This window comes from Polymorphospora sp. NPDC050346 (assembly GCF_040655695.1).
Taxonomy (GTDB): Bacteria; Actinomycetota; Actinomycetes; order Mycobacteriales; family Micromonosporaceae; genus Polymorphospora; species Polymorphospora lycopeni.
In genome coordinates, this window is record NZ_JBFAKM010000025.1 from 1 (window position 1) to 114,088 (window position 114,088).

102 protein-coding genes and 2 riboswitches (1 of these 104 cut by a window edge) are annotated in these 114,088 nt (G+C 72.9%); of the genes, 58 read left to right on the forward strand and 44 right to left on the reverse strand.

What is annotated here, in order from left to right:
• Nucleotides 1–104: 104 nt before the first annotated feature.
• Together AB0I42_RS23870 and AB0I42_RS23875 are read right to left on the reverse strand one after the other, a co-directional pair.
• Complete coding sequence (locus AB0I42_RS23870) at nt 105–2,282, reverse strand: discoidin domain-containing protein (RefSeq protein WP_357540162.1); 2,178 nt, start codon at nt 2,280–2,282, stop codon at nt 105–107.
• A 196-nt stretch (nt 2,283–2,478) separates the two neighbouring features.
• Nucleotides 2,479–3,597 carry a hypothetical protein gene (locus AB0I42_RS23875; protein WP_357540164.1) on the reverse strand — a complete coding sequence of 373 codons (1,119 nt, stop codon included), beginning with the start codon at nt 3,595–3,597 and terminating at the stop codon, nt 2,479–2,481.
• Between the two features lie 117 nt (nt 3,598–3,714).
• A riboswitch (cobalamin riboswitch) is annotated at nt 3,715–3,948 on the forward strand.
• A gap of 127 nt (nt 3,949–4,075) precedes the next feature.
• On the opposite strand from AB0I42_RS23875, the gene AB0I42_RS23880 reads away from it, so the two are divergent.
• Nucleotides 4,076–6,490 (forward strand): ribonucleoside-diphosphate reductase subunit alpha, encoded by a 2,415-nt coding sequence (locus tag AB0I42_RS23880; RefSeq protein ID WP_357540166.1) that lies wholly within the window; start codon nt 4,076–4,078, stop codon nt 6,488–6,490.
• Nucleotides 6,491–6,510: 20 nt separating this feature from the next.
• Complete coding sequence (locus AB0I42_RS23885) at nt 6,511–7,506, forward strand: ribonucleotide-diphosphate reductase subunit beta (protein ID WP_357540362.1); 996 nt, start codon at nt 6,511–6,513, stop codon at nt 7,504–7,506.
• A 42-nt stretch (nt 7,507–7,548) separates the two neighbouring features.
• Here AB0I42_RS23885 and AB0I42_RS23890 read toward each other — a convergent pair whose 3' ends face one another.
• Nucleotides 7,549–8,133, reverse strand: coding sequence for a sigma-70 family RNA polymerase sigma factor (locus tag AB0I42_RS23890; RefSeq protein ID WP_357540168.1), 585 nt, complete (start codon nt 8,131–8,133; stop codon nt 7,549–7,551).
• 85 nt (nt 8,134–8,218) lie between these two features.
• Here AB0I42_RS23890 and AB0I42_RS23895 point away from each other — a divergent pair, with 85 nt between their 5' ends.
• Nucleotides 8,219–9,010, forward strand: a complete 792-nt coding sequence (locus AB0I42_RS23895; protein ID WP_357540364.1) for a zf-HC2 domain-containing protein — start codon at nt 8,219–8,221, stop codon at nt 9,008–9,010.
• A gap of 122 nt (nt 9,011–9,132) precedes the next feature.
• Entirely contained in the window at nt 9,133–9,606 is a 474-nt protein-coding gene (locus AB0I42_RS23900; RefSeq protein ID WP_357540170.1) for a hypothetical protein, read from the forward strand.
• Nucleotides 9,607–9,616: 10 nt separating this feature from the next.
• On the opposite strand, the gene AB0I42_RS23905 is transcribed toward AB0I42_RS23900, so the two are convergent.
• The 4 genes from AB0I42_RS23905 to AB0I42_RS23920 form a co-directional block, all read right to left on the reverse strand.
• Nucleotides 9,617–11,599 (reverse strand): cytochrome c oxidase assembly protein, encoded by a 1,983-nt coding sequence (locus AB0I42_RS23905; protein WP_357540366.1) that lies wholly within the window; start codon nt 11,597–11,599, stop codon nt 9,617–9,619.
• 68 nt (nt 11,600–11,667) lie between these two features.
• A complete protein-coding gene (locus tag AB0I42_RS23910; RefSeq protein ID WP_357540172.1) occupies nt 11,668–12,270 on the reverse strand; it encodes a copper resistance CopC family protein in 603 nt (200 codons plus the stop codon).
• A 19-nt stretch (nt 12,271–12,289) separates the two neighbouring features.
• The gene (locus tag AB0I42_RS23915) at nt 12,290–13,507 is read right to left on the reverse strand and encodes a Dyp-type peroxidase (RefSeq protein WP_357540174.1); all 1,218 of its coding nucleotides are present in this window, start codon (nt 13,505–13,507) and stop codon (nt 12,290–12,292) included.
• A complete protein-coding gene (locus AB0I42_RS23920) occupies nt 13,508–14,083 on the reverse strand; it encodes a copper chaperone PCu(A)C (RefSeq protein ID WP_357540176.1) in 576 nt (191 codons plus the stop codon). It abuts the gene before it with no gap.
• A 190-nt stretch (nt 14,084–14,273) separates the two neighbouring features.
• On the opposite strand from AB0I42_RS23920, the gene AB0I42_RS23925 reads away from it, so the two are divergent.
• The 5 genes from AB0I42_RS23925 (at nt 14,274) to AB0I42_RS23945 (ending at nt 18,365) form a co-directional block, all read left to right on the forward strand.
• Nucleotides 14,274–14,816, forward strand: coding sequence for a carboxymuconolactone decarboxylase family protein (locus AB0I42_RS23925; protein ID WP_357540178.1), 543 nt, complete (start codon nt 14,274–14,276; stop codon nt 14,814–14,816).
• A gap of 186 nt (nt 14,817–15,002) precedes the next feature.
• Nucleotides 15,003–15,161, forward strand: a complete 159-nt coding sequence (locus tag AB0I42_RS23930) for a hypothetical protein (RefSeq protein WP_357540180.1) — start codon at nt 15,003–15,005, stop codon at nt 15,159–15,161.
• A complete protein-coding gene (locus tag AB0I42_RS23935) occupies nt 15,161–16,687 on the forward strand; it encodes an N-acetylmuramoyl-L-alanine amidase (protein ID WP_357540182.1) in 1,527 nt (508 codons plus the stop codon). The genes AB0I42_RS23930 and AB0I42_RS23935 overlap by 1 nt, the downstream gene beginning before the upstream one ends.
• Before the next feature lie 267 nt (nt 16,688–16,954).
• On the forward strand, nt 16,955–17,980 hold the full coding sequence (locus AB0I42_RS23940) for a TerC/Alx family metal homeostasis membrane protein (protein ID WP_357540185.1): 1,026 nt from the start codon (nt 16,955–16,957) through the stop codon (nt 17,978–17,980).
• A gap of 73 nt (nt 17,981–18,053) precedes the next feature.
• Entirely contained in the window at nt 18,054–18,365 is a 312-nt protein-coding gene (locus tag AB0I42_RS23945; RefSeq protein ID WP_357540189.1) for a hypothetical protein, read from the forward strand.
• 42 nt (nt 18,366–18,407) lie between these two features.
• Here the strand turns inward: AB0I42_RS23945 and AB0I42_RS23950 are convergent, their stop codons facing one another.
• The gene (locus AB0I42_RS23950) at nt 18,408–20,000 is read right to left on the reverse strand and encodes a hypothetical protein (protein WP_357540191.1); all 1,593 of its coding nucleotides are present in this window, start codon (nt 19,998–20,000) and stop codon (nt 18,408–18,410) included.
• A 166-nt stretch (nt 20,001–20,166) separates the two neighbouring features.
• Between AB0I42_RS23950 and AB0I42_RS23955 the strand changes: the two genes are divergently transcribed.
• The 5 genes from AB0I42_RS23955 to AB0I42_RS23975 are packed head-to-tail and all read left to right on the forward strand — an operon-like array spanning nt 20,167 to nt 24,250.
• Entirely contained in the window at nt 20,167–20,865 is a 699-nt protein-coding gene (locus tag AB0I42_RS23955; RefSeq protein ID WP_357540193.1) for a GPP34 family phosphoprotein, read from the forward strand.
• A 22-nt stretch (nt 20,866–20,887) separates the two neighbouring features.
• Complete coding sequence (locus tag AB0I42_RS23960; RefSeq protein WP_357540195.1) at nt 20,888–22,396, forward strand: APC family permease; 1,509 nt, start codon at nt 20,888–20,890, stop codon at nt 22,394–22,396.
• Nucleotides 22,397–22,436: 40 nt separating this feature from the next.
• Nucleotides 22,437–23,048, forward strand: a complete 612-nt coding sequence (locus tag AB0I42_RS23965; protein ID WP_357540197.1) for a GNAT family N-acetyltransferase — start codon at nt 22,437–22,439, stop codon at nt 23,046–23,048.
• Nucleotides 23,045–23,626 (forward strand): helix-turn-helix transcriptional regulator, encoded by a 582-nt coding sequence (locus tag AB0I42_RS23970; RefSeq protein WP_357540199.1) that lies wholly within the window; start codon nt 23,045–23,047, stop codon nt 23,624–23,626. Before AB0I42_RS23965 ends, AB0I42_RS23970 begins: the two co-directional genes overlap by 4 nt.
• A 36-nt stretch (nt 23,627–23,662) precedes the next feature.
• Nucleotides 23,663–24,250 carry a GNAT family N-acetyltransferase gene (locus AB0I42_RS23975; RefSeq protein ID WP_357540201.1) on the forward strand — a complete coding sequence of 196 codons (588 nt, stop codon included), beginning with the start codon at nt 23,663–23,665 and terminating at the stop codon, nt 24,248–24,250.
• 164 nt (nt 24,251–24,414) lie between these two features.
• Here the strand turns inward: AB0I42_RS23975 and AB0I42_RS23980 are convergent, their stop codons facing one another.
• The 8 genes from AB0I42_RS23980 to AB0I42_RS24015 form a co-directional block, all read right to left on the reverse strand.
• Nucleotides 24,415–24,942 (reverse strand): NAD(P)H-dependent oxidoreductase, encoded by a 528-nt coding sequence (locus AB0I42_RS23980; RefSeq protein ID WP_357540203.1) that lies wholly within the window; start codon nt 24,940–24,942, stop codon nt 24,415–24,417.
• Between the two features lie 150 nt (nt 24,943–25,092).
• Nucleotides 25,093–26,256, reverse strand: coding sequence for a carbohydrate-binding protein (locus AB0I42_RS23985; protein ID WP_357540205.1), 1,164 nt, complete (start codon nt 26,254–26,256; stop codon nt 25,093–25,095).
• A 78-nt stretch (nt 26,257–26,334) separates the two neighbouring features.
• A complete protein-coding gene (locus AB0I42_RS23990) occupies nt 26,335–27,234 on the reverse strand; it encodes a carbohydrate ABC transporter permease (protein WP_357540207.1) in 900 nt (299 codons plus the stop codon).
• Nucleotides 27,231–28,154 (reverse strand): sugar ABC transporter permease, encoded by a 924-nt coding sequence (locus AB0I42_RS23995; protein WP_357540209.1) that lies wholly within the window; start codon nt 28,152–28,154, stop codon nt 27,231–27,233. Before AB0I42_RS23995 ends, AB0I42_RS23990 begins: the two co-directional genes overlap by 4 nt.
• A gap of 9 nt (nt 28,155–28,163) precedes the next feature.
• Entirely contained in the window at nt 28,164–29,585 is a 1,422-nt protein-coding gene (gene ngcE / locus AB0I42_RS24000; protein ID WP_357540211.1) for an N-acetylglucosamine/diacetylchitobiose ABC transporter substrate-binding protein, read from the reverse strand.
• 290 nt (nt 29,586–29,875) lie between these two features.
• Nucleotides 29,876–30,628: an SIS domain-containing protein gene (locus AB0I42_RS24005; RefSeq protein ID WP_357540213.1), complete on the reverse strand. Its 753-nt coding sequence runs from the start codon at nt 30,626–30,628 to the stop codon at nt 29,876–29,878.
• Nucleotides 30,628–31,539 (reverse strand): MurR/RpiR family transcriptional regulator, encoded by a 912-nt coding sequence (locus AB0I42_RS24010; protein ID WP_357540215.1) that lies wholly within the window; start codon nt 31,537–31,539, stop codon nt 30,628–30,630. Before AB0I42_RS24010 ends, AB0I42_RS24005 begins: the two co-directional genes overlap by 1 nt.
• A gap of 104 nt (nt 31,540–31,643) precedes the next feature.
• Nucleotides 31,644–32,234 (reverse strand): dihydrofolate reductase family protein, encoded by a 591-nt coding sequence (locus tag AB0I42_RS24015; RefSeq protein WP_357540217.1) that lies wholly within the window; start codon nt 32,232–32,234, stop codon nt 31,644–31,646.
• A 90-nt stretch (nt 32,235–32,324) separates the two neighbouring features.
• Between AB0I42_RS24015 and AB0I42_RS24020 the strand changes: the two genes are divergently transcribed.
• The gene (locus AB0I42_RS24020; RefSeq protein ID WP_357540219.1) at nt 32,325–32,822 is read left to right on the forward strand and encodes a helix-turn-helix domain-containing protein; all 498 of its coding nucleotides are present in this window, start codon (nt 32,325–32,327) and stop codon (nt 32,820–32,822) included.
• An 85-nt stretch (nt 32,823–32,907) separates the two neighbouring features.
• On the opposite strand, the gene AB0I42_RS24025 is transcribed toward AB0I42_RS24020, so the two are convergent.
• From AB0I42_RS24025 to AB0I42_RS24035, 3 genes are read right to left on the reverse strand one after another with little or no spacing between them, the layout of a single operon-like run.
• Complete coding sequence (locus tag AB0I42_RS24025; protein WP_357540221.1) at nt 32,908–34,224, reverse strand: MFS transporter; 1,317 nt, start codon at nt 34,222–34,224, stop codon at nt 32,908–32,910.
• A complete protein-coding gene (locus AB0I42_RS24030; protein ID WP_357540223.1) occupies nt 34,221–34,826 on the reverse strand; it encodes a helix-turn-helix domain-containing protein in 606 nt (201 codons plus the stop codon). The genes AB0I42_RS24025 and AB0I42_RS24030 overlap by 4 nt, the downstream gene beginning before the upstream one ends.
• A gap of 59 nt (nt 34,827–34,885) precedes the next feature.
• Complete coding sequence (locus AB0I42_RS24035; RefSeq protein ID WP_357540225.1) at nt 34,886–36,655, reverse strand: glycoside hydrolase family 3 N-terminal domain-containing protein; 1,770 nt, start codon at nt 36,653–36,655, stop codon at nt 34,886–34,888.
• A gap of 96 nt (nt 36,656–36,751) precedes the next feature.
• On the opposite strand from AB0I42_RS24035, the gene AB0I42_RS24040 reads away from it, so the two are divergent.
• The 6 genes from AB0I42_RS24040 to AB0I42_RS24065 all read left to right on the forward strand — a co-directional run bounded on the left by AB0I42_RS24040 (nt 36,752) and on the right by AB0I42_RS24065 (nt 44,121).
• Complete coding sequence (locus AB0I42_RS24040; RefSeq protein WP_357540227.1) at nt 36,752–38,014, forward strand: nucleotide disphospho-sugar-binding domain-containing protein; 1,263 nt, start codon at nt 36,752–36,754, stop codon at nt 38,012–38,014.
• Nucleotides 38,011–39,810 (forward strand): glycoside hydrolase family 15 protein, encoded by a 1,800-nt coding sequence (locus AB0I42_RS24045; protein WP_357540229.1) that lies wholly within the window; start codon nt 38,011–38,013, stop codon nt 39,808–39,810. The genes AB0I42_RS24040 and AB0I42_RS24045 overlap by 4 nt, the downstream gene beginning before the upstream one ends.
• A 126-nt stretch (nt 39,811–39,936) precedes the next feature.
• Nucleotides 39,937–41,253 carry a low temperature requirement protein A gene (locus AB0I42_RS24050; protein ID WP_357540231.1) on the forward strand — a complete coding sequence of 439 codons (1,317 nt, stop codon included), beginning with the start codon at nt 39,937–39,939 and terminating at the stop codon, nt 41,251–41,253.
• A gap of 62 nt (nt 41,254–41,315) precedes the next feature.
• Nucleotides 41,316–42,458 carry a DUF5925 domain-containing protein gene (locus AB0I42_RS24055; RefSeq protein WP_357540233.1) on the forward strand — a complete coding sequence of 381 codons (1,143 nt, stop codon included), beginning with the start codon at nt 41,316–41,318 and terminating at the stop codon, nt 42,456–42,458.
• An 86-nt stretch (nt 42,459–42,544) separates the two neighbouring features.
• Nucleotides 42,545–43,096 carry an RNA 2'-phosphotransferase gene (locus AB0I42_RS24060; RefSeq protein WP_357540235.1) on the forward strand — a complete coding sequence of 184 codons (552 nt, stop codon included), beginning with the start codon at nt 42,545–42,547 and terminating at the stop codon, nt 43,094–43,096.
• A gap of 320 nt (nt 43,097–43,416) precedes the next feature.
• The gene (locus AB0I42_RS24065; protein WP_357540237.1) at nt 43,417–44,121 is read left to right on the forward strand and encodes a carbonic anhydrase; all 705 of its coding nucleotides are present in this window, start codon (nt 43,417–43,419) and stop codon (nt 44,119–44,121) included.
• Between the two features lie 82 nt (nt 44,122–44,203).
• On the opposite strand, the gene AB0I42_RS24070 is transcribed toward AB0I42_RS24065, so the two are convergent.
• Complete coding sequence (locus AB0I42_RS24070) at nt 44,204–46,129, reverse strand: lectin (protein ID WP_357540239.1); 1,926 nt, start codon at nt 46,127–46,129, stop codon at nt 44,204–44,206.
• A 283-nt stretch (nt 46,130–46,412) separates the two neighbouring features.
• On the opposite strand from AB0I42_RS24070, the gene AB0I42_RS24075 reads away from it, so the two are divergent.
• From AB0I42_RS24075 to AB0I42_RS24105, 7 genes are all read left to right on the forward strand, one after another.
• A complete protein-coding gene (locus tag AB0I42_RS24075) occupies nt 46,413–47,480 on the forward strand; it encodes a LacI family DNA-binding transcriptional regulator (RefSeq protein ID WP_357540241.1) in 1,068 nt (355 codons plus the stop codon).
• A 129-nt stretch (nt 47,481–47,609) separates the two neighbouring features.
• A complete protein-coding gene (locus AB0I42_RS24080; RefSeq protein ID WP_357540243.1) occupies nt 47,610–49,286 on the forward strand; it encodes an ABC transporter substrate-binding protein in 1,677 nt (558 codons plus the stop codon).
• Between the two features lie 94 nt (nt 49,287–49,380).
• Complete coding sequence (locus AB0I42_RS24085; protein WP_357540245.1) at nt 49,381–50,532, forward strand: ABC transporter ATP-binding protein; 1,152 nt, start codon at nt 49,381–49,383, stop codon at nt 50,530–50,532.
• Nucleotides 50,529–51,509, forward strand: a complete 981-nt coding sequence (locus AB0I42_RS24090; RefSeq protein WP_357540247.1) for an ABC transporter permease — start codon at nt 50,529–50,531, stop codon at nt 51,507–51,509. Before AB0I42_RS24085 ends, AB0I42_RS24090 begins: the two co-directional genes overlap by 4 nt.
• Nucleotides 51,510–51,512: 3 nt before the next feature.
• Nucleotides 51,513–52,565 (forward strand): ABC transporter permease, encoded by a 1,053-nt coding sequence (locus AB0I42_RS24095; RefSeq protein ID WP_357540249.1) that lies wholly within the window; start codon nt 51,513–51,515, stop codon nt 52,563–52,565.
• A complete protein-coding gene (locus tag AB0I42_RS24100; protein WP_357540251.1) occupies nt 52,562–53,569 on the forward strand; it encodes an ABC transporter ATP-binding protein in 1,008 nt (335 codons plus the stop codon). Before AB0I42_RS24095 ends, AB0I42_RS24100 begins: the two co-directional genes overlap by 4 nt.
• A gap of 46 nt (nt 53,570–53,615) precedes the next feature.
• Complete coding sequence (locus AB0I42_RS24105; RefSeq protein WP_357540253.1) at nt 53,616–55,043, forward strand: GH1 family beta-glucosidase; 1,428 nt, start codon at nt 53,616–53,618, stop codon at nt 55,041–55,043.
• 128 nt (nt 55,044–55,171) lie between these two features.
• Here AB0I42_RS24105 and AB0I42_RS24110 read toward each other — a convergent pair whose 3' ends face one another.
• The 3 genes from AB0I42_RS24110 to AB0I42_RS24120 all read right to left on the reverse strand — a co-directional run bounded on the left by AB0I42_RS24110 (nt 55,172) and on the right by AB0I42_RS24120 (nt 58,700).
• Nucleotides 55,172–56,701, reverse strand: coding sequence for a hypothetical protein (locus AB0I42_RS24110; RefSeq protein WP_357540255.1), 1,530 nt, complete (start codon nt 56,699–56,701; stop codon nt 55,172–55,174).
• 352 nt (nt 56,702–57,053) lie between these two features.
• Nucleotides 57,054–57,560, reverse strand: a complete 507-nt coding sequence (locus AB0I42_RS24115) for an NUDIX hydrolase (protein ID WP_357540257.1) — start codon at nt 57,558–57,560, stop codon at nt 57,054–57,056.
• A 381-nt stretch (nt 57,561–57,941) separates the two neighbouring features.
• A complete protein-coding gene (locus tag AB0I42_RS24120; RefSeq protein WP_357540259.1) occupies nt 57,942–58,700 on the reverse strand; it encodes an IclR family transcriptional regulator in 759 nt (252 codons plus the stop codon).
• 197 nt (nt 58,701–58,897) lie between these two features.
• Here AB0I42_RS24120 and AB0I42_RS24125 point away from each other — a divergent pair, with 197 nt between their 5' ends.
• Complete coding sequence (locus AB0I42_RS24125; protein ID WP_357540261.1) at nt 58,898–60,004, forward strand: esterase-like activity of phytase family protein; 1,107 nt, start codon at nt 58,898–58,900, stop codon at nt 60,002–60,004.
• Between the two features lie 64 nt (nt 60,005–60,068).
• Here the strand turns inward: AB0I42_RS24125 and AB0I42_RS24130 are convergent, their stop codons facing one another.
• Entirely contained in the window at nt 60,069–61,220 is a 1,152-nt protein-coding gene (locus AB0I42_RS24130; protein WP_357540263.1) for a hypothetical protein, read from the reverse strand.
• A gap of 126 nt (nt 61,221–61,346) precedes the next feature.
• Between AB0I42_RS24130 and AB0I42_RS24135 the strand changes: the two genes are divergently transcribed.
• Nucleotides 61,347–61,622: a hypothetical protein gene (locus AB0I42_RS24135; RefSeq protein WP_357540265.1), complete on the forward strand. Its 276-nt coding sequence runs from the start codon at nt 61,347–61,349 to the stop codon at nt 61,620–61,622.
• A 28-nt stretch (nt 61,623–61,650) separates the two neighbouring features.
• On the opposite strand, the gene AB0I42_RS24140 is transcribed toward AB0I42_RS24135, so the two are convergent.
• Nucleotides 61,651–62,844, reverse strand: a complete 1,194-nt coding sequence (locus AB0I42_RS24140) for a hypothetical protein (protein ID WP_357540267.1) — start codon at nt 62,842–62,844, stop codon at nt 61,651–61,653.
• Between the two features lie 165 nt (nt 62,845–63,009).
• Here AB0I42_RS24140 and AB0I42_RS24145 point away from each other — a divergent pair, with 165 nt between their 5' ends.
• The 6 genes from AB0I42_RS24145 (at nt 63,010) to AB0I42_RS24170 (ending at nt 71,710) form a co-directional block, all read left to right on the forward strand.
• Nucleotides 63,010–63,585, forward strand: coding sequence for a TerD family protein (locus AB0I42_RS24145; protein ID WP_357540269.1), 576 nt, complete (start codon nt 63,010–63,012; stop codon nt 63,583–63,585).
• A 139-nt stretch (nt 63,586–63,724) separates the two neighbouring features.
• Entirely contained in the window at nt 63,725–65,014 is a 1,290-nt protein-coding gene (locus AB0I42_RS24150) for a hypothetical protein (RefSeq protein ID WP_357540271.1), read from the forward strand.
• A gap of 22 nt (nt 65,015–65,036) precedes the next feature.
• Nucleotides 65,037–66,128: an AAA family ATPase gene (locus AB0I42_RS24155; RefSeq protein WP_357540273.1), complete on the forward strand. Its 1,092-nt coding sequence runs from the start codon at nt 65,037–65,039 to the stop codon at nt 66,126–66,128.
• Nucleotides 66,128–68,479 (forward strand): DUF5682 family protein, encoded by a 2,352-nt coding sequence (locus tag AB0I42_RS24160; RefSeq protein WP_357540275.1) that lies wholly within the window; start codon nt 66,128–66,130, stop codon nt 68,477–68,479. Before AB0I42_RS24155 ends, AB0I42_RS24160 begins: the two co-directional genes overlap by 1 nt.
• Before the next feature lie 70 nt (nt 68,480–68,549).
• The gene (locus AB0I42_RS24165; protein WP_357540277.1) at nt 68,550–69,683 is read left to right on the forward strand and encodes a VWA domain-containing protein; all 1,134 of its coding nucleotides are present in this window, start codon (nt 68,550–68,552) and stop codon (nt 69,681–69,683) included.
• Nucleotides 69,680–71,710, forward strand: a complete 2,031-nt coding sequence (locus tag AB0I42_RS24170; RefSeq protein ID WP_357540279.1) for a hypothetical protein — start codon at nt 69,680–69,682, stop codon at nt 71,708–71,710. Before AB0I42_RS24165 ends, AB0I42_RS24170 begins: the two co-directional genes overlap by 4 nt.
• A 59-nt stretch (nt 71,711–71,769) precedes the next feature.
• Here AB0I42_RS24170 and AB0I42_RS24175 read toward each other — a convergent pair whose 3' ends face one another.
• Entirely contained in the window at nt 71,770–72,087 is a 318-nt protein-coding gene (locus AB0I42_RS24175; RefSeq protein ID WP_357540281.1) for an STAS domain-containing protein, read from the reverse strand.
• A 330-nt stretch (nt 72,088–72,417) separates the two neighbouring features.
• Between AB0I42_RS24175 and AB0I42_RS24180 the strand changes: the two genes are divergently transcribed.
• Together AB0I42_RS24180 and AB0I42_RS24185 are read left to right on the forward strand one after the other, a co-directional pair.
• Complete coding sequence (locus tag AB0I42_RS24180; protein ID WP_357540283.1) at nt 72,418–72,774, forward strand: Lsr2 family protein; 357 nt, start codon at nt 72,418–72,420, stop codon at nt 72,772–72,774.
• A gap of 257 nt (nt 72,775–73,031) precedes the next feature.
• Nucleotides 73,032–73,490, forward strand: a complete 459-nt coding sequence (locus tag AB0I42_RS24185; RefSeq protein WP_212818169.1) for an Lrp/AsnC family transcriptional regulator — start codon at nt 73,032–73,034, stop codon at nt 73,488–73,490.
• 40 nt (nt 73,491–73,530) lie between these two features.
• Here the strand turns inward: AB0I42_RS24185 and AB0I42_RS24190 are convergent, their stop codons facing one another.
• Both AB0I42_RS24190 and AB0I42_RS24195 read right to left on the reverse strand, forming a co-directional pair.
• Nucleotides 73,531–74,592, reverse strand: coding sequence for a MerR family transcriptional regulator (locus AB0I42_RS24190; RefSeq protein ID WP_357540285.1), 1,062 nt, complete (start codon nt 74,590–74,592; stop codon nt 73,531–73,533).
• An 82-nt stretch (nt 74,593–74,674) separates the two neighbouring features.
• Complete coding sequence (locus AB0I42_RS24195; RefSeq protein WP_357540287.1) at nt 74,675–75,238, reverse strand: histidine phosphatase family protein; 564 nt, start codon at nt 75,236–75,238, stop codon at nt 74,675–74,677.
• 157 nt (nt 75,239–75,395) lie between these two features.
• Between AB0I42_RS24195 and AB0I42_RS24200 the strand changes: the two genes are divergently transcribed.
• A complete protein-coding gene (locus AB0I42_RS24200) occupies nt 75,396–75,590 on the forward strand; it encodes a CsbD family protein (RefSeq protein ID WP_357540289.1) in 195 nt (64 codons plus the stop codon).
• Nucleotides 75,591–75,650: 60 nt separating this feature from the next.
• On the opposite strand, the gene AB0I42_RS24205 is transcribed toward AB0I42_RS24200, so the two are convergent.
• Nucleotides 75,651–77,063, reverse strand: coding sequence for a lysine 2,3-aminomutase (locus AB0I42_RS24205; RefSeq protein ID WP_357540291.1), 1,413 nt, complete (start codon nt 77,061–77,063; stop codon nt 75,651–75,653).
• 140 nt (nt 77,064–77,203) lie between these two features.
• On the opposite strand from AB0I42_RS24205, the gene AB0I42_RS24210 reads away from it, so the two are divergent.
• From AB0I42_RS24210 to bla, 12 genes are all read left to right on the forward strand, one after another.
• Nucleotides 77,204–78,235 (forward strand): zinc-binding alcohol dehydrogenase, encoded by a 1,032-nt coding sequence (locus AB0I42_RS24210; RefSeq protein ID WP_357540293.1) that lies wholly within the window; start codon nt 77,204–77,206, stop codon nt 78,233–78,235.
• A 95-nt stretch (nt 78,236–78,330) separates the two neighbouring features.
• Nucleotides 78,331–79,836, forward strand: coding sequence for an amidohydrolase family protein (locus AB0I42_RS24215; protein WP_357540368.1), 1,506 nt, complete (start codon nt 78,331–78,333; stop codon nt 79,834–79,836).
• Nucleotides 79,833–81,455, forward strand: a complete 1,623-nt coding sequence (locus AB0I42_RS24220) for a lysine 5,6-aminomutase subunit alpha (RefSeq protein ID WP_357540295.1) — start codon at nt 79,833–79,835, stop codon at nt 81,453–81,455. Before AB0I42_RS24215 ends, AB0I42_RS24220 begins: the two co-directional genes overlap by 4 nt.
• A 120-nt stretch (nt 81,456–81,575) precedes the next feature.
• Nucleotides 81,576–82,334, forward strand: a complete 759-nt coding sequence (locus AB0I42_RS24225) for an OAM dimerization domain-containing protein (protein WP_357540297.1) — start codon at nt 81,576–81,578, stop codon at nt 82,332–82,334.
• Nucleotides 82,331–82,726 carry a hotdog domain-containing protein gene (locus AB0I42_RS24230; protein ID WP_357540299.1) on the forward strand — a complete coding sequence of 132 codons (396 nt, stop codon included), beginning with the start codon at nt 82,331–82,333 and terminating at the stop codon, nt 82,724–82,726. The genes AB0I42_RS24225 and AB0I42_RS24230 overlap by 4 nt, the downstream gene beginning before the upstream one ends.
• Before the next feature lie 16 nt (nt 82,727–82,742).
• Nucleotides 82,743–84,074, forward strand: coding sequence for a glutamate mutase L (locus tag AB0I42_RS24235; RefSeq protein WP_357540301.1), 1,332 nt, complete (start codon nt 82,743–82,745; stop codon nt 84,072–84,074).
• 508 nt (nt 84,075–84,582) lie between these two features.
• Nucleotides 84,583–86,265 (forward strand): apolipoprotein N-acyltransferase, encoded by a 1,683-nt coding sequence (lnt, locus tag AB0I42_RS24240; protein ID WP_357540303.1) that lies wholly within the window; start codon nt 84,583–84,585, stop codon nt 86,263–86,265.
• Entirely contained in the window at nt 86,262–87,053 is a 792-nt protein-coding gene (locus tag AB0I42_RS24245) for a polyprenol monophosphomannose synthase (protein WP_357540305.1), read from the forward strand. The genes lnt and AB0I42_RS24245 overlap by 4 nt, the downstream gene beginning before the upstream one ends.
• Before the next feature lie 56 nt (nt 87,054–87,109).
• Nucleotides 87,110–87,664 carry an FxsA family protein gene (locus tag AB0I42_RS24250; RefSeq protein ID WP_357540307.1) on the forward strand — a complete coding sequence of 185 codons (555 nt, stop codon included), beginning with the start codon at nt 87,110–87,112 and terminating at the stop codon, nt 87,662–87,664.
• 58 nt (nt 87,665–87,722) lie between these two features.
• Nucleotides 87,723–88,943 (forward strand): hypothetical protein, encoded by a 1,221-nt coding sequence (locus tag AB0I42_RS24255; RefSeq protein ID WP_357540309.1) that lies wholly within the window; start codon nt 87,723–87,725, stop codon nt 88,941–88,943.
• Nucleotides 88,944–89,164: 221 nt separating this feature from the next.
• On the forward strand, nt 89,165–89,506 hold the full coding sequence (locus AB0I42_RS24260) for an RNA polymerase-binding protein RbpA (protein WP_357540311.1): 342 nt from the start codon (nt 89,165–89,167) through the stop codon (nt 89,504–89,506).
• Between the two features lie 92 nt (nt 89,507–89,598).
• Nucleotides 89,599–90,546 carry a class A beta-lactamase gene (gene bla, locus AB0I42_RS24265; RefSeq protein ID WP_357540313.1) on the forward strand — a complete coding sequence of 316 codons (948 nt, stop codon included), beginning with the start codon at nt 89,599–89,601 and terminating at the stop codon, nt 90,544–90,546.
• Between the two features lie 44 nt (nt 90,547–90,590).
• Here bla and AB0I42_RS24270 read toward each other — a convergent pair whose 3' ends face one another.
• Nucleotides 90,591–91,400, reverse strand: a complete 810-nt coding sequence (locus AB0I42_RS24270; protein WP_357540315.1) for an SWIM zinc finger family protein — start codon at nt 91,398–91,400, stop codon at nt 90,591–90,593.
• On the reverse strand, nt 91,397–94,198 hold the full coding sequence (locus AB0I42_RS24275) for an SNF2-related protein (protein ID WP_357540370.1): 2,802 nt from the start codon (nt 94,196–94,198) through the stop codon (nt 91,397–91,399). Before AB0I42_RS24275 ends, AB0I42_RS24270 begins: the two co-directional genes overlap by 4 nt.
• Before the next feature lie 129 nt (nt 94,199–94,327).
• Here AB0I42_RS24275 and AB0I42_RS24280 point away from each other — a divergent pair, with 129 nt between their 5' ends.
• Together AB0I42_RS24280 and AB0I42_RS24285 are read left to right on the forward strand one after the other, a co-directional pair.
• Nucleotides 94,328–95,416, forward strand: a complete 1,089-nt coding sequence (locus tag AB0I42_RS24280) for a MerR family transcriptional regulator (protein WP_357540318.1) — start codon at nt 94,328–94,330, stop codon at nt 95,414–95,416.
• Between the two features lie 17 nt (nt 95,417–95,433).
• On the forward strand, nt 95,434–95,925 hold the full coding sequence (locus AB0I42_RS24285; RefSeq protein WP_357540372.1) for a hypothetical protein: 492 nt from the start codon (nt 95,434–95,436) through the stop codon (nt 95,923–95,925).
• 72 nt (nt 95,926–95,997) lie between these two features.
• Here AB0I42_RS24285 and AB0I42_RS24290 read toward each other — a convergent pair whose 3' ends face one another.
• Nucleotides 95,998–96,729 carry an alpha/beta hydrolase gene (locus tag AB0I42_RS24290; protein WP_357540320.1) on the reverse strand — a complete coding sequence of 244 codons (732 nt, stop codon included), beginning with the start codon at nt 96,727–96,729 and terminating at the stop codon, nt 95,998–96,000.
• 155 nt (nt 96,730–96,884) lie between these two features.
• Complete coding sequence (locus tag AB0I42_RS24295; RefSeq protein ID WP_357540322.1) at nt 96,885–97,487, reverse strand: ABATE domain-containing protein; 603 nt, start codon at nt 97,485–97,487, stop codon at nt 96,885–96,887.
• A gap of 65 nt (nt 97,488–97,552) precedes the next feature.
• Between AB0I42_RS24295 and AB0I42_RS24300 the strand changes: the two genes are divergently transcribed.
• On the forward strand, nt 97,553–97,942 hold the full coding sequence (locus AB0I42_RS24300) for a RidA family protein (RefSeq protein ID WP_357540324.1): 390 nt from the start codon (nt 97,553–97,555) through the stop codon (nt 97,940–97,942).
• A gap of 35 nt (nt 97,943–97,977) precedes the next feature.
• Here AB0I42_RS24300 and AB0I42_RS24305 read toward each other — a convergent pair whose 3' ends face one another.
• The 4 genes from AB0I42_RS24305 to AB0I42_RS24320 form a co-directional block, all read right to left on the reverse strand.
• Nucleotides 97,978–99,003, reverse strand: coding sequence for a tyrosine-type recombinase/integrase (locus tag AB0I42_RS24305; RefSeq protein ID WP_357540326.1), 1,026 nt, complete (start codon nt 99,001–99,003; stop codon nt 97,978–97,980).
• Between the two features lie 579 nt (nt 99,004–99,582).
• The gene (locus AB0I42_RS24310) at nt 99,583–101,970 is read right to left on the reverse strand and encodes an excinuclease ABC subunit UvrA (protein WP_357540328.1); all 2,388 of its coding nucleotides are present in this window, start codon (nt 101,968–101,970) and stop codon (nt 99,583–99,585) included.
• A gap of 148 nt (nt 101,971–102,118) precedes the next feature.
• On the reverse strand, nt 102,119–102,529 hold the full coding sequence (locus tag AB0I42_RS24315; RefSeq protein ID WP_357540330.1) for a VOC family protein: 411 nt from the start codon (nt 102,527–102,529) through the stop codon (nt 102,119–102,121).
• 10 nt (nt 102,530–102,539) lie between these two features.
• Nucleotides 102,540–102,983, reverse strand: coding sequence for a helix-turn-helix transcriptional regulator (locus AB0I42_RS24320; protein ID WP_357540332.1), 444 nt, complete (start codon nt 102,981–102,983; stop codon nt 102,540–102,542).
• A gap of 413 nt (nt 102,984–103,396) precedes the next feature.
• A riboswitch (cyclic di-AMP (ydaO/yuaA leader) is annotated at nt 103,397–103,536 on the forward strand.
• A gap of 389 nt (nt 103,537–103,925) precedes the next feature.
• Between AB0I42_RS24320 and AB0I42_RS24325 the strand changes: the two genes are divergently transcribed.
• Entirely contained in the window at nt 103,926–104,639 is a 714-nt protein-coding gene (locus AB0I42_RS24325) for a C39 family peptidase (RefSeq protein WP_357540334.1), read from the forward strand.
• 55 nt (nt 104,640–104,694) lie between these two features.
• Here the strand turns inward: AB0I42_RS24325 and AB0I42_RS24330 are convergent, their stop codons facing one another.
• On the reverse strand, nt 104,695–105,432 hold the full coding sequence (locus tag AB0I42_RS24330; RefSeq protein WP_357540336.1) for an SDR family oxidoreductase: 738 nt from the start codon (nt 105,430–105,432) through the stop codon (nt 104,695–104,697).
• Nucleotides 105,433–105,536: 104 nt separating this feature from the next.
• On the opposite strand from AB0I42_RS24330, the gene AB0I42_RS24335 reads away from it, so the two are divergent.
• A complete protein-coding gene (locus tag AB0I42_RS24335) occupies nt 105,537–106,013 on the forward strand; it encodes a peroxiredoxin (RefSeq protein ID WP_357540338.1) in 477 nt (158 codons plus the stop codon).
• 85 nt (nt 106,014–106,098) lie between these two features.
• The gene (locus AB0I42_RS24340; RefSeq protein WP_357540340.1) at nt 106,099–106,791 is read left to right on the forward strand and encodes a hypothetical protein; all 693 of its coding nucleotides are present in this window, start codon (nt 106,099–106,101) and stop codon (nt 106,789–106,791) included.
• 51 nt (nt 106,792–106,842) lie between these two features.
• Here AB0I42_RS24340 and AB0I42_RS24345 read toward each other — a convergent pair whose 3' ends face one another.
• The 4 genes from AB0I42_RS24345 to AB0I42_RS24360 are packed head-to-tail and all read right to left on the reverse strand — an operon-like array spanning nt 106,843 to nt 110,837.
• Nucleotides 106,843–107,763 (reverse strand): SDR family oxidoreductase, encoded by a 921-nt coding sequence (locus AB0I42_RS24345; RefSeq protein WP_357540342.1) that lies wholly within the window; start codon nt 107,761–107,763, stop codon nt 106,843–106,845.
• Nucleotides 107,764–107,772: 9 nt separating this feature from the next.
• Nucleotides 107,773–108,363 carry a helix-turn-helix domain-containing protein gene (locus tag AB0I42_RS24350; RefSeq protein WP_357540344.1) on the reverse strand — a complete coding sequence of 197 codons (591 nt, stop codon included), beginning with the start codon at nt 108,361–108,363 and terminating at the stop codon, nt 107,773–107,775.
• Nucleotides 108,364–108,407: 44 nt separating this feature from the next.
• The gene (cydB, locus tag AB0I42_RS24355) at nt 108,408–109,406 is read right to left on the reverse strand and encodes a cytochrome d ubiquinol oxidase subunit II (protein WP_357540346.1); all 999 of its coding nucleotides are present in this window, start codon (nt 109,404–109,406) and stop codon (nt 108,408–108,410) included.
• Between the two features lie 15 nt (nt 109,407–109,421).
• Entirely contained in the window at nt 109,422–110,837 is a 1,416-nt protein-coding gene (locus AB0I42_RS24360; protein ID WP_357540348.1) for a cytochrome ubiquinol oxidase subunit I, read from the reverse strand.
• Between the two features lie 133 nt (nt 110,838–110,970).
• On the opposite strand from AB0I42_RS24360, the gene AB0I42_RS24365 reads away from it, so the two are divergent.
• Complete coding sequence (locus AB0I42_RS24365) at nt 110,971–111,747, forward strand: lysophospholipid acyltransferase family protein (RefSeq protein ID WP_357540350.1); 777 nt, start codon at nt 110,971–110,973, stop codon at nt 111,745–111,747.
• Nucleotides 111,748–111,766: 19 nt separating this feature from the next.
• Here the strand turns inward: AB0I42_RS24365 and AB0I42_RS24370 are convergent, their stop codons facing one another.
• Nucleotides 111,767–112,291: a LuxR family transcriptional regulator gene (locus AB0I42_RS24370; RefSeq protein WP_357540352.1), complete on the reverse strand. Its 525-nt coding sequence runs from the start codon at nt 112,289–112,291 to the stop codon at nt 111,767–111,769.
• On the reverse strand, nt 112,288–114,088 hold the 3' portion of the coding sequence (locus tag AB0I42_RS24375) for a LuxR C-terminal-related transcriptional regulator (RefSeq protein ID WP_357540354.1). 707 nt of this gene lie beyond the right edge of the window; only the last 1,801 of its 2,508 coding nucleotides appear in the window; the start codon falls outside the window, past its right edge; it ends in the stop codon at nt 112,288–112,290. Before AB0I42_RS24375 ends, AB0I42_RS24370 begins: the two co-directional genes overlap by 4 nt.

Here is a 114,088-nt window from a genome sequence, read left to right on the forward strand (position 1 = left end):
TGTATTTGCGGTGGTCCCGGCCGCTGGTTTCCCGCCGGGGTTTCGTGGCAATGGGGGGGGGCGGGGGGGGGGGGGCGGCGGGCCCCCCCCCCCCGCCACCGTTGTCACTGGTAGACGCGGACGTAGTCGACGTACATCCGGGACGGGAACGGCGTCGTGCCGTCGACCGGTCCGGGGAAGTCACCGCCCACGGCCAGGTTGAGGATGATGTAGAACGGGTGGTCGAAGACCCACGGGCCGCGGGTCGACTCGACGGTGTCCTTGCCGGCGTAGAAGACGGTCTGGCCGTCGACCTTGAAGGTGATGCCGCGGCTGTCCCACTCGGCCGACCACACGTGGTAGTCGTTGGCGAAGTCGACGCCGCCGGGTGCCGGATACTTCAGGCCGTAGCCGCCGCCACCGTTGTACTGCGGGGCGTGCAGGGTCGAGTAGCCCTCCAGGGTGTTGCGGCCGAGCACCTCCATGATGTCGATCTCGCCGTTGTACGGCCACGGCCGGCCGGTGAGGAAGTCGGCGCCCATCATCCAGAACGCCGGCCACAGGCCGTTGCCCTTGGGCACCTTGACCCGGGCCTCGATGCGGCCGTACTGGACGTGGAACTTGTTGCCGGTGTTCATCCGGTGTGAGGTGTACTCTCGCCCGCCGGCGCTCTGCCGCCGGGCCTCCAGCACCAGCGAGCCGGTGCCGTCCATCGAGACGTTGTCGTTGTTGGTGTAGTACTGCAGTTCGTTGTTCTGGCCGGTGCCCGGGTCGATCGTCCACTTCGTCGGGTCGGGCTTGCTGCCCGCCGGGCCGTTGAACTCGTCGCTCCACACCAGACGCGTCGCCGGGAAGACCGGGTCCGGCGGCATCGGCGGCGGGGCGACCGGGTTGCCACCGGTGCCGTACACCCGGAACTCGTAGAGCGAGTAGCCGTACGGGGTGGCCCGGGCGGTGCCGTACATCCGCACGTAGCGGCCGGTGCCGGTGGTGTTGACGGTCTCCTTGAAGCCCCGGCCGCTGGTCGTCGAGTAGATCGTGGTCCAGGTGGTCGCGTTCGGCGAGACCTGGATCTGGTACGACGTCGCGTAGGCCGGGTCCCACTGGAGCACGACCTGGGTGATGGTGGCGGTCGCGCCGAGGTCGACGTAGATCCAGCCGGGGTCGACCCAGCCGGTGGTGGAGCTGGTCGCCCAGCGGGTCGCCGGGTCGTTGTCGAAGGCCCGGGCCGGCACGCACTCGTAGCAGTTGACGTCGCTCTGGTCGGAGGAGGCGACCGCGGGCTTCTGGTACGACAGCAGCCGGCTGCCGCCCGGCGGGGGAGTGGTCGGCGGCGGCGTCGTGGGCGGCGGGGTGGTCGGCAACGGGGTGCCGGTGGTGCCGGTGCGGATCTGGAACTCCCACAGCGAGTAGCCGTACGGGGTGGCCCGGGTGGTGCCGTGCACCCGGACGAACCGCCCCGACCCGGTCACGGTGAGGTTCTGCACGCCGCCGGTGCCGTTCGTCGTGGTGTGGACGGTGGTCCAGCTGTTGCCGTCGGCGGAGGTCTGGATCGTGAAGGCGACGCCGTACGCCGCCTCCCAGTTCAGGGTCACGCCGCAGATCGCCTGGGTGCTGCCGAGGTCGACGCGCAGCCACTGCGGGTCGGTGGCGGCGCTGGACCAGCGGGTGCCGGTGTTGCCGTCGACGGCCGCGCTGGCCGGGTGGGCGCCGGACTCGACCGAGGAGGCGAGTGCCGGCCGGCCCTGGGCGGCGTTGGTGGTGCCGCAGCCGCCGGGTGCGCTGCCGCCGTACACCTGGAACTCGAACAGCGACACGCCCCAGACGGTGGCCCGCCTCGTGGTGTGCAGCCGTACGTAGCGGGCGGTGCCGGCCACGGTCAGGCTCTGGTTGCCGCCGGTGCCGCCGACGGTGGTGTGTGCCGTGGTCCACGAGGAGCCGTCGGTCGACAGTTGGATGGTGAAGTCGCTGGCGTACGCGGTCTCCCAGCGCAGCGCGACCCGGCTGACCGCGACCGGTGAGCCGAGGTCGACGCGTAGCCACTGCGGGTCGGCGGCGGCGCTGGACCAGCGGGTGCCGTTGTCGCCGTCGACGGCGGCGGAGGCCGGGAACGCGATCGACTCGGTCGACGACGCGGTGACCGGCCGGCCCTGCGAGAGCAGGATCTCCGCCGCGCTGGCGGTCACGGTGGTGGCCACGACGTATCCGCCGAGCAGGGCGACGAGGGTGGCGCCCAGGGCGCCGAGGCGTAGCCAGGTGGGGCGGGCGGGCCATCGGCCGGTCGGGGGCGGGGTGGGACGCATGGCAGCTCCTCTTCGACAGGGCGTGGTGTGTCGACCCGGTTACCAACCGATGACGACCGCATGAGAGAGCGCTCTCTTAATCGGACACTCTGAACCGTGTTTCGAGGTATGTCAATGCCTAGTCAACGCTCGGGGAGCGCTCCCCGGCAAGATCAACTATGCTGACGGCCGGTTCCCGGCGCCGGGCGGGGTGGTTTCAGGAGCCGTCGGGCAGCGCGGCCGCGTCGCGGGTGGCGTACGGGGAACGGTCGGCCGCCACCAGCAGCACCCCGATCGTCAGCCCGGTAGCCGACCCGACGGCCGCGTACAGCGAGTCGGTGTCGGCCGAGTTGACCGGGACACTGCCGGCGAGCGCGGTCAGCAGGGTCGCGATCGGCGTACCGAACATCAGCAGGAACAGCCAGAACATCGTCAGCACCGGATAGCCGATGGCCAGGAGGGCGATCGTCGCGCCCTGCGCGTCCCACGCGGGCCGGCCGGCGGGCCAGCGCGCGGACAGCAGCGAGAGCCCGGCCAGCAGCACCACCCCGAGCAGCAGCGACGGACCCAGCCGCTCGTACGGCTCGACCAGCCGGATCCAGGCCGCGCCGGCCGCGCCGAGCGCCAGCACGGCCCCGGCCGGCACCAGCCGGCGGAGCAGGTGGTTCGGGGCGGCCCGGTCGGCCGCCACGGTGCCGCCACCGGCCGGTGCCGCCAGGACACCGGCGGCGAGCGCCGAACCGACCGTCAGCACGAGCAGTGTCCCGCTGACCGTGAGCGCGGCCGGCGTGAGCGCCGGCTCGGTGTCGGTCGGGGATTCGATGAGCGCCGCCAGCGGCGTCAGGGCCACGCCGACCGCGGCGGCGACGACCAGCGCCCGGCGGTCGGGACGGCGGGACCGTCGCCCGGTCGCCGCGACCGTGCCCACGGCCAGGCAACCGAGCACCGCCAGCGCGGTGGCCGCCGGCCAGCCGGCCAGGTCGGACCGGTCCAGCGCCACGTCGGCGCCGATCCAGAGTAGGCCGGCGGTGACACCGGTCCGGGTGGCCCGCCGATCCCCGCGAGCGGCCAGGACCAGCCCGAGCACGACCGCGACGATGGCCATGAAGCGCAGGTCGCGCACCCAGTAGGTGTTGTTCTCCGCGTACGCGTCCGGGCCGCTCGGCTCGGTGAGCGGCTGCAACACCGCCAGCCCGACCGCCCAGCCGACCGCCGCCGCGGCGGCGGCCACGATGCCGGCCAGCGACACGGCGCCCGCCGGTGACACGGTGCCGGACCGGCGTGGAGTCTCGGTCGGGGGCGGGGGGTCGGACCCGCGTCGCCATCCTGCGCGCACGCGTGGACCGTACCGCACCGGGGTCGGTTCCGGGGCGCCCCCCGGCCCGGTCGTTTCGTGTCTCACGCGACACGCCGCGCCTAGATGTTGGGTGTGACTTTTGTAGGTCCCCTATATATGGTGTCCCCCGTAGCTGGTTCGGCCGCCCGTCCGGGGCGGTCGAGGCAAGAGGGAACCCGGTGCGAATCCGGGACTGCCCCGCAGCGGTGAGTGGGAACGACAGCCGTCAGAAGCACTGGGCGCCACCCGGCCACGAGCCGGGCCGCCTGGGAAGCGACGGCCGGTAGGCGAACGCGGAGACTCCGCGCCGGCCCACGAGTCCGAAGACCTGCCAGCACACCGCGCACGCCCGTGCGCGGTGGTCCGAGGCCGCGCGGGACGGCCGACGCCATCGTGATCCTCGCCGGCCCGGCGGGGCCGTCGGTGTCGTCCGCGCGCCGCCACCGGACCCCTGGACCGAAGTCGCGAGGAGAGTGTTGTGACGGTCACCGAGGTCGCCCCGGCACCGGCGGACGCCGGAGCGCCCGCTGCCAGGCGGACCCAGATGCAGGTTCGCAAACGTAACGGCTCGACCGAGCCGGTCGACGTCAACAAGATCGTCCGGGCCGTCGACCGGTGGGCCGACGACCTCGCCGACGTCGACCCGCTGCGGGTCGCGACCAGGACGATCAGCGGCCTGTACGACGGCGCCACCACCGCCGAACTCGACCGGCTGTCGATCCAGATCGCCGCCGAGATGATCGGCGAGGGACCGCAGTACTCGCGTCTCGCCGCCCGGCTGCTCGGCGCCTACATCGACAAGGAGGTACGCGGGCAGGGCATCGCCTCGTTCAGCCAGGCGATCCGACTCGGCCACGCCGAGGGGCTGATCGGCGACGAGACCGCCGAGTTCGTCCGGATCAACGCCCGCAAGCTCGACGACGCCATCGACCTCGACGGGCACCTGCGGTTCGAGTACTTCGGACTGCGTACCGTCTACGACCGCTACCTGCTGCGGCACCCGACCAGCCGGCTGGTCGTGGAGACCCCGCAGTACTGGCTGCTGCGGGTCGCCTGCGGACTGTCCACCAACCCGGCCGAGGCGATCGCCTTCTACCGGCTGATGTCGTCGCTGGCCTACCTGCCCAGCTCGCCGACGCTGTTCAACTCCGGCACCCGGCACACCCAGATGTCGTCGTGCTATCTCGTCGACTCGCCGCGCGACGAACTCGGCTCCATCTACGAGCGCTACGCCCAGGTCGCGCACCTGTCGAAGTTCGCCGGCGGGATCGGCATCTCGTGGTCCCGGGTCCGCTCGCGGGGAGCGCTGATCCGGGGCACCAACGGCAAGTCCAACGGCATCGTCCCGTTCCTGCGTACCCTGGACGCCTCGGTCGCCGCGGTCAACCAGGGCGGCCGGCGCAAGGGCGCCGCCTGCGTCTACCTCGAACCGTGGCACCCCGACATCGAGGAGTTCCTCGAGCTGCGCGACAACACCGGTGAGGACGCCCGCCGTACCCACAACCTGAACCTCGCCAACTGGATCCCCGACGAGTTCATGCGCCGGGTCGAGGCCGACGGCGTCTGGTCGCTCTTCGACCCCGACGAGGTACCGGAACTGCCCGACCTGTGGGGCGAGGAGTTCGACGCCGCCTACCGCGCCGCCGAGGCCGACGGCCGTTACGTGCGCCAGGTCAAGGCCCGCGACCTGTACGGCCGGATGATGCGCACCCTCGCCCAGACCGGCAACGGCTGGATGACCTTCAAGGACGCCGCCAACCGGCTGTGCAACCAGACCGCCGAACCCGGCAACGTGGTGCACCTGTCCAACCTGTGCACCGAGATCATCGAGGTCTCCAGCGACACCGAGACCGCCGTGTGCAACCTCGGCTCGGTCAACCTGGCCGCCCACGTCGCCGGCGACGACATCGACTGGCCGAAGCTGCGCGCCACCGTACGCACCGCGGTCACCTTCCTCGACCGGGTCATCGACATCAACTACTACCCGAGCCCGGAGGCGGCGGCGAGCAACCCCCGCTGGCGCCCGGTCGGCCTCGGCGTCATGGGCCTGCAGGACGTCTTCTTCGCACTCCGGCTGCCGTTCGACGCGCCCGCCGCCCGGGAACTGTCCACCCGGATCGCCGAGGAGATCTACCTGACCGCCCTGGAGACCTCCGCCGACCTCGCCGAGCGCGCCGGCCCGCACCCGGCGTACGGCCAGACCCGTGCCGCCCGCGGCGACCTCCAGCCCGACCTGTGGGGGGTCACCCCGACCCAGACCGACCGCTGGGCCGCGCTGCGCGAGCGCGTCTCCCGCTCCGGCCTGCGCAACTCGCTGCTCGTCGCGATCGCCCCGACGGCCACCATCGCCTCGATCGCCGGCTGCTACGAGTGCGTCGAGCCGCAGGTCTCCAACCTGTTCAAGCGCGAGACGCTGTCCGGCGAGTTCCTTCAGATCAACAACGCGCTCGTCGGTGAGCTGAAGGCCCGGGGGCTGTGGACCGAGCCGGTCCGGGCCGCGATCCGCCGCGCCGAGGGCTCCGTGCAGGGCATCGCCGAACTGCCCGGGGACGTCCGCGAACTCTTCCGCACCGCCTGGGAGTTGCCGCAGCGGGCGCTGATCGACCTCGCCGCCGAGCGGTCGCCGTACATCGACCAGAGTCAGTCGCTGAACCTGTTCATGAGCGCACCCAGCATCGGCAAGCTCAGCTCGATGTACCTCTACGCCTGGAAGTCCGGGCTGAAGACGACGTACTACCTGCGGTCGCGACCGGCGACCCGGATCCAGCAGGCGACCGTCGCGGTCACCCGCCCGGACGCCGCCACCCCGGCGCCGGCCGTGATCGTGCCGCCCGTCGACGAGGCGCTCGCCTGCTCCCTGGAGAACCCCGAGTCCTGCGAGGCCTGCCAGTGACCACCGAACCCCGTACCCCGATGCTGCTCGACCCGGGCATGGACCTGACCCTGCGACCGATGCGCTACCCGCACTTCTTCGACCGGTACCGCGACGCGATCAAGAACACCTGGACGGTCGAGGAGGTCGACCTGCACTCCGACCTCGCCGACCTGGCCAAGCTGTCGCCGGCCGAACGGCACCTGGTGAGCCGGCTCGTCGCGTTCTTCGCCACCGGCGACACGATCGTCGCCAACAACCTGGTGATCAACCTCTACCAGCACGTCAACTCCCCGGAGGGCCGGCTCTACCTGTCCCGGCAGCTCTTCGAGGAGGCGGTGCACGTCCAGTTCTACCTGAACCTGCTCGACACGTACGTGCCCGACGACGAGGAGCGGTTCGCCGCGTTCGCCGCCATCGAGAACATCCCGTCGATCCGGCGCAAGGCCGAGTTCTGCTTCCGCTGGATCGACTCGATCTTCGAGCTGCGTGAGCTGCGGACCCGGGAGGACCGGCGGGCGTTCCTGCTCAACCTGATCTGCTTCGCCGCCTGCATCGAGGGCCTGTTCTTCTACGGCGCCTTCGCGTACGTCTACTTCCTGCGCTCGCGCGGCCTGCTCAACGGCCTGGCCTCGGGCACCAACTGGGTGTTCCGCGACGAGTCGATGCACATGGCGTTCGCGTTCGACGTGGTCGAGACCGTACGCCGCGAGGAACCCGACCTGTTCGACGACGATCTCGCCGAACAGGTCCGGCAGATGCTCGCCGAGGCGGTCGAGTGCGAGGTGCAGTTCGCCGAGGATCTGCTCGACGGCGGGGTGTCCGGGCTGTCGCTGCCGGACATGCGCGAGTATCTCCAGCACGTCGCCGACCGGCGGCTGGCCCAACTCGACATCGCCCCGCTCTACGGCTCGTCGAACCCGTTCGCGTTCATGGAGTTGCAGGACGTGCAGGAGCTGTCGAACTTCTTCGAGCGGCGGGTGTCGGCGTATCAGGTCGGGGTGACCGGCGCCGTCACCTTCGACGACGACTTCTAGCCCGCCGTCGCCGGTCGCGCCCCCGGGTGCGGCCGGCGACGGCTAGCCGGAGGCGCGCAGGTGGCGGCCGTCGCGGCGGCGCTCCTGGACCAGGGTGACGAGGTCTTCCCGGGCCCGGGCGACCCGCGACCGGATCGTCCCGACCGGGCAGCCGCAGACCTCGGCCGCCTCGGCGTAGCTCAGCCCGGCGACCTGGGTGGCGACGAACGCCTCGCGCCGGTCGGCGGGCAGCGCGTCGAGCAGGTCACGCAGCACGATCTCGTCCTCGAACCGGTGCGGGGCGCCGCGGGCCAGGGTCGCCTCGGCGGCGTGCTCCCAGTTTTCCAGGGCGGCGACGCGTGGCCGTACGGTGACCGCCCGGACGTGGTCGACGGCGACCCGGCGGGCGATCGACAGCAGCCAGGTCTTCGCCGACGACCGGCCGGCGAATCGGGGCAGCGACCTCATGGCCCGCAGATAGGTCTCCTGCGCCAGGTCCTCGGCCTCGGAGGCGTCGGTGAGGTGGCCCAGGAAACGGATCACCTGTTGCTGGGTGGCCTGGATGAACGACGACGCGGCGGCCCGGTCACCGCGGCCGGCGGCCAGCGCCCATCGGGTGATCTCGTCGTCGCTGTCCGGCGTCTGCATGGGGAAAGGCTAGCCCCCTGATCCGCGCTCCGGACAGGTGTACCCCGGATGGAACTGGCGTGCGGTGCCGTCCGACTATGGGGTGATGGGGTGCGATGAGTGTCGCGAGGCGCTGTCAGCCGGCCTGGATGGCGAGGACGGTCCGGTCGAGCGGGGGGCAGCTGACGCACATTTGGACATTTGTCCGCAATGTCGGGAATGGTACGACAATGCGGCATTGGTGACACGGTTGACCCGTACCAGCACGGTGCCGGTCACGTTCCAGGTCGACGACGCGGTGCTGGCCGCCCTGCCGGCGCGCCGTACGGCGCGGGCCGCCCTCGGACACCTGCTGGCCCGGGCGGGCCGGCCGGCGGCGGTGCCGCTGCGGGTCGTGCTCGGCGTGCTCGGGCTGGCCCAGTTCCTGCTCGGGGCCGCCCAGATCGGCGGGCTCACCGCGACCGGCCACCTGCACGGCGTGACCGGCGTCGACGGGGCCAACCACCTGTGGCACGAGTCGGCGGCCTGGAACGTCGCCCTGGGCGCCGGGTTCGCGTGGATCGCCCTGCGCCGGGTGCGGCCCACCGGCATCCTGCCCACCCTGACCGCGTTCGTGGTCGTGCTGACCCTGCTGACCACCGACGACCTGATCGGTGGCCGGGTCGAGTTCACCCGGGTGCTCAGCCACAGCCTGATCGTGCTCGGCTTCCTCGTCGTGCTGGCCCTGTCGAGGGTGCTGCCGGACCCGGGCGCGCCACCGGTGCGCCGCCCCGACCGCGGCCGCTGGCGGGCGACCTTCGACGAGGTCGCCGAGCCGGCCGAACCGGCACCCGGCCTGCGGATCGTACGTTCGGTCTCGTCCGCCCAGGTCACCGCCGACACCCGCCGCGCCGCCTGACCGGACGCCCGCCACCCAAGGCGACGGGTATGCGACCTGTCGCACGAGCATGATCGGTTCTGTTGCTCCACAAAGGTCGAACGTGCGGTAATCGGGACGTCCAGAACATGAGGAGTCCTTGGGTGTCGGGTACGGAACCGGGAAACATCGCGCGTCCGCTGCCCGCGTTCTTCACCGCGTGGCGGGACGGCTGGGGACCGCAGGCGGCCGCGTGGGTGCCGGTCGACTTCCTCAACCAGGCGTCCTCGTTGCCCGCGACGATCGCGGCCGGTTGGTTGTTCAACCCGGGGACGGTCGAGTACCGCAGCGGGATCTTCCTGGCCGACCGCTTCGACGCCACGACGGTCGACAGTTGGTTCGAGCGGTACCCACAGGAGCCCGGTCGGATCGAAGCGGTCGTCAACCAGTGGGCGTTGGATGACATGTTCGCCAACTGCGACCTGACACCGTACGAGGATGCGCTGCCGACCCTCGCCCGGGACATCGCGGCCTGCTGGCGGGCGGTCCTGGCCCAGCGCTACCCCGGCCGTGCGATCCAGGTCGAGATCGCGGACGGCCCGGCCGTCACCTTCTGGACGGTGGCACCGCAGGCCTGACGGTCGTACGTCAGGCCGGGCGGTCGGGGTCGCGCCCGGACCGGCGGGCCAGTTCGGCCAGCATCCGGTTGTAGGCGGCGTGCGCGTCGTCGACCCCTTCGGCCTCGGCCCGGTCGGCGGCCCGGTCGACGCGGCGCTGTTCCCGTTCGTCGGCGCGGATCCACTGTCGCAGCAGGGCCAGGATGACCAGTAGCGCCGGCACCTCGCCGAACGACCACGCGATGCCGCCGGCGGTGTGCTGGTCGTCGAGCGGTGACGGCCCCCACGGCCGGGGCAGTGCGGTGAACCACTCCGGGGCCAGCAGCGTGGTCGACTGCATGATCGCGACGCCGAGGAAGGCGTGCAGCACCATGCTGATCAGCACCAGCAGCATCCGCAGGGGAGGGGTCGGGCGGGGCCGGGGAGTGGGGTCGACGCCGATCGCGATCCAGAAGAAGAGATAGCCGGCCGCGAGGAAGTGCCCGACCATGAACAGGTGCATGGCGTGCGAGCGCAGCGCCAGCTCGAACAGGCCGGTGAAGTACATGACGTACATGCTGAAGACGTAGATCGGCAGGGCGACCAGCGGATGTGACACGGTCACCGCCCACCGGGAGTGCATCACCGACACCAGCCACTCGCGGGGGCCGGGCCACGCCGGGTCGGCCGACGGGGGCAGGGCCCGCAGCGCGAGGGTGACCGGGCCGGCCAGCACCAGCAGGATCGGGGCGACCATGGTCAGCAGCAGGTGCTGGGTCATGTGCATGGAGAACAGCACCGGGGCGTAGCGGGCGAGCCCGCTGGAGGTGGCCGCGACGATCACCGCGCAGCCGGCGAGGAACGCGGCGGTGCGGGCCGCCGGCCAGGCGTCGCCGCGGCGGTGCAGCCGCCACACCCCGGCGACGTAGAGGCCGGCGGCGGCAGCGGCGAAGGTGATGAAGAGCGGGTCGGGCAGCCACTGGCCGACCAGCCGGCCGGCGGTCATCTCGGGCGGCATCGGGAAGCCGAGCAGGGCGGTGGCGAGGTCCTCCTCCGGCACGTCGCCGGTCGGGGCGGGGGTGCGGCCGAGCGCGACCGCGGCGCCCATCGCCGCGCCGAAGAGCAGCACCTCGACGAGTGCGACCCGGGCGAAGGTCCGCCGGTCGCCGCGCCGCAGCGCGGGCAGCGCCGCCCGGCGCTGCCACCAGCCGGCGGCGACGAGGCCGAGCAGCAGCAGCGTCTTGATCACGACGATCTGCCCGTACCGGGTGCCGAAGAGGTCGCCGGGTCCGGCGAGACGTACCAGGGTGGAGAGCAGGCCGGACAGTGCGACGGCGGTGACGCACCAGGCGGCCAGCGGCGAGAAGCGGCGTACGGCGACCGGCAGGTCCGCCGACCGGGACCGGCCGGACAGGGCGAGGGCGAGCAGCCCGCCGGCCCACAGGGTGACCGGCACCACGTGCAGCAGCAGTGCGGAGACCGCGAGCTGGTGGTCGCTGGCCGCGGCCGCGTGCCCGGTGAAGACCGGTGGCACCACGGCGAGTACGGCGACGGCCAGCGCGACGGCGGCGCCGGCCGGTCGCAGGCTGGTCCGGCCGAGCACGAAGACGGTGCCGGCCAGCGCGGCCGAGACGGCGAGCGCCTTGCCGAGGTCGACCGAGGTGGCGAAGTTGAACAGCGAGGTCGTCGACACCGCCCGGGACACGGGCTGCCCGAGCAGGTCGGACAGGGTGAAGCAGAGGCCGGCGACCGTGCACAGGCACCACGCCAGCGCGGTCCAGCCGGCCAGCCGCAGCCGCCGGTAGCCGATCGCGGACAGTCCGCCGTCGGAGCGGGGGGACAGCACGACGGCGGCGAGCAGCAGGCCGATCGTGGCGACGGCGGAGACCTGTGTGCCGAGTCGGGCGACCGGCAGCCCCCAGGCGGTCAGCGGGCCGGGGTACGGCAGCCCGGGCAGTGCCTCGTCGACGACCGCACCGCCGTACCGCAGCAGGATCAGCAGCGCGGCCAGGGCCGCCGCCCCGCCGGCCAGCACGGTCGGCCAGCGCCGCCCGCCGGCCGGTGGCGCGACCACCTCCGGTCGGGGCGGGGCGAGCTCGGTGGTCACGGACGGGCCCGCCGCGCCCGCCAGACGCCCACCGCCACCACGGTGACGACGAGGGCCAGCCCGGCGCCGGCCAGCGCGAGGAGGGTGCCGGAACCGCCGCCGCCGTCGTCGACGACCGACGCCGCGTCGACCGGGGCGTCCGTCGCCGGCGCCGAGACGGCGTCGGTCGCGTCGGCGGCCGGTTCCGGGCCGGCGACGGTGAACGGGTACGACCCCTGCACGGGATGCCCGTCGAGCGAGACGACCCGGTACGCGACCGTGTACGCGCCGCCGGCCAGCGGCGCGGCGAACGTGACCGCGCCTCGGTTGCCGGTGATCTCCGGCTGGCCGTCGGACACGGTCATACCGGCGGCGTCGGTCACCACGATCGCGGTGTACCGCGGGTTGAGCGGCTCGACGAACTCCAGCACGACCTGTTCCGGCGAGGTGTCGAGCGTGCTCTGCGGCGCCGGCTCGGCCGTCGTGAGCTCGTTGTGCGCCCACGCGGGCGCGGCCGGCAGCGCGGCGGTGGCGATCACGGCCAGGGCGGTCGCGGCCAGCGCGGCGAGGACGCGCGCCAGCACGGTGCGGCGCGGCCCGCGGTACGGGTGGGTGGTCATCGGAACTCCATTCACGGCTTCAGCCGAGCAGTTGCCGGCCGATCCAGCCGCCTTCGTCGCAGCCCGGCGGGATCGCGAAGACCGCCGACCCGATCGGGGTGGTCCACTCGTTGAGCAGGTCCGACTCGGCGAGCCGCTGCTGCACGGGAAGAAACTGCCGCGCGACATCCGCCTGGTATGCGGCAAATATCATACCGCTGTCAGCCTGGCCAGCGGCGTCGGGTTGCCCGTCGTAGTTGTACGGCCGGCGCAGCATCCGCGTCCCCTCGTCGGCCACGTGTGCCCGTGCGACATGCGAGAACTCCGGGATGACGGTGAAGCCGGTCGGGTCGGTGGCGGTGAAGTCGGGCGCGTCGTGCTCGGCCGTACCGGTCAGCGGGGCGCCGGTGTCGAGCCGGCGCCCGACCGCGAACTCCTTGTCGGCCCGCCCGAGCAGGTCCCAGGTCTCCAGCTCCAGCCGGATCCGGCGGATCACCACGGTGGTGCCGCCACGGAACCAGTCCGGCCCGTCGGTCGCCCAGACCGCCCGGTCGAACCCGGCGTCGCCGGGCGCCGGGTTGGTGGTGCCGTCGAGCTGGCCGAGCAGGTTGCGCTGGGTACGGCCGGCCGGCTCGACGCCGTGCCCGCGGCGGAAGCCGAGCTGGGTCCAGCGCGGCGTGCCGAAGGCGCGGGTGTCCTTGACCAGCATCCGCTGGGCGTGCGCGACCGTGACCGGGTCGTCGGCGCAGAGCTGGATCAGCAGGTCGCCGCCGGACCAGCGGTCCTCCAGCCGGTCGATCGGGTACGCCGGCAGCGGGGCGACCGACGGCGGCCGCAGCCCGTCGAGCCCGGCCGCCCGGAACAGCCCCGGCCCGAACCCGAAGGTGACGGTCAGCCGGGCCGGGAGGACGGCGAGTTCGGGCTCGGTGTCGGCCAGCGCCGGCCGGCCCTGGGTGAGCCGTACGGCGTCGTCGGTCAGCAGCCGCATGAGCCGGCCGAGCGCCGCCCGGTCGGTGCCCGGGTGCAGGTCGAACGCGAGGAAGCTGGCGTGTGCCTGCGGGCTGGTGGCGACCCCCGCCTGGTGCGGGCCGTGGAACGGCTCGACGGCCGTACCGGGGTCGGCGGGAAGCGGCGCGGCGGGTGCCGGTGCGCTGCGGGCGGCGGCGGTGACGGTGGCGCCGGCCACCGCGCCGCCGGCGGCGAGGGCGCCGCCGGCGAGCAGGTGCCGCCGGCTGACCGGGGCGGAGAAGGTGCCCATCTAGCCGGCGTGCCCGCTGGGGCTCGGGGTGCCGCCGTGGCCGGGGTCGTAGCTCTCCTGCGCCCCGGCGAACGGCTTGGCCAGGGCGGTGAACGCGACCGTCCGGCCGTCGGCCAGGGTGAGGGTGATGTCGACCTCGTCGCCGGCGCGGACCGGCTGGCCGAGCGCCATCAGCATCAGGTGGTCGCCGCCGGGTTCGAGGACGTGGCTGCCGCCGGCCGGCACGGTGAACCCGCCCGGCTTGGCCCGCATGACCATTTCGCCGTTCTGCATCGCCATCTCGTGCAGCTCGACCGGCGAGACCGGCGAGGTGCCGCCGGTCACGGTCACCGGCGCGGCCGACTCGTTGACCAGCGTGGCGAAGGCCGAGGTCATGCCGCTGTCGGCGACCTTGACCCAGGGGTCGCGTACGGCCAGCGCGGCGGCCGCCGTGGGCGTGGCCGACGGTTCGGGGTCGCCGGCCGCCGCGTCGTCGGTGCCGCAGGCGGCGACGGCCAGCAGGGCGAGTACGGCGATACCGGTGCCCAGCCGGCTCGCCGGTCTCGGTCGCCGGGTGGGTACGGGGATGCGCGCCATCGTTTCTCCAAACTGTGTGTGCACTGGTGGTCGGCCGGTGGCGGCGGCTGGTTCCGGCCGGCCGGAAAGTCAAGGCGTGACGCGCGAGACTCCATCGTGGATGATCGATGGTGGCTCCTCGCGGCCGTACCGGATCGGCCCGGGCGTGTCGGTCGCGCCCGTTCTCGGGGGCCGGACCGGGAGGGTGCGTGTGGCACACATCGACCTTGGCGTGGACGAGCGGAGCTACCCCGGGATCAGCGGACCGATGCGATACCGCCCGGAGACCGCGAAGCCCCTCAACGATCTCGTGAACGTGCTGTTGCGTGGCGAGCACCCGTTGACCCCGGGGGAGCGGGAGCTGATCGCGGCGTACGTCTCCGGGCTCAACGAGTGCGAGTTCTGCTGCTCCTCGCACTCGGCGTTCGCCGCGGTGCAGCTCGACGAGGGGATGGCCCTGGTCGACCAGGTCCGCGCCGACCTGGACTCGGCGCCGGTCAGCGAGAAGCTGCGGGCGCTGCTGCGCATCGCCGGCGCGGTGCAGGAGAGCGGCCGGAAGGTGACCGCCGACCTGGTGGCGGCGGCCCGCGCGGAGGGCGCGACCGACCTGGAGATCCACGACACGGTGCTGATCGCGGCGGCGTTCTGCATGTTCAACCGCTACGTCGACGGCCTGGGCACGGAGCCGGCCGCCGATCCGGCCGCCTACCTGCGGACCGCGGAGCGGATCGCCGAGTTCGGCTACAGTTCCTGACCTCGATCGAAGTACACCCATGCAGGTACTTGTCTAATTGACCAACATCATTGGAGGATATTTTCGCCCGGCCAACCCGCTCCGGGTGCCGCGACGGCGCGGCGGAGGTCGGTGACGTGCGGTGATCCCGCCGGTGTGCCGTGACTCGGTCGTGCGCGCGGCAGCGTGCCCGACCGAAGGAGCACCATGGACACTGCCCGCACCATCCGGCTGCCGCGCCGCATCCTGCTCGGCGCGTCGGCCCTGATCGCCGCGACCGCCGCCGCCGTCGGCCTGACCGGCCGGCCGGCGCAGGCCCGCCCCCGCGCCGTGGAGTGCGCCGCCGACCTGATCGAGACAGCCTGATGGCCACCGTCCCCTGGCTCGCCGACGTGCTGCGCGGCGCCGGCGTCCAGGTCGTCGAACACGGCAACTGGCGGGCCCGGATGCGCCCCGGCGCCTTCGACCCGATCGGGGTGCTGTGGCACCACACCGCCGCCACCTCCAGCCCCACCAACCCGCACCCGGCGCTCAACATCTGCATCAACGGCCGGCCCGACCTCGCCGGCCCGCTGTGCCACGCGCTGGTCGACCACCACGGCGTCTTCCACCTGATCTCCGCCGGCCGGGCCAACCACGCCGGCGCGAGCCGGGGCAGCGGCCCCATCCCGGCCGGCGACGGCAACACCCTCATGATCGGCTGGGAGATCGACTACAACGGGGTCAACCAGCAGATGACCCCCGCGCAGTACAACGCCTCGGTCGCGGCCACCGCCGCCGTACTGCGCCGGCTCGGGCGCGACGCCAGCCACGCCCGCGGCCACCGGGAGACCAGCACCACCGGGAAGATCGACCCGTCGTTCATCAACCTCGACACGATGCGCGCCGACGTCGCCGCGCGGATGGCCGGCGGTGGCGCCGCCCCGGTCGCCGGTCAGGCCTACCTCTACGGCGACCAGCAGCACTTCGTCGCGGTCGGCACCGGCGGGGCGCTGGTCAACCTCTCCTGGTCGCCGTCGACCGGCATCATCCGGCCGGAGTGGGGCGGCGCCGCGCTGACCGGCAGGCCGGTCGGCTACGTACACAACGGGCAGCAGCACGTCTTCGCCCGCGGCACAGACAACACGCTGCGGCACTGGTGGCAGAGCGGCGGCGGGGCGCCGGGGCGCGACAACTGGGGCGCCGTCGGGCGGGTGATGTCCAACCCCACCGGCTTCGCGTACGGCAACCAGCAGCACGTCTTCTACCGCAACCCCGACGGGCTGCTGGAGCACAAGTTCTTCGACCTGGTCAGCGGCCAGGTCGGCGGCGGGGTGTGGGCCGGGGGACCGTTCGTCGGCAACCCGTACGCGTTCGTGCACAAGGACCAGCAGCACATCTTCGCCCGTAACGCCGCCGGCGGCCTCGTCCACTGGTTCTGGTGGCCCGGCATCAACCCGAGCAGCGACAACTGGGGCATCACCGCGGGCATCGCCTCCGACGTCACCGGGTTCTCCACCCCGACCCAGCACCACATCTTCTACCGCAACACCGGCGGCGCGTTGCAGCACCGCTTCTTCGACGACCCGTCCGGCACCCTCAACGGCGGGGTGTGGGCCGGTGGCACCTTCGCCGGCAACCCGCACGCGTTCGTCCACCGCGACCAGCAGCACATCTTCGGCCGGCGGGCCAACGGCGACCTGGCGCACTGGTTCTGGTGGCCGGGCATCAACCCGAGCAGCGACGACTGGGGCGCCCGGGGCGTGGTCGCCGGCGACCCGGCCGGCCTGACCACCGGCGGCGGTCACCACGTGTTCTACCGGACCAACAACGGCACCCTCGAACACCGGGTCTTCCACGACGCCGCGGGCCACCTCGCCACCGACAACTGGGGCGGCTCGCTCGCCTCCTGAACCCCGTACTCCCGTCGGGTCCGGCGCCCGTCGAGGCGGGCGCCGGGCCGGATCGGCCGGCGCGACTCTTCTGGCGATGCGAGGGGTTTCAGGAGAGATAACCGGACTCGAGTCTGCTTGTCCGGATATGGTGCCCACCGTCGTGCCGCGACGAATTCCCAGCTTGAGCACGTACCGTTGGTTCGGTGATCAACTTTGCGAGTGATGTCGCCTTTCGGCATGGCGTCCACCCAACCGGGGTAGTGCGCGTCGCGGGAGGTAGGCCAGATGCTTGAGATCAGTACCGGGGTGTGGCTGCTCACGATCGGCGTGATCGTGGGGCTGCTCGCCCTCGACCTGGCGGTCGCCGCGGCGAAACCGCACGCGGTCGGGTTCCGCGAGGCGACCGCCTGGTCGGTGTTCTACATCGCCGTCGCGATCGTCTTCGGCCTGGTGTTCATGAGCCAGGCCGGCACCGACTTCGGCGTCGAGTACTTCGCCGGTTACCTGGTCGAGAAGAGCCTGTCGGTCGACAACCTCTTCGTCTTCGTCATCATCATGACCACGTTCGCCGTGCCGGCCGAGCACCAGCACAAGGTGCTGACCTTCGGCATCATCATGGCGCTGATCCTGCGGGCGATCTTCATCGTGGTCGGCGCCACCCTGCTGAACCTCTTCACGTTCATGTTCCTGCTCTTCGGGCTGCTGCTGATCTGGACCGCGATCCAGCTCTTCCGGCACCGGGACGAGGACCCCGACGTGCAGGAGAACGGCCTGGTCAAGCTGACCCGCCGGGTGCTGCCGGTGACCACCGACTACGTCGGCGGCCGGCTGACCGTGCGGCAGGGCGGCCGGCGGATAGTCACCCCGCTGTTCATCGTGCTGATCGCCATCGGCAGCTCCGACCTGCTCTTCGCCCTCGACTCCATCCCGGCGGTCTTCGGGGTGACCGAGCAGGCGTACATCGTCTTCACCGCCAACGCCTTCGCGCTGCTCGGCCTGCGGGCGCTGTTCTTCCTCGTCAAGGGCCTGCTCGACCGGCTGGTCTATCTCTCCACCGGGCTGTCGGTGGTGCTCGCCTTCATCGGCGTGAAGCTGGTGCTGCACTGGGGGCACACCGTCTGGGACTGGGTGCCGCAGATCGAGACCGTGTTCTCGCTCGGCGTCATCGTGGTGGTCCTCGCCGTCACGACCATCGCCAGCCTGGTCAAGACCCGGCGTGACCCGTCGGCCAAGGCCCATCCGGGCGCGCTGCGCGTGACGAAGACGCCGCCGCAGGAGGGGGCGGAGGAGGAACCGCAGCCGCCACGGTAGCCATCGAAGTTCGTGCTTGTCTCATGGTCATTTTCTTCCTAAGGTGAATATCCTTCTGAAGAAAGGTGCCACGATGAGAGCACGCACGGTACTGACCAGACTCGCCACCGTCGGACTGCTGTCGGCCGCCGCCGCGGTGCTACCCGCCGCGGCGGCCCAGGCGGCGCCCACCGGCTGCACCACCTACGCCAACCTGGGGACCGGCTACGCGTCCTGCACCGGCGGGACCGGCGAGGTCCGCGTGGTGATCCAGTGCGTCAGCGTCTGGGGCGACGAGACCGTACGCAGCGGACCCTTCGTCCCGGTGGGCCAGACCTCGTCCGTGTCCTGCCCGTCGTCGACCTGGTCCCTGCAACCCGACCCCTGGTACGTCACCCGGGGCTGACGCCTCCGGTCCGGGCCCCCGCCACCGGCGCGGGCCCGGACCTCAGTTCCGCGGGCAGGTCGCCGCCAGCCGGCAGGCGACCTCGTCGGCGACCCGCCGGTGCAGGTCGGCGAGCTCGGCGTCGGTCAGCCCGCCGAGATCACCCGACGGCACCCCGCCACCCGGGGCACCGGCGTCGCCGTACGCGCCACCGGGCCCGCGGCCGTCGCGGTCGGCGGCACCGCCGCAGCGGATCTCCGAACCGTCCGCCCGCTGCAGGCACGTCGCCCGCTCCCCGGAGAGGTCACCGGTGCCGGACGCCCGGTAGAGGATGTTCTGCCCGGTGCCCAGGGTGGCCGCCCAACCGTCGCCGCCGGTCGGCACCACCTCGTAGACGTTGATGTTCACCCAGTTCGGGATGTCCTGGTAGTCGGCCTTGATCCGGTCGACGATCGCGCCCGGCGACACCCACACCGGATCGAGCCGGTGCACCGTGACCGGTGCCAACCCCAGCCCGGAGTGCCGCGCCGGCACCACCGACACCACCGAGATCGCGGTCGCCGAACCCCGCCCGGTCATCGGGGTCACGTAGACCGGCCGCCGGTCGGCCACCGTCGCCAGGGTGAACTCGGAGTCGTTGCCGGCATTGGCCTGGTCGTCGGGGACCTGCCAACCGACCCGCCCGAAGAACCAGTCGGCGAACGAACCCATCGCCCCGGTCGACTCGCGCTGCCAACCGGCGATGCTCAGCGGATAGGACGGGCCGGGTAGCCCCGAGGTGTCCGTGGTGAACGTCAGCTCGCCGGTCCGGCCGTCGTACAACGCCACCCCCGCCGGCTTCTCGACCACCACCCAGACACCGACCTGCCGCTTGAGCGGCACCACCACGACCGGCCGGTCACCGTCGCAGTAGGCGTACACGTCGTCGCCGTCGAACCGCACCCACCGGCGCTCCGAGGAGATCTGCCGGCCGAGGTTGTGACCGAACCAGCCCGCGACCCGGCGCGCGGCCCGGTCCCGGTCGAACTGACACTTCTGGTCGGTCGCGCCCCGCCCCTGCAACGGGATCTGCTGGGTGAACGCCACCTCGTAGCCGGCGAGCCAGCCGCGCCGGTTCACCAGGGTCGCGAACCGGTCCTCGCCCGGCAGGTAGCTGGTGCCGGCGATCTCGCCGGTGGTGTCACCGAGGTTCGGCCGGGCCTGCGCCACCCCCACCTGGTACGGCGCCCGTGCCGTCACCGCCGGCAGCGCGCCGTCGACCACCTCGACGCCGGCCAGGTAGGTCCGGTCCTGCTCGTAGAACGTGTGCAGCATCCACCAGGCGCCGCCGGTCAGGCCGAGCAGTCCGGCCAGCAGCGCGACCCCGGTGCGGTAGCCGCCGTCCAGCGCCCCCGCCGTCGCCCGGACCGCCCAGTAGGCGGCGGCCGCCAGGGCGAGCGCGGCGAGCAACGGCAGGGCGTTGCGCAGCTCCCAGACGAGGATCGTCGCGTAGTACGGCGCCAGCACCAGCCAGAGCCCGCCGAGCACGAGCAGCGCCGCCGCCGCGACGCCGACCACCCGTGCGGCCGGCCGGCGGGGCAGCGACCGCTTCGGAGCGCTTCCCGGACGGCCGCCCTTCGACCCGGACCGGCGGGACTTGTTTCTCCGCGACGTCATGGCGTCGTTCCTACCAGACGATCACCGACCGCCCGGCGCCGTGCCGTGGCGCCCGGGCACCAACGAAACACCCCCTGGATCGCCTACTTCTTCGGTCTGCCGCCCACGCCCGCCAACGGACAGGGTGGACGCACCGTGCGCGACCGGCGACCTCGACGGGGGAACGATGGGAAGCTCCGACGCCCGGCCGCCCCGGGCTGCCCGGCACCCGGCCGGCCGGGAAACCGACGACGTACGCCACCCGCTCGCCGACGACCTCTTCCGGCTGGCCCACCACCACCTGCTCGGCCGGCCCCTGCTGCACCCCCGGGCCACCACCTACGGACTGGCCTCGGCCCTGCTGGCCGAACTGCTCTACACCGGCCGGATCACCGTCCACCACGGCGACGTGTACGTCGTCAGCACCGAACCACCCGCCGACGGCCTCACCCACACCGTCCTCGACCAGCTCGCCGCCGAACGCGGCGCCCACCCGGTCGGCAACTGGCTGGCGTACCTGTCGGTCGCCGTCGTGGACCGGGTCGCCGGCCGGCTGCACCGGGCCGGCCACCTGCGGCGGGAGACGTCCCGGTTCCGCATGTCCCGGACCGTCATGTGGGTGCCGGTCGAACCGACCACCGCCGGCTGGCCGTCCGCCCGGCTCGCGATGGCGCTGCGCGGCGCCCGCCCGCTCGCCCCCGCCGACCAGGGCCTGGCCGCGCTGGCCTGGGCCACCGGCCTCGACCGCCAGGTCCTCGACGGTGCCCCCGCCCGGGCCCGCGACAACCTGCGCGCACTGCTCGACCACGGCTGGCCGCCGATGGCCGAACTGGCCCGCCTCACCCACGCGGCGATCGGCCGCTCGGTGGCCGCGTACCGCATCTGACCCTTCCACCCCTGGAGCACACATGCCGACGAGGGCAGCCCCGCACAGCCCGGTCACCCAGGCCCTGGCCCGCGACCGGCTCGGCGTACCGGCCGTGACCGCGTTCGTACTGGCCGCCGCCGCGCCACTGACCGTGGTCGCCGGCTCGGCCGGCACCGGGTTCGCGGTCACCGGCTTCGTCGGGGTGCCGGTCGTCTACCTGACCGTCGGCGTGCTGCTCGCCGTCTTCTCGGCCGGCTACGTCGCCATGGCCCGGCACGTCCGGCAGGCCGGTGGCTTCTACGCCTACGTCACCCTCGGCCTCGGCCGGGTCCCCGGCGTCGGCGCCGCACTGGTCACCCAGCTCGGCTACAACTGCCTCCAGATCAGCCTGTACGGCGCGTTCGGCGCCGTCGCCGCCGATCTCGCCGCCACCCGGGGCTGGTACCTGCCCTGGTGGCTGTGCGCCGCCGCCGGCTGGGTCCTCGTCGCCGTACTCGGGCTGCGGTCCGTCCGGGTCAACGGCCGCGTCCTCGCCACGCTGCTGCTGCTCGAACTCGCCGTGGTGGTGGTCTTCGACATCGCCATGCTCACCCACCCGGCCGCCGGCGGCGTCACCCTCACCGCGCTGTCCCCGGCCCGGCTCGCCGACCCCGCCGCGGTCGCGATCCTGGTCGGCGGCCTCGCCGGATTCGTCGGATACGAGGCCACCGTCGTCTTCGCCGAAGAGGTCCGCGACCCGCGCCGCACCGTTGCCCGGGCCACCTACCTCGCGCTCGGCCTCATCGCCGGCCTGTACGCCCTGTCCACCTGGGCGATGACGGTCGCCGCCGGCCCGGCGCACGTCGTCACCGCGGCCCGCGCCCACGACGCCGACCTGTTCTTCGTCCTCGCCGCGCCGCACCTGCCGGCGGCCCTCGTCGACCTCGGCCGGCTGCTGCTGTTGACCAGCCTGTTCGCGGCCCTGCTCGCCTTCCACAACATGATCGCCCGGTACGCGTTCTCGCTCGCCCGCGAGGGGCTGCTGCCCGCCGTACTGGGCCGCACCGGGCGGCTCACCGGGGCGCCGGTCTACGGCTCGCTGCTGCAGAGCGGCCTGGCCCTGACCGCCCTCGGGACCTTCGCCGGCACCGGCCTCGACCCGATCCGCCACGTCTTCTTCACCGGCGGCGTCACCGGCGGGCTCGGCGTGCTCGTCCTGATGGCCGCCACCAGTTTCGCGGTGCTCGGCTACTTCGCCCGCGACCGGCACGGCGAGCCCGCCTGGCGCCGCGTCACCGCACCGGCCGTCGCCGCCGTGACACTCACCGCCGTCCTGATCGTCACCGTGGCCGGCTTCGGCGCGTTGCTCGATCTGCCGGGGGACTCGCCGCTGCGGTGGCTGCTCCCCGCCGGATACGCGGTGGCGGCCGTGGCCGGCGCCGGCTGGGCGCTGATCCTGCGGGCCACCCGACCACGGGTGTACGCCGCGATCGGGCTCGGCCCGGACAGCGTCACCGCCGTGCCGGCCACCCCGTCCGGCGTGTCCCGGTCCAGCCCTGTCCACGCCTGAACCGCCCCGAGCCCGACCGACCCAGCGAGGAGCCGTACCGATGCGACACCCACCCACGGCCGTGACCGTGCGGACCGCCACCACCGCGGACATCGGTCCGCTCGCCGTCACCCTCGTCGACGCCTTCCTCGACGGCCCGGACGGCGTCTGGCTGATCCCCGACCCCGTCGAGCGGCGGGCCGTCTACGAACGCTTCTGCGCCGGCCTGATCGGCGAGGTGCTGCGGCACGGCGCGGTGCTGACCACCGACGACCACAGCGCGATCGCGATCTGGCAGTCGTACGTCGGCGGACCACCCGACCTGAGCGGCTACGACCGCGTCGTCACCACCGCCTGCGGCCCGTACGCCGACCGGTTCCGGCGGCTCGACGCGGTGTTCGCCGACCACCACCCCACCACCCCGCACCACTACCTCGCCTATCTCGGCGTGGCGCCGACCCGGCAACGGGCCGGTCTCGGCGGCGCCCTGCTGGCCTGGCGCAACACGCTGCTCGACCGGGCCGGGGTCGCCGCCTACCTGGTCGCGACCAGCCCCGGTGCCCGTGACCTCTACCTGCGCCACGGCTACCGGCCCTGTGCCGCCCCGTTCCACCTGCCCGACGGCGGGCCGCCGATGTGGCCGATGTGGCGCAACCCCGGCGGGCTGCGATGACCGTGTCGACCGACGACGCGGTCGCCGACACCCGCCGGGCGCTGGGCCGGCGGCTCGCCGCCGCCCGCCGGTGGATCGGGATCACCCAGGTCGAGCTGGCCCGGCGGCTCGCCTACAGCCGCAGTTCGGTGGCGAACGCCGAGATCGGCCGGGCGTTGCCGGAGCGGACCTTCTGGGGGTACGCCGACCGGGTGCTCGGCACCGGCGACGAGTTCGTACGCGCCTACGACGCCCACCGGGAACTGGTGCTCGCCCAGCTCCGGCAGTCGTGCCCCGACCCGCCACCGGCGGCTTCCGCCCCGGCACCCCCGGCCGTTTCGCCGGCCCGCCCCCGGCCGGCCGTCCCGTCGGGGTCGCCGCCGGTGGCGGCCCCACCGGAGCCGGTCCGGTCGGACGGTGTGCACCGGTCCGCCGTCCGTGGTGGCGCCCCGGACGAGGCCGGATGGCGCGGTACGGGCGGGACCGGGCCGGTCGGGGCAGGGCCCGCCGAGCTGGTCTGGGGCGGCTACCTGATTCCCGTGCCCGTCGGTGACCACCGGTCGCCGCAGCGCCCGGCGGCCCGGGTGCCGGGCGGCTGACCTGCGAAGGGCGCCGGCCGGACGTAGCATCGGCTGATGCCGGACGAGAAGGTCGAGGTCCACCCGGCGACCGCCGATCGGTGGGACGACGTGGCGACCCTGCTCGGCGCGGGGCAGACGAAGCAGCACTGCTGGTGCACCTACTTCCGGATGTCCTCGGGCGCCTATTCTCGCGGCTCCGACGAGGAACGGGAGCGGTTGCTGCGCGACCTGACCGGCCGGCGGCCGGCGCCCGGGCTGATCGCGTACGCGGGCGACGAGCCGGTCGGCTGGATCGGGCTCGGCCCCCGCGCCGACCTGGAACGGCTCAACCGCTCCCGGACGATCCCGAAGATCGACGATCGTCCGGTGTGGTCGGTGGTGTGTTTCCTCGTCCGTCCCGGTCACCGCCGTCGGGGGATCGCCCACGCCCTGCTGGCGGCGGCCGTCGACCGGGCCCGTGCCGAGGGGGCCTGCGGGCTGGAGGGGTATCCGGCCGATCCGGACGGCGGCCGGCTGGACAACACGTTCGCCTACTTCGGCACCCTCGGCCTGTTCGAGGCGGCCGGCTTCCGGCGGGTCCGGCCGACCGCGTCCCGCACCAGCGGCCGTACCCGCTGGGTGGTCCGCCTGGACCTACCCTGACCCCGCCCGTAGTCGCACCGCCCCCGCAACCGCACCGCCCGCGTGCAGCCGCCCGCACCGCCCGCCCGCACCGCCTGCGCGATCAAGGGGATGTGCCACGCAATTCGGGCGCCCGAGGGGACGACTTCCCCTTGATCGCGCCCCAAGGCCCGGACCCGGGCGGGTCAGGCCAGGTACGGGGTGTGGGTGCGGGCTTCGCGTAGGGCGTTGGCCCACCAGGTGAGCCGGTTCAGGAGCACGTCGGCGGCATCGACCGAGGCCCGGTCGACCGGCTGCCCCTGCGGGTCGAAGCACTGCTGGATCCGGTGGAAGCTGACCGTGTCGCGCACCGTCATCGCGTGCAGTTCGGCGAAGACGCCGCGCAGGTGTTCGACGGCGCGCAGGCCCCCGGAGATCCCGCCGTACGACACGAACGCGACCGGCTTGGCGTGCCACTCCTTGTAGTGCGCGTCGATGGCCTCCTTCAGCGGCCCCGGGTAGCTGTGGTTGTACTCGGGGGTGACGACCACGAAGCCGTCGGCGGCGGCGAGGGTCGCGCTCACCGGTTGGGGATCGGCCAGGTCCACGATCTCGACGTGCAGGTCGGGACGTCGGGCGGCGTGACCGGTGAACCAGTTCGCCACGATCGGCCCGAAGCGGCCGTTGCGGGTGCTGCCGACGATCACCGAGATGCGTAGGGGAGGCATGGTCATTCCGGGGCCCTTCAGATTCGCCGTGAGCAGGTGCTTCGAGGCTAAAACTGAAACCAAGCTTGAGGTCAAGGTGCTCTTCGGCGACGGGCCCTCCGCGCCGGCGCGGAGGGCCCGTCGCCGGTGCGGAGGGCCCCGGTCGTGCGGTACGGGTCAGCAGCGGCCGATCTCACGCCACTGGGCGGTCAGTCCGGGCTCGGAACCCTGCGTCCACCAGTTCGCCTGCCACAGCCTGCCGTTGTGGCGTACCCGCTGGCCCTCGAGGTAGACAGTGCCCCAGTTCCAGGCCGGTACGCCGACGCAGCCGACCGGGGGGTTGGTCGGCGACACCGTCGGGGAGACGGTGGGCGACGGGGTGGGGGACGAGGTCGGGCACGGCCCGCCGGTGCCGACCGTGTCGACGTGGCTGGTGCCGGCCGTGCGGTAGGCGTTGACCCGGTTCTTCGCCTCGGCCGTGGTGACCGCCTGGTCGGCGATGAAGTAGAGGTAGTCGACCTGCTGGACGTAGGTGGCCAGGCCCGGGGTGCTGCGACCGTTCAGGTCGATGAACCACAGGTTGAAGTTGATCGACATCGGGGTCTCGGGGTAGTAGCGGTCGCCGTGGTCGGCGACCTGCCGGCCGTCGACGTAGTACTTGACCCGGCCGTCCTTGACCGTGAAGACCAGGTCGTGCCAGCCGGCGTGGCTGGTCCGCTGGGCGGTGTGCGTGTTGTCGGCCACCCACGGCTCGTTCTGGTACGTCTCCCACGTCGTCTGGTAGAGGATCGGGCCCTGCTCACCCCAGCCGCCGTTCGGCAGGTACTCGAAGTCGATCTCCCCGTAGTTCGGGTCCATCGGCCGGTCCAGCGGGGTGATGGTGAAGAACGTCTCGACCAGCCGGTCGCCGTCCGGGCCGGACACCGGGGCGTCGGTGAACTTCACCCGCGAGGCGTAGGTGCCCTCGTAGAACTTGCGCTGGTGGAAGAACTCGGCGTGGCTGGTGCCGGCGGCGGTGCCGTCGGTCTTCGCGGTCAGTTGCAGGACCTTCTGGCCGGCGTCGGTCGGGAACGAGATGTTCGACGCGGGCCAGGCGGCGCCGGGTACGCCGGGACCGCCGGCGTTGGTGCGGACGGTCCAGTTGCGGGCGGTGATCGCCGGGTCGGACGCCGACGAGTAGTTGAAGTCGTCGAACAGGATGCCGCAGGTGGCGGTGGTGCCGGGGGCGGCGGCCGGGGTGGTGCCGGCGGTCGCGGTGGCCGCGATCCCGGCGAGCGTGCCGGCGGTCAGCAGGGTGGCGGCCGCGGCGGCGACCGTGCGGACGGTGGGTCTCCGTGACATCGGAATCTCCTCACGGTGGGACAAAAGGGGTACGGGTGGCCGGACGGCTCCGGCCGGTCACCCGGGTGGCGCCGGGGATCAGCGGACCGCGCCGGCGGTCAGGCCGGTGCGGATCTGGCGCTGGAAGAGCACGTACGCGGCCAGGACCGGGACCATCGCGATGGTCAGCCCGGCGAACAGGCCGCTCCAGTCGCTGCGGTAGCCCTGGCTGACCGACAGCGCGGCCAGGCCCTGCGCGAGCACGTACCGGTCGGGGTCGGGGTTGAGCACCAGCGGCAGCAGGTACTGGTTCCACAGCCCCAGGAAGTTGAAGATCGCGATACTGACCAGCCCGGGGCGGGCCAGCGGCAGCATCACCCGGAAGAAGACGCCCCAGTGCGAGCAGCCGTCGAGGAAGGCGGCCTCGGCGATCGCGGACGGCAGCGTACGGAAGAACGAGTGCAGGAAGAAGACCGTGAACGGCAGGGCGTACGCGGTGTAGACCAGGATCAGCCCGTGGTAGGTGCCGAGCAGCCCGAGTTGCCTGACCACGAAGAACAGCGGCACCAGGGCCAGGAACACCGGGAAGAGCAGCCCGGCGACGAAGACCAGGTGGAGGATCCGGTTGCCCGGGAACGGGTAGCGGGCCAGGGCGTACGAGATGGTGGCGCCGAGCAGCATGGTCAGGACCAGCGCCCCGCCGACGACGATCGCGCTGTTGAACAGGTAGTCGCCGATCGACGCCTGGTTCCAGGCCCGTGACCAGTTGTCGAGCCGGGGCGTGGCCGGCAGGCTCCACGGGCTGGTCAGGATCTCCCGGTCGGTCTTCAGCGAGCTGACCACCGCCCACAGCAGCGGCAGGGTGACCACCGCCGCCCAGGCGAGCAGGAACAGGTGCGCCCCGCGCCCGCCACCGCCGGCCCCGCGTCCGGCCCGACGTTCCCGCGCCGTCCGTACCGGTGTCCGGGCCGGCCGCGCCTTGTCCACAGTGGTCGTCATGCCAGCTCCACGGGTTCTCGCCGGCCGGCCCGCATGGTGACCACGGCCAGTGCCAGGGTGAGGAGGAACAGCGCGACGCCCATCGCGGCGGCGTATCCGAACTTCCCGTACGTGAACGCGTTGCGGTAGAGGCCGAGCCCGATCACCTCGGTCGACCCGTCCGGCCCGCCCGGCCCGACCGTCATGATCTGTACGACGGCGAAGCCGTCGAGCGCGAGCACCCCGAGATAGACGAAGGCGACCTGTACGTTGTCGCGGACCAGCGGCAGGATCACCCGGCGCAGGGTGTCGAGCCGGCCGGCGCCGTCGAGCACGGCGGCCTCCAGCACGTCGCGGGGGATCGACTCCATGGCGGCCGAGAACAGCACCATGTAGAACCCGACCGACGACCAGACGAGCACCGCCATCACCGCCCACAGCGCCAGCCGGGGATCACCGAGCCAGGTACGCGCCAGCGCGTCCAGCCCGACCGCCCGCAGCACGCCGTTGAGCAGCCCCTCGTTGGGGTGGTAGACGAACTGCCAGAGCACCGCGATGATCGGCAACGACAGCAGTTGCGGGAAGAAGTACGCCGTCTTGTAGAACTCGCCGCCGCGCACCGCCGACAGCATCGTGCTGCCGCCCCGGCCGCCGAAGTTGACCAGGGTGGCCAGCAGCAGGCCGAGCGCGATCGTCGCCGCCGGCACCACCAGCAGCATCAGGGCGTTGTTGCGCAACGCGGCCAGGAAGAGCGGGTCGGACACCAGCTGCCGGAAGTTGGCGAGCCCGACGTAGTCGACCTGGCCGGAGACCCCGGACCAGTCGGTGAGGGCGAGGTAGAACGCCTGCGCGTACGGCGACAGCACGAAGACCGCGTACAGCGCCAGGCCGGGCAGGATGGCCGCGGCGAGGAACCGGTAGCGACCGTGCCGGATGGCCATCATCGCCGGCTACCGGGTGTATTTGGTGACGGTGGTGTCCCGGGCGAGCGTGTCGGCGGCCCGCTGGATCCGGTCCGACCACTGGGCCGGGGTGACCCGACCCGTCACGAGTTCGCCGGTGGCGTCGTCGACCGCCTTGGCCAGCGGCGCGTACCAGGTCCGGAACCGGAAGGTGAAGGTGTGCGGGCCGGCGGCGGCGACCGCCTCCCGTACCGACGCCAGGCCGCTGCTGACGGTCAGCCCGTCGGTGGCGCCGGCGACGGTCGGCAGGGTGCTGTTGAGTTCGGCGAACCGGCGCGCCGACCGTTGCGAGAACAGGATCCGCAGGTATTCCAGCCCGCCACGCGGGTTCTTCGCCCGGCTCGGCACCACGAACGACTCGCTGCTGGCCGCCTGGAGACCGGCGGCCGGCACCCGGTCACCGGTGCCGAGCGCGGGCACGGCGCCCATCACCATGTCGAGGCCGTCCGGGGTGACGCCCTTCTGTTCGGCCTCCAGCCACGACCCACAGGGGATGATCGCGGCCTTGGACTGCGACCAGGCGGCCTGCGCCTCGGTGTGGGACAGCGCCTCCGAACCGGACAGCAGGTAGCCCCTGGCGGCCAGTTCGTGCAGGGCGGTGGCGGCGTCGACCAGCTCCGGCCGCTTCCACGCGCCCGGTTCGAGGTTGTCGACCGCCTTCAGCAGGTCGGGGCCGCCGGCCTTGGCCGCCATCGACAGCAGCGGGTCGTTGATGTACTCCGGGTATTTGCCCTGGTAGGTCCAGGGGGCGAGGCCGGCGGCCTTGATCTGCCCGCACAGCGCCAGCATCGCGTCCCACGTCGCCGGCCAGGTCCAGCCGTGCCGCTCGAACAACGGCTTCGAGTACCACAGGCCCCAGACGGTGTAGGTGAAGTTGAGCGCGTAGACCTTGCCGTCGAAGGTGCCGTCTCCGGTCACGCCGGGCAGCAGCGTGTCCCGTACGGTGCGGGCCGGGTCGTCCAGCGTCGGGGTGTCGAGCAGTTCGGCGAGGTCGGTGAGCTTGCCGGCGGCGACCAGGGTGGCCAGGTCGAGGCGGCCGGCGCCGGTGTTGTCGACCACGTCCGGCGGGGTGTCGGCGACGAACCGGGGCTGCAGCGCCTCGCCGACCTTCTGGATTCCCTTGTGGTCGATGGTCGCGCCGGGGTGCCGTTCCTTGTAGACGGTGCCGGCGTCGATGGCGTACTGGTCGCCGTACCCGCCCTTGAAGATCACCACCTCCAGCGGGGTCGAGTCGGGTACGCCGAGCGGGTTGCCGGCGTCGCGGGCACCGGTCGGTGCCGGGGCGGCGGGTCCGCCGCCGCTGTTCGTGACGCAGCCGGCGACGGCGGGGGTGGCCAGGGCGGCGGCACCCGCGGTGCGGACCAGGGTCCGCCGGGTCAGCCGGGGGCCGGGGGACGGGGAGGCGGTCATGGGGGTGCCTCGACTTTCTTCGGTCGGGCGGCGCGGGGCGCCGGGGCGAGCCGGCGCGGGGACGCCGGTCCGGGTACGGGGCGCGGGCGCGCCGGGGTGCGGCACGCCGGCGCCGACTCCGGCCCGGCGCGGGACGCCGATCGGGTCGCGGCGCGCGGGCGCCGGTTCGGGTACGGCGCGGGCGCCGCCTTGTGTGCGGCGCGGGGGCGCCGTTTCTGGTGCGGCGCGCGAGGCGCCGTTTCTGGTACGGCGCGTGGGCGCCGGTGGAGGTGCGGCGCGGGCGGCGCCGGTCAGGCGGTACGCCGGATGCGTCCGGCGTACCGGGCTTCCAGTTCGTGGTTGTGCGTGTCCCCGCCGGGCACGTTCGCCGACAGGTAGACCGGTGGCGTCTCGCCGGCGGCGAGCAGCCGGGCGACCACCTCGCAGACGATCTGCTGGGCCAGCAGCGCCCCGGTGATCGACGAGATCGCGCCGACGGCGCCGCCACCGGGCAGCGGCAGGGCGGCGTCGCCGTACGGGGCGCCGTTGTCGAGCACCACGTCGGCGATGTCGGCCAGCCGGCGGCCGGACGGGTGCCGGGAGGCGACCCTGGCGCTGTGGTCCAGCGAGGTGATCCCGATGACCCGGTGGCCCTGCTCCTTGAGCAGCAGGGCGAACTCGACGATGACGCCGTTGACGCCGGAGTTGGAGGTGACGACGAAGACGTCGTCGGGCTTGACCGGGGACAGTTCGTAGAGCCGGCGGGCCACGGCCGGGTCGCGTTCGAGCAGCGGGTCGTCGAGTACGGCCCGGTCGGCGCCGCCGTACAGCACCAGGTCGCGAAGCGCGATCCGGTTCGTCGGCACCAGTCCGCCGGCCCGGCCGGCGATCTCCATCGACAGTGCCTCGGAATGCCCGCAGCCGAACGCCTGGAGCACCCCGCCGGCCCGTAGACCCGCGGTGACCAGGTCGGCCGCCCGCCGTACGCCCTCGGTCTGGCCGGCGGCGACCCGACCGATCGCCGCGGTGACCGCGTCGAGGTAACCGTGCGCGCTGATGCTCATCAGACCTCCGATCGGGGGCGCCGGCGGCCGGCGCGGCTGGCTTCGTCGGGCAGGCGGTGGGCGTCGACCGCGCGGGCGGTCACCTCGAACGCCTCGGTGGTGCGCTGGTAGGTCCGCTGGGCCACCGCGACGTAGATGAGGTCGAGGACCAGCAGTTGGGAGTGCAGGGCGGACAGCGCGGCGAACCGGAACGTGGTCTCCTGCACGGCGGTGGTCATCACCACGTCGGCGGTCTCGGCCAGCGGTGAGCGGGGGAACGAGGTGACCGCGACGGTGAGCGCGCCGTGGTCGGCGGCCTCGGCGAGCACTTCGATCACCTCGCGGGTACGGCCGCTGTGCGACAGGCCGATCGCCACGTCGCCGGGGCCGAGCAGGGCGGCGTTGGTCAGCGCGGTGTGCGGGTCGGGCCGGTGCCAGCACGGCACCCGGATCCGTTCCAGCCGGAACGCCATCTCCCGGGCGGCGTTGCCGGAGCTGCCGAGGCCGAAGAGTTCGACCCGGGCGGCGGTGGCGACCGCCGACGCGACCCGGTCGACGGCCGCGAGGTCGACCTGGCCGGCGGTTTCCTGGATGGCCCGGGCGTCGGCGCTGGCGACGACGCCGAGCAGGTGGTCGAGCGGGTCGTCGGGGCCGATCTCCCGGTCGATGTCGGTGTCCCAGCGGGCCTGTGCCGCCCGGCCGGTCTCGGTGGCCACCGCGACCCGCAGTTCGGCGTAGCCGCGGTGGCCGAAGAGCCGGCAGAACCGGGTGACCGTGGCGGTGGAGGTGCCGGCCCGTTCCGCCAGGTCGATGATCGTGGCGCGGGCCGTCTCCTCGGGGGCGATCAGGATCTGCTCGGCGACCCGTTGCAGGGCGACCGGCAGGGTCGGTAGCTCGGTGCGGATCCGGCCGAGCAGGCCACTGTCGGTCATCAGCATTCCTTTCACCAAACCTTGTTGGTGATGAAAAGTATGACCATCGACAGTGTTCTGTCAATACTGTTAACGATTGGCGGGGTTGGCCGGGGGTGCCGTGCTCAGTGGTGGACGCGGTACGTCAGGTGGGTGACCAGCGACGCCTGGCGGGCGGACACCTGCTCGAGCCGCAGCGGCGGCACCCCGTCGAAGATCCGGTCGCCGTGCCCGAGCGTGACGGGTACGACGTGCAGCCGCAACTCGTCGATCAGGCCGGCGGCCAGGTACTGGTTGACGGTCGCCGCGCCGCCGGCGATGGAGATCCGCCGGTCGCCGGCCACCGCCCTGGCCTGTTCGAACGCGGCGTGGATGCCGTCGGTGACGAACGTGAAGGTGGTGCCGCCCTTCATCGTCAGCGGCTCGCGCGGCTGGTGGCCGAGCACGAACACCGGCGCGTGGTACGGCGGGTCCTCGCCCCACCAGCCGGTCCACTCCAGGTCCCAGTCGCCGCGGTCGGGGCCGAACATGTTGCGGCCCATGATGTAGGCGCCGGCCCCGGTGACGGCGGCGATCTCGGTCGCGTTCTCGTCCGGGGTCTCGAACATCCAGGTGTGCAGGTCGACGCCGGCGCCGAACGGGTGCTCGCGGGACTGGTCGGGGCGGGACGAGAAACCGTCGAGGGAGATCGCGATGTCGCTCGTGACGAGGGTCATGGTGGGCCTTCCATGCTGGTTGCAGATTACAACCGGTTACGCTAGGTGGGCCGGTTGTAGGATGCAAGCGGTTTGCGGGAAGGAGGCGCCGTGGAGGAGCACCGGTCGGGCTGCCCGATCAACCTGTCGCTGGAGGTCTTCGGCGACCGGTGGTCGCTGATCGTCATCCGCGACATCATGTTCGGCAACCGCCGGCACTTCCGCGAGCTGCTGACGAACAACAACGAGGGCATCGCGTCGAACATCCTCGCCGACCGGCTGCACCGGCTCGTCGGTCTCGGGATGGTGTCGCGCGCACCCGACCCGGGCCACAAACAGAAGATCGTCTACCGGCTCACCGAGCCGTCGATCCAGCTCGTCCCGGTGCTCGCCCAGCTCGGCGCGTGGGGCGTCCGGCACCTGCCGGTCAGCCCCGAACTGGCCGTACGCGCCCGGCTGCTCGCCGACGGCGGACCGCCGCTGTGGGACGACTTCATGGCCGAGCTGCGCGAACTCCACCTGGGCATCCCGCGGCCGGCGGGGGTGGAGTCGGTGTTCGACCGGCTCACCGCCGCCTACCAGGCCGAGCTGGCCCGCGCCGGCAACTGACTCCAACTCGGTTGGCGGCCGGGGACGGTCGCTGTTCCGCCCCACAGCAGTACCCCGCCTGGCGACCGGCACGAGCGCCACCGGCTCACGAGACGTGTTCCGGCGCGGGAGTCGGTCGGGCCGGGGCCGGGCGGGACATCTCCCGCCACGGGCCGCCGAGCAGCGGCGTCAGTGAGAGCAGCAGGTAACAGCAGCCGGCGACGACCAGGGTGGCGGTCGTACCGAAGGCGTTGACGGCCAGGCCGGCGCCGACCGAGCCGACCGGCATCGCCGCCCAGCAGCCGGCGCCGATGACGCCGTACACCCGGGCGCGCATCCCGGCCGGCACCCGCTCGAGCTCGATCGTCCCGATCATCGGGTTGATCGCGCCGGCGGCGAAGCCGGCGACGACGGTGACCGTGACCAGCGCGGGCAGCGGGAGCCCGGCGGCCAGGGCCAGGAACGGCGGGGCGCCGGCGATCAGGAAGGCGACCACGTACGTGGGCCGGCGCGGCAGCCGGTGGCCGATCGCGCCGAAGACCAGCGAGCCGGCCAGCGCGCCACCGCCCATCGCGCCGACCAGCAGGCCGAACGCGGTCGCCCCGCCGAGTTCGCGGTCGGCGACGACGGGCAGCAGGACGGTGCTCTTCGCGGCGTCGAGAAGGTTGGTGAACAGCACCATCAGCACGATGAGGCGCAGCAGCGGCTCGTGGAGCAGGAACCGGACCCCGTCGGTGAACTCCCGCCAGTAACCCGCCGCGCGGGCGTCGGCACCCGGCCCGGCGTCGGCCGCCGGTTCGGTGGCCGGCCGCAGCCCGCGCGGTACGAGCACGGCGACCACGGCGGCGGAGACCGCGAACGTGACCGCGTCGATGGCGAGCACGGTCAGCGCGCCGAACGCCGCCACCAGCAGCCCGGCGACCGGGGCGCCGACGAGCCGGGCACCGCGGCTGGTCGCCTCGAGCATGGCGACGGCCCGCTCGACCGGCATCCCGGCCGCGGCGGCGGCCTCGGGCAGCAGCGCGATCCGGGCGGTGTGCCCGGGGGTGTCCAGCAGGCCGGTGGCGAAGACCAGCGCGAGCAGTGCCCAGAACGGCAGGCCGACCGTACGGTCGAGCAGCGGTACGGCGGCGATCGTCACGCCCGAGACGAGGTCGGCGGCGACGCTGGCCCGGCGGTAGCCGATCCGGTCGACCAGCACCCCGCCGAAGGCGCCGCCGATCACCATCGGCGCGGTGGCGAAGGCGCCGACGAGGCCGGTCGCCGCCGCCGAGCCGGTCTCGGCGAGCACGTAGAGCGGCAGGGCGATGATGGTGAGCATGTTGCCGGTCAGCGACACCGCGTGGCCGACGACGAGGCCGAGCAGCGGGCCGTACCGCCGGTCGGGGGCCCGCTGCGCCGGGACGCGTGCGGCGGTCTTCATTCCGGCCGCCGGAACGCGTGGAACATCAGGGTGACCGCTTCGGTGCCGGCCCGACCGGCGGCGCCGCGGGTCTCCCACCGGTCGACGAGCGCCTTCAGGTCGGCCTGCAGTTCCGTCAGCTCGTCGCTGGTCAGGTGCAGTTGGGTGTCGCCGCTGGTGGCGCCGGCGACCCAGGCCGGTGCGAGCGTCGCCTCGGATTCGAGGTAGCGCTCCAGGACCTCGACGTAGCGGCGCAGGACGGTGCGGCGCAACGAGTCCAGGGCGGCCCGGCGCTCCGGGTCGTCGAGGACCTCCACCGGCTTCCACGCGGTCCGCTCGTGGGTCGCCCGCCACCACCGTTCCCGCCGGTCGCGGGCGAGTTCCGGAACCTCCTCGACGAACCCGAACGACGCCAGCTTGCCGAGGTGGTAGCTGACCGAGCCGACCGCCTCGTCGACGATCTCGCTGAGCATGCCGACGGTCTGCGGGCCCCGGCCGCGCAGCTCGCCGAGGAGCCGCAGGCGGGTCGGGTGGGCCAGGGCACGCATGGCCCGCGGATCGGTCAGGTGCACGGTCCGGCCGTCGTCGGACGACCCGCCGGCCCCCTCGCCGCGTTCGGTCATGCGGTTCACCGTAGACCCACAAGAAATGATGTACAAGAAGTGTCGTACAAGAAGTCTTGTCAATCCCGGTAGGTCAGGCCGTGGCCGAAGCGGAAGAGCGGGTCGACGGTGTCGAACGCCACGTCGGGCCGGCCGGCCCGGACCGCCGCCGCCGAGCGGGGCAGGTCGAACGGCAGCCGCCCACCCGGCGCCGCCCGCCCGGCCAGCACGTCCGTAAGCGCCTCGTCGCACACCCCGAACGACACCGTCAGCGCCGCCACCCGCGCCGCCAGCCGGGACAGCACCGCCGGCCGGTCCAGGTAGACGTCGACGACCGTCGGTACGGTCTCGGCGATCGCCAGCACCCGCGCCATCTCCCCGGCGGCGAACTCCAGCGACCCGGCGTGGAAGAACGCCTCGAACTGCCCGGGCCGGTGGTCGTACGGCGCCTGCAGGCGAAGGAGCGCCACGTCGGCGTCGGCCAGCCGGTCCACCACCCGCCAGTCGCGGGCGACGACCTCGGGGGCCACCCCGTCGCACCAGACCCGCAGCCCGCGCCGCAGCGGCAGACGCGCCGCCCGGTCCGGGGCCGCGTTCGACAACAGCGTCACGCAGGCCCGCTGGGCGGCCAGCCCCGCCGCCCGGAACCGCGCGCACCCGACGACAGCAGCCGCCCGGTCCGGGTCCACGTACGGCCGGTCGAAAAGCCCGAGGGTGAACTTCTCCCGCAGCACCCGCCGCACCGACGCGTCCAGCCGGGCCACCCCGACCCGCCCCGCCCGCACCAGGTCGACGACCAGCCCCGGTACGGCCTCGCCGCCGATCTGGTCGGCGCCGGCGTCGAGGACCCGGTGCGCCCGCTGCCCGGGGGAGAGGTGCTCCAGCCCCCAGGCCCGCGCCGGCCGGACCTGCCCCCGGAACACCGCCCCGGTCAGCACCCCCCAGTCGGTGCAGACGATGCCGCCGAAACCCATCCGCCGCCGCAGCAGCCCGCCGACCACGTCCCGGTTGAAGCTGAACCCGACCTCGGCGTAGCCGGTTCCGCGCGGCATCCCGTAGCCGAGCATCACCTGCGAGCAGCCGGCGTCCAGCGCCGCCACGAACGGCCGCAGGTGGTCGGCGAACCGGCCGCCGGGATAGACCTGCTCGCGGCCGTACCGGAAGTGCGGATCCTCGCCGTCGTGGGCGGCACCGCCGCCGGGGAAGTGCTTCACCATCGCGGCGACCCCGTCCGGCCCGAGCATCGGCCCCTGCAACCCGCCGACGTACGCCCGCACCAGCTCGGCGGCGAGCCCCGCGTCCTCGCCGAAGGTGCCGAGCGTACGCGGCCAGCGCGGCTCGGTCGCCAGGTCCGCCTGCGGGTGCAGGGCGACCCGGATGCCGACCGCGCCGTACTCCTGCCGGACCACGTCCGCCCACCCGCGCACCAGCGCCGCGTCCCGGGTCGCGGCCATCCCCAGCGGCTCCGGCCACACCGAGAACGCACCGGCCAGCGCGGCGGTGTTCGGGTTCGTCGAGTAGGCGTGCCGGGGGTCGGACGACAGCGTGACCGGTATGCCGAACGGGGTCGCGGCGGCCAACTCCTGCAACCGGTTGTGCCAGTGGGCCAGGTCGGCGGGCGCGGCCGTACCGAGCAGGTTGAAGTGGTTCATCCGCCGGTCGCGCACCATCTCGGCGGCCGACAGCAGCCCGGCGTCCGGGTCGGCCGGGGCCAGCGAGCCACCCGGCCCGATCCCGACCATGGTGTGGAAGAGCAGCCCGGCCTTGTCCGGCAGCGTCATCCGGCGCAGCAGGTCCTCGACGCGTACCGCCACCGGCAGCCGCGCGTCCCGGTACGGCGGCCCGTCCACCACCGCCACCGTACCGGCGCACCCGGCCGTGGTCCCCCGTTTGGAGGACGCCCGACCGGGCATTCGCCGCCGACGCCGACTGGCCTAGGGGGCGCGATGGCGGGTAAGCGGATCATGGTCTTCACGATCCCGAACGACGGGCATCTCAACATCCTCAAGCGGATGATCCGCGCCTACCGGGCCGAGCACACCTTCCGGCTGGTGCTGGTCGACCGGCAGACCACCGCACCCGACCTCGGCGACCTGGCCGGGCTCACCGACACCCTCGACGGCTCCCGGCACTTCGTCAACACGCCGGCGTCCGGGGTCCTGCACCGGGTCTGCGAACTGCTCGACGAGAGCCTCGCGATCACCCGCGACTTCGGCCCCGACCTGGTCGTCCACGACTTCTGCGCGCTGGAGGGCCACTTCGCCGCCCGGCTCGCCGGGGTGCCGTACTGGACCTCCGTACCGGGGCTGATCGGCCCGATGACCGACCGCCGGCACCTCGCCGACTGCCTGTCGTCGCCGACCAACCGGGCCGCGACCGAAACCCTGCGCCGCCGGTACGGCCTCACCGTCGCCCCCGGCGACGTCGAACTCGTCTCCAACAGCCTGCACATCCCGGCACCGACGAACCTGCTGTGGTCGTACCCGGCGGTGACGCCCGCCGACTTCCGCCACCACCGCCGGCCGGCCCACTACCGGTTCGCCGGCTACCTCTCCGACGGCCACCGGCGCCCGGCCCGGCCCGCCGGGCGGCCGCTGGTCTACCTGTCGTTCGGCACCGAGGTGATGGACAACCTGTGGCACGCCGACCCGACGACCCGCGACGGCGTACGCCGCTGCGTCGCCGGCCTCGCCGCCCGCTGGACCCGCGACGTCGACGTCGTCTTCGTCACCCGCGGCCGGCCGGTGCTGCCCGCGTACCCGGCGAACTGGGCCGTGCACGACCGGGTCGACCAGCAGCGGATCCTCAGCCGGGCCGAGGTCTTCGTCACCCACGGCGGCAGCAACAGCTTCCACGAGGCGCTGCTCGCCCGGGTGCCGGTCGTCGTCGTACCGTTCTTCGGCGACCAGCCGCTGGTCGCCCGGCGGGCCGCCGAACTCGGCGTCGGCATCGCCCTCGACGGCGGCGCCACCGTCGAACGCGGCGCCGCCGCCCGGTTCCTGCACCCCGACCTGCCGGCGCTGATCGTCGCCGCCGTCGACCGGATCCGCGCCGACGGCACGTACCGCCGCAACCTGCGCGACCTGTGCACGTCGGTCACGCCCGCGCTGGCCGGCGTCGACCGGCTGCACCCCACCGGACCGGTCCGGGGCACGGTGCCGCCGGGCGCCGCGCCCCCGGTCCCGGCCGGACCCGGCGGTACGCGGTGACCGCCGGCCCGCCGGAGATCAGCGACTACGGCCTGCTGTCCGACTGCCACAGCGCCGCCCTGGTCAGCTCGCGCGGTTCCGTCGACTGGTGGGGCCCGCCCCGCTTCGACTCGCCCGCCGTCTTCGGCCGCCTGCTCGACCCGGACGCCGGGCACTGGTCCATCGCCCCGGTCGACGAGCACACCGTGACCCGGGACTACGTCGGCGACTCCCTGGTGCTGCGGACCGTGCTGCGGACCGCCACCGGCGCGGTCGCGGTCACCGACGCGCTCGCGCTGCACCCCGGCAGCCGGGGCCACGAGATCGGCTTCGACGCCCCGCACACCCTGCTGCGCACCGTCGAGGGCCTCGACGGCACCGTCAGCGTCGCCGTCGAAGTCGCCCCCCGCCTCGAATACGGCCTGACCGAGCCCCGGTGGTACCGCGACGGCCGGACCTGGATGGCGCGGGCCGGACCGGTCGGGCTGCGGCTGACCGACGACTCCGAACTGACGGCCACCGGCGGCACCCTCACCGGCCGCTACCCGGTCGCCGCCGGCCAGCGGGTCAGGTTCCGGCTGGCCTACGAGCCGACGTACGAGCCGGTCGACCGCGGCGGTCCGGAGCCGTCGGTGCACGACACCCTGGAGGCGTGGTACTCCTGGGCCGCCCTGCACCGCGGCTACCAGGGCCGCTACCTGCCCCAGGTACGCCGCAGCGCCCTGGTGCTGCAGGGCCTGACCTTCCAGCGCAGCGGCGCGGTCGTCGCCGCCGCCACCACGTCGCTGCCCGAGCAGATCGGCGCCGACCTCAACTGGGACTACCGCTTCGCCTGGCTGCGCGACGTCAGCCTGACCATGCAGGCGCTGTGGGTCGCCGCCTGCCCGGACGAGGCCGGCCGCTTCTTCGACTGGATCGCCGACGCGTTCGGCCCGCTCGGCGGCGCACCACTGCAGATCATGTTCGGCGTCACCGGCGAACGCGACCTGACCGAACACGAACTCGACCACCTCGCCGGCCACCGGGACAGCCGCCCGGTCCGGGTCGGCAACGACGCGTGGAAGCAACGCCAGCTCGACGTCCTCGGCGAGGTCCTGTTCGCCGCCGAACTGCTGCGCGAGCGGATCGGCACGCTGAGCGACGCCACCCGCGAACTGCTCGTCTCCCTCGCCGACCAGGCGGCGGACAGCTGGCGGCTGCCCGACTCGGGGATGTGGGAGTCCCGCGAGCACCCCCGGCACTACACCTCGTCGAAGGTGATGTGCTGGGTGGCCCTCGACCGGGCCGTACGGCTCGCCGACGCGCTCGGCGTACCCGACCGGGCCGCCGCCTGGGCCACCGCCCGCGACGAGATCCGCGCGACCGTGCTGCGCCGCGCCTGGTGCGAGCGGATCGGGGCGTACGCCGGCGCCTTCGACTCCGACCGCCTCGACGCCTCGGTGCTGCTGCTGCCGCTGGTCGGGTTCCTGCCCGCCGACGACCCGCGGATGCTCGCCACCATCGAGGCGGTCCGCGACCGGCTCGCCGACGGCCCGCTGGTGCGCCGCTGGTACGGCGACTCCGCCGCGTTCGTCGCCTGTGGCTTCTGGCTCGTCGAGTGCCTGGCCCTGGCCGGTCGGGTGGACGAGGCCGGCGCGCTCTTCGACGACCTGCTGGGCCACGGCAACGACCTCGGCCTGTTCGCCGAGGAGATCGACCCGGCCACCGGACGGCAGCTCGGCAACCACCCGCAGGCGTTCTCGCACGTCGGCCTGATCAACGCCGCCTGGCGCCTGACCGAGGCGTCGGCTGCCGGCGGCGCACCCCGGCCGGCCTGATCGTCCGCGGCTCGGACACCCGGCCCGGCTGCGCGAATGCCGGCGGCGCGGCCCGGCAACCGATCCGCGGCCACCCGGTTGCCCGGATGCCGCACCCGGCGGCATCCGGGCTGACACACTTTCCGGGTGGAGGTGTCCGAACCGAGGCGCATGATCCATCCGGGCGCCCCAGGGTCGCGGGTCACCCGACTGGAACTCCTCTACGACCTGATCTTCGTCTTCGCCTTCCTGAACGTGACGAACGTGGCCGGTGAGCAGCTGAGCCCGCTCGGGCTGACCCGCGCGCTGCTGGTGCTGGCCCTGCTGTGGTGGTGCTGGACCAGCTTCGCCGCGCTCGGCAACCTGGCCCGGGCCGACCAGGGGCTGCTCCCGCTGCTCAGCTTCGCCATCATGGCCGCCGTACTGGTGCTCGCGCTGACCCTGCCGGAGGCGTTCGTCGACGACCCCGGTGGCCTCTACGGCCCGGTCGTCTTCGCCGCCTGCTACGCCGTGGTGCGGGTCGGGCAGTTGGCCGTGCACTGGACGGTGCTACGCACCACCGGTGCCGGCTGGGTCGGCCCGCTGCGCAACTTCGGGGTCTTCGCCGTGCCGGTGTTGACCAGCACCACCCTCATCCTGATCGCGGCGCTGATTCCGCACGGCGCCGACAAGGCCGAGCCGAATCCGGTGCGCCTCGGGCTGTGGGGGGCGGCGATCGTGGCCGAGTACCTGGCCGGGACGGTCCGACTCTCCGGTCGCTTCTACATCGTCTCGGCCGGCCACTGGGCCGAACGGCACGCCCTGATCGTGCTGGTCGCGCTCGGCGAGTCGATCATCTCGATCGGGGTCGGGCCGAACCTCACCGGCGGTCTCCCGGTCACCTGGGCGGTGATCGTGGCCGCGGCACTCGGGTTCACCGTCACCGTGTGCCTGTGGTGGATGTACTTCGACGAGCACGCGATCGCGGCGGAGCAGTCGCTGCACGGCACCCGCGATCCCGAGGTCCGCCGTAGGCTGGTGCGCGACGCCTACACCTACCTGCACCTGCCGATGATCATCGGGATCATCGCGTTCGCGCTCGGACTCAAGCGCTACCTGGGCGACATCTCGGCGGACCCGGAGACCGGCTGGCAGCACCGGGTCGAGATCCTCGAACTCGATCTGCTGTACGGCGGGGTGCTGCTCTTCCTCCTCGCCCTCGCCGCCTTCGCCCGGCGCACGACCCACCACTACCGGCCGGCCCTGCCCCTGGTCGTGCTGGTGGTCGTACTCGTCGTGGTGATCGCGACCATCAGGCCGCCGGCGTTGATCGCGCTCGCCATGCTGGCCACCGGGTGCGTCGTGCTGGTCCTGATGCAGTTCTGGCAGCGGTCCCACGCCCGGTCCCGGGTTCGGCGGACCGCGCTGAACGAACAGCTGGCCAGCGAGGCCGACCAGAGCGAGTGGCGCCGCAAGCACCTGTGACCGGCCCGCTCCGGCGGGAAAAGCGGTATGCCGCAACACCTTCCGGCCGCGATCATGTCCGGGTGCGTATTCCACGGCAGATCCCGCTCGAAGTCGGCGCTCCCGGCCCCGCGCCGGAGTCGCTGCTGCCCGTCGTCCTCACCGTGGACGACTCCGATTCCCCGCGCGACGTCATCGACGCGCTCGGGCTGACCGCGTTCGTCGCCGGCCACCAGCCGTACGCGACGTCGAAGAGCCTGAACAACGTCCGCGACGACGCGACGCTGCTGCCGCCCGATGTACGGGTGCTGCGGGACAGCCGCAGCGAGACCGAGCGCGCCCGGCTCGCCGCCGGGGACGGCTGGACGCTGCGCGCGGTGCACTGGCCGCGTGGCAAGACCGCCCACGTCGCGGTCACCGCGACCACCGCCGAGCTGGGCGACGAGATCCTCGCCCGGGCGACCGACGGCATGACGGAGCCGCCGCCACCGGTCGAGGAGGCCGTGACGATGGGCTTCTGGTACGCGTCGTCGAACGGCCCGCAGCGCAACCCACGCTCGATCAGCGTGGGTTCGTGGGCGGACATCCGGGGCAACTACGCCGCGTCGGCCCGGGCCGAGTTCGACCGGCTCGTCAAGGTCGACCGCGATTCGGTACGCGGCCGGCTGGTGCTGCTGCACGGCCCGCCGGGCACCGGCAAGACCACGGTCCTGCGGGCGTTGGCCCGCGAGTGGCGGGACTGGTGCCAGTTCGACTGCGTGCTCGACCCGGAGGCGCTGTTCAACAGCCCGGCCTATCTGATGGAGGTCGCGCTCAACGGGGGCCGCGAGTGTTCGTGCCCCGACCGCAAGCACGACAAGTGGCGGCTGCTGCTGCTCGAGGACTGCGACGAGCTGATCCGTGGCGAGGCGAAGCAGACCACCGGGCAGGCGCTGTCCCGGCTGCTCAACCTCACCGACGGTCTGCTCGGCCAGGGCCGCAAGGTGCTGGTGGCGATCACCACCAACGAGGACCTGGCCCGGCTGCACCCGGCCGTCGTACGACCGGGGCGCTGCCTGGCCCGGATCGAGGTGCCGGCGCTGTCGTCCGCCGAGGCGCAGACCTGGCTGGGTACGTCGGCCGGCGTGCCGGCGGCCGGCGCGACGCTGGCCGAGCTGTACGCGTTGCGGGACGGCTACCAGGTGGCGGTGGAGTCGGAGCCGCTGCCCAGCGGCCAGTACCTGTGACCGGGTCCGGGGCGCCTGCCCCGGGCCCGGCATCCGGCCCGGAAAATCCCTGGAACCCGGCGACCCCGGCGCCCACACTCATCGGCGTGGATCACGAACGGATCGTCAGTCTGAGCAAGCGGATGTCGCGGCTGTTGCGGCACGCCCCGGAGCGGGTCGGGCTGACCCTCGACGCGGCCGGCTGGGTGCCGGTCGACGAGTTCCTGGCCGCGACCCGGATCGGGCGCGACGAACTCGACCTGGTGGTGGCCGGCAACGACAAGCGCCGGTTCGCGGTGGAGCGTGGCCCGGACGGGGTGGAGCGGATCCGGGCCAACCAGGGCCATTCGGTCCCGGTGCGACTGGGCCTCGCCCCGGTGGTGCCACCGGAGCGGCTCTTCCACGGCACCGGCGCCGCCGCGCTGGGGTCGATCCGGGCGACCGGCCTGGACCGGGGGGGCCGGCACCACGTGCACCTTTCCGCCGACCGGGCCACCGCCCACCGGGTCGGCGCCCGCCGGCGCGGCGCCGTCGTGGTCCTCACCGTCGATTCGGCGGCGATGCACCGGGCCGGTCACGAGTTCTTCCGCAGTGAGAACGGCGTCTGGCTGACCGACGCCGTACCACCGTCCTATCTGGACGTGCCTGACGCGGACTGACGTCGCGACCTCCTCGGGCGGTGTGGTGGTGCCACGCCGATGATCCGTATGAGCCGGTCTGCTGGATGTCAACTGTGAGCCTGCTGTAAAACTTCTGACAGAGTCGCCTTGGCCGAGGTCAGCCCGGTGATGGCCGGCCGTGTGGGGTGAAACGGGGTTCCGCCGTCGACCGGCGGTGGGCACGATCGATCCGACCGAAGGCGACGCCCCGCACACAGCCGGCGACCGTCGCCCGGAGCGGACCGGAAACCTGCCGGCTCCACCCACAGCCCCACCGAGCCGGACGCCGGCTCGCCATCGCTTTGCCGAGAGGACACGCCTTGTCACGAGAGACCCTCCGCCGCAGGACGTTGCTGACCGCCGGCGGCCTCACCGCCGGCGCGATCGCCGTCGCCGGTGTCGGTGCCCCGACCGCCGCGTCCGCCGGCGGCCCGGCACCGTCGACCCCGGCCGCCGCTGTCGCCCACCTGCTGGCCGGCAACCGGCGCTTCACCCGCGGCCACGCCCGGCACCCGCACCAGTCCGTCGCCTACCTGCGCCAGCTCGCGAACGGCCAGGACCCGTTCGCGATCACGCTCGGCTGCGCCGACTCGCGGGTCTCCCCGGAGATCCTTTTCGACCAAGGGCTCGGCGACCTGTTCGACAACCGGGTGGCCGGCAACATCGTCGACGACCTGCTGCTGGGCAGCATCGAGTTCGCGGTCGAGGAGTTCGCGCCGCCGCTGATCATGGTGCTCGGCCACGAGCGGTGCGGCGCCATCACCGCCACGATCGAGGCCATCGAGCACGGCGGTCACGCACCCGGCCAGATCGGCACGATCGTCGACGCGCTGCGGCCGATCGTCGAGCCGCTGGTCGGCGGCCCCGGCGACGTCGTCGACCGGGCGGTCAAGGCCAACGTGCGCGCCCAGGTCCGGGCGCTGCTCGACCGCAGCGAGATCATCCGGGAGAAGGTGCGGCACGGTCAGCTGGCCGTCGTCGGCGCCCGCTACGACCTCGACAACGGTCACGTCACTCTCGTCTGAACGGCCGGTGGGGGGGGCCGGGGGGGGGGGCTCCGGGTCGCCGGCCGCCCCCCCCCCCCCCCCCCACGACAGGGTCGGCGGGTCAGGCCGGGACGGTCCACTTCTGGTTGCCGGCGCCGGTGCAGCTCCAGATCTGCAGCGGGGTGCCGTCGGCGGAGTTGTTGCCGGTCACGTCCAGACACTTGCCGGCCTGCGGGTTGACCAGGTCACGACCGGCGGTGTAGGTCCACTGTTGCGCGGGCGTGCCGTTGCAGGTCCACAACTGCACCCGGGCACCGTCGGCGGTGGAGCCGCCGCTGACGTCGAGGCACTTGCCCAGCGCCCGTACGGTGCCGTCGCCGGGACGGGTCCAGCGCTGCGCGTCGGTGCCGTTGCAGCCGTACAACTGCACGGTGGTGCCGTCGGCGGTGCCGGCGGCGGCGACGTCGACGCACTTGCCGGCCAGGCCGGTGATCGGCCCGCCGGCCGGCGGGTTCGGGCCGCCCGGCGTGCCGGACCAGGTGAAGGTCGCCGAGGTCCGGGTGGGCAGGGTGTAGACGAAGGACTGGTTGCCCCAGTTGACCCGCATCGACTGGCTGCCGCCGGTGGTGTTGTGGACGATCAGCGCCTTGGAGCCGTCCGGGTTCTTCCAGGCGACGTTCTTGACCGAGCCGTTGGCGGTGGACGCGATGCGGACCGCGCCGGGTTTCACGAACTTGGTCAGGTGGCCCATCGTGTAGTACTCGACGGTCCTGTCGACCTGGCCGTGCCGGCCGCCGCCGCGCTGCACGGTGACCAGACCGGTGCAGACGTTACAGCCGGCGCCGACGTACGGCAGCATGTTCTGGTCCAGGGCCAGGCTCCACTTCACCCACGACCGGCTCCAGTTGCGGGTGTAGTCGATCAGGTTGTGCATGTCCTGGGCGTGCTGGTCGCCGACCCAGGTGCCGCCGGAGTGCTCGGTCATGTACTGGTTGACCGCCGGGTACTGGTTGCGGATGGTGCTCTGCAGGTTGACGTCGCCGCCGTACCCGTGCCAGGCGATGCCGCCGAAGAGCGGGTCGCCCCGCAGCGCGGCGTCGGCCAGCGGCACCGAGCCGAGGTCGTCGTAGTTGCCCCAGTTGTAGTCGAGGATCAGCACCTTGGTGGTGATGCCGGCGGCCCGGAAGGCGGGCAGGAGGTGGTTCTTGGTGAACTCCAGCAGCCCGGAGCCGTTCCAGTTCATCGAGGCGTAGCCGGTGGCGTCGGTGCCGCAGCAGGTCGGCTCGTTCTGCACCGACACGTAGTCGATCTTCAGCCCCTGGGCCTGGTTCTGCTGGATGTATTTCACGAAATACTGCGCATAGGTCGGATAATGCTCCCATTTGAGCCAGCCCCGGTTCGTGAACCGGTTGTTGTCCTTCATCCAGGCCGGGGCGCTCCAGGGTGCGCCCTTGACCTTCAGCGCCGGGTTCAGGGTCCGCGCCTGTTTCGTCAGCGGCACCACGTCGGCGAGGTCGTGGCCGATGCTGAAGTCGCCGAGGTCGCAGCAGGTGTCGTCGTACGAGTAGTTGAACCGGGCCAGGTCGGAGGCGCCCATCGGGTTGCGTACGAACGCCAGGCCGATGCCGTCGACCGGGTGGAACAGGTCGCGCATGACCCGGTCGCGGGTCGTCGCGCTGATGGTGTTGCTGCTGCCCAGTAGCCAGGCGGCGCTGTCGGTGAACGACGCGCCACCGCCCTCGAAGCTCTGGTAGGTGGTGTTCTCGTCGACGGTGACGGTGTGGGTGGCGCTGCCGGCGCCCGCCGAGAAGGCGGTCGGGGTCTGCGGTTGCAGGCCCCGGGTGACGACCCGGCCGCCGGCGTCGGAGGTGGTGGTCAGCCAGACGTCGACCCGCTCGTTGGCGGCGTGGGCGGGTGGGCCGGCCGCCAGGGCGAGGCTGGTGGCGGCCAGGCAGGTGGCGAGTGCGGTGGCCGCGGCGGCCCGGCGGCGGGTGGTGCGCCGGCCGGTACGGACGGTGACGGGCGGTGGGGTCCCGGTCGATGGCACGGGGATCTCCCCCTTCCTGGGAAGGGCTTTCGGTGGGTGGGCGTTGCCGCACCTGTGTTGGTCACGCACGGTGACCTTCGGGCCCCGGGGTGGTGGGCGAGACATCGACGCTGATATGAGGTAACACCAGGATCTAACTGTTAGCAAGGTTTGCTATACATTTAGTTTCGTTATCCGTGCGTTATTGACGTGGTGCGCGTCACTCCGGTTGACTCGGCCCGGAACCGGTTTCGAAACCGGTTCCGCATCCGCGGTTAACCGCCGTGACACACGAGGGGGTGTCGTGCGTATCACCATCGCCGATGTCGCCGCGCGAGCCGGGGTCAGCAAGACCACCGTCTCGCGGGTGCTCAACGGCCGTGGTGAACTCGACGACGACACCGCCGCCCGGGTACGCGCCGTGATCGAGGAGCTGGGTTACGTGCCCAGCGCCCGCGGCGTCGGCCTGGCCCGGGGCCGTACCCGCATCGTCGGCATGCTGGTCCCCTCGCTGATCTGGCCCTGGATCGGCGAGGTCGTCCAGGGCGCCGTCGACGTGGTCGAGAGCGGCGGCTACGGCCTGCTGCTCTTCACCTGCAACCGGGGCGCCCAGTCGATGCGCCAGTTCGCCGCCCAGGTGTCGGCGAAGTCGTTCGACGGGCTGCTGGTCATCGAGCCCGAGGGCACCCTCGACTACATCACCCAACTGCCCGGACGTGGACTGCCGGTCGTGCTCATCGACGACCGGGGCAGCCGGCGGGTCTTCCCGTCGGTCGCCACCACCAACCTGGCCGGGGGTGCCGCCGCAGCCGGGCACCTGCTCGGGATCGGCCGCACCCGGCCGCTCGTGGTGACCGGCAGCCGGCGGTTCGGCTGCACCCGCGACCGGCTGGCCGGCTTCGTCGAGACGTACGCGGCGAACGGCCACCCGCTACCCCCCGAACTCGTCGTCGAGGGTGACTTCACCCTCGAGTGCGGCAGCCGCGCGGTCCAGCGGCTGCTCGAGGGCGGCGTGCACTTCGACGCCGTCTTCGCCCACAACGACCTGTCCGCCGGCGGCGCCATCCGCGCCGTCCGCGAGGCGGGCCGGTCGGTGCCCGGCGACGTCGCCGTCGTCGGGTTCGACGACGTGCCGTACGCGCAGCACACCGACCCGCCGCTGACCACCGTGCACCAGCCGATGCGCGAGATGGGCGAGGCGGCCGCCCGGATGCTCATCGACCACTTCGCGGGCACGCCCCTGCCGGAGACCCCGCAGGTGCTGCCCACCACGCTGATCGTCCGCGGCTCGACCGTACCCACCACTCCCGTCCCGAACCCGCCCGGCCAGACCGGGCCCGCCGTTCCGGCGACCCCCGCAGTTCCCGTCTGACAAACCCCGGCACACCCTGCCGGGGTTTAGCTGTACCCGATCGTGAGAGCGCTCTACGAGCCATCTCCAGCACACATATCACCCACACCACACCACAACCGCACCACCCGACCCATCAGGAGGAACCAGATGCGCGCCAAGCGTTTGGCGGCGGCGGCCGTCGCGGGTCTCACCGCGATGAGCCTGCTGGCCGCCTGCAGCGGCGAGTCGCCCAACAGCAACAACAACCGGGCCGGCTCGACCACCGTGCTCAAGGTGGGCATGCCCAACGGCCCGCAGACCGAGAACCACAACCCGTTCCTCGGCTCGTCGTCGGGCGCCTCGCTCGGCTACCGCTGGCAGATCTACGAGCCGCTGGTGATGACCAACGCGATCCGCCCCGCCGACCCCGCCAAGCCGTGGCTGGCCACCAAGTGGGAGTGGACCGACGGCTACAAGGCCGTCGCGCTGACCATCCGCGACGGCGTCACCTGGTCCGACGGCAAGCCGTTCAGCGCCGAGGACGTCGCGTTCACCTTCGAGCTGATCAAGAAGCACGACGGGCTCAACGGCGCCGCCGTGCCGTACGGCGACATCACCGTCGCCGGCAACGTGGTCAACATGACGTTCGGCTCCCCGCAGTTCGTCAACCAGGCCAAGATCCTCAACGCCATCCCGATGGTGCCCAAGCACATCTGGTCGGGCATCGCCGACCCGACCACCGACATCAACAAGAACCCGGTCGGCACCGGTCCGTTCACCCTGAAGTCGTTCACCCCGCAGACCACCACGCTGGTGGCCCGGGACGGCTACTGGCAGGACCCGCCGGCGGTCAAGGAACTGCGCTACACGTCGTACACCGACAACAACGCGCAGACCACCGCGCTGGCCAACGGCGAGGCCGAGTGGAGCTTCGTCTTCATCCCCAACTACAAGGCCGTCTACGTCGACAAGAACCCCGAGCACAACAAGGTCTGGCCGGCCTCGGTACTCGGCATCCACGGCCTCTACATCAACACCACCAAGAAGCCGTTCGACAACCCGGCGCTGCGCCGGGCGATGAACATGGTCATCAACCGCAACGACATCTTCGTGCAGGCCGAGGCGGCGTACTTCCACCCCGAGGTGACCTCGGTGACCGGCATCCCGACCCCGGCCGGTGAGTCGTTCATCGCGCCGGAGTTCAAGGGCCAACTGCACAAGGTCGACGTCGAGGGCGCCAAGCGCGAGCTGACCGCCGCCGGCTTCACCTTCGACGGCAACACCCTGAAGGACCCGACCGGCAAGCCGGTCACGCTGACCCTGACCGACCCCGCCGGCTGGTCCGACTACATCACCAGCCTCGAGATCGTGAAGGACAACCTGTCCCAGATCGGCATCACCGCCACCGTCGACAAGGCCAACCAGGACGCCTGGTTCCAGGCCGTCGAGGAGGGCAACTTCGACGCCACCTTCCGGTGGACCAACGGCGGCACCACGCCGTACGACATCTACCAGACCATCATGGACGGTGCCCTGCTCAAGCCGATCGGGACCCCGGCGGCGGGCAACTTCGGCCGGTTCGACAGCCCGGAGGCGACCGCGGCGCTGGCCGCCTTCGCCAACGCCGCCGACGACGCGGCCCGTACCGCCGCGATGAACACCCTCCAGAAGATCTTCGTCGAGCAGATGCCGATGATCCCGGTCGGCGCCGACAACGCCGGTGGCGCGTACGTGACGACGAACTGGGTGGGCTGGCCGGACGACGCCAACCCGTACGCCCCGGCGCAGCCGACCCAGCCGAACGCGGTCGACGTCGTGCTCAACCTCAAGCCCGCCAACGCCTGATCCGACCTGTTGACCCCTCCCGGGCGGCACCACGGTGCCGTCCGGGAGGCCCCAGGCGGCGGCAGGCCCGACCCGGCACAGGAGCCTCGGCACGATGACCACAACCAGCGTCCCGACGCCCGCGGCGGCCCCGACCACCGAGGTGGTCCTGGAAGCCGAGGGCCTCACCAAGCACTTTCCGGTCCGGCGGGGGGTCCGTGACCTCTTCCGCCCGGCACTGCACGTGCACGCCGTCGACGACGTGCACATCACCCTGCGGCGCGGCCGGGTGACCGCCCTGGTCGGCGAGTCCGGCTCGGGCAAGTCGACCGTCGCCCGGCTGCTGGCCCAACTCTTCCGGCGTACGGCCGGCGACATCCGGCTGCGCGGCGAGTCGATCACCGTACGCGGCGGCCGCCGGTTCCGGGCCTACTGCCGCCAGGTACAGATGATCTTCCAGGATCCGTTCGCCTCGCTGAACCCGGTCCACACGGTCCGCTACCACCTCACCCGGGCGCTGCGCATCCACGGCCGGGCCGGGAAGACCGCCGCCGACCTCGAGGCCAACCTGCACGACCTGCTCAACCGCGTGCAGCTCACCCCGCCCGAGCGGTATCTCGACAAGTTCCCGCACGAACTCTCCGGCGGGCAGCGGCAACGGGTCGCGATCGCCCGCGCCCTCGGCGCCGACCCGCAGGTGCTGCTCGCCGACGAGCCGGTCTCCATGCTGGACGTCTCGATCCGGCTCGGCGTGCTCAACCTGCTGCGCGACCTGAAGGAACGGCTCGACCTCGGCATCCTCTACATCACCCACGACATCGCCTCGGCGCGCTACTTCGCCGACGAGACCCTGGTCATGTACGCCGGCCGGATGGTCGAGGGCGGCGACAGCGAGACGGTCACCCAGCGGCCGGCACACCCGTACACCCGGCTGTTGATCGAGTCGGCGCCCGATCCCGACCGGTTGCAGGGCGACGCGCACGAGCTGGCCGAGACCACCCCGGTCGACCGGGCCAGCGGCGAGCCGCCGAGCCTGATCCGGCCGCCGGCCGGCTGCCGCTTCAACCCCCGGTGCGTGCACGTGATGCCGAAGTGCCGCACCGACCTGCCGCCCCGCTTCGACCTGGCCGACGGCACCGGGCACTGGGCGGCCTGCTGGCTCTACGAGAACGGCGCACCGGCGACGGACGTCGCGCCCGGACCCGCGGACGACGGGGACGCCGCACCGGCGGCCGGCACCGACAACGGCCGGGTGGTGAAGCCGTGAGGTTCCTCCTGCAACGCGTCGCGTTCTACCTCTTCACCGCGTGGGCGGCGATCACCCTCAACTTCTTCATCCCCCGGATGATCCCCGGTGACCCGGTCCGCTCGCTGATAGCCCGCTACCAGGGCCAGCTCAGCACCGAGGCGATGGCCTCCCTCTACGTCCTGTTCGGCCTCGACGAGGACAAGAGCCTCTGGCAGCAGTACGTCGAGTACTGGGGCCAGCTCTTCCGCGGCGACCTCGGCATGTCGTTCACGTTCTTCCCGGCCCCGGTCTCCCAGGTGCTCTCCGACAGCCTGCCGTGGACCCTGGCCCTGGTCGGCATCACCACCATCATCAGCTTCTTCGTCGGCACCTCGCTCGGCGTGCTGGCCGGCTGGCGGCGCGGGTCGTGGGCCGACGGGCTGCTGCCGGTGACCACCTTCCTCTCGTCGATCCCGTACTTCTGGCTCGGCCTGATCGCGATCGCCCTGCTCGCCGGGCCGGGCAGCTTCTTCCCGTCGTCCGGCGGCTACGCACCCGGCCTGGTGCCGGCCTGGGACCAGTACTTCATCCCCAGCGCCATCCAGCACAGCCTCCTACCGGCACTGACCATCCTGATCTCGTCGGTCTCCGGCTGGATCCTCAGCATGCGCAACATGATGGTCACCGTCGCGGCGGAGGACTACATCACCGTCGCGCACGCCAAGGGCCTGTCCGAGCGGCGGGTCGCGGTCAGCTACGCCGCCCGCAACGCGCTGCTGCCCAACGTCTCCGGCTTCGCCCTGTCGCTGGGCTTCATCGTCGGCGGCACCCTCCTGGTCGAGATCGTCTTCTCCTACCCGGGCCTGGGGTTCCAGCTCTTCCAGGCGGTCGGCGCCAAGGACTACCCGCTGATGCAGGGCATCTTCCTGATCATCACGATCTCCGTGCTGGTCGCGAACCTGCTGGCCGACCTCGCCTACCTCGCACTCGACCCGCGTACCCGCAAGGAGGGCTGACCGGTGTCCATGCCCGCCACCACGATGACCGGTACGGTCACCGGCGACGGCGCGCCCGCCGCGCCCGCCCAGGCCGCCCCGAAACGGCGCCGGCTGCGGTTCGTCGCCAACCCCAAGGCGGCCACCGGCCTGGTCGTCCTCGGCTTCTTCCTGCTGCTGGCGGTCATCGGGCCGTGGATCGCCCCGTACGACCCGTCGGCGCGCGGTGCCGACCTGGTCGCGCCGCCGTCGGCGGAGCACTGGTTCGGCACCACCCACCTGGGACAGGACATCTTCAGCCAGGTGCTGGTCGGCACCCGGGGCGTCATCTTCGTCGGCTTCCTCGCCGGCCTGGTCGCCACCGTGCTGTCGGTGCTCGTCGGGGTCACCGCCGGGTTCCTCGGCGGCGCCGCCGACGAGAGCCTCTCGGCACTGTCCAACGTGTTCCTGGTGATCCCCGCCCTGCCCCTGATCATCATCGTGGCCTCCACCATCCCGGGGGCCGGCGACCTGATGGTCGCCCTGGTCATCGGCGCCACCTCGTGGGCCTGGGGAGCCCGGGTGCTGCGTGCGCAGACCCTGTCGCTGCGCCGGCGCGACTACGTCGAGGCGGCCCGGGCGACCGGCGAGAGCACCTGGCGGATCATCATCTTCGAGATCCTGCCGAACCTGACCGCGATCATCGCCTCCGGCTTCGTCGGCACGGTGATCTTCGCGGTGATGACCGAGATCACGCTGGCCTTCATCGGCATCTCCACGGTGTCGGAGTGGAACTGGGGCACGATCCTGTTCTGGGCCCAGTCCCAGCAGGCCCTGGCCCAGGGGGCCTGGTGGTGGTTCGTCCCGGCCGGCCTGGCCATCGCCCTGCTCGGCACCGCCCTGTCACTGGTCAACTTCGGCATCGACGAGTTCGTCAGCCCCCGGCTGCGCAGCAGCGGCAAGACCAGCGTCAAGACCGCGGACGGCCGCACCGTGCGGATGCGGGTCGGGTTCACCCCGGTCCTGCGCACCGCGCCCCCGCCACCGGCGCCCCGCGGCGCCGACGTGCTCTCCAGCGAAAGGGTCGGCCAGCGATGACCACGCCCGTACTCGAGATCAGGAACCTCGACGTCGACTACGGCCTCGGCGACCAGGCGGTACGCGCCGTACGCGACGTCAGCCTGACCCTGCACCGCGGCGAGGTGCTGGGGCTGGCGGGGGAGAGCGGCAGCGGCAAGTCGACGCTGGCGTACGGCCTGACCCGGCTGCTGCCGCCGCCCGGCGTCGTCAGCGGCGGATCGGTGATCTACCACCCGCCCGGCGGCGCCGAACCCTTCGACGTGATGGCCCTGACCCCGGCCGAACTGCGCCGGTTCCGCTGGGCGGAGACGTCGATCGTGTTCCAGGGGGCGATGAACTCCCTCAACCCGGTCCACAAGGTCGCCACCCAGCTCCTCGACGTGATCAAGGCGCACGAGCCGCGGCTGAGCCCGGCCGCCCGGCTCGACCGGGCCCGCGAACTGCTCCGGCTCGTCGGCATCTCCGCCGACCGGCTGGACAGCTATCCGCACCAGCTCTCCGGCGGCATGCGCCAGCGGGTCATGATCGGCATGGCGCTGGCCCTCGAACCGCAGATCGTCATCATGGACGAGCCGACCACCGCGCTCGACGTGGTGATGCAGCGGCAGATCCTCGGCCAGCTCGTCGAACTGCGCGAACGGCTCGGCTTCGCGGTGCTGTTCATCACCCACGACCTGTCGCTGCTGGTCGAGTTCTCCGACCGGATCGCCATCATGTACGGCGGGCGCATCGTCGAGGAGGCACCCGCCGCCACCCTCTACCGCGACTCGCTGCACCCCTACAGCGAGGGGCTGCTGCGCTCGTTCCCGGCGCTGCGCGGACCGCGCCGCGAACTGTCCGGCATCCCCGGCTCACCACCGGACCTGCGGGCGATGCCGACCGGCTGCGCCTTCCACCCGCGCTGCCCCAAGGCGTTCGACCCGTGCGTCGAGAAGATCCCGGTGCTCGGCCCGCCGCCGGACCGGGCCGGACCGGCCCGCACCGTCGCCTGCTGGCTGCACCCGGCCGCACCGACCGGCTGACGGCCGGCCACCCGCTTCCCGTACCCACCGACCGATCAGGAGCAGCATGGACACGACCGCCACGACACTCGATCCCAGCCACGTGGAAAGCGGTCAGACCGACCCGATCGACACCCTGCCGCCGAACTTCCGGTGGGGGGTGGCCACCTCGTCGTACCAGATCGAGGGCGCGGTGGCCGAGGACGGCCGTACGCCGTCGATCTGGGACACGTTCTGCCGGGTACCCGGTGCGATCGACGGCGCCGACAACGGTGACGTCGCCTGCGACCACTACCACCGGATGCCGCAGGACGTCGCGCTGATGCGCGAACTCGACGTCGACACGTACCGGTTCTCGGTGGCCTGGCCACGGGTGCAGCCGGGCGGGCGCGGCCCGGTCAACCCGGCCGGCCTGGCCTTCTACGACCGGCTCGTCGACGAACTGCTCGGTCAGGGCATCGACCCGTGGATCACCCTCTACCACTGGGACCTGCCGCAGGAACTCCAGGACGCCGGCGGCTGGCCGGCCCGGGACACCGCCTACCGGTTCGCCGACTACTCGATGCTGGTCTTCGACCACCTGAAGGACCGGGTACGGACCTGGACCACGCTGAACGAGCCGTGGTGCTCGGCGATGCTCGGCTACGCGTACGGCAACCACGCGCCCGGCATCAGGGACTTCCCGGCGAGCATGGCGGCGGTGCACCACCTGCTGCTCGGCCACGGCCTGGCGACCCAGCGGATGCGGGCGGCGGCCGCCGGCCCGGTCGACCTCGGCATCACGCTCAACATGGGCTCGTCCAGCCCGGCCACCGACACCGAACTCGACCGGGAGGCGGCCCGGCGCGCGGACGGCCTCGGGGTCCGGATCTACCTCGACCCGCTGCGGTACGGCCGCTACCCGGCCGACGTGGTCGAGGACCTGGCCGCCCAGGGGATCACCATCCCGGTCCGCGACGGCGACCTGGAGATCATCTCCACGCCGTTCGACGTGCTCGGCGTCAACCACTACTTCAGCTCGGCGTTCTCCGGCGTCGACGAGGACGGCAACACCACCGACGCCGACGGCAACCCGGTGGTGCGGGAGGTGTCGACCGGCCGGCCGCGTACCGCGATGGGCTGGGAGATCGTGCCCGAGGGCTTCACCGAGCTGCTGGTGCGGCTCGGCCGCGACTACCCCGACCTGCCGATGGTGGTGACCGAGAACGGCTCGGCGTTCGACGACGAGCCCGACGAGAACGGGTTCGTCCGCGACGACGAGCGCACCGCCTACTTCGTCTCGCACATCGGCGCGGTCGCGCGGGCCCGCCGGCAGGGCGCCGACGTACGCGGCTACTTCGCCTGGTCGCTGCTCGACAACTTCGAGTGGGCGTACGGCTACGCGAAGCGGTTCGGGATCGTCCGGGTCGACTACGACACCCAGGTGCGTACGCCCAAGCGCAGCGCCCTGTGGTACCGCGACACGATCCGGCGGGTCCGCGGCAACCGGGCCTGAGCCGCCGGGCCGCCCCGGACGCGCCGGCGTCCCGGGGTGGACCGGTACGCCGGTCGGGGCCGTCCGGGCGGCCACCGACCGGCGCCTGCCGCCGCCCGGCCGAAGGCACCCGGCCGGGCGGCCCGGCGTCAGATCCGGTACGGGTTCACCGACTGCGCGCCCATCAGGAACCAGGCGGTCGCGCCGACGTGCTGCCGCTGGAAGTACGCGAACCCGAACCCGGTGTCGAAGGCGCTGGTCGCCGAGACGATCCCGGACCGGGCGGGCAGCCGCCGGCCGGTCCAGGTGCCGCCGGCCGCCGGGTCGGACAGCCGGCCGCCGTTGGGGTCGTCGGTCAGCCCGACGGTCTGCCCGCCGCCGAGCCGCTCCTGCGCGACCACCGTCTGGCGCAGGTAGTGCACCGCCCGGGTCCGGTCGTCCGGGCCGCGCCGGGGCCGGTCGCCGCGCTCCAGCAGGGCGGCGGCGAGGTGGCCGTTACCCTCCAGCCACACCGCGTCGCGGTTGTTGGGCCGGTCGCCGCCCGGCACCGTGCCGGTGAGGACCTTCGACAGGTCGCTGAACGTGACCCCGGAGACGGGCCGGCCGGGCGGCATCTCCGAGTTCGGGCCGGCGGCGTCGGTGACGGCCAGCTCCCGCGCGGTCCAGTCCAGCCCGCGGGCGTGCGTCCGCTCGCGCAGCGCCAGATAACCCCACGTGTTCGGGTCCTCCGGCCGGACCGCCCGGTTGATCTCGTCCGGGTCGTCGGCGGGACCCGCGCCCTGCGTACCGGTCCAGAAGTGCCCGTCGACCGGGTTCCACATCGACCGGACGAAGTCACCGGCCACCTTGGCGTGCCGGTGCCAGGCCCGGTCGCCGGTGTAGCGGACCAGCAACGTGAACAGCGCGTACGCGTCGATGTTGTGCTCGGTGGAGCACCAGCGCTGGTGGGTGACGCCGTCGCCCTGCACGCCGCCGTGGTAGCCGCCGTACCGGTAGGGCGAGACGGTGTTGTCCACCACCCAGCGGGCGGCGGCGACCGCGCCGTCGAGGTACTCGCGCACCCGGGTGTGGGCGTAGACGTGGGTCAGTGCGAGCGCGGCCCACGACACGTCGCCGACCGAGGAGCCACTGAAGCCGTACGGCCACAGAAACGCCGCCTTGCCGTCGGCGCGGACGAGCCCGGGGAACTCCGGCGAGCCGCCGTAGAACAGCATCGGCCCGGCCGCGTACGCCTGCCGCAGCCGGCCGTCGGCGTACGCCTCGTCGTTGCCCTGGGCGAAGAGCAGCGCGTCGCCGATGATCCGGGCCCGGCGTACGTTGTCGCGGGTCGGGCGGGCCAGGTAGGCGATCGCGGCGAGCGCGTTGTCGTAGATGAACGCGGTCGTCATGAGCTGCGACTCGTTGTTGTAGCTCTGGAGCAGGCGCGGGGTGTCGCCACGCTGGTAGGCGTCCTGCACGAAGTCGAGGTAGTGGTAGGCGCGCTCGACCGGGGCCTCGAGATGGCGGTCGATGACCCGGCCGGGTCGTGGCCGGTCGTGGCCGCCGCCGGCCAGGGCGCTGCCGGGGGTCGCGACCTGGACGCCGGTGGCGGCGACGGTCGCGGCGGTCGCGGACAGGGCGAGGACGTGCCGGCGGCGCAGTGCGGGGCGGGGGAGCGGGGCGGGCTGGTCGGTTGGCATGGACACACTCCGCGTGGATGTCGGTGGTGGGGGAGCCAGCGGGTCTGAGAGCGCTCTCTCAGTCGGGTCGACCAATTGAAACGCACGGGTCATCCCGGCGCAATACAACGTGCCGCCGGACGAGAGGGGTAGGCGCCGCCGGGCCGGGCGCCGCTGTTGATCTGAGCGTCAGGCACCTTATCGGCGCGGCGTTAGGTGGCTGACGCTCAGATCAACTCACGTACGGCGCCGCACGTCCGGCCATGGGCCCGTGTCGCGGGTGGGGCGGTCTCTTCGTGTCGGCGTTGCCGCACGCCGCCGGGCGGTGTCGACCGTCCACTTCCGACTGTCCTTTCTCGGCCGGCCGGAACGCCTACCCGACGCGGTTGCCGTCCTCCAGATAGGCCGTGCCACCGCCGCCGACCGCGGCCAGCGCGGCCGTGGCCCGCCGGGCCAGCAGTGGCGAGAGTCGCTGTCGCGCCTCGGCCGGAGTGGACCAGGCCCAGCTGCGCAACTCGTCGGCCGGCAGGCGGATCTCCGCCTCGCTGGCGGGGGCGAGCACGCCACCGTCGTAGACGAACATGACGCCCTCCGTGCGGCCGGCCTGCGCCGGTACCCAGTCGACCACCAACAGCCCACCGGGCGTCAGCGACAGGCCGAGTTCTTCGTTCAGCTCCCGCATCGCGGCCGCGTACGGCGACTCGTCGGCTTCGACGCATCCGCCCGGCAACTCCCAGTCGTCCTTGTACCGGGGTTCCACCAACAGGATCCGGCCGCTGGTGTCGCGGAACAGCACGGCCGCGGCCATCCGCTTACGCGGCAGCGTCGCGGTGTAGTCGCCAGGCGCTGTCGCGGTGTCGTCGTCAGACGCTGTCGTCACGCTCGGAGGCTACCGTGGACGCGCCGCCACGGGCCGGCCCGGCGATCCTCGGGGAGGGCGGCCGTTCCCGCGCCCCAGGCGTCGATCATGGAGGAATCATGGCGTTCCGCGCCCGGCTTGCGAACATCATCCCCTTGATCGCGTGGCGTCGGTGGGCAGGCGCTGCCGGGGCGCCGGGTGGCGTCGATCATGGAGGAGTCATGGCGGTTAACGTCCGGCTTGCGAACATCATCCCCTTGATCGTGCGGGCGCTGCGGGCGCGGCAGGCATGGCAGGGCGGGCGTCGCCGGGCCGGGCCGCAGAGCGCGGGTGGTGCCGCCGTTGATCTGAGCGTCAGCCACCTTATCGGCGCCGCGTCAGGTGGCTGGCGCTCAGATCAACTCACGTGCGGCTGCCGAGTGCCACCGACGCGGCCAGCGCCACCTGCCGGTGGGCGGTGGCGACCTCCCGTGGCCGGAACGCCGCGTCGCCGACGATCTCGATGGCGGCGACGACCGCCCGGTCCCGACCCAGCACCGGCATCGCGGCCGTGACCAGGCCGAGCCGCTGTTCCTGGCTGGCCGTCGCGGCACCGGTACGCCGTACCGCCGTCAGTTCGTCGCCGAGCCGGGCCGGGTCGACGACGGTGAACGAGGTCAACCGCGGCAGCGGGCGTTGACGGGGGACCCGGCCCGCCGTGTACGCCAGCAGCACCTTGCCCGCCGCCGTGCTGTGCGCCGGACCGTGGTCGCCGGCACCGCGCACCGCCGCCGCGTGCCGGGCGCCGTACACGGTCTCCAGGTAGACGCACTCGTCGCCACGTAACACCCCGAGCCGTACGGCGTGGTCGGTGCGCTCGTAGAGGTCGACCAGGAACGGCATGAGGACGCGGCGCAGGTCGTCGTGCTGGCCGACGATCAGGTTCGCCAGCTCGCGCATCCGGCGGCCGACCTCGTAGCCGGTGGGCCCGTGCGCGACCAGGTCGTGCGCCACCAGCATGCGCAGGACGCGGTGCGCGGTGGTCTTCGGCAGCCCGGTGTCGGTGACCAGCCGGGTCAGGCTGCGCGGGCCGCCGCTGGCCAGCAGCTCCAGCAGGCGTACGGCGCGACCGACGGCGCCCGTCGGCGGCCCACCGTCAGGGCCGGGTGGCTCGGGCCGCATCCCGACCTCCTGGGGTGGGCCCGATGCCCACGGCTGACTCAACGTACACCGATCGAATGCGGTCAGCTACGGATCGTCACCAAACGGGGGACGGTCGGCCCGGTGGTTCCAGGCCGTGGAACGGCGTGGGCCGGCGCGGCCGGGCGGCGGCGCATGCTCGGCGGCGGCACCGCCCTCGCTGCCCGGAAGGAGCGACCATGCCATCCACCACCGCCCGCCTGTTCACCGTCGTCACCCTGCTGCTCGCCGGGGTCGCCGTACCCGTGGCGCCCGCCGGGGCCGCGCCCGCCGATGTCGTGCCGCCGGCCGGGGCGGCGCCGTCGCGCGGCGGTGCCGACTGCCCGCCGGCCGGATCCGCGCTCGCGTTCAGCGACGCCCTGGACAAGACGACGTTCGCCGGCGTACCGGTCACCGAACTGTCCGCGTTCGCGCCGGACGTGCGTACCCTCGGGTTCGTCACGGTCTCCGACGACGACCCCCGGCTGTTCTTCGTCCGCGACCCGCTGGACCCGCGGGTGACCGCCACGGTGCCGCTGCGCCACCCGGACGGCACCCGTTACGACGGCGACACCTTCGACGGTGAGGGCGTCGCCGTCCTGCCCGACGGGCGCCTCCTGGTCAGTTCCGAGGTCGAACCGTCGATCCGGGTCTTCGGGCGGGACGGGGTCGAGCGCGGCGCGCTGCCGGTGCCGGCCCGGTTCCGGGTCGCGCCGGCCGGTGAGGCCCGCGTCAACGGCACCCTGGAGAGCCTGTCGATCTCGCCGTCCGGCCGCCACGTCTACGCCGCGATGGAGGCGCCGCTGTCCGGCGACGCGCCCGCGTCCGGCGAGTCGCTGATCCGCCGGATGCTGGTCTACCGGAGAGTCGGCGCGGGCTTTGCGCTGGACCGCCAGATCGGATACGCCGCCGACCCCGGGCACCGGATCTCCGAGGTCGCCGCGTACGGCGACGGCCGCCTGCTGGTCCTGGAGATCCAGTTCACCCCCGGTGTCGGCAACGACGTCAGGCTGTACGCCGTCACCGGCGTGAACAGCGCGCCCGACGTCTCCGGCATCGCCAACCTGTCCACCGCGCCACCCGGCACGCTGGTCACCAAGCGGCTCGTCGCCGACCTGACCGCCTGCCCCACCCTGGGCGCGACCACTCCGGGCAGCCAGGTCAACCCGCTGATGGACAACTACGAGGGGATGGCGGCCCTCGCCCCGCTCGGCCGCGGCCCGGCCGTGGTGCACCTGATCAGCGACGACAACGGCTCACCGACCCAGGTCACCCGGGTGCTCACGCTCGCCGCGACGTTGCCCTGAACCGGGCCCCGGGCCGTCCGGCGCTCCCACCCCGTCCCGCCGGACGGCCCGGCGGTCCGCCCGTTCAGGGCGGCCCGGCCTGGTCACGGGCGTCGAGCGCCGCGCGGACGGTGGCGAGGTGACCGTCGTACCGCCCTTCGGCGAGGCCGGCGAGCAGCGACCGCAGCGCGCGGTCGGCGGGTCCGGCCGCCAGCGGGTCCGTGCCCTCCAGGCCGGGCGTGGCGTCGACGGCCGCGGCGACCGCGTCGACGATCTCCTGTACGCCCGGTTCGGCCTCGCGGTGGGCGCGGGTGGTGACGTAGACGCCGTGCGTCAGGTAGGTGTCCGCCCCGGTGACCACCGGCACCCAGGCGAACCGGTCGGCGTCGGGGCCGGCCGAGTAGTTCCCCGCCTTGAACGGCAGCGCGATGTCCGAGGGCAGCACGACGGTGCCCAGCCCGTCCCAGCCCATCTTGACCAGCACCCCGGTCACCTGTGACGGCTTGACCACCCGTAGCCGCAGCCCCCGGTCGGCCAGGCCGCTCTCCACGAAGCTGGTGTCGAGGATGTCGCGGGACCGGAAGCCCGGTGGCGGCAGCAGCAGTTCGTGTTCGGCGAGCCGGTGCAACTCGAGGTGGCCGTCGCCGACCCGCTCCATCGGCACCATCGCCTCCAGCCGCGCGGTGTAGAGCAGGTTGGTCTGCAGACCCTTGCGGCGCCGGTCGCTGGCCCGCCGCTCCGGCGGCGGCCCGAGCACCAGGTCGTAGACCCGCCGCCGGACGTTGTCGAGCACCCGTTCCTCGAAGCGCCCGCCGGCCCGGTCGAGTTCGTCGAGGGTGTGCGGTACGACGAGGTCGCGGTCGCGCAGCGCGACCATCACCTTGGTGACCAGTTGGGTGTGGTGGGGCAGGAACGCCAGCAGCCGCTGCTGGCCGGTCGCCGCGCCCCGCAGCCGTTCGGCGGCGTCGAGCAGGTTCAGGATCTGCCCGAAGATGTCCCGGGCCTGCTCGCCGGCGGGGGTGGGGACGTACGCGCCGCGGGCGCCGGCGACCTGGGTGACCAGGGTCCCGGGTCCGCCGCCGAACGCCTGTTCGAGGTCGTCTACGAGGTCGCGGATGTGCTGGTCGGTGGCGCCGAACTGTTCGGCGGTGCTGCGGTAGCGACCGCGCCGGACCAGCGCGTCGAAGACCCGCAGGTGCTTGATACGCAGGCGGTCGAACCGCCGGTCGGGGGACACCCGGGCAAGGGTAGCCCTCCGGCCCGCGCCGTATGCCAACGAATCGTTGGCCGAACTCGCGTTCCGAAGGCATCAGGGGGTGGTTTCGTTTGCTCGGCGGTGCCCCGGTCACTCAGGGTGGAGGACGTGTTCTGGACACCCCGCACCGCCCTCGGCCGCCTGCACGACGCCTGCCTCGACGTCGACGCGGCCACCGTGGCCGCCGACGAGGTCCGCGCCGCCCTGACGATCGACGATCCGCGCCGCCCGCAGACCCCGGTGGTGGTCCCGATGACCGAGGAGGAGGCGCAGGTCCTGGCCCGTACCTGGCAGGAGCTGGCCGACCTCGCCGCCGACCTGGCCGGACGGGCGGCCCGGGTCGCCGACGCGTGCGCCGCCACGGCCGCCCACCGGTCCCGCTGACCCGGCCCCGGCCGGTGCCGGGCGCCGCTCAGCCGCCCTGCCGGATCCGGTCGACCAGCTCGCCGACCTCGGTCCGGATGCGGGCCAGCTGCGTCAGGTAGGTCCAGTAGTCCGGGTGTGGCACGTCCAGCTTGCCGACCATCGTCTGGAGCAGCACCGACCGGCTGTCGAGTTGTCGCGCGCTGTCGCCGGGCGGCCCGCCCGGCAGCCCGAGCACGAACCGCTGCGCGTCGCGGATCACCCGCCGGGTCCGTTCCGACTCGGCCCGCGGGTCGTCGCGTACGGCCCGCAGCGCGGCCAGCCGCTCACCCGGCGCGTCGACGGTCTCGGTGACCCGCTCCAGGTGGCCCCGGGCCCGGGTGACCGCGTCCCAGGCCGCCTCCCACTCGCCGGCGGCCACCCGCCGCTCCGCGTCGCCGACCGCGGCGACCGCCGCGTCGAGTTCGGTGTGCGCCGCCTTGGCGCCCCCGGTCAGGTCGGTCCAGCAGGCCGCCACGAACTCCCGGCGCAGGTCCGACATCCGCTCGTCGAGCTGCCCGATCCGGTAGCGCAGCCCGTCGACCCGGGTGCGCAGGCTGCCCAGTGCCTTCGGCGTGCGCTCGGGCAGCGTACGCGCCTCGTCGGCCAGCCGGCGGGCCTGCTCCGCCTGGCGGCGGGCCTCGGCGACCGCGGCGCGTATGCCGACCGTGGCGCGCCCGACGGCGGCCTCGGAGATCTGGTGGTACGCCTCCCGGGCGCGGGCGAGCTGCTGCTGCGCGCCGGTGGTGTCGCGGCCGGCGGCCCGGGTCGCCTCGATCGCGGCGGTCGCCGCGGCCAGCGCGTCCCGGGCGTCGCCGGCCTGCTCCTCGGCGGCGGTGATCGCGGCGGCGGCGTGCGCCATCCGGGTCCGGCACCACTGCGCGAACTGCGTCAGCGCCGCGCGGGCGGCGTCGAGGTCGGCCCGGGACCGCTCCAGGGCGGCGGTCGCCGGCGGGGGCGCGTCGGGCGCGTTCAGCGCCAGGTAGGCGGCGATGGCCCGCTGGCACTGCCCGGCGGCGGCGTCGTACGACCGCCGGGCGGCCGGGACGTCGGCCGGCGCGAGCACGCCGAGCAGCAGGTCGAAGTCGGCGGCGACGGAGGTCTGCTCGGAGTCGAGGGTGAGGAACGCGTCGGCGGCCCGGGCGGCGGCCTGCTCCGCCTGCCGGGCCTCTTCGGCCCGCTGTCGTCGACGGTTGCTCCACACAGTGTGCAATGGTGCCCGATCGGCGCACCCGGTGCGCAACGCGTGGCCCACATCCGATGATCGTCCGGACCCGGCCGGCACCCGAAGCGGTGGACGACCCGTGGCGGCATTTGTGTAACGTTCAGTCACGTTCGCAGAATCATCGCGTGTGTGGGAGGGCTCTTCGTGGGTGTAACTCTGTCCAAGGGTGGAAATGTCAGCCTGACCAAGGAGGCGCCGGGCCTCACCGCCGTCAACGTGGGTCTCGGCTGGGACGTGCGGACCACGACCGGCACCGACTACGACCTGGACGCCAGCGCCCTGCTCTGCGGGGACGCCGGCAAGGTCCTTTCCGACCAGCACTTCGTTTTCTACAACAACCTGACCTCGCCCGACGGCAGCGTGGAGCACACCGGTGACAACCTCACCGGTGAGGGCGACGGCGACGACGAGACGATCAAGGTGAACCTGGCCGGCGTGCCGGCCGAGGTGACCCGGATCGTCTTCCCGGTCTCGATCCACGACGCGCAGGCCCGTAACCAGTCCTTCGGCCAGATCGAGAACGCCTTCATCCGGGTGGTCAACCAGGCCGACAACCGGGAGCTGGCGCGGTTCGACCTGTCCGAGGACTACTCGACCGAGACGGCGATGGTGTTCGGCGAGCTCTACCGCCGGGGCGCCGAGTGGAAGTTCCGGGCGATCGGCCAGGGGTACGCCTCCGGCCTGCACGGCATCGCGACCGACTACGGCGTCAACGTCTGACGGTGTGATCGAAGGGCGCGGGAGGGGCCGACCGGCTCCTCCCGCGCCTTTCGTGTCGCTGCGGCCCAGGTCGGTCCGCTTTGTCGGACGGCACCGCTACAGTGTGGCCCGACAACGCGGATGATCAAGGAGATTCCCCGTGCGAGCATTCGAACCGGGCGGTGGCACCACGACGGTTCAGCGGACCGCCCGCGCCGACGCGCCGGTGCCGGTCCAGACCGGACGGTCGCAGCCGCCCGCGCCGGCGGCCCGCGTCGACGAGGACCGGTTCGAGCTACCGCCCGCGTGGCGACGCACCATCATCCCGCGCCGCGGCGGCGCGGCCGGCCCGCCCGTGCACGCCGGCCCGGCATCCGTCGCCGCCGCCGACGAGTTCCTCGCCCCGCTGCGCCCCGGCATCGACACACTGCTCGCCGACCCGCACACCGATCCGCGGATCGCCGCCGCCGCCCGCGCCCACCTCGCCGGCGAGCCGACCGCCGCCGGCGCCGCCGCGGTCGCCGCCGCCGCCAGCCACGCCTACGGCTGGGGCAACATCGACCGGATGCGGGCGCTGGCCGACGGCTGGGTCGCCGCCCACGGCGTGGTCTTCGCCGCCTCCGCCGTCGTCGAACTCAGTGGACTCGTGGTCGACCACGGGCCGTACCCGCCGCGCGGCGGCCGGGTCCGGATCGGCCGGCACACCGACCTGTCGGCGACCGGCTGGAGCCACCACGCGCACTGGCTCGCCGTCGCCGCCCGTACCCGGGCCCATCTCGCCGCCGCCCCCGGCGCCGACCACGCGGCCGCCGTCGACGCGCTCGCCGCCCTGCGCGCCGGCTCGGCCCGGCAACGGGTCGCGATCTGCTTCCTGCTGCCGACCCAGACCGCCTGGGTCGACCAGGAGTGCGCGGCGCTGCCGGCGACCAGCGACTACGCCGTGGGCGGCCTGCTGTGGTGCGCGGTCGGGTCGTTGCCGCAGCTCGACCTGATCGCCGAACACGTGCGGACCTGGTGGGTGATCCAGCACCAGAGCCTGGTCACCACCGCCGTCGACGGCATCGGGCCGGCGATCGCGCCGCGGCTGGCCGACTGGTTCGACCGCGACTACGCCGATGCCGACGCCCGGCAGCGGCTCCTGGACGCGCTCGCCGTCCTGCCGACCGACGAGGCGCTGCGGCTCCAGCTCGACCGTCTCGACCAGCCCCGGGTGGCGGCGTCGGTGCAGGCGACCGCCCGCCGCTTCCCGGTCCGGGCCGTACGGCTGCTCGCCGAGGCGGCCGGCGGTCCGACGGCGCGCGCCCGGACCGCCGCCGAGCTGCTGCGCGCGCACGTGCCCGCCCACCCGGCGGCCACCGCCGCCGCCCTGCCGGCCCTGTCCGCCGACGCCCGCCGCCGGGTCGCCGCGATCCAGGACGCCGGCACCGACCCACGCAAGGAGACGCCATGAGCGAGCGCAGCGAGGGGTCGGTATGAGCGCGCCGGTCGGGGTGCAGCGGCCGCCGGCCGAGGTCCGGTACGCCGACGAACTGGCCCGGCTGCGCGACACCGACCGTGGCGAGCGGCCACCCGGCTGGGCGCTCAGCCTCCAGGCCGCCCGCACCTTCGTCCTCGGCGACGAGCGGGCCGGCGTCAGCGCCAAGTTCGTCGGCGACCCGTCGCTGATCGACCGGGCCCTGGTGGCGTTGGCCACCAGCCGTGGACTGATGCTGGTCGGCGAGCCGGGCACCGCCAAGTCGCTGCTGTCGGAGCTGCTCGCCGCCGCGGTCAGCGGCGACTCGACGCTGACCATCCAGGGCGGTGCCGCGACCACCGAGGACCAGATCAAATACTCGTGGAACTACGCCCTGCTGGTCGCCGACGGCCCGTCGCCCCGGTCGCTGGTGCCGGCCCCGTTGCTGCGCGGCATGGCCGAGGGCCGGGTGGTCCGCTTCGAGGAGATCACCCGGTGCCCGCTGGAGGTGCAGGACTGCCTGCTGTCGCCGCTGTCCGACCGGGTGCTGTCGGTGCCGGAGCTGTCCGGCTCCGACGCGATGGTCTTCGCCCGGGAGGGCTTCAACATCATCGCCACCGCCAACACCCGGGACCGGGGCGTCAACGAGATGAGTGCGGCGCTGAAGCGCCGGTTCAACTTCGAGACCGTCTTCCCGATCCCCGACCTGGCCACCGAACTCGACCTGGTGGAGGCCGAGGCCGGCGCGCTGCTGCGCCGCTCCGGGGTGACCGTGCCACCCCGGCGGGACGTACTCGAGGTGCTGGTCACCACGTTCCGCGAGCTGCGGGCCGGCACCACCGGCCGGGGTGAGCCGGCGGACCGGCTGTCGGCGGTGATGAGCACCGCCGAGGCCGTGTCGGTGGCGCACGCCGTCGGCCTGCGGGCCTGGTTCCTGCGCGGCGACGCCGGCACCCCGGCCGACATCGTGCCCTGCCTGGCCGGCACCGCCGCCAAGGACGACGCCGAGGACCTGGCCCGGCTGCGCCGCTACCTGGAGCAGCGGGTGCCCCGGCACGCCGGCGCGCACTGGAAGGCGTTCCACGACGCCCGGCACCTGCTGCCCGGCTGATGACCGCACCATCCGCCGGCCCGGTCGCCGGCGTGACCTACCTCGGCGTACGCCATCACAGCCCGGCCTGCGCCCGGCTGGTCGCGTCCACGATCGAGGCGCTGCGGCCGGCGTACGTGCTGGTGGAGGGGCCGGCCGACGTCAACGACCGGCTCGACGAGCTGCTGCTCGGCCACCGGCTGCCGGTCGCCGTCTTCACCTCCTACCGCGACGGCACCCGGGCGCACGCCTCGTGGAGCCCGTTCTGCGACTACTCCCCGGAGTGGGTGGCGCTCACCACCGGCCGGCGGCTCGGGGCCGAGGTCCGGTTCATCGACCTGCCGGCGTGGCATCCGGCGTTCGCCGACCGCACCAACCGCTACGCCGACGCCGAGCGCCGCTACGCCGAGGTCGTCGACCGGCTGTGCCGTACCTTCGCCGTCGACAACGTCGACACGCTGTGGGACCACCTGTTCGAGATCCAGCCCGACGACGGGCTCGCCGAACGTCTGGCCACCTACTTCGACCTGTTGCGTGACGAGTCGACGGCCGGCGACGACGACTGCGCCCGCGAGGCGTACATGGCCCGCTGGGTCGACGCGGCGGCGACCCGGGCCGACGGTCGCCCGGTGGTCGTGGTGTCCGGCGGCTTCCACCGGCCGGCCCTGATCCGGCTCGCCGGCACCGGCGACGGCCGCTGGCCGGACGTACCCCGGCCGCCCGACGGCGCCCGCGGCGGCAGCTTCCTGGTGCCGTACTCGTTCCGCCGGCTCGACTCGTTCGACGGCTACCAGTCCGGCATGCCGTCGCCCGACTACTACCAGCGGCTGTGGGAGCACGGCCCGGCCCGGGCCGCCGACGACCTGACCGCGTCGGTCGTCGCCCGGCTGCGTCGCCGCCGCCAGCGGGTCTCCACCGCCGACCTGGTCGCCGCCCGCACGATGGCGGCCGGCCTGGCCCGGGTACGCGGCCACCGGCCGCCGGCCCGCGTCGACATCCTCGACGGCCTCGTCTCGGCGCTGGTCGACGAGGCGCTCGAGGTGCCGCTGCCGTGGACCAGCCGGGGCCCGCTGCCGGCCGGCACGCACCCGGTGGTCGTCGAGATGGTGGCGGCGCTCAGCGGCGACCGGGTGGGCCAGCTGCACCCGGACACCCCGCTGCCGCCGCTCGTCGGCGACGTCACCGCCGAGCTGGAACGCCACGGTCTCGGCGCCGCCGGCGAGGTCCGGCTCGACCTGACCGCCCCGGCCGACCTGGCCCGCAGCCGGGTCCTGCACCGGCTGCGCACGCTGCGTGTACCCGGGTTCCGGCGGGAGTCCGGCCCGACCCCCGGCGTCGACGCGGTGCTGGTCGAGCGGTGGTCGGTCGAGGTGCCCGAGGAGCGGCTCAGCGCCCTGATCGAGGCCAGCGGCTACGGTGCGACGCTGCGGGACGCGGCCGTCGCCCGGCTCGCCCAACGGGCCACCGTCGCCGCCGGCGACGCGGACCGGCTGGCATCGGTGCTGTTCGACGCCGCCCTGTGCGGGATCGCCGACCTCTCCGGGGACGTGCTCGACCAGGTGGCCGGGTCGGTCGGCGCGGTACGGGAACTGGCGTCGCTCGGCCGGGTGCTCGCCGTCGCCCTCGGCCTGTGGCGCCACGACCGGTTGTTCGGGGTGGCACGCACGGGCGTGCTCGGCGCGGTGATCTCGTCGGCGACGGTCCGGGCGCTGTGGCTGGCGGAAGGCATCCGGGGCGGGCCGGCACCGGCCGAGCCGGCGCGGCTGGCGGCGGTGGCGGCGCTGCGCGACGCGGTCGTGCACGCCGGGCCGGTGCTGGAACTCGACCGGCCGGCGGTGCTCGCGGTCGCCGGCCGGCTGGCCGCCGACCGGGGCGTGCCACCGGACCTGCGCGGGGCCATGTTCGGCCTCACCTGGGCGCTGGGCACCGGCGCCGACCCGGTCGCGGCGGTCCGCACCGCCGGCGGCACCGACACCCTCGGCGACTGGCTGGCCGGCCTGTTCGCGCTGGCCCGTGAGGAGATCCTGACCGCCGACACCGAGCCGGGGCCGGGCGACGGCCGACCCGACCTGCTCGGGGTGCTCGACGGGCTGGTCACCGCGATGCCCGAGCGCGAGTTCCTGGTCGCGCTGCCGGGCCTGCGGCAGGCGTTCGCGTACTTCCCGCCCCGGGAGCGCGAGGGTGTCGCCGGGCGGCTGCTGGCCCGTCGGGGGGTGGCCGGCTCCGGCCGGGCCCTGCTGCGTACGGCCGGTGACCCGGTCCTGTTCGCCCGGGGCCGCGAACTCGACGCGGACGTCGAGGCGGTCCTCGCCCGCGCCGGCCTGCTTCCGGAGCGGGCACTGTCAAAGAGCGGGAGCGAGGTGGGGACGTGACCGAGCGGAGCGAGGGAACCGGTTGGCTCTGGTGGAGTCACGCGACCGCCGAGGGCAGCGAGGTGGGCGCGTGACGGACGAGGGGCTGGAGCGGTGGCGGCTGGTGCTCGGCGAGCCCGCCGACGCCTGTGCGGGGGCGGGCGGGCTGACCGGCCGGGCGGCGGCCCGCGACGCCGCGCTCGGCTGGCTGTACGGCCGGGACGAGGATCTCGCCCGCCGTGACGTACGCCGCGGTGGTGGCCGGGCCGGCGGTGACGGCCCGTCGGCGCTGACCACCATCGACTGGCTCGACGAGATCCACCGGCTGTTTCCGAAGGAGACCGTCGAGCGGCTGGAACGCGACGCGGTCGAACGGTACGAGATCCACGAGGTGGTCACCGACCCGGCGGTGCTGGCCCGGGTCGAGCCGAACGCGACGCTGCTCAAGGCGGTGCTACGGACCCGGCACCTGATGAACCCGCGGGTGCTGGAGCTGGCCCGGCGGATCGTCGCCGCCGTGGTCGCCGAGCTGCTGGAGCGGCTGGCGGCGGAGGTCCGGCAGGCGTTCGCCGGTACCCGGTCGCGTCGGCCGAGCCGGTTCCGGCAGTCGCGCAACTTCGACGTACGGCGGACCATCGCCGGCAACCTCGCGCACTACCAGCCCGAACACCGCCGGCTGGTGATCGAGACGCCGTACTTCGTGTCCCGTACCCGCCGGCACCTCGAGCGGTGGCAGGTGATCCTGCTGGTCGACCAGTCCGGGTCGATGGTCGGCTCGGTCATCCACTCGGCGGTCACCGCGGCGTGCCTGTGGGGGCTGCCGGGGGTCAAGACGCATCTGGTCGCGTTCGACACGAACGTCGTCGACCTCACCGCCGACGTCGACGACCCGGTGGAGCTGCTGATGAAGGTGCAGCTCGGCGGCGGCACCAACATCGCCCGGGCGGTCGCGTACGCCGCCGGCCTGGTCGAGAACCCGCGCCGTACGATCGTCGCCCTGGTCAGCGACTTCTACGAGGGCGGCGACCAGGGCCAACTGGTCCGGGGGGTCGCCCGCCTCGTCGAGCAGGGCACCCACGTTCTCGGCCTGGCCGCGCTGGACGAGGACGCCAACCCCGACTACGACCGGGCGATGGCCCAGCGGCTGGCCGACGTCGGGGCCGGGGTGGGCGCGATGACGCCCGGGGAGCTCGCCGCCTTCGTCGCCGAGCACGTCGGCCGATGACCGCGACCCGCGCCGACCTGCTGGCGCTGACCCCGGACGCGCTGGCCGCGCTGACGAACCGCGGCCTGCTCAAGCGTGCCGCGAAGGCGGTCGACGCCGGCGACGGCCCGGTGGTCGGGGTCGAGCCGGACGGCACCCTGACCGGGGAGCACCCGGACGGGGTACGGACCCGGATCGGGCCGGGCGCCGCCCTCGACGCGGCGGACTGCGACTGCGGCGCTCCGGGCGCCTGCCGGCACGTGCTGACCCTGGTGCTGGCCTACCAGGCCGCCGCCGGCTCCCCGGCCGGGCCGGCCGCCGGGCCGGGCGCCCCGCCGACCCCGGCTCCCACGGCACCGGCCGGCGACGTGCCGCCGGCCGCCCCGGCGGTGCTCGACTGGTCGCCGGGAACGTTCGGCGACGACGAGATCGAGGCGCTGATCGGCAGCCGGGCGCTGGCCCTGGCCCGCCGTACCCACCGGCGCGGCTTCAGCGCGCTGGTGCGCCGTCCCGGGGCCGCCGACCCGGCGCCGCTGGTGGAACTGCCGTCGTGCACGGTCCGGTTCCTGGTGCCGCACCAGCTCGGCTACGCGCACACCGCGGCCGCCCCGGGCGCCCACCAGGAGGCGGTCGCGCTGGCGGTGTGGGCCTGCCGGGTCGCCGACGAGACCGCCCCGGGGGCGCCGGAGATACGCGTCGAGGTCGGCGGCGGCGCCGTCGTCTCCGCCGGCGGTTCCGGTCTCGAGGCGGCGCTGGACCTCGCCGACGAGGTGCTGTTGGAGGGGGCGGTCAACTCCGCGGGGCTGGCCGGCGCGTTCGCCGTCGTACGGCGTGACCTCGAGGCGGCCAACCTGCGCTGGCCGCTGCTCGCCCTCGACGACCTCGCCGGCCAGTTGACCGCCTACCGGGAGCGCAGCGCCCACTACCATCCGGAACGCGTCGCCGACCTGCTCGCCGAGCTGCACGCCCGGCACCGGGCGGTGACCGGCGCCGCCACCGGCCCGCGTACGCGGGTGCTCGGCACCGAGGAGGCGGCCGAGACCCCGTTGCGCCGGGTCCGGCTCACCGGTCTCGGCTGCCGGATCACCGGCACGGCCGAGGACCGTACGGCGGAGGTGTTCCTCGCCCAGGCGGATTCGGCGACCGTGCTGGTGCTGCGCCACCGGTGGCCGGTCGCCGAGGGCACCGATCCGACCGGGCCGGAACTCGCCGGCCGGCGGGTCGGCGGGTCCACCGTCGGTGCGCTGGCCGCCGGCAACCTCGTCACCGAGTCGGCGGCGCGCAGTGCCGCGCACCGGGTCCGGCTGGCGACCCGGCGGATCGCGGCGACGACCGTGTCGCCGTCGTCCGGCGGCTGGCGGTCGCTGCCCGACGGGCTGGTGGTCCGGGACCTGGCCGGGCTGGCCGCCACCCTCGAGGCGCTGCCGCCACGGCTGATCCGCCCGCGGGTCGACGCGGAGGCGTTCCGGGTGGTCGAGATCGCCGAGGTACGGGGCATCGGCTACCGGCCCGGCGACCAGCGGCTCGACGCGGTGGTCGCCGACGCCGCCGGTGGTACGGCCACGGTGTCCGCGGTACACCGTGGGGTGTGCCCGGGGGCGCTGGACGCGCTGGCCGGGGCGTTGCGCGGCGAGCGGGGGCGGCCCCGGTTCGTCAGTGGGGCGGTGCACCGTACCCGGGGTGGTCTGGTGGTGGCGCCGGCCGCGGTCGCGGTGGAGGGTGCGGTGGTGGTGCCGGATCTGGCCGAGGGCGACGACCGTGGTCACCTGGCCGCCGGGACCGACGCGCGGGTCGACGAGCTGGGCGCCGCCGTCGACGCGGCGCTGGGGCTGCTGGCGGAGCTGGCGCATCGTGGGGTCCGGCACCTGCCGCCGACGTTTCCGCAGCGGCTGCGGGCCGCCGGCCGGGTGCTCGCCGGGGTGGGGCTGCGCCGGTCGGCGGACGCCGTGGAGGAGGTGGCGGCGGGGCTCGGTGTCGACCCGGCGGCGGTGTCGGGGCCGTGGGTGGACGCGCAGATCCGGCTGTCGGTGACCGCCGACCGTCGTTGACGGGTCCCGAGCGCATTGCATTGCTGTCCCGGCCCTATTGGAATGGGACCGGGGCGGGCTCAGGGCGAGACGAGCTGGCCGTAGACGCCGGTGAGCCGCAGTTGCCGTTCGACAAACGGGGCCACCGCCCGGACCCTGTAGCCGACGCCGGAATCGATAGCGGCGTTGTAGCCGGCGAGCAGCGCGCCGATTCCGGTCGAATCGACGAAACTGACGTGTAGCAGGTCGACCACGATACGTGGCGGGCGCTGTGCCTCCACCAGGTCGACGAGCATTGCCCGCAGGGCGTCGTTCGTCGCCAGGTCCAGCTCGCCGCGCAGTTCGACCACGACCGTGCCGTCGTCGAGTTTCTGCTGGTTGACCACTGCGTCTCCCATGCCTTGCCCCCTCCGCGCGATCGTCTTCCTCTTTCCCAAGGTAGGCGACGATCAACCCCGGCGCAGGGAGCGCGGGCCCGGCCCACGGCCGTCCGGGCGCGCCCGGACGGCCGGGTAGGGGATCGGGCGATTACCGCATCGGCGCCCGGGCGCACCTGCCATTACGCGTACGGTGAGGCTGTGATCGCTATTCGTCATTGCGGATCGACGTGAATGGCGCCTCCGTGTCGCAACAGAAGCGTAATCTGGCACGCACACCTCGGATTTGCTCTTCGACCTCGTGCTACGCGAGACTTGATCTCCGCCCTGACCACCTTTCTAGGAGATTCCATGGCCCGACAGGTAATTACCACACTCATCGACGACCTCGACGGTCAACCGGCCGACCGCACGGTCGAGTTCGGTATCGACGGCGTCAACTACACGATCGACCTCTCGGACGCCAATGCCGGCAAGCTCCGGGCGGCTCTCGACGAGTTCATCAAGGCCGGCCACCGTATCGGCCGGGGCGGCGTGGTGCGTCCGGTGAACCGTCCGGTCGGCCGTTCGACGGCGACCAGTAGCAGCGGTCGCGACGAGAATCGCGCGATTCGTGCCTGGGCGGCGGAGAACGGTTTCGAGGTTTCCGACCGGGGCCGCATTCCGCAGGAGGTCAGCGACGCCTACCGGACCGCGCACGGTCGGTGATCTGCCGGCACGGGTTCCCGGGACGGAGCCGTCAGTCGGGCGGGGAGCGCCTGGCGGCTCGGCCGGTACCGCGTCCGTCCGGACCGTGACGGGCGGCCGCGCGATGTCATCGAGGGCGATCGTCCGCCGCCGCCGTCGTGCGGTGACCGGTCCGGTCGCCCCCGTGTCCCGTCCCGCCGTGGTGCCGGCGCGAGACGGCGGGACATTCGTTCATTTCGGGATCGCCCGACACGGCCGGGAACGGTAGGTTTCTCGCCGTGGAAGAGATCGACCGCGCTATCGTCGCCGCCCTCACCGCGGACGGCCGACTGTCCTACACCGATCTGGCGGAAAAGGTCGGCCTTTCCGTGTCGGCCGTGCACCAGCGGGTGCGCCGGCTGGAACAACGGGAAGTGATCAAAGGCTATTCGGCCCGGGTGTCGTTCGAGGCGCTCGACCTGCCGTTGACGGCGTTCGTGGCGATCCGGCCGTTCGATCCGTCGCAGCCCGACGACGCGCCGGAACGGCTTTCGCACCTGCCGGAGATCGATTCCTGCTATTCGGTGGCGGGGGAGGACTTCTATCTGCTGCTGGTGCGGGTGGCGGGTCCCACCGACCTCGAACGGGTCCTTCAGGAGATCCGCACCGCGGCGAACGTGACGACCCGTACGACGGTCGTGCTGTCGACGCCGTACGAGAACCGGCCGCCGAAGGTGGCCCAGCAGCCGGCGCCGTAGCCCCGGCGCCGCCCTGGGCACCGGGGCCGGGCACGCCGGATCAGCCGGCGACGACGTCCGCGACCACGCAGGCGATGTTGTCGGGGGCGCCGTTGTCGTAGGCGAGGGCGATGAGCGCGTCGACGGTGCGCGCCGGTTCGCCGGCGTCGCGCAGGGTGGTGTGCAGCGCGGCGGGCGGTACGACCCCGGACAGCCCGTCGGAGCAGAGCAGGTAGCGGTCGCCGTCGAGGGCGCGGTGCAGCGACAGGTCGGGTTCGGTGCCGGCGGCCCCGGTCAGGGCGCGGGCGAGCAGGGCCCGCTGTGGGTGGGTGAGGGCCTCCTGCGGGCCGAGCCGTCCCTCGTCGACCTGGGACTGCACCCAGGTGTGGTCGTGGGTGAGTTGGCTGAGTCGCCCGTCGCGCAGCAGGTAGACGCGGGTGTCGCCGATGTGGGCCAGGGCGAGGTGCGACCCGGTCCACAGCATGGCGGTCAGGGTGGTGGCAGCCTCGCCGCCGCCGGCCGGGACGTCGGCGCCGACGTGGTCCACGGCCCGGTTGGCGCGGGCCACGGCGTCGGCGAGGGCGCCGAGCGGGTCGTCGGCCGTGGCCGTCTCCAGGGCGGTGAGCGCCTCGACGGCGGCGGTGCTGGCCCGGCCGCCGGGGCCGCGGGTGCCGTCGGCGACGGCGAGCAGCCGGGTGCCGGCGTAGGCGACGTCCTCGTTGGTGTCGCGTCCGTGGCCGGCGTCGGTGCGGGCGGCGGGGCGGATGCCCAGTGCGGTGTCGTGCATGGTGACCCTTCCTGACAGGTCTTCCACGAGGCGGGTGGCGAGCCGCTGGCGTACGGCGGTGTCGGCGGCGACATGGGCCCAGTAGGCGGCGACCTCGTCGGCGGCCGCGGCGGGGCCGAGGTCGCAGACGGCCCGGATCCGGGCCAGCGGCATGCCGATACCGCGTAGCCGGGCGATGAGCCGGGCCCGGTCGAGTTGCGCCTCGTCGTAGTACCGGTATCCGGTGTCGCCGTCGACGGCGGCCGGTGGCAGCAGGCCGAGTTCGTCGTACAGCCGTAGGGCCTTGGCCGACAGCCGGGTGGCCGCGGCGAAGGCTCCGATGGTCAGCAGTGGCACTCCCGCCCCCTCCTCGTGCCGGCCGGTCGGCCGGTCACCCGATGTTGCGGCTTGCCCCAGGGGAAGGGTCCAGTCCGCGTTCTCAGGTGTTCCAGCGCAGGATGACGGGGCGGGCGTGTTCGTGGCCGAGGGCGGACAGGGTGGCGGTGTCGAGGCGGAGCCGGCCGCCGGCGGCCGGGGGCAGCGCGATCCAGCGGGCGCCGGTGACGCGTAGGCAGTGTCCGTGGGCGACGACGGCGACGTCGCCGTCGGCGAGCAGGGTGGTGGCGCGGGCGAGGACCCGGTCGACGCGGGTGCCGATCTGGTCGGGGGTCTCGCCGCCGGGGGCGCCGTCGGTCCACAGGTTCCAGTCGGGGCGGTCGGTGTGGATGTCGGCGGTGGTGCGGCCCTCGTAGTCGCCGTAGTTCCATTCGGCGAGGTCGTCGTCGACCGTGGTGACGGTGAGGCCGGCGAGTTCGGCGGTGCGCAGGGCCCGCCGGCGGGGGCTGGCCAGGACGGCGGCGAAGGCGCGGCCGGCGAGCCGGTCCCGCAGGTCGTGGGCCTGGCGTTCGCCGTCGGGGCTGAGGTCGAGGTCGGTGTACGAGGTGTGCCGGTGCGCGGCGCTCCACTCGGTGTGGCCGTGCCGGACGAGGACGATCTCCGCCATGCCCTCAGTCAACCACCGCCGGCTTCCCGGTGATGACCTAGCGTCCTAGGATGCGCTAGCGGTGGTGGCCCCCGCCACCGAGCATGTTTCCGGCACCGGACCAGGGGGCATGCCAGGAGTCAGGACCAACCGACACCGGCACGACGGAGGAGTCGAGATGAGCATCGCCGACAAGGCCCGGAACAAGGCCGAGGAGATGAAGGGCGCCGCCAAGGAGAAGTTCGGCGACGCCACCGACAACGAGCGCATGCGGGCCGAGGGGTCGGCGGAGAAGACCGGTGCGCGGACCAAGCAGGCCGGTGAACACGTGAAGGACGCCGGTCGCGACGTACGGGACGCGTTCCGGGGCTGATCGTACGAACGACGAGGAAGGGGACCCCCGACGGCGGGGGTCCCCTTCCTCGTGCGCGGGTCAGGCCGCCGTCTGCTTACGCCACCAGCGCTGGCCGGACTCGGGCAGCGTGTCGATCGGGTCGTAGTAGGCGTAGCGCTTGTCGTAGACCTCGTCGTCGTCGGTCTCGATCGAGGTGCGGTAGTTCTTCGTCCAGTAGGAGATGCCGTGCTCGCGGTCGTACTCGGTGAGCATGTGGACCCAGCGCTTGCCGACGAACGGGACGTCGCAGACGATCCGCGGGGTGGCGTAGCCGGGCAGGTAGCCCATCAGGTCGTGTTGGAGTTGCTGGGCGTGCCAGACCGGGACCCGCCAGTGTTCGGCGTTGGGGATCATGTCGCACATGTAGAAGTAGTACGGCAGGATTCCGGCCTCGCCCTGGAGGGCGAAGCAGAGGTCGAGCAGGTCGGTGGCGGTGGCGTTGACGCCGCGCATGAGGACGCCCTGGTTGCGTACGTCGCGTACGCCGACGTCGAGCGCGGTCTGGGCGGCGCGGGCGACCAGCGGGGTCAGGGACTGGACGTGGTTGACGTGGGTGTGGATGGCGAGGTTGACGCCGCGGCGGGCGGCGGTGCGGGCGACGCGTTCGAGTCCTTCGACGACCTCGGGCTGCAGCCAGTGCTGGGGTAGGCCCATGAGGGCTTTGGTGGCGAGCCGGATGTCGCGGATGGTTTCGATGTCGAGCAGCCGCATGAGGTAGTTCTCGAGGTTGCGCCAGGGGACGTTGGCGACGTCGCCGCCGGAGACGACGACGTCGCGTACGCCGGGGTGGGCGCGTAGGTAGGTGATGTGGGCGTCGTAGCGGTCGACGGGTTTGAGGGTGAGTTTGAGTTTGTCGACGGCGGGGGTGGAGTTGCCGACGAGGTCCATGCGGGTGCAGTGGCCGCAGTACTGGGGGCAGGTGGAGAGCAGTTCGGCGAGGACTTTGGTGGGGTAGCGGTGGGTGAGTCCTTCGGCGACCCACATGTCGTGTTCGTGGAGTGAGTCGCGGCTGGCGTTGGGGTGGGACGGCCAGTCGGTGCGGCGGTCGGAGGCGATCGGGATCATGTAGCGCCGGATCGGGTCGGCGCGCAGCGTGTCGGTGGTGACGGGGCCGGTGGGGACCATGGTGTTGATCATCTGGGGTGGGATGAGCATCGACATGGTGGCGTGTTCGGCCTGGTCGGCGGTGAGGTCGGCGTAGAAGGTGTCGTCGACGAGGTCGCCGAGGACGGCGCGGAGCTGTTTGGTGTTCTTGACGCAGTTGACGCGTTGCCATTGGGCGGATTCCCACTGTTCGCGGGTGATGTCGCGCCAGCCGGGGAAGCGGGTCCAGTCGGGTTCGGTGAGTTCGCGGCGGACGTAGTCGTACGGCTGTCCGGCGGTGGGGCGCGCTCCGGGGGTGGTGGGCGCGGGGTGCGTGGGGCGGGGTGCCGCCTCCTTGGGGTGCGTCACGGACCCTCCTGTGGGTGCGCGCCCGGGTGGTTACCCGGGTCGGGGCCGCCTGAGGCTACTGGAAATCCTCCTGTCGAGGAACTATTCTGCCGGAAGTTTTCCCGCGTTGCGAGTTGGGTTGGCAGATGAGAGGGGTCGCGATGACGTCGCCGGTCGGGCTGCACCGGGTGATCGAGCCGGCGGGGGTGTTGCCGCAGGCCGCGTGGCGGCTGGACGCGACCCCGCGGGCCGGCGCGGACGAGGTGCTCATCGGTGTGGAGCGGCTGAACCTGGACGCGGCGAGCTTCCGGCAGCTGTCGGAGAAGCACGGTGGTGACGGTGCGGCCGTGCGGGCCGAGGTGCTCGGGATCATCCGGTCGCGCGGCAAGATGCACAATCCGGTCACCGGGTCGGGCGGGATGCTGGTCGGTACGGTCCGGGAGGTCGGCCCGGAGTCGCCGCTGGGGCTGAAGGTCGGCGACCGGGTGGCGACCCTGGTGTCGTTGACGTTGACGCCGCTGTCGGTCGACGACGACCTGGCCGGCTGGGACGGCCTGGGCGAGCAGGTGCCGTGTGCGGGGCACGCGGTGCTGTTCGCGCGGTCGGTCGCGGCGGTGCTGCCGGACGACCTGGATCCGCGCCTGTCGTTGTCGGTGCTGGACGTGTGTGGTGCGCCGGCGTTGACCGACCGGGTGGTGCGCGGGTATGCGGCGCCGACGGTGGCGGTGCTCGGTGGTGCGGGCAAGAGCGGGTCGCTGGCGCTGGCGGCGGCGCGGCGGGCGGGTGCGGCGCGCACGGTCGGGGTGGTTCCGGTGGCCGGTGAGCGGGAGCGGCTGGTGGCGGCGGGGCTGGCGGACGAGGTGGTGCTGGCGGACGCGCGTGATCCGGTGGCGTTGTCGGCGGCGGTGGCGGGTGCGTTGGGTGGCCCGGCCGATGTGACCGTGGTGTGTGTGGACGTGCCGGGTTGCGAGCACGGGGCGATCCTGTCGACGGCGGAGCGGGGCACGGTGGTGTTCTTCTCGATGGCGACGAGTTTCGCGGCGGCGGCGTTGGGGGCGGAGGGGTTGGCGGCGGACGTGTCGATGCTGGTCGGTAACGGTTATGTGCCGGGGCATGCGGAGTTCGCGTTGGGGTTGTTGCGGGCGGAGCCGGGTGTGCGTGGGTTGTTCGAGGCGCGGTTGGCGGCAGACTGATGGGCATGACTGATGCCTCTGTGCGCGAAGGTGGCCGTTCGGTGCTCTACCGGGGTGGCCGGTTCTACTGTCCGGCGGAGCCGACGGCTACGGCGATGCTGGTGCGGGACGGGTTGATCGCCTGGTTGGGGGTGGACGCGGAGGCGCCGTCGGCGGATGCGGTGGTGGATCTGGGTGGGGGGTTGGTGACGCCGGCGTTCGTGGACGCGCATGTGCATGCGACGGACACGGGGTTGGCGTTGTCGGGGTTGGACCTGTCGGGGGTGCGGTCGGCGGGGGAGTTGTTGGCGGTGGTGGCGGGGTTCGCGGCGGGGTTGCCGGCGGACGCGGTGGTGATCGGGCACGGGTGGGACGAGTCGACGTGGTCGGATCAGGTGCCGCCGGGGCCGGCGGAGTTGGATCGGGCGGCGGCGGGGCGGCGGGTGTATCTGTCGCAGGCGTCGATCCATTCGGCGTTGTGTTCGTCGGCGTTGCTGGCGGCGGCGCCGCAGGTGCGGGCGGTGGAGGGGTTCGACGGGTCGGGGTGGGTGCGGGAGGCGGCGCACCATGTGGTGCGCGGGGTGGCGTTGGGGTCGGTGTCGGATGCGCAGCGGGGGTTGGCGCAGCGGGCGGCGTTGCGGCATGCGGCGGGGTTGGGGGTGGCGGCGGTGCACGAGTGCGGTGGGCCGGGTACGTCGAGTGAGGCGGATTTCGTGGGGGTGTTGGGGTTGTCGGGGGTGGGGTTGCCGGAGGTGTACGGCTATTGGGGTGAGTTGATGGGTGGGGTGCGGGCGCGGGAGTTGGGTGCGGTGGCGGCGGGTGGTGACCTGTACGCGGATGGGGCGTTGGGGTCGCGTACGGCGCATGTGTCGCAGGCGTATCTGGATGGTGACCGGGGTTGCGGGTTGGGGTTCGTGTCGGTGGATCAGGTGCGTGACCACCTGGTGGAGTGTGTGGGGTTGGGGTTGCAGGGCGGTTTCCACGCGATCGGTGACGAGGCGATCGCGACGGTGTTGTCGGGGTTCGCGGCGGCGGCGCAGGAGGTGGGGGTGGCGCGGTTGCGGGCGGGTCGGCATCGGATCGAGCACGCGGAGATGGCGGACAAGCCGATGATCGGGCGGTTCGTGGAGTTCGGGATCGTGGCGAGTATGCAGCCGGCGTTCGACCGGTTGTGGGGTGGTGGGGAGCGGATGTACGCGCAGCGGTTGGGGGTGGAGCGGTCGTTGGATTCGAATCCGTTGGGTGCGATGCACGGGGTGGGTGTGGCGTTGGCGTTCGGGTCGGATTCGCCGGTGACGCCGGTGGATCCGTGGGGGTCGGTGCGGGCGGCGGTGTCGCATTTCAATCCGGTGCATCGGATGAGTGTGCGGGCGGCGTTCGCGGCGCACAGTCGGGGTGGTTGGCGGGCGTTGCCGCCTGAGGCGGGGCGGGTGATGGACGGGGTGCTGGCGCCGGGGGCGCCGGCGACGTTCGCGGTGTGGGACGTGGCGACGGAGGTGGTGGGTGGGTTGCCGGTTCTGGTGGCCGAGGACCCGGATCTTCGTGGGCCGGCGGATCCGACTCCGCTTCCGGTTTGTCGGCGCACGGTGTTGCGTGGCGACGTGATTTTCGGCGAGGGGTGAGCGTGGGCAAGCTGGATCTGGACCCGGTGCTGGTGGGCCGGGCGCGGGAGTTGGCGCGGCGGGCTGGTCAGCCGGTGGTGGATCTGGCGCGCGGTCATACGACGGTGTCGGTGGAGCGGGCGGTGTTGCGGCTGGCCGGGGTGTCGGGTGCGGATCCGGACGGGATTCCGTGGGTGAACCGGTTGGTGGACGCGGTGGTCGCCGATGTCGGGTTGGGGCATGGGGTGGCGGTGCCGGTGTTCGAGGCGATGGCGCGGGAGGGTGTCGACGATGTGACGTTGCTGGCGCAGAAGGCGGCGGCGGGGTCGGTGCGGTTCGTGGTGCCGTCGGGGCGGGGGGCGTCGGCGGCGCGGCGGGCGTCGCGTCGGGCGGTGGCGGCGGGGGTGCGGTCGATCGACCGGCGGCGGGCGGAGCGGGAGCGTCTGGTGCGGCGGTGGGGGGATCCGCCGCGGCGGCCGTGGGTGTATCTGATCGTGGCGACGGGTGACATCTACGAGGACATTCCGCAGGCGCAGGCGGCGGCGCGGGCGGGTGCGGATGTGATCGCGGTGATCCGGTCGACGGGGCAGTCGTTGTTGGACTATGTGCCGGAGGGGGCGACGCGGGAGGGTTTCGCGGGGACGTACGCGACGCAGGAGAACTTCCGGTTGATGCGGGCGGCGTTGGACGAGTCGTCGCGGGAGTTGGGGCGCTATGTGCGGTTGACGAATTACGCGTCCGGGTTGTGTATGCCGGAGATGGCGACGCTCGCGGGTTTGGAGCGGCTGGACATGATGTTGAACGATTCGATGTACGGGATTCTGTTTCGGGACATCAATCCGGTGCGGACGTTTGTCGACCAGCGGTTTTCGCGGCAGGTGCACGCGCGTGCGGGGATCATCATCAATACCGGTGAGGACAATTATCTGACGACGGCGGATGCGGTCGACGAGGCGCACACGGTGACGGTGTCGCAGTTGTTGAACGAGTTTTTCGCGCATGAGGCGGGGTTGGCGGACTGGCAGTTGGGGTTGGGGCACGCGTTCGAGATCAATCCGGATGTGCCGGAGTCGTTGCGGTTGGAGTTGGCGCACGCGTTGCTGGCGCGGGAGTTGTTTCCGGATGCGCCGTTGAAGTGGATGCCGCCGACGAAGCACATGACCGGGGACGTGTTCCGGGGGAATCTGCTGGATGGGTTCTTCAATCTGGTGGGTGCGCTGACCGGTCAGGGGATCCTGCTGGTGGGGATGATGACCGAGGCGGTGGTGACGCCGTGGTTGTCCGACCGGGACATCGCGTTGCAGAACGTGCGGTACGTGCTGGGTGCGGCGGGCGGGTTGGCGGAGGATTTCGTGCCGGCGCCGGGCGGGTTCATCCAGGCGCGGGCGAACCAGGTGTTGGGTGAGGCGGTGTCGTTGCTGGAGCGGATCGTCGACGACACGTTGTTGCGGGCGATCGCGGAGGGGACGTTCGGGATCATGCGGCGGCCGGCGGACCGGGGCAAGGGCCTGGACGGGGTGGCGCGGCACGAGGCGGGTTACTACAACCCGGCTACGGAGATCCTGGAGGGTGGTCCGGTGAGCGTGAGGAGTGCAGCGAAGCGGAGCCCCGCCGTCGCGAACGAAAGGCGGGCACGGTGAGCGCGAGGAGTGAGCGAGCGCAGCGAGTGAGCCCCGCAGTCGCGAACGAAAGGTTGGCCCCGTGAGCGCGAGGAGTGCAGCGAAGCGGAGCCCCGCAGTCGCGAACGAAAGGTCGGCACCGTGACGGATGTGGTGGGCAGGCAGGTCGTGCGGCCGTACGGGGACACGACCGGGGACGGCATGGTGCAGGTGTCGTTCACGTTGCCGGTGCCGCTGGACAAGCGGGCCGAGGGTGCGGCGTTGCAGTTGGCGGCGAAGATGGGTCTGGATCCGGCGATGCTGGTCCATTCGCGGCAGATGGGGGACGGTTTCACGTTCTTCGTCGTGTATGGGCGGGTGAACCATCTGGTGGATCTGTCGAAGGTGGAGGTGGTGGAGCGGGATTTTCCGCTGCTGTCCGCCAAGGAGGTCAACGCGTTGGTGAAGCGCCGGATGCGGCGCAAGTTGTCGGTGGTGGGTGCGTGTATCGGTACGGACGCGCACACGGTGGGCATCGACGCGATCCTGAACGTGAAGGGGATCGCGGGTGAGAAGGGCCTGGAGTACTACCGGGAGTTGAAGGTGACGAACCTGGGTGCGCAGGTGAGTGTGCCGGATCTGGTGGAGGCGGCGCGGGCGGAGCGGGCGGACGCGGTGCTGGTGTCGCAGGTGGTGACGCAGCGGGACGCGCATCTGCACAACACGCGGGAGATGTCGGCGGCGTTCCGGGAGGCGTTGCCGGCGGGCCGGCGGCCGCTGCTGGTCGTGGGTGGGCCGCGGTTCGACGAGAAGATGACCGGCGAGTTGGGTGTGGACCGGATCTTCGGTCGGGGTACGACGCCGGGTGAGGTCGCGAGCTATCTGGTGCACGCGTTGATCACGAAGAAGGTGGGGGCATGAGCGAGAGCGGTGACGGGCGGTTGGGGTTGACGGTGACGCACCGGCGGTATGTGCCGTACTCGCACGCGCACTACGCGGGGAATCTGGTCGACGGGGCGTACGCGTTGGGGTTGTTCGGTGACGTGGCGACGGAGGTGTGTATCCGTACCGATGGTGACGAGGGGTTGTTCGCGTCGTATTCGGATGTGCAGTTCCGGGGGCCGGTGCGGGCCGGTGACGTGGTGGAGGTGTCGGCGACGGTGACCCGGGTGGGGACGCGGTCGCGGACGCTGGATTTCGTGTGCGCGGTGGTGTGCCGTGGTGAGGGTGTGGGGTCGGCGGCGTCGGTGTTGCCGGAGCCGCTGGTGGCGGTGACGGCGACCGGTACGGTGGTCGTCCCGCCCCGCCCGTGACCTGGGCCGGTTGCCGGTGACGTACGCGGTCTGTGCCGATGTCGGGTCGACGTTCACGAAGGTGGCGGTCGTCGACCTGGCCGGTGGTGGTCTGGTCGGGTCGGCGTCGGGGCCGACGACGGTGGGTTCGGACGTGTTGCACGGCCTGGACGCGGTGGTGGCGGCGGCGACCGTCGGTCTTCGGGGCACGGATGTGCCGTGGCTGGTGTGTTCGTCGGCCGGTGGTGGGCTGCGGCTGGCGGTGGTCGGTTACGAGGAGCTGGTGACGGCGCAGGCCGGGGCCCGGGTCGGGTTGTCGGCGGGGGCGCGGGTGGTGCATGTGGCGGCGGGCCGGCTGGATGCGGCGGGGTTGTCGGCGTTGCGGGCGGCGCGGCCGGACGTGGTGTTGCTGGTCGGTGGCACCGATGGTGGTGACGCGGAGGTGTTGGCGCACAACGCGGGCCGGTTGGCGCGGGCGCGGTGGCGGGTGCCGGTGGTCGTGGCCGGCAACGTCGAGGTGCGTGACGAGGTGGTGGCGGTGCTTTCCGGGCGGGGGGTGCCGGTGTCGGCGGCCGACAACGTGTTGCCGCGGATCGGGGTGCTGGCGCCGGGTTCGGCGCGGGCGGCGATCCGGGGGGTGTTTCTGCGGCATGTGATCGGTGGTAAGCGGTTGTCGCGGGGGCCTCGGTTCGCGTCGCTGGTGCGGGCGGCGACCCCGGACGCGGTGTTGACCGGGGTGGAGGTCCTTGCCGGGCAGGTCGGTGGTGATCTGCTGGTGGTGGATGTGGGTGGGGCGACCACGGACGTGTATTCGGTGTTGACGCCGGACGAGCGGGCGACGGGGCCGGGGCGGGAGGTGGCCGGCATGTGGTGGCGGGCCCGGACGGTCGAGGGTGATCTGGGGATGCGGTGGAGTGCGCCGGGGGTGGTCGCGGCGGCGGAGCAGGAGCGGTTGCTGGCCGCCGGTGAGGGTGAGGGGTTGGTGGTGTCGGCGGCGGGTCTGGCGGCGGATCCGTCGACGCTCGCGGGGGCGGGTGGTGCGGTGGATCTGCGGATCGCGGAGTTGGCGGTGACGGTGGCGTTGCGCCGGCATGCCCGTGGTGGTGGGCGGGGCGAGCGGGCGGCGCGGGATCTGCGGGACGTGCGGCTGGTGGTCGGGTCGGGTGGGGTGTTGCGGCATACCCGTGGTGGTGCGGGGGTGCTGGCGGCGGCGTTGGCCGATCATGCCGGTGGGTGGGCGGTGCCGCGGGCGCCGCGGACGGTCGTCGACGTCGACTACGTGTTGGCGGCGGTGGGGTTGTTGGCGGAGGAGTTTCCGGTGGCGGCGGCGGGGTTGGCGCGGGGGTTGGCCGGTACGTCGGACAGGTGATCCGGGCGCAACACGCCAGGGCGACACGCCGGTGTTCGCGATGTCTGCCGTTGCGGCTGTTGACAGGTGCTGGGGGGTGGCACGTACCGTCTTTGAGTCCTACAACGGGAAGCGGCTGTTGTTCGCTTCGTCCCTTCGTCTGCTGGCCGCGCGGCAACTGTCGCCACGGCCAGGTCCAGTGGGCGGGGGTCGGCGGGGCGGCGCGAACCGGCTGCGACTTACCGGTGTACGGGCAGGGGGAATTGCGCGGCCAGTAGACAACGGCCTGACGGGGGCAGCCAGCCACCGTCTTGTCGGTCCGAAGGTCGGGTGGGTCGCCACTGCCGCACCGGCCGGGAGGGGCCTGGGAGCATCGGGGCGTGACCGTTACGGTCACGCCCCGATTTCCGTTTGTGGTGGTGAACCCGCTGGTCGTCCGTTGCGTGCGGCTTTGTGTGGGGCGTGATTCGGCGGCCCGGTAGCGTTGCGGGGATGGACCGTCGCCGGGGTGTGCCGGCGCGGCCGGGTCATGGGTGAGGCGCGGGTGGCGATGGTGCGGACGGCCGGTGCGGACCGGTCGGATTCGGGTGACGTCGGTGCGGTGGGCGGGGGCGTGCCGGGCCGGCCGCTGCCGTGGTGGTTGTCGCTGCTGGCGGCGGTCGGGGCGGGGCTGGCGCTGCTGGTGTCGTTTCCGCCGTACGGCCGGTGGTGGCTGGCGCCGGTCGGGGTGGCGTTGTTCGCGGTGGCGGTGCACCGGCGGCGGCCGCTGGCCGGGTTCGGGTACGGGGCGCTGTCCGGTGCGGTGTTCTTCGTGCCGTTGCTGTCCTGGACGAACCTGCACCTGAGCAATCTGCCGTGGCTGCTGCTGTCCGGGCTGGAGTCGGCGTACCTGGGGTTGCTGGGTGCGGTGGCGGCGTACGTGAGTCCGGTCGTGGACCGGGCGCGGTGGTCGTGGCCGGCGGTGACCGGGGTGTTGTGGGTGGCGCAGGAGGCGTTGCGGGACCGGACCCCGTTCGGCGGGTTCCCGTGGGGTCGGCTGGCGTTCAGCCAGGACGAGTCGCCGCTGCTGCGGCTGGCGGCGGTCGGTGGGGCGCCGCTGGTGACGTTCGCGGTCGCGGTCGCCGGCGGGTTCGTGGTGGCGGCGCTGTGGCGGTCGTGGCGGCCGGTGGGCCGGGCCGCGCTGGTGCCGGTCGTGGCCGGGCTCGGTGGTGCGGTGGCGGTCGTCGGGGCCGGGTTCGTGGTGCCGGTCGGTGGCACGCCGACGACGGGTACGGCGGTGGTGGCGGTGGTGCAGGGCAACGTGCCGCGGATGGGTTTCGATTTCAACGCGCAGCGGCGGGCGGTGCTGGACAATCACGTCAACGGCACCGTCGAGTTGGCGCGGCGGGTCGCGGCCGGCGAGCAGGAGCAGCCGGATCTGGTGGTGTGGCCGGAGAACTCCAGCGACATCGACCCGTTGCGGAACGCGGACGCGGCGGCGCGGATCTCGGTGGCCGCCGACGCGATCGGGGCGCCGATCCTGGTCGGTGCGGTGTTGCGGGGGCCGGAGCCGGGTCAGGTCCGCAACGTGGGCCTGGTGTGGCTGCCGGGGGTCGGCGTCGACCGGGAGCGGATGTACGTCAAGCGGCATCCGGTGCCGTTCGCGGAGTACGTGCCGTTGCGGGACATCGCGCGCATGGTCAGCAAGGAGGTCGACCGGGTGGCGTCGGACTTCGTGCCGGGGTCGGAGCCGGGGGTGTTGCCGCTGGGGCCGGCGGTCGTCGGTGACGTCATCTGTTTCGAGGTGGCGTACGACGGGATCGTGCGCGACACCGTGGTCGGGGGTGCGCAGTTGCTGGTGGTGCAGACGAACAACGCGACGTTCAACGAGGCGGAGGCGCGGCAGCAGTTGGCGATGGTGCGGCTGCGGGCGGTCGAGCACGGCCGGCAGGCGTTGATGGCGTCCACGGTCGGGGTGTCGGGGTTCGTCGGGGTCGACGGGCGGGTATTCCAGGGCACCGGGTTCAACACCGCCGAGGTGATCGTGCGGGAGTTGGAGTTGCGGGAGGGGCGCACGGTCGCGACCCGGGTCGGGTTGTGGCCGGAGGTGCTGCTGGTGGTGGGGGCCGGTGCGGTCGTCGCCGTCGCGGCGGTGTGGCGTCGCCGGGCCCGGCCGGCGGGCGCGGGTACGGCGGTCGTGGCGGGCGCCGGTGAGGATACGGAGGAACGGTGAGCGACGACGTGGGCGGCTACCCGGGGGTGGGCCGGGTGCTGGTGGTCATCCCGACGTACAACGAGGCCGACAACGTCGGCGTGATCACCTCGCGGGTGCGGCGGGCGGTGCCGTCGGTCGACGTCCTGATCGCCGACGACAACAGCCCGGACGGCACCGGTGACGTCGCCGACGCCATCGCGGCCGACGATCCGCGGGTGCACGTGCTGCACCGGCCGGGTAAGCAGGGGTTGGGTGCGGCGTACGTGGCGGGGTTCGCGTTGGCCCGTGAGCGCGGCTACGACGCGGTGGTGGAGATGGACGCCGACGGTTCGCACGCCCCGGAGGAGCTGTCGCGGCTGCTGGACGCGGCCCGTGACGCCGACGTGGTGATCGGGTCGCGGTGGGTGCGTGGCGGGAAGGTCGTCAACTGGCCGTGGCACCGGCAGCTGCTGTCGCGCGGCGGGAACCTGTACACGCGGCTGGCGTTGGGGATGCCGGTCCACGACGCGACCGGCGGCTACCGGGTCTACCGGCTGCCGGCCCTGGAGAAGATCGACTTCGAGTCGGTGGCATCGCAGGGCTACTCGTTCCAGGTGGAGTTGTCGCGGCGGGTGCACCGGGCCGGGCTGCGGATCGTGGAGGTGCCGATCACGTTCGCCGAGCGGGAGCGGGGGGCGAGCAAGATGAGCACGCTGATCGTCGGTGAGGCGCTGTGGCGGGTCACGATGTGGGGTGCCCGGGACCGGCGGGACGCGGTGACGAGGGCGGTGCGGTCCCGTACCGACGCCCACGCGCGCTGGCCGTGACCGGTACGCGTGTCATGCTTGAATGGTTGACACCGAGCTTCGGGATGTGAGCTGACATGCGCGGCAGGCTCCGCTACGTGCCGTTGGCCCTGCTGGCCCTGGCGGTCGTCGAGGTCGTGGTGTTCGTGTTCGTCGGCCGGGCCATCGGGTTCGGGTGGACGATCCTGATCGGGCTGGCGGCGTCGGTGCTCGGCATGTGGCTGCTGCGCCGGGAGGGGCTGCGCGCCTGGCGCGGGTTCCGGGACGCGGCACAGTCGGGTGCGCCGCCCGGCGAGCAGGTCACCGACGGCGTCGTCGGGCTGGCCGCCGGGCTGCTGCTGGCCGCGCCGGGTCTGGTGTCGGGTGCGGCCGGGCTGCTGCTGACAGCGCCGCCGGTGCGTCGGCTGACCCGCCGCCGGGTCCAGGTCGCCGCCGAGCGGCGGGTGTCGTCGGCGGTCGCCGGTGACCTGTTCGGGCCCCGCCGGGTGCGGGTGCACCGGGGTGAGCCGGCGCCGGAGCCGGCCGGCCCGACCCTGACCAAGCCGCCGCCCGGCGAGCCGGTGCCGGAGCCGGCCGGGCCGAGCGAGGTCATCGAGGGCGAGATCGTCGAGCCCGGCCCGCCGCGCCGCTGACGACACGCCCGACCGTTTCCGGCCGGCGGTGTCGGCCCGCACGTAGGATCTGCCGGCGATGACGACGATGCGAAACGGGCGTACGACGGTAGACCAGGACACCGCGCCGGAGGTGGCGCGGACCGGGCCGGGCGACGAGGTCGCGGAGACGCGGCCGTGCGCGCACTGCGGGCGGCCGGTGCCGCAGCGGGCGGCGGCCGGCCGGCCGTTCCGGTACTGCCGCGACAACGACGGCGCCTGCCAGCGCGAGTCCCGTAACACCCGGATGCGGCACCGTAACTCGCCGGGCCTGGCCGGTCAGGTCGCCCGGACGTGGGAGGCCGTCGACCGGCTCGACCAGGTCGTCGGCACGCTCACCGAGGCGTTGCACGCCGAACTGTCGCCGGCCGGGGTGGAGCGGCGGCTGGCCGAGGCCGAAGCGGCCGCCGCCGCCCGGGTCGCGGCAGCGCACGCCGAACGTAACGAGGCCCGCGCCGACGCCGAGACTGCGGCCCGCGCCGCCGGCCAGGCCCGTGAGGACGCTTCGGCCGCCGCGGTGGCCCGTGACGCGGCCCGCGCCGACGCCGACCGGGCGCGGGAGCAGGCCGCGCAGGCGATCTCGGCGGCCGACGCCGCCGTCGTCGAGCGGGACACCGCCCGCGGGCAGGCCAGCGCCGCCGAAGCGCTGCGGGAGCGTGCCGAACAGGACCGCGACACCGTACGCGGCGAGCTGGTCGCCGCCCGCGCCGACGCCGACCGGGCCGGCCGGGAACTGGCCGGGCTGCGGCGGGACCTGGCCGGTGCGGTCGCCGACCGGGACACCGCCCGCGCCGACGCGCAGCGGGCGACGCAGGCGGCCGCCGACGCGGTCGCGCAGGCCGAACGGTCCCGGGACGAGGCGGCGGCGGCACGGGCGCGGGCACAGGAGGCGACCCGTGACGCCGAGCAGGCCCGGACCCGGGCCGGGCAGGCCGACGACGACGCCGCCCGGGCCCGTACGGTCGCCGACGCCGCGGTCCGGGACCGGGACGCGGCCCGCGCCGAACGGGACCGGGTCGCCGGCGAGCTGCGGGCCGCCGCCGCCGAGGCCGCGGCGGCCCGCGCCGACGCCGACCAGCTCGCGGTACGGCTGGCCGCGGCCCGTGCCGACGCCGACGCCGCGCAGGCCCGCGCCGGGCAGCTGTCCGGCCAGGTCACCGATCTCGCGGCGGCGCTGGCGGCGCTGGGTGCCGCCAGCCGGCCGCCCGGGGCGCCACCACCTGTCGACGGGGCGGCGGCCGGCGCCGTACCGTCGGTGTAGGCGGACGCGGTAGCGGGCAGTATCACCCCGGATGACCGGGCGGCCGGTGGCGGGTTCCGGCTATCCTCGGAGCGTTTGTCCGACACCGCCCGGCGGGAATCGCCGGGCTGTCGCAGGTCGTTACATTCAGCGAGAAGGTTGTCAGGTGGCATCCGGCCGACCGGGGCCACCACCGCACCACGTACGGAACACCAGCACCACGACCGAGGGGAAAGCCGATCATGGGCGAGCGCATGCTGCGCGGCAGCCGTCTGGGAGCAGTCAGCTACGAGTCCGACCGCAACACCGAACTCGCTCCGCGCCAGACCCGCGAGTACCTGTGCCTGAAGGGCCACCAGTTCGAGGTGCCGTTCGCCGTCGACGCCGAGGTCCCCACGACCTGGGAGTGCAAGTTCGACGGCAGCGTCGCACGCCTGGTCGACGGCAGCGAGCCGGAGCAGAAGAAGGCCAAGCCGCCGCGTACGCACTGGGACATGCTCCTGGAACGGCGTTCGATCGCCGAACTGGAGGACATCCTGAACGAGCGGCTGGAGGAGGTCCGCGCCCGCCGCGGCGGCCGCTGACCGTGTCTTTTCGAACCGCCCCCGGCAGGCCCGTTCCGGCCTGTCGGGGGCGGTTCGTCGTCGTGGCGCCTACCGAAGGACCGGGTGGTGGAATGTCGACCGGGAACGGCACCGTACGGGGCGTCGGCGTGCTGGCCGCGGCGGTCGTCCTGCTGACCACCGCCTGCGCCGGCCCCGAACCCGCCACCACACCCGTCACATCCGGCCCCACCGCCACACCAGGCGTCGCCACGACCACCGCCGCCGTCGGGGCGCCGGCGGCCGACCGGGCGTTCGCCGACCTCGAAACCACGTTCGACGCCCGGCTCGGCGTGCACGCCGTCGACACCGGCTCCGGCCGCACCGTGTCGTACCGGGCCGACGAACGGTTCGCGTACGCGTCGACGTTCAAGGCCCTCGCCGCCGCCGCGGTCCTCGACACGACCACGACCGCGCAACTCGACGCGACCGTCCGCTACACCCGCGCCGACCTCGTCACCCACTCCCCGGTCACGCAACGACACGTCGACACCGGCATGACCCTGCGCGCCCTGTGCGACGCCGCCGTGCGCTACAGCGACAACACCGCCGGGAACCTGCTGCTACGCCACCTCGGCGGCCCCGACGGCTTCGAACGGGCGCTGCGGCGGGTCGGTGACACGACCACCGACGCCGCCCGCTGGGAGACCGACCTCAACCAGGCCACCCCCGGCGACCGGCGGGACACCAGCACACCTCGGGCGCTCGCCACGAGCCTGCGGGCGTACGCCGTCGACGACGCCCTGTCCGGCGAGGACCGCGACATCCTCAACGGCTGGCTGGCCGGCAACACCACCGGCGACGAACTGATCCGTGCCGGCGTGCCGGACGGCTGGACCGTCGGCGACAAGACCGGGGCCGGCGGCTACGGAACCCGCAACGACATCGCCGTCCTGCGGCCGCCGGGCCGGGCACCGATCGTCGTCGCCGTGCTGTCCAGCCGTGACCGCAGGGACGCCGGCTACGACAACGCCCTCATCGCCGAGGCCACCCGGATCGTCGTCACCCACCTGCATCCGTAACGCCGGCCACCGCCGGGCGCGCACACCTGAAGCCGTGACGCCGGCTACCGCCGGGCGCGCAGCGCCGCCGCCCGTCCGGCGGCGGCCGTGACCGCCCGGCGCAGGATTTCCGGGTCGACGCCCGGCGCCGCCGGGAACACCACGCCACCGGCCGGGTCGGCGGCCACGGTGGGCGGCGGCACCGGCAGCGCCGGCAGCCCGCCCGCGTACGCCGCCACCGCGTCCACCCCGACCGGCCCGTCCGCGGCCGGCTCCGGCGGGGCGGTGGCCGGTGAGCCGGCCGCGCCCCGCCGCCGCAACCCCGCCAACAGCTCGCCCCGCCCCCGGCCGCGCAACAGCAGCAGGACGAACGGGTCGGCGTCCAGCAGCCACGACGCCTGGTAACACAACGCCGCCGCGTGCCGGCACGGAAACTCGAAGTCCGCGCAGTCGCACTCCGGCTGCAGGTCGCCCAGATCCGGCAGCAGCCGCACCCCGGCGTCGCCGGCCGCCGCCACCAGGTCGTGCGGCACCTCACCGTCCAGCAGCGCCGCCAGGTAGCCGGCACTGCCGGCGACCTCGTCGGCCAGCCGCTCCCAGCCGGCGTCGGCGAGCCGCTCCACGTGGACCACCGTCGTGTACGTCGCCCCGTCGTCGCCGTACACCGGCGCGGCCAGCCGGCCGGGGGAGACCGTGATCGACCCGACGTGCCCGGTGTACGCGTACCGGCGGCCCTTGCGCAGCTGCTCGGCGTCCAGCGCCGTCTCCTCCATCGCCCGTACCCAGGCCCGGCCCCACCACGACGCCGCGAACTGCCGCACGCGGCGGCCGCCGCGCCCGAACGCCGGGAAGCCCCGGACCCGGTCGCCGCTCATCGCAGCACCACCAGTTCGGCCAACTCCGCGTCGGACAGTTCGGTCAGCGCCGCCGCACCGGAGTGCAGCACCGCGTCGGCGAGCTCCCGCTTCGCCGACAGCATCGCGGCGATCCGGTCCTCGACGGTGCCCTCGGCGACCAGCCGGTGCACCTGCACCGGCCGGGTCTGCCCGATCCGGTACGCCCGGTCGGTCGCCTGGTCCTCGACCGCCGGATTCCACCACCGGTCGAAGTGGACGACATGATCGGCCCGGGTCAGGTTCAGCCCCGTCCCGGCCGCCTTCAACGACAACACGAACACCGGCACCGCACCGGCCTGGAACCGGTCCACCAGCTCCTGCCGGCGCGGCAACGACGTGCCGCCGTGCAGCAGCTCGCACCCGAACCCGCGCCCGCGCAGATGCCGGCGCAGCAGCCGCCCCATCGCCACGTACTGGGTGAAGACCAGCACCGCGCCGCCACCGGCCACGATCGCGTCGACGAGCTCGTCGAGCAGTTCCAGCTTCCCCGACCGGCCGGCGAGCATCGGCTCGTCCTCCTTCAGGTACTGCGCCGGGTGGTTGCAGATCTGCTTCAACGCCGTCAGCAGCGACACCACCGCACCCCGGCGGGCCATCCCGGCCGTATCCGGCAGCCGCGCCAACGCCTCACGGACCACCGCCTCGTACAGCGCCACCTGCTCCACCGACAACGCCACCGGCCGGTCGGTCTGCGTCTTCGCCGGCAACTCCGGCACCACGTCCGGATCCGACTTGCGCCGCCGCAGCAGGAACGGGCCCACCAGCCGCGCCAGACCGCGCGCCGCGGCCTCGTCACCGGACTCCACCGGATCGGCCCACCGCCGCCGGAACACCGTACGGGGACCCAGCAGCCCCGGCGTCGCCCAGTCCAGGATCGCCCACAACTCGTCCAGGTTGTTCTCCACCGGGGTACCCGTCAACGCCACCCGTGCCCCCGCACCGCCGGCGACCATCCGCAGCGCCCGTGCCGACAGCGAGCCGGCGTTCTTGACGTGCTGTGCCTCGTCGGCGACGACCAGCGCCCACCCGAACCGTGCCAGCCGGGCCGCGTCCAGCCGCATCGTCGCGTACGTCGTCAGCACGAACCCGTCCGTCACCGCGTCCAGCGACCGGTCGGGGCCGTGGAACCGCGACACGTCGACCCCCGGCGCGAACCGGCGTACCTCCCGCTCCCAGTTGCCGAGCAGCGTCGCCGGGCACACCACCAGCGTCGGGCCCGCCGTCGCCGGATCGGCCTGCCGGTGCAGGTGCAGCGCGATCAACGTGACGGTCTTGCCGAGCCCCATGTCGTCGGCCAGGCACGCCCCCAGCCCCAGTGACGTCATCCGGACCAGCCATCGCAGTCCACGCACCTGGTAGTCGCGCAACGTCGCCGTCAGCCCGGCCGGTACGGCGACGCCGGCATCCGGCCCGGCCGGCAGCCCGGCACCGTCCAGGACGGCGCTGTCCGGGGTGGCGCTGTCCGGGGTGGCGAGCCGCTCCCGCAGCCGCGCCAGCCAGCCGTCGGCGACCACCTCGACCGGCTCCCCGCCGACGACCGTCGAACCCGACAGCACCGCCGCCAGCCCGTCCACCGCCGCCACCGCCGGCAACGACCCCGCCCGCGCCCGCGTCACCACCTCCGGAGCCACCAGCACCCACCGGTCCCGTAGCCGCACCACCGGCCGCCGGGCCGCCGCCAGCACCTCCAGTTCGGCCGCCGTCAGCGGCTCGCCCCGGAGCGCCACCTGCCAGTCGAACGACAGCAGCGCACCGGCACCGAACACCCGGCCACCGGCCGCCCCCGAACCGCCGGAGCCCGCACCGACCAGGGCCCGCACGGACACGTCGCGCTCCACCTCCCGCGGCCAGTGCACCGCCACCCCGGCCGCCGCCAGCCGGCGCGCCGCACCGTCGACCAGTTCGGCGACCTCGTCGTCGCCGAGCACCATCCGGTCCGGTACCGGACCCGACAGCAGCCGCCGCAGCGGCTCCCACACCCGCGCCGCCCGCCGTACCGCGAGCACCACGTCCTGCGGCGCCCGCGCGTCGAACCCGGCGGCCGCCCCCGCCCACACCGGCGCCACGTCGGCGACCAGCCCCGGATCGGCCAGCCCGTGCACCTGGACCACCGCCTGCCACGGGCCGGCCGCCGGATCACCGCCGGGCACCTCCAGCCGCAGCGACACCCGTACCCCGGCGGCCACTTCGGCCGCCCAGTCCCGCAGCCCGTCGACCCGCCGCGGCGCCCAGCCGGCGTACGCGGTCCCGTCCGCGTCCCGGTCGCGCGGCAGGTCGTCGGCGACCGCGTCCAGGAACGCCCGCAGCAGCGGGTACGCCTCCGGCAGCCGGACCCCGCCGGCGGCCGGCACCGGTACGGCGCGTGCCCACCCGGGCATCGCCGCACCCAGCGCGCCGATGCGTCCGACGTCGTCGGCGTCGAGCGGGCCGACCCGCCACGCGTCGAGGCCGGCGGGGGAGACCCCGGGCAGCAGCCGCCCCCGTGCCACCAGGTGCAACGCCACGTCGGCGGCCGTCGACCAGAACGCGGCCGCCGGGTGCGCGTCCGCCTCCGCCCCCGCGTCGGCGAGCAGTGGCAGCGCCGTGCCGACCGGTAGCCGGCGGGCGGCGACCGTCGACACGGTGACGCCGGCACCGTCGGGGACGGCCACGGTCAGCTCGCCGTCGTCGCCGGGTAGGTCGTCGGGTGGCGGGCCGCCGTCGGGTGACCAGAACGCCAGCCGGCCGGCCCGTGGCGGGTCCGCCGGCTCGAAGACCACCGCGCACCGTCGCCACATCGTCGTCACGCCCGCCCCCGGATTCGTCCAACCAAACTCAGTACGCCGTACGGAGTCCGACTATTGTAGCCACGCCAGCGGCACAGCCTCCTCCACCGGGTTGACCTTCACGCCGCTCGAAGCCCCACGATGGGCGGCGTGAGGGAACAAGACGACCGGATGACGATCGGGGCGTTCGCCCGGGCCACCGACGTCACCACGAGCGCACTACGGTTCTACGACGACTGCGGCCTCGTCCGCCCCGACGCCGTCGACCCGGTCACCGGATACCGGTACTACTCACCCGACCAGATCGACGAAGTCGTCCTGATCCGCCAACTACGGCAGGCGGGACTGCCCCTGGAAGACGTACGACGACTGCTCACCGGCCCGGCCGAAGCGGCCGAGGAACTCCTGGCCGCCCACCTGCGCACGCTGGAACGCGCCGTCGAGGTCGCCCGCGCCACCGCCACCACCGCGCTGACCCTGATCCGCGACCGCACGGGCAACGTCGTCACCGTCCCCGGCCGAACACTGGCCCACGCGATCGGGCAGGTCGCCCCGGCCGCCGACACCACCGGCGAGATCCCCGTGCTCGGCGGAGTCCTGATCGAGACGACGGCGGGAGAACTCCGCCTGATCGCCACCGACCGGTACCGGCTGGCGGCCAGGTCGATAACCGTCAGAGGCCGCCGAGAGCCCGCAGCGGCGGTCGTCGCCGCCCCGCACCTCGAAGACGCACGCCCGTGGATCGGCGCGCAGGCCAGCATACGGCTGCGGCTCGCCGACTCCCACGTCCGACTCGACGGGCCGGGCGGCGAACGGCTGCTGCCGACGATCGACGGCACCTACCCGTCCTACCGGGTCGTCCTCGACGACCCGCCCGAACCCCTGACCCGGGTCGTCGCCCCCCGAGAGCGGCTCCTGGCCGCCCTCGGCGACGACCCGCGAGCCCGCCTCGACCTCCTCGTCGGCAACGGCCTGACCATCACGTCGTCCGCCCACGACCGGCCGTCCGTCACGGTCCCCGCCGACACCACCGGCGAACCGGTGGCGATCAGCTTCCGGTTCACCACGCTGCATCCGGCCCTGTCCGCCAGCGTCGGCCCCGACGTGATGCTCCAGATCACCCGACCCCACCGGCCCGTCGTCGTCCGCTCGGCCGACGACGGCGACTTCACCACCCTGGCCATGCCGGTCAAGGCAACCACCCCGCCCGCACCACAAGGAGAACCGTGAACCAGCCGGCGCAGACCATGCCCGACGCGACCATGACGAGCATCGCCGCCGCGGTGGAACTCGGCCGATCAGGACAGAAGGTCCAGGCCCGCGACACCCTCACCGCCCTGTGGGACCAGATCGGCGCCACCGGCGACGCCCTCCACCGCTGCACCCTCGCGCACCACCTCGCCGACCTGCAGGACACCACCGAAGCCGAACTGCTGTGGGACGAACGCGCCCTGGCGGCCGTCGCCGACCTCACCGACGAACGCGCCCAGCGGCACCACTCCTCGCTCCAGGTCCAGGGCTTCCTGCCGTCACTGCACCTCAGCCTCGCCGACGACCACCGGCGCCTCGGCAACACCGCCCTCGCCCGCGAGCACCTGACCACCGCCCGGAGCCTCGTCGAACACCTGCCCGACGACCCGTACGGCGACACGATCCGCGGGGGCATCCAGCACGTCACCCGGGCCCTCGCGGCGGGGTCGACGCACCGCCTCGCATCCCACCCGTCCTCGAACGGCTGACCGCCCAGGGCAGCCGATCCGGCGCGCCGGCCAGGACGAATCCCGACCGGCGCGCCGCCGCACACGTCCGGATCAGCCGAGATGCCGGGCGAAGAACCGTACGTTGCTGTCCACCTCGAATGCCGGGACCTTGCCGTGCCCGCCCGGATTGGCGTGCAACGTCTTCTCCGCCGAACCGAAGGCGTCGAACAGCGCCAGCCCCTGGCCCCGCGGCACCCGCTCGTCGTCCCACTGCAACAGGAACTCCACCGGCACGGTGACCCGCGCGGCGACCTCGGCCGATGCCAGCGCCCCGCCCAGGCCCAGCACCGCCGCACGGACCCGGGGCTCGGCGGCGACGAACGGAACACCGAGCCCGCACCCCAGCGACACGCCCCAGTAGCCGACCGGGCCGGCACCGACCCGGTCGAGGTCCTGGACCGCGTCCAGGACCGCCCGCCACTCGGGAACGGTCTGCCGGGCCACCAGGGCCTGGAACCGCGCGATCAGCGGAGCCAGTTCCGCCCCGGCGGCCACCCGGGCCTGGTTCGCGGTCGCGATCCGGTCGTACTCGGGGTCCTTCGGCCGGTCACCGTGACCGGGCACGTCGACCGCCACCACCGCGAAACCGCACTCGACCACGAAGCGGCGCGCCCGGGCCACGATGCCGGGCGCCTTCTTGTGCTGGCCGCCGCCGTGTCCCATCAGGACCAGAGGACGGGGGCCGGTGGCGCCGTCCGGCGTCCACAGCACGCCGGGAATCTCGCCAAGGGTGAAGAGCTGTTCACGGACGCCGTCCGACGACGTCTCGAAGGTGAAGCGCATAGGGTGTCGAGCCTTTCGGGATGCCTTGTGCGGGCACTCCCTAGACCATGCGGGGGAGGGAGTGCCGACCTGTCACAGCGTTGATCGGTCTCACCTCCTCGGCTCACAGCGGCGCACGGCGTCGCCGAAACTATCACGACGACACCGCCCGGGCGTCACGGCTCGGTTGCCCGCCGGGCGCGCAGAGCCCGCAGTTTGTGGCGGTTGCCGCAGCGTTCCATCGCGCACCACCGCCGGGCGCCGGGACGGGACGAGTCGACGAACACCAGCGGGCAGTTGTCGCCGGCACACCCGCGGAAACGCTCGGACAGCGGCCCGGACAGCAGGCCGATCATCTCCCGCGCCAGCGTCGACAGCGCCTGCGCGGCCCCCACCGGCGGCGCCCATCGCGCCGTCGTGCCCTCGGCGGCGAGCTCGGGGATCAGCGACGCTCCGGCCGCGGCGTGGTTGATCACGTCGACCGCGCCGCAGGGGAGGGCGTGCCGCGCCGCTCGGGCGTGTGCCGCCTCCCAGATCGCCTGGCGCAGCGCCTTGGCCGCGGTCAGCTCGCCGGCCGTCGCGGGGACCGTCAGGACCGCGGCCAGCGGTGGCTGGGCCAGCCATTCGGCCAGATCGGCCGGCTCGTGAAGGGTCTCGAACACCGCATACCGGCCCTCGCCGCCGGTGTGGGCGAAGTCCAGGCAGAGCGCGCCGGCGTCGAACCAGAACGACCCTCCCTTGGGGTCGTGCAGCACCCGTCCGGTTGCGTCCGCTCGCATGAAACCACTATAACTGGTGTCGTACCCGTAACCGCTATAACCGGTGTCGCCAACAGGAGGCAGACATGGCCGTACGACACATCAACCCCGCAGGCCTGCACCGCAGCCCCGCCTTCAGCCAGGCCGTCGTGGTCGAACAACCCGCCAAGACCATCTACATCGGCGGACAGAACGGCGTCGACGCCGACGGCAAGGTCGTCGGCCCCACCGTCGGGGAGCAGGCCACGCAGGCACTCCGCAACCTCGCGACCATCCTCGAAAGCGAGGGAGCGAGCCTCGCCAACATCGTGCACTGGACCATCGCCGTAGCGGACGGCCACGCGATCAACGACGGATTCGCCGCCTTCCAGCAGGCGTGGAACCCGGCCGACCCGCCGCCCGCCATCACCGTCCACGTCGTCGCCGGCCTGGGCCCCGGCTTCCTCGTCGAGATCGACGCCGTCGCCGTCGTCTGACCCGCCCCAGGGGACAGGTCGGATCTACCAGCCCGTCACGACCCCGACGGCACCACCGACGCCAGCAACCGACCCAACGACTGGTTCGTCCGGTTGGCCCGCACCGCCGCCCGCTGCTGACCCGCCGTCACGTCGATGTAGTTCTGACTCGTCGTCAGACTCGCATGACCCAACAACCGCATGATCTCCGACGCGCTCGCCCCGTCCTCCGCCAACCGCGTCGCGAACGTGTGCCGCAACGCGTGCAACTGCGCACCCGCCGGCACCCGATCCGTGATCCCCGCCCGCCGGTAACACGACTCCACCAGATACTGCAGCCCACCGCGCCGCAACGGCTCACCGTGCCGATCCACCAGCAACACCGACGTACGCCCCACCGACCGCGCCCCGAACCGCCGCACCCGACTCTCCAGGTAGGCCGACACCACCGCGTCCAACTCCGGCTCCACCGGCACCACCCGCGCCCGGCCACCCTTACCCGCCACCTCGACCCGCCGCTCGCCGGGCCGACCCGCCAGCGACCCCACCCGCAACGCCAGCAGCTCCGACAGCCGCAGCCCGGCACACAACGCCAGCGCGATCACCGCCATGTCCCGCTCCGGCCACGGATGCCGCTGCCGCCGGTCGTCGTCGCGCGCCACCGCCTCCAGCAGCCGCTCCGGCGTCTCCTCGCCCCGCAGCGGCTTGGGCAGCGCCGGGGGAGCGGACGGCTTCCCGACCGCCGGCATCGGGTTGCCGGCCACCACCGCGTCCGCGACCAGGAACGTGAAGAACGTGTTCCACGTCGACCAGGCCCGGTAGACCGAGGCGACCGCGCGCGGGGCGGCGAACCGGGCAAACGCGGACCGCAGCGTACGGGCGGTCAGCGCCGAGATCGGCAGGCTGGCCAGGGGGAGGGGAGTGTCGGGATCCTCGGCGACCAGACGGGCGACCGACAGCAGGTCGCGCCGGTACGCCTCCAGGGTGTGCGGTGACGGCTTACGCGCCGCCCGCGCCGTCAGGAACTCCTCGATGAGGACCACTACCCGCTGCTCGCCGGTTTCGTCCTGTTTGTCATGCATAAGGAATATTATGCAGCATTCACCGGTTCTTGAGAAGCGGTCGGCCGCTCGGGGGACGCCTCACTCATCTCCACCGACGGCCGGCCCCGCGTGATGCCCGATCGCCCCCGCCGGCCGCGCACCACGCGCCGCGCGTGCCGACCGACGGGCCGCCGACCCGTGCTGGCCGCCGCGATCAAGGAGAAAGCGTGCCTGACTCGTACACCTATGCGAAAACGCAACTCCTTGATCAACGCGCCCCGGGAGCGGGTGCCCGGCCGATCTCCGGACCCCCGATAATGCTCTGGTTGACATAATGTGCATTATCGAACATTCAGATCGAGGGTGGGACCGCGCTCAGGCGGCCCTCTCTCCCGCCTTTCCTGAACGTGCGCGCCCAGCCGTCCCGGCGGTCCCGCTCGGGTACGCCGCCGAAGTCCCCGTACGCACTCACGCCCGGCCCGGGCAGCCGGCCGGCACGCCTCGTCGTGCCGGCCGGCGTCCCACCGCCGTTCCCGGCGTCCCACCGCCGTTCCCGGCGTGACGCTCTCCCCTCGAGCGTTACGCCGACCCCGTCTCCTCCGCCCGCGTCGGCGGCGGTCAGCTCCCGACGTACGCCGCCAGGTGCTCGCCGGTGACGGTGGAACGGGCGGCGACAAGATCGGCGGGCGGGCCCTCGAAGACGATCCGGCCGCCGTCGTGGCCGGCACCCGGCCCCAGGTCGATGATCCAGTCGGCGTGCGCCATGACCGCCTGGTGGTGCTCGATGACGATGACCGACTTACCGGCGTTGACGAGCCGGTCGAGCAGGCCGAGCAACTGCTCGACGTCGGCGAGGTGCAGGCCGGTGGTCGGCTCGTCGAGGACGTACACGCCGGCCTTGTCGCCCATGTGGGTCGCCAGCTTGAGCCGTTGCCGTTCGCCGCCGGACAGTGTCGTGAGCGGCTGGCCGAGGCTCAGGTAGCCGAGCCCGACGTCGGCGAGCCGTTCGAGGATCTTGTGTGCGGCGGGTATGTGCGCCTCGCCGGCGCCGAAGAACTTCTCGGCGTCGGTCACCGACATCGCGAGGACCTCGCTGATGTCGCGACCGCCGAGGTGGTATTTCAGCACCGACGCGTCGAACCGCTTTCCCTCGCACTCCTCGCAGGTGCTGGCGACGGTGGCCATGATGCCCAGGTCGGTGTAGATGACGCCGGCGCCGTTGCAGACCGGGCAGGCGCCCTCGGAGTTGGCGCTGAACAGGGCGGGCTTGACACCGTTGACCTTCGCGAACGCCTTGCGGATCGGGTCGAGCAGTCCGGTGTACGTCGCCGGGTTGCTGCGCCGCGAGCCGCGGATCGGGGCCTGGTCGACCGACACGACGCCGTCGCGGCCGGCGACCGAGCCGTGGATCAGTGAGCTCTTTCCCGAGCCGGCGACACCGGTGACGACGACGAGTACGCCGAGCGGGATGTCGACGTCGACGTCGCGGAGGTTGTGGGTGCCGGCGCCGCGTACCTCGAGTGTTCCGGACGGTGTCCGTACCGAGGGTTTGAGGCTGGCCCGGTCGTCCAGGTGCCGTCCGGTGAGGGTGCCGCTGGCGCGTAGGGCGTCGATGGTGCCTTCGAAGACCACTTCCCCACCGGCGGTGCCGGCGCCGGGGCCGAGGTCGACGATGTGGTCGGCGATCGCGATCGTCTCGGGTTTGTGTTCGACGACGAGGACGGTGTTGCCCTTGTCGCGCAGTTGCCGCAGCAGTTCGTTCATCCGCTGGATGTCGTGCGGGTGCAGGCCGATGGTGGGTTCGTCGAAGACGTAGGTGACGTCGGTGAGCGAGGAGCCGAGGTGGCGGATCATCTTGGTGCGCTGTGCCTCGCCGCCGGACAGGGTGCCCGAGGGTCGGTCGAGGCTGAGGTAGCCGAGTCCGATCCCGACGAAGGAGTCGAGGGTGTGCCGCAGCTTCGCCAGCAGCGGCGCGACCGACGGTTCGTCGAGGTCGCGGACCCAGGTGGCGAGGTCGCTGATCTGCATCGCGCAGGCGTCGGCGATGTTGATCCCCTTGATCTTGGAGGATCGGGCGCCTTCGTTGAGGCGGGTGCCGCCGCATTCGGGGCAGGTGGTGAAGACGACGGCGCGTTCGACGAAGGCGCGGATGTGCGGCTGCATGGCGTCGACGTCCTTGGCCAGGAACGACTTCTGGATCTGTGGGATCAGCCCGAGGTAGGTCAGGTTGACTCCCTCGACCTTGAGTTTGGTCGGCTCCTTGTGGAGCAGGTCGTGCAGTTCCTTCTTGGTGTACTTGCGGATCGGCTTGTCGGGGTCGAGGAAGCCGCAGCCGCGGTAGATGCGGCCGTACCAGCCGTCCATGCTGTAGCCGGGTACGGTCAGCGCGCCCTCGTTGAGGGATTTGGTGTCGTCGTAGAGGGCGGCGAGGTTGAAGTCGTTGACGGCTCCCCGGCCCTCGCAGCGGGGGCACATGCCGCCGGTGATGCTGAAGCTGCGTCGTTCCTTCGTGGTGGTGCCGCCGCGTTCGACGGTGACGGCTCCGGCGCCGGAGATGGAGGCGACGTTGAAGGAGTAGGCCTGGGGTGAGCCGATGTGTGGCTTGGCGAGGCGGCTGAACAGGATGCGGAGCATGGCGTTGGCGTCGGTGGCGGTGCCGACGGTGGAGCGTGGGTCGCTGCCCATCCGTTCCTGGTCGACGATGATCGCGGTGGTCAGTCCGTCGAGTACGTCGACGTCGGGTCGGGCCATGGTCGGCATGAAGCCCTGGACGAAGGCGCTGTAGGTTTCGTTGATCATCCGCTGTGATTCGGCGGCGATGGTGCCGAAGACCAGGGAGCTTTTGCCGGAGCCGGAGACGCCGGTGAAGACGGTGAGTCGGCGCTTGGGGATGTCGACGCTGATGTCCTTGAGGTTGTTCTCGCGGGCGCCGTGTACGCGGATCAGGTCGTGGCTGTCGGCGATGTGTGGCGCGGGCGGCTGCGTCGTCGTCGTGGCCTTGCTCATCGTGTCTCCATCTGTCGGGCGGGGCCGCGGTGGCGGCGTCGCCTGGTGCGTGGCGGGCCGGTCGCCCCGCTCCCCCGCCCGGCGCCGGTGTTCGGTGTCGTGGCGGTGCCGGGGGCGGGGGTCGGCGGTCATCGGTCGTTTCGTGGGTTCAGCCGAGTTCCTGGATGCGGACCATGTTGCCGGCGGGGTCGCGGAAGGCGCAGTCGCGGATTCCGTACGGCTGCTGGGTCGGCTCCTGGACGACCTCGGCGTCGCTGGCCTGGAGGCGTTCGAAGGTGCTGTCGAGGTCGTGGGTGGCCAGGACGACGCTGGCGTAGGTGCCTTTGGCCATCATCTCGGTGATGGTGCGGCGTTCGTCGTCGGTGATGCCGGGGTCGGCGGCCGGCGGGTGCAGGACGATGGAGGTGCCGGGCTGGTTGGTGGGGCCGACGGTGATCCAGCGCATTCCGCTGTAGCCGACGTCGTTGCGGACCTCGAAGCCGAGGGCGTCGCGGTAGAAGGCGAGGGCGGCGTCGGGGTCGGTCTGCGGCAGGAAGGTGTGGTGAATGGTGATGTCCATGCCGGTCACGCTAGTTGTGGCCGGGGGCTGCTGCTTCTCGATTCCTGATCGGTCTGGTCACCTGTTTGGCGACGCATGACGGGATTCCCGCGGTGGCGTGTTCGGCCTGGCGGCGGTAGACGCTGGGCGGGACGCCGACGAGTTCGGTGAAGCGGGTGCTGAAGGTGCCCAGTGAGGCGCAGCCGACGGTGAAGCAGACCTCGGTGACGCTGAGGTCGCCGCGGCGGAGCAGGGCCATGGCGCGTTCGATGCGTCGGGTCATCAGGTAGGAGTAGGGCGATTCGCCGTAGGCGAGCCGGAACTGGCGGCTGAGGTGTCCGGCGGACATGTTCACGCCGCGGGCGAGGGCCTCGACGTCCAGCGGCCGGGCGTACTCCCGGTCGATCCGGTCCCGGACGCGGCGCAGGCGGGCGAGGTCGCGCAGGTGCTGCGTCGTGGCGGAGTTGCTGGTCACGTGCGTGATGGTGCCATGGCGGTGGTGGGGTTGCCCAGCGTGGTCGGGGTGGTTCGGCCGGCTTTTTCCCACTGGTGGCCGGGCGTCACACGGGCACCTTTGGTGTCGTGGCGGGTGGCCTGGCTGCCCGTACCCGATGATTTGGCCGAGAGGGCATGGGGGTCGTCTTTTCGGTGGCGTCGTGGTCGGGTGATGTATCGACGGTGGGCCTTGGGGGCGCCGTTGTTTCGGTGGTGCACACGCCGTCCGTTCCGTTTTGGCTTTACTGGGCGCTTGCGGCCCGGCTTCGCCCGGGTGCGGCGAACGCGAGTGCGATAGATCGCACCGCCAGAATCCGGTCTTGGCAGGGCGGGAGGGCGGCCAGTACGGTCGGGAAATCCGTTCCGGTTGTTGGGTCATCAGCCGATGGCGCCGGAGCGGATCCGCTTAGTCGTATTCGTACGAGCCGGGGACCCAAGCAATCGGGGTGAATCCGTGGGCCGATGCCTGCGGTAGGGCGACCTTTCCCGTCCGAATCCGTCAGCTAACCCGGTAGGCGGTTGTGGAAGGAGACGACTGTTCGTGCGGTACCGAGCGTGCCTGGTTGGCACATCCCCCATTTCCCTGTCGTGCGGCCGTTTGTCGCGTGGACCGACGATCCTGGCTGTTTGCTGACGCCGGATCACTGATCACGACACCAGATCGGTTCGGAATCGACTGAGCCGGCCGTTGCCGGCTGTCCTTTTCCTGTTTCGCGTCTCCCGTTGTGGCGGCGGTGCCGTTTGCGGCCCGCTGTCGGTTGTGCGGGCCCTGTCCCGGGTGGGTCGCGATTCGTCGGTCTGGTCGACGTCTGCCGTTTTCGATTGGGACGCCGACGACAGTCGGCGGGTAATGGAGCTTCAAGTGGAAAACTCTCGTTCGTACAATCCGTTCCGTCGGGTTATCCCCAACCGTTTCCGTTCGGTGGCCGTGGCGTCGGCGGCCGTGCTGGCGGTGGCCGCGACGACGGGCAGCCTTTCGTCCGGTACCCCGACCGGTGCGGAGTCAAACGCGGGCGCCGAGTCGGGTGTGGTGCAGTTGGCGCTGACGCCGGAGCGGGCCCAGGCGGCGCCGCCGCAGGAGGCCGCCCCGAAGGAGGCCGCACCCAAGGAGGCCGCCCCGAAGGCGCCGGCGGAGAAGACGTTGTCGTACGACTTCCAGTACCAGCCGAACGCCTACTACTGCGGTCCGGCGTCGACCCGTATCGCGCTGAGCGCGCAGGGGCACACGCCGAGCCAGGACAACCTGGCGGGGCAGCTGGGTACGACGTTCGCCGGGACGAACTCGTCGCACGACATCGCGCGGGTGTTGAACAAGGTGGTCGGCGGGGACGCCTACCGGGTGCGGGAGATTCCCGGCCAGAAGGCGACGTCGGCGCAGATGGACCGGCTGCAGGCGGACGTGGTCGAGGCGGTCGGCAAGGGGCGGCCGGTGGTGGCGAACATCGTCGGCGGGGCGACGGACAACGACGGCTTCTGGCGCAGCTTCCCCGGTGGGCACTACGTGACGATCGTCGGTTACGGCGACGAGGGGCGGCAGGTGCAGGTCGCCGATCCCAGTGGTGTCGGTCCGGCGAGCTACTGGATGAGCACGATCACGATGGCGCACTGGATGGCGTCGCGCGGTTACTCGTACTGACCGGGTACGTACGGAACAAAGGGCCGGCCCTGGTGGGCCGGCCCTTTGTCGTGGGTCAGAGTCCGCCGGCGACGCGCAGGATGGTGCCGGTGGCGTACGACGCCTCGGGGCTGAGCAGCCAGGCGATGGCGTGGGCGATCTCGGGTGCGTCGCCGGCGCGGCCCAGTGGTGCGCGCTGGGCGATGCGGTTGGGGCGGTCGGGGTCGCCGGAGACGGTGTGGATGTCGGTCCAGACGGTGCCGGGTGCGACGCCGTTGACGCGGATGCCGCGTGGGCCGAGTTCTTTGGACAGGCCGATGGTGAGGGCGTCGACGCCGGCCTTGGCTGCGGCGTAGTGGATGTATTCGCCGGGTGAGCCGAGGGTGGCGGCGGCGGACGAGACGTTGACGATGGCGCCGCCGGCGTTCATGCGGCGGGCGGCCTGTTGGGCGCAGAGGATGGCGCTGACGAGGTTGACGTCGATGACGTGGCGCAGGTCTTGCGGGGTGAGGTCGACGAGCGGGCCGATGCGGCTGGTGACGCCGGCGTTGTTGACCAGGCCGGTGACCGCCCCCAGTTTCGTTTCGGTCTGGTCGAACAGGTCGGTGACCTGGTCGGGGTCGGTGACGTCGGCGCGTACGGCGATGCCGCGCCGGCCGGTGGCGTGGACGTCGGCGAGGACGGTTTCGGCGGCGGCGGCGTCGTCGCGGTAGCACAGTGCGATGTCGTGTCCGGCGGCGGCGAGCCGGCGTACGGTGGCGGCGCCGATTCCGCGGCTGCCGCCGGTTACCACGGTGACCGGTGTGTCGGGCACTGCCCACTCCCCCTCTTTCGGCTGGTCGTGGTGGTGACGCTACCGCGCCGCCGTCCGGTGTGGATGGCCGGCGTACGGTGGGCCGGTCGACGACGTGGAGGTGCGTGGTGGCCGGTCTGGGCAAGGGTGATCTGGTCGAGGACTTCGAACTGCCGGACGAGACGGGTGCGCCGCGGCGGTTGAGTGCGCTGCTGGCGGACGGGCCGGTGGTGGTGTTCTTCTATCCGGCGGCGCTGACGCCGGGGTGTACTGCCGAAAGCTGTCATTTCCGGGACCTGGCTGACGAGTTTTCGCAGGTGGGGGCGCAGTTGGTGGGGGTCAGTCGTGACTCGGTGGAGCGGCAGCGGGAGTTCGCCGGCCGGTACGGGTTCGGTTATCCGCTGCTGTCCGACGTCGACGGGTCGGTGGCGCGGATGTTCGGGGTGCGGCGGGCGTTGCCGTTGGGTGCGCTGTCGACGCGGCGGATGACGTTCGTGGTCGGTACGGATCGGCGGGTGCTGGCGGCGATCCACAGCGAGGTGAGCATGACGGCGCACGCGGACCGGGCGTTGGCGGTGCTGCGGGAGGCGGCGGCGGGTTGACGCGGCCGGGGTGTCGTGCTCGACGTTGTCGGTGTGGCCTGGTAGGAAGGCTGCAATCAAACATGCGTACGAAAAGAGGGTTGTGATGGCGACGCGCACCGCTGGGTTGTCGACCGAGGAGCTGGAGGGCATCCGTGACTCGCTGGCGGCGGGTCGTAAGCCGAAGGTGGTGTTCACCGAGTCGGCGGGGCAGATCGCGGGGCAGGTCGGTCAGGTGGTGGCACTGACGGATCCGGCGGTCTCCGAGGAGTGGGTGGTGGTCCGGTTCGGTCGTGACGAGCTGCCGTTCTCCCCCGCTGATCTGGGGATCGCGCCGCGGGTGCCGGCGGGCCGGCGGGCGGCGGAGCCGAAGGTGGAGGCCGTGGAGCCGGCGCCGCCGGCGGAGCCGGAGTTCAAGTTGGATCAGCCGGTGCCGGCCCCGCGGCCGGAGCCGGTGACCGAGTCGGAGGTGGAGGCGAAGCCGGCGCGGCGGGCGGCGAAGGCGGCCAAGGTGGCGAAGCCGAAGGCGGCGCCGGGGCTGACGGTGACGCTGGCGTACGCCGAGGGTGAGTGGACGGTGGGTGCGACGCAGGGCAGCAAGGCGTTGGCGAAGCCGTACGTCATCAAGCCGGCGGAGGCGTTGAAGATGGTGGCGTTGATCGACGTGCCGGGTGTGCACGAGGCGGTGGAGCAGATCGTGAGTGCCGAGCGGGCCGAGGCGGAGCAGCAGGCGGAGCGGTTGCGGTCGGAGTTGGCGGAGATCGAGGCGCGGCTGGCGGAGTTGCGCGACGCGGGCTGAGGCCCGGTGGATGCCGCTCACCCTGTGGCACGGCGCCACGGGGTGGGCGGGTCAGCGGTAGTCGGCGGCGTCGGCGTCGGCGTCGGGTTTGTCGCCGTAGTAGGCGTCGGTGATGAAGCGGGAGGCGTCGGGCCGGGAGCCGTCGAGGTCGGTGAAGCCGTAGTGGGCGGCGAGTTGGCCGGCGGAGAGCGCTTTTCCGGACCAGCGGGCGTGGTCGGGGTCGGTGGCGAGGGCGACGACGGCGCGGCCGATGTAGTGCGGGGTCTCGGAGATGGCGAAGAAGCGGTCCTTGGTGATGCCGTCGCGCCAGTTGTGTTCGGTGACGCCGAAGCGGTCGAGCATGTCCTCGGAGCGCAGGAAGCCGGGGGTGAGGGCGACGGCGGTGACGCCGTGCGGGTGGAGTTCGTGGTGGAGCATGCGACCGATGCGGGTGATGGCGGATTTGACGAGGTCGTAGAACATGGTGCCGCGGTAGCGGTTGTCGAACATGTCGTCGCCGTCGGTGATTTCGCAGACCAGGCCCTGTTTGCGTCGGATGAGCAGCGGCAGGACGGTGTGCAGGGTGACGAGGTGGGTCTCCAGGGCGTTGCGTACGGCGCGTAGGCCGTTGTCGAGGTCGTGTTCCCAGATGGGTTTCCACTCGACGAGGTGGTCGCCGCCCCAGGTGTCGTCGATAAGGATGTCGAGGCGGCCGTCCTGTTCGGCGGTGATGCGGTCGGCGAGGGCGCGTACGTCGGCGGGGTCGGTGTGGTCGCAGCGGACGGCGATGCCGGTGCCGCCGGCCCTGGTGACGAGGTCGGCGGTGTCCTCGATGGTTTCGGGGCGGCCGATGTCGCTGCGGGTGGCGCGGGTGGTGCGACCGGTGACGTAGACGGTGGCGCCGGCGGCGCCGAGTTCGACGGCCATGCCGCGGCCGGCGCCGCGGGTGGCGCCGGTGACCAGGGCGACGTGTCCGTGCAGGGGTGCGGTCATGGCTGCTCCTCAGGTGTGGGTGGGGTGTCGCCAGCCGGCGAGGATCGCGTCGAGGTCGGTGTGGAGCCGGTCGCGCAGGCGGCCGTCGGGGCGGCTGGACCAGTGGATGGCGGCGCCGTCGGCGGTGGCGGTGAGGATGCGGGCGGCGACGGCGGCAGCGGGTGCGCCGGGCAGGGTGCCGGCTTCGACGGCGGCGCGGACCAGGGTCGCGACAGTGGCTTCGACGGCGCTGTGGAGGTCGGCGAGGCCGGTGCGCAGGTGTTCGTCGGCGAGTTCGGTGGCGAGTTGGGCGAGGTGGTTGGGGGCGGTGGTCGGGTCGTCGATCGCGGTGTAGCGGTCGACGAGGGCGTGCCGGATCGTGGCGACCGGATCGCCGTCGTCGGGGCTGGTGGTGGCCGGCTGGCGTGCGGCGTCGATCGAGGCGGCGAGCATGGCGGTGAGCAGGCCGTGTTTGGAGCCGAAGCGGTGGATGAGGGTGCCGGCGCTGATCCGGGCTTCGGCGGCGATGTCGGCGAGGGTGAAGGCGGGGCCGTGGCGACCGATGACGGTGGCCGCCGCCGCCAGCAGCCGGTCGTCGGTGATCTTTCTTGGGCGGGCCATACCGGTTATTGAACCGCAGTGCAATAACCGGGGTCGACCCGGGGTCACTCGGCGGGGATGTTGGCCACCCCGATCCGGCGGCGGAAGACCCAGTACGTCCAGCCCTGGTAGGCCAGGACGACCGGGGTGCACAACGCCGCGATCCAGGTGAGGATGCCCAGCGTGTAGCCGCTGGCGGCGGCGTTGGTGGTGGTCAGCGTGCCGGCCGGGTCGGTGGTCGACGGCAGCACGTCGGGGAAGATCGCGGTGAAGGCGGTGGCGACGAGCAGCCCGGTGGCGGCGGTCGTGCCGGTGAAGGCCCAGCCCTCGCGGCGTACCCGGTTGGCGGCCAGGCCGGCGACCAGGGCGAGGATCGCGAGCAGGGTGAGCGCGACGGCGGCGGTGTTCTGCCGGATGTCCAGCGTCCAGGCCAGGAAGACCGCGGTGAGCGGGAACGTCACCATGCCGAGGCGGCCGGCGAGCTGGTTGGCGCGTTCGCGTACGTCGCCGGTGGTCTTCAGGGCGAGGAACAGCGCGCCGTGGGTGGCGAACAGGGCCAGGAAGGTGGCGCCGCCGAGCAGGGTGTACGGGTGCAGGGCGGCGAGCAGGTCGCCGGTGTACTCGTGGTCGGCGGACAGGGGTACGCCGTGGACGATGTTGGCCAGGATGATGCCCCAGGCGACGGCGGGGACGGCGGAGCCGACGGTGATGGCGGTGTCCCAGCGGGCCTTCCAGGCGGCGTCGGGGCGCTTGTGCCGGTATTCGAAGGCGACGTTGCGGAAGATCAGGGCGATCAGGATGAGCAGCAGCGGCAGGTAGAAGCCGGAGAAGAGGGTGGCGTACCACTCGGGGAAGGCGGCGAACATGGCGCCGGCCGCGGTGATCAGCCAGACCTCGTTGCCGTCCCAGACCGGGCCGATGGTGTTGATCAGGACGCGGCGTTCGCGGTCGTCGCGGCCGAGGGCGGGCAGCAGGATGCCGACGCCGAAGTCGAAGCCTTCGAGGATGAAGTAGCCGGTGAACAGGACGGCGATCAGCAGGAACCAGAAGGTGGACAGTTCCACGGGGTGCTCCCGGGGTCAGTAGGCGAAGGCGAGCGGCTTGTCTTCGTCGTCGTGTTCGGTCGGGTCGGGCTCGGATGGGGTGGTGTCCGGCAGGCCGTGGCGGGCGTAGCGGACGAGCAGGCGTACCTCGACGACGGCGAGGATGGCGTAGACGAGGGTGAAGGCGGCGAACGAGGTGAGGACCTCGGCCAGGGAGACGCTGCGGGAGACGCCGTCGCGGGTCAGCATCTCGCCGAAGACGATCCAGGGCTGGCGGCCCATCTCGGTGAAGATCCAGCCGAAGCAGTTGGCGGCCAGCGGCAGGACCGGCATGACGAGGCCGGCGCGCAGCAGCCATTTCGAGGCGGGGGTGCGGCCGCGGCGGTGGGCCCACAGCGTCCAGGCGGCGATCGCGGCGGCGGCGAGCCCGAAGCCGATCATGAGGCGGAAGCTCCAGTACGTGACCGGGATGATCGGGGTGTAGCTGCCGGGGCCGTACTGGGCGGCGTACTGGGCCTGGAGGTCGTTGATGCCGTGCACCTCGCCGTTGACGTCGCCGGTCGACAGCCAGGAGAGCAGGTACGGGATCTTCAGGGCGAACAGTTCGCGGCTGCCGTCGAGGCTGCCGACGGTCAGTACGGAGAACGAGGCGGGCGACTCGGTGTCGTAGAGACCTTCGGCGGCGGCCATCTTCATCGGCTGCACCTCGGTCATGATCTTGCTCTGGATGTCGCCGGTGACCAGTACGCCGGCGGTGGCGACCAGGGTGACGACCGCGCCGAAGCGGGCGGCGAAGCGGTAGGTGCCGGTGTCGGGGTTGTCGGGGCGGCGGATCAGGTGCCACAGGGCGACGGCGACGATCAGCGAGCCGGCGACGAGGAAGCAGCCGAAGATGGTGTGCGGGAAGGTGATCAGGGCGACCTTGTTGGTCAGGACGGCGACGAAGTCGGTGAGTTCGGCGCGGCCGCTGTCCGGGTTGATCCGGTAGCCGACCGGGTTCTGCATCCACGAGTTGGCGGCGAGGATGAAGTAGGCGCTGACGGTGGAGCCGATGGCCGCGGCCCAGATGCAGGCGAGGTGTACGCGTTTCGGCAGCCGGTCCCAGCCGAAGATCCACAGGCCGAGGAAGGTCGATTCGAGGAAGAACGCGAGCAGCGCCTCGATCGCGAGGGGGGCGCCGAAGATGTCGCCGACGAAGCGGGAGTAGTCGCTCCAGTTCATCCCGAACTGGAACTCCTGCACGATGCCGGTGACGATCCCCATCGCGAAGTTGATCAGGAAGAGCTTGCCGTAGAACTTGGTGAGCTTGAGGTAGCGCTCGTTACCGGTGCGCAGCCACATGGTCTGCAGGACGGCGACGAGGACGGACAGGCCGATGGTGAGCGGTACGAACAGGAAGTGGTAGACGGTGGTGACACCGAACTGCCAGCGGGCGACGTCCAACGCGTCCACGGTTTTCCCCCGTCATCGAGCCTCTACGACAACCGGTAGTAAATACTACTGCTTGTCGTAGAGGCTTCCGGCCCCACCCGGGGTGCCACACGTCACCCTCCCGCTGGCGCGGCTGTGCGACGATCTACCGCTGATGGACGACTCCCCCACCACCTGGCGCGCCCCACGACTGTGGCTGTTCTTCCAGTTCCTGGCCCGCGTCGTCGTCGGGCTGCTGGCGCGGCTGAAGGTCACCGGCGACGTACCCGACGGGCTGCGGCACGGGCCGCTGATCCTGGCCGCCAACCACATCAGCCCGTTCGACCCGATCGTGCTCGCCGCCGCCTGCCGGGTCCGCCGGATCGCGCCCCGGATCATGGCCACCGGCGGACTGTTCCGCGCCCCCGTCGTCGGCCCCGCCATGCGGCACTGCGGCCACATCCGGGTCGACCGGCGCACCGAGAACGTCGGACAGGCCCTGCACAGCGCCGCCGAGGCCGTCGCCGGCGGCTCGGTGGTCATGGTCTACCCGGAGGGGCGCATCGGACTCGACCCCGGCATGTGGCCCGAACGCGGCAAGACCGGCACCGCCCGGCTCGCGTTCGAAAGCGGCGCGACCGTCGTACCGGTCGCGCAGTGGGGCGCGCACGAGGTGCTGCCGTACGGCGCCCCGAAAGGGATGTTCGGCGGCATCGCCCGCGCCCTGGTGCGCCGGCCGGTGATCCGGGTGCACTTCGGGCCACCGGTCGACCTGGCCGACCTGGACCCGGCCGTGCCCGGCGCGGCGCTCCGGGCCACCGACCGGATCATCGACGCGCTCACCGACACCCTGGTGCCGCTACGCCCCGACGAACCCGACCGGCCCCGGCACGTCGACCCCGCCCGGCCGGTCGACACCAGCCGCACGCACCGTCGCCGCACCGACCGTTGACGTACGGCCCGGCGAACCCTCAGCCGCGCCGCTGGCGCAGGTAGGCGAGCACCGCCTCACGGGTCGTCCGGACCCCGAACACCTCGCGGGCCTGGGCGATCCGCCGGTTCGCGGTCCGCAGCGACAGGAACTCCGCCGCCGCGGCCGCCGCGATCGTCTCCCCGTTCGCCAGCCGCTCCAGCAGCGCCCGCTGCTCCGGGATCAGCACCACCGCGGTGTCGTCCTCCGGCTCGGCCTCCGGGTCGCGGAACACCGGACCGAGCCGGGCCAGGTCGCCGACCAGCGCCCGGCCCACCTCGGTCGACGTGTCGGCGATCGCGACCACCCCGACGCCCCGGGCCGCCGCGAGCACCGCCAGCCGCACCGTCTCCAGGTCGGGAACCCGGCCGAACAGCACCACCTTCGCCTCGGACATGTCCCACGTCGACTCGGCCAGGGCGAAGCCCTCCCGGGTCAGCCACCCCGCCCTCGCCAGCCGGCGCAGGACCGTCGTCGCGTCGGGAGCCGACGGCACCACGTAGCGGGGCGGCTCGCCGCCGCTCACCGCAGTACCTCCAGCGCCAGCGCCGCCGCCTCGGTCCGGGTCCGGGCACCGAGCTTGCGCATCCCGGCCCGGATGTGTGTCTCGACCGTCTCGCCGGAGATCCCGAGCTGCCCCGCGATACGACGGGTCGGCTCCCCCTGCGCCACCAGCCGCAGCACGTCACGTTCCCGGTCGGTCAGTTCGGTGCCCGAGCGGGGGCCACGGCTGTCACGACGTACGGCGTGCCGGCGCAGCGCCCGGTGCGCCCGGCCGACCAGGACGACCAGGCCGGCCTGCTCGGCGAGCTGCTCGGCGGCCAGCAGCGGCGGCACCGCCCGGGCCGGGTCGGCCTCGTGCAGCCCGTGCGCGAGCAGGCAGCGGACCTCCTCGCGTACGGACAGGTCGTGCCAGGCCTGCGCGGCGGTCGCGAACCCGTCGGCGGCGGCCCAGGCGGCCAGCGTCTGCGCGACCGGCGGCAGCCGGTCGGTGGCCGGGTCGGCGGCGACGGGTTCGGCGGCCCCGGCGTCGTACGCCGCCCACCGGGCGGTGATCCGGCGCAGCCCGTCGACCAGGGCCGGACCGCCACGGGCGGTGACCGGCGCGACCGCCCGGTCCGGCTGCCCGTCGAGCCAGGCCGCCTCCCGCCCGACCCAGTCCAGCAGTACGTCGACGGTCGTCGACCCGGTCGGCGCGCTCGCGAGCCGGGCCCGGGCCGGGGCGAGCAGGCCACCGTCGGCCTCGACGAGACTGGCGGCCGCGATCGTGTAACCACGCGCCAGCACCGGCAGGGTGCGGTCGGTCAGGTCGCCGGCGCGGCGCACGACCTCGTCGGCGCCACCGCCGCGCAGCGCCGTGCACCACAGCTGCGCGGCCAGGAACCGGGTCTGCCAGCTGTAGGCGAGGTCGGCGGCGCACGCCTGCGCGGCCTGGTCGGCGGTCTGCGCGGCCTCGGCGAGGCGGCCGTCGGCCGCGAGGGTCTCGACCAGCAGCCACGCGCTCCAGCGGGCGGCCAGTGCCTCGCCGGCCGCCCCGGCGGCCGCGGCCGCCGACGCCAGGGCGTGCTCCCAGCCGGGGGTGCGGCCGGCGGCGTGGACTGCGGCGACGGCGGCCCGCAGCCCCGGGTGCGTGGGCGGGTCGCCGTGCCGGGCGACGATCGCCGCGGCGGTCGCCGCCGCGCCGTCGGGGTCGCCGGCGAGCTGGGCGAGCAGCAGCACCCGGTCCCGGCCGGCGACATGGGCCGGCGCGGCGGAGTCGGGTACGGGTGCCGCGGCCTCGCGGGCACCGGCGAGGTCACCGATCTGCAGCAGGGCCTCGGCGCGCAGCACGGCGGCGTCGACGCCGAGCGGGAAGGTGGTGGTCAGCACCCGGGCGGCGGCCCGGGGCCGGCCGCTGGCCAGGGCCGCGACGGCGGCGTCGACGCGTACGGCCGGCGCCGGGTCGACGCCGGGCAGGCCGCAGGCGAGCAGCAGCAGTTCGGCGCGCTCGCCGGCGGTGGTGGTGCCGGCCGCGGCGGCGACCGCGTGCGCGTACGCGGCGTCGGTGTCACCGGCGGCGGCGAGGTGCCGGGCCGCCTCCCGGGCCGGCACGAGTTCGGCGAGCCGGCAGTGCAGGGCGCGCCGGCCCTCGTCGTCGAGCAGCCCGGCGGCGACCTCGGCGACGTACGGCGACACCGGGCCGACGGAGCCGGCCGTGTCGACGGCGACCAGGCCGGCGGCGGTGAGTTCGTCGACGCCGGCGCCGAGGACCGCGCCGGTGGCCGGCCGGCCGAGCAGGCCGAGGGCGGCCATCGCGGTGCGGGCCGGGCGGGTCAGGTCGGAC

What these genes read in the sequence shown, in the direction of transcription:
- AB0I42_RS23935 (WP_357540182.1), top strand. Translation starts at nt 15,161, where the DNA reads ATGGCCACCGTCCCCTGGCTCGCCGACGTGCTGCGCGGCGCCGGCGTC.
- AB0I42_RS23970 (WP_357540199.1), top strand. Translation starts at nt 23,045, where the DNA reads ATGACCGTGTCGACCGACGACGCGGTCGCCGACACCCGCCGGGCGCTG.
- AB0I42_RS24100 (WP_357540251.1), top strand. Translation starts at nt 52,562, where the DNA reads ATGACCACGCCCGTACTCGAGATCAGGAACCTCGACGTCGACTACGGC.
- AB0I42_RS23955 (WP_357540193.1), top strand. Translation starts at nt 20,167, where the DNA reads ATGGGAAGCTCCGACGCCCGGCCGCCCCGGGCTGCCCGGCACCCGGCC.
- AB0I42_RS23870 (WP_357540162.1), bottom strand. Translation starts at nt 2,282, where the DNA reads ATGCGTCCCACCCCGCCCCCGACCGGCCGATGGCCCGCCCGCCCCACC.
- AB0I42_RS24110 (WP_357540255.1), bottom strand. Translation starts at nt 56,701, where the DNA reads ATGCCAACCGACCAGCCCGCCCCGCTCCCCCGCCCCGCACTGCGCCGC.
- AB0I42_RS24350 (WP_357540344.1), bottom strand. Translation starts at nt 108,363, where the DNA reads ATGGCCCGCCCAAGAAAGATCACCGACGACCGGCTGCTGGCGGCGGCG.
- AB0I42_RS24230 (WP_357540299.1), top strand. Translation starts at nt 82,331, where the DNA reads ATGAGCGAGAGCGGTGACGGGCGGTTGGGGTTGACGGTGACGCACCGG.
- AB0I42_RS24180 (WP_357540283.1), top strand. Translation starts at nt 72,418, where the DNA reads ATGGCCCGACAGGTAATTACCACACTCATCGACGACCTCGACGGTCAA.
- AB0I42_RS24200 (WP_357540289.1), top strand. Translation starts at nt 75,396, where the DNA reads ATGAGCATCGCCGACAAGGCCCGGAACAAGGCCGAGGAGATGAAGGGC.
- AB0I42_RS23960 (WP_357540195.1), top strand. Translation starts at nt 20,888, where the DNA reads ATGCCGACGAGGGCAGCCCCGCACAGCCCGGTCACCCAGGCCCTGGCC.
- AB0I42_RS24255 (WP_357540309.1), top strand. Translation starts at nt 87,723, where the DNA reads ATGACGACGATGCGAAACGGGCGTACGACGGTAGACCAGGACACCGCG.
- AB0I42_RS23930 (WP_357540180.1), top strand. Translation starts at nt 15,003, where the DNA reads ATGGACACTGCCCGCACCATCCGGCTGCCGCGCCGCATCCTGCTCGGC.
- AB0I42_RS23965 (WP_357540197.1), top strand. Translation starts at nt 22,437, where the DNA reads ATGCGACACCCACCCACGGCCGTGACCGTGCGGACCGCCACCACCGCG.
- AB0I42_RS23915 (WP_357540174.1), bottom strand. Translation starts at nt 13,507, where the DNA reads ATGGGCACCTTCTCCGCCCCGGTCAGCCGGCGGCACCTGCTCGCCGGC.
- ngcE (WP_357540211.1), bottom strand. Translation starts at nt 29,585, where the DNA reads ATGACCGCCTCCCCGTCCCCCGGCCCCCGGCTGACCCGGCGGACCCTG.
- AB0I42_RS24345 (WP_357540342.1), bottom strand. Translation starts at nt 107,763, where the DNA reads ATGACCGCACCCCTGCACGGACACGTCGCCCTGGTCACCGGCGCCACC.
- AB0I42_RS24315 (WP_357540330.1), bottom strand. Translation starts at nt 102,529, where the DNA reads ATGGACATCACCATTCACCACACCTTCCTGCCGCAGACCGACCCCGAC.
- AB0I42_RS24195 (WP_357540287.1), bottom strand. Translation starts at nt 75,238, where the DNA reads ATGGCGGAGATCGTCCTCGTCCGGCACGGCCACACCGAGTGGAGCGCC.
- AB0I42_RS24340 (WP_357540340.1), top strand. Translation starts at nt 106,099, where the DNA reads ATGGCGACGCGCACCGCTGGGTTGTCGACCGAGGAGCTGGAGGGCATC.
- AB0I42_RS24105 (WP_357540253.1), top strand. Translation starts at nt 53,616, where the DNA reads ATGGACACGACCGCCACGACACTCGATCCCAGCCACGTGGAAAGCGGT.
- AB0I42_RS24215 (WP_357540368.1), top strand. Translation starts at nt 78,331, where the DNA reads ATGCTGGTGCGGGACGGGTTGATCGCCTGGTTGGGGGTGGACGCGGAG.
- AB0I42_RS24040 (WP_357540227.1), top strand. Translation starts at nt 36,752, where the DNA reads ATGGCGGGTAAGCGGATCATGGTCTTCACGATCCCGAACGACGGGCAT.
- AB0I42_RS23975 (WP_357540201.1), top strand. Translation starts at nt 23,663, where the DNA reads ATGCCGGACGAGAAGGTCGAGGTCCACCCGGCGACCGCCGATCGGTGG.
- AB0I42_RS23885 (WP_357540362.1), top strand. Translation starts at nt 6,511, where the DNA reads ATGCTGCTCGACCCGGGCATGGACCTGACCCTGCGACCGATGCGCTAC.
- AB0I42_RS24085 (WP_357540245.1), top strand. Translation starts at nt 49,381, where the DNA reads ATGACCACAACCAGCGTCCCGACGCCCGCGGCGGCCCCGACCACCGAG.
- AB0I42_RS24285 (WP_357540372.1), top strand. Translation starts at nt 95,434, where the DNA reads ATGCCCGACGCGACCATGACGAGCATCGCCGCCGCGGTGGAACTCGGC.
- AB0I42_RS23950 (WP_357540191.1), bottom strand. Translation starts at nt 20,000, where the DNA reads ATGACGTCGCGGAGAAACAAGTCCCGCCGGTCCGGGTCGAAGGGCGGC.
- AB0I42_RS24210 (WP_357540293.1), top strand. Translation starts at nt 77,204, where the DNA reads ATGACGTCGCCGGTCGGGCTGCACCGGGTGATCGAGCCGGCGGGGGTG.
- AB0I42_RS24080 (WP_357540243.1), top strand. Translation starts at nt 47,610, where the DNA reads ATGCGCGCCAAGCGTTTGGCGGCGGCGGCCGTCGCGGGTCTCACCGCG.
- AB0I42_RS24160 (WP_357540275.1), top strand. Translation starts at nt 66,128, where the DNA reads ATGACCGCACCATCCGCCGGCCCGGTCGCCGGCGTGACCTACCTCGGC.
- AB0I42_RS24275 (WP_357540370.1), bottom strand. Translation starts at nt 94,198, where the DNA reads ATGTGGCGACGGTGCGCGGTGGTCTTCGAGCCGGCGGACCCGCCACGG.
- AB0I42_RS24125 (WP_357540261.1), top strand. Translation starts at nt 58,898, where the DNA reads ATGCCATCCACCACCGCCCGCCTGTTCACCGTCGTCACCCTGCTGCTC.
- AB0I42_RS24175 (WP_357540281.1), bottom strand. Translation starts at nt 72,087, where the DNA reads ATGGGAGACGCAGTGGTCAACCAGCAGAAACTCGACGACGGCACGGTC.
- AB0I42_RS23890 (WP_357540168.1), bottom strand. Translation starts at nt 8,133, where the DNA reads ATGCAGACGCCGGACAGCGACGACGAGATCACCCGATGGGCGCTGGCC.
- lnt (WP_357540303.1), top strand. Translation starts at nt 84,583, where the DNA reads ATGGGTGAGGCGCGGGTGGCGATGGTGCGGACGGCCGGTGCGGACCGG.
- AB0I42_RS23910 (WP_357540172.1), bottom strand. Translation starts at nt 12,270, where the DNA reads ATGACCACCCACCCGTACCGCGGGCCGCGCCGCACCGTGCTGGCGCGC.
- AB0I42_RS24270 (WP_357540315.1), bottom strand. Translation starts at nt 91,400, where the DNA reads ATGAGCGGCGACCGGGTCCGGGGCTTCCCGGCGTTCGGGCGCGGCGGC.
- AB0I42_RS24120 (WP_357540259.1), bottom strand. Translation starts at nt 58,700, where the DNA reads ATGCGGCCCGAGCCACCCGGCCCTGACGGTGGGCCGCCGACGGGCGCC.
- AB0I42_RS24365 (WP_357540350.1), top strand. Translation starts at nt 110,971, where the DNA reads ATGGACGACTCCCCCACCACCTGGCGCGCCCCACGACTGTGGCTGTTC.
- AB0I42_RS24170 (WP_357540279.1), top strand. Translation starts at nt 69,680, where the DNA reads ATGACCGCGACCCGCGCCGACCTGCTGGCGCTGACCCCGGACGCGCTG.
- AB0I42_RS24300 (WP_357540324.1), top strand. Translation starts at nt 97,553, where the DNA reads ATGGCCGTACGACACATCAACCCCGCAGGCCTGCACCGCAGCCCCGCC.
- AB0I42_RS24280 (WP_357540318.1), top strand. Translation starts at nt 94,328, where the DNA reads ATGGGCGGCGTGAGGGAACAAGACGACCGGATGACGATCGGGGCGTTC.
- AB0I42_RS24310 (WP_357540328.1), bottom strand. Translation starts at nt 101,970, where the DNA reads ATGAGCAAGGCCACGACGACGACGCAGCCGCCCGCGCCACACATCGCC.
- AB0I42_RS24295 (WP_357540322.1), bottom strand. Translation starts at nt 97,487, where the DNA reads ATGCGAGCGGACGCAACCGGACGGGTGCTGCACGACCCCAAGGGAGGG.
- AB0I42_RS23945 (WP_357540189.1), top strand. Translation starts at nt 18,054, where the DNA reads ATGAGAGCACGCACGGTACTGACCAGACTCGCCACCGTCGGACTGCTG.
- AB0I42_RS24155 (WP_357540273.1), top strand. Translation starts at nt 65,037, where the DNA reads ATGAGCGCGCCGGTCGGGGTGCAGCGGCCGCCGGCCGAGGTCCGGTAC.
- AB0I42_RS24025 (WP_357540221.1), bottom strand. Translation starts at nt 34,224, where the DNA reads ATGAAGACCGCCGCACGCGTCCCGGCGCAGCGGGCCCCCGACCGGCGG.
- AB0I42_RS24260 (WP_357540311.1), top strand. Translation starts at nt 89,165, where the DNA reads ATGGGCGAGCGCATGCTGCGCGGCAGCCGTCTGGGAGCAGTCAGCTAC.
- AB0I42_RS23995 (WP_357540209.1), bottom strand. Translation starts at nt 28,154, where the DNA reads ATGGCCATCCGGCACGGTCGCTACCGGTTCCTCGCCGCGGCCATCCTG.
- bla (WP_357540313.1), top strand. Translation starts at nt 89,599, where the DNA reads ATGTCGACCGGGAACGGCACCGTACGGGGCGTCGGCGTGCTGGCCGCG.
- AB0I42_RS23895 (WP_357540364.1), top strand. Translation starts at nt 8,219, where the DNA reads ATGGGGTGCGATGAGTGTCGCGAGGCGCTGTCAGCCGGCCTGGATGGC.
- AB0I42_RS24305 (WP_357540326.1), bottom strand. Translation starts at nt 99,003, where the DNA reads ATGCATGACAAACAGGACGAAACCGGCGAGCAGCGGGTAGTGGTCCTC.
- AB0I42_RS24015 (WP_357540217.1), bottom strand. Translation starts at nt 32,234, where the DNA reads ATGACCCTCGTCACGAGCGACATCGCGATCTCCCTCGACGGTTTCTCG.
- AB0I42_RS24250 (WP_357540307.1), top strand. Translation starts at nt 87,110, where the DNA reads ATGCGCGGCAGGCTCCGCTACGTGCCGTTGGCCCTGCTGGCCCTGGCG.
- AB0I42_RS24005 (WP_357540213.1), bottom strand. Translation starts at nt 30,628, where the DNA reads ATGAGCATCAGCGCGCACGGTTACCTCGACGCGGTCACCGCGGCGATC.
- AB0I42_RS24030 (WP_357540223.1), bottom strand. Translation starts at nt 34,826, where the DNA reads ATGACCGAACGCGGCGAGGGGGCCGGCGGGTCGTCCGACGACGGCCGG.
- AB0I42_RS23985 (WP_357540205.1), bottom strand. Translation starts at nt 26,256, where the DNA reads ATGTCACGGAGACCCACCGTCCGCACGGTCGCCGCCGCGGCCGCCACC.
- AB0I42_RS24290 (WP_357540320.1), bottom strand. Translation starts at nt 96,729, where the DNA reads ATGCGCTTCACCTTCGAGACGTCGTCGGACGGCGTCCGTGAACAGCTC.
- AB0I42_RS23980 (WP_357540203.1), bottom strand. Translation starts at nt 24,942, where the DNA reads ATGACCATGCCTCCCCTACGCATCTCGGTGATCGTCGGCAGCACCCGC.
- AB0I42_RS23940 (WP_357540185.1), top strand. Translation starts at nt 16,955, where the DNA reads ATGCTTGAGATCAGTACCGGGGTGTGGCTGCTCACGATCGGCGTGATC.
- AB0I42_RS23990 (WP_357540207.1), bottom strand. Translation starts at nt 27,234, where the DNA reads ATGACGACCACTGTGGACAAGGCGCGGCCGGCCCGGACACCGGTACGG.
- AB0I42_RS24010 (WP_357540215.1), bottom strand. Translation starts at nt 31,539, where the DNA reads ATGACCGACAGTGGCCTGCTCGGCCGGATCCGCACCGAGCTACCGACC.
- AB0I42_RS23920 (WP_357540176.1), bottom strand. Translation starts at nt 14,083, where the DNA reads ATGGCGCGCATCCCCGTACCCACCCGGCGACCGAGACCGGCGAGCCGG.